Below are 111,394 nucleotides of genomic sequence, written 5' to 3' on the forward strand. Positions count from 1 at the left end.
GCAAGAGATATGAACTAGGGTAATCCATAGAAAACCCGAGAGGCTTTCCGTCAATGAATCTACGTCAACTAGAGGCATTCAGAGCAACCATCCGCTGTGGTTCCATCACCGAAGCCGCAAAGATGATGCATATCTCACAGCCCAGTGTCAGCAGGCTCATCGCCGATCTAGAGCATTCAGCCGGGTTTCCATTGTTTGTTCGGGTCGGGCGGGGTCTGACCCCGACGGTGGAAGGGCGGCATTTCTATGAAGGTGTCGAAGGCATGTTCGTGGGCATCGACCGTTTGCAGGATCTGGCCAAGTCCATTCGCACCTCCCAAGGTGGCACAATCTCCATCGGAGCGATCCAGTCCATAGCGACGATTGAGCTGCCCAAGGCGATCAGCCGCCTCTACCACGAAAACCCGGACATCGAATTTGTCGTTCAATCCCGCAATACGCCTGCAATTCTGGACGCCGTTCAGATGCGCCAGATTGATCTGGGAATCGTTGGGCGCGAGCCGGATTATGCGGGGGTCGAAGTTCTGTATCAGACATCGGTCGCCTATGTTTGCCTGATGCCGGAAGATCACCCGCTAGCGGGTGACTACGGGCCCGTCGATCTTGAAGAACTTGCCAAGAAAGAGACGTTTGTCACCTTTGGCGCAAGCTATCCCGATTCAATGATGTCGATTGACCCTGAGCTATCGGACAAGCTGCGTGCCCGGTCGCGTCTTTCCGTCGCCAACATGCCCTTGGCGGGCGCGTTGGTGCGCGAAGCCTCGGTGCTGGCCATTGCCGACCCGTTTTCAGCAGAACAGGCCGTGCGCATGGGTGGCGTGGTGTTTCGACCCATCAAGCAGAAGCTGACCTATTTTGTCGCTGTTGTTGCCGCCCGCCGCGAAGAGATGTCGCGCGAGGCGTTGAAGTTTGTCGACCTGTTTGGCCAGCAACTGCAACTGCGGGTGGACAAGCTGGAAAAGCTGAGCGCCGCGGTCAGTTGAGCAAATCCGGCAACCATGTTGCTGCCTGTGGGAAAGCAATCATCAGAATTCCGAAAATGATCCCGACGCCGGCGAACAGCGGCACTTCTCGGAAGGCTTTCTCGGGGCTTTCTTTGGCGACGCCCGCCGCTGTGTAGATGCCGACGCAGACCGGTGGCGTGATCATCCCGATGCCGGCAAATGCCACAAAGACGATGTAGAGATGCAGGATGTCCTGATCCAGCGACACCGCCAATGCGGCAAAGATCGGCACCGTCAAATAGAACACCGGCACAATCTCGACGAATGTGCCAAGGATCAGACAGATCACCGCAACAGCCAGCCAGAAGGCCAGCGGCGAGCCACCCATCTCGGTGAAATATGAAATGATTTTCTGCGGGGTCTGTGAATAGGTCAGCACCACGCTGAGGAAGGTCGCCATGGCGATAATCGCAAAGATCACTGCTGTGATGCGGGCCGTTTCATGCAGCGCCAGCAGTACGCCTTTGAGCGTCAGTTCCCGGTACGCAAAAATGCCGATAAAAATGGCCCAGATACCGGCAACGGCGGCGGATTCCGAAGGGGTCAGAAGGCCAGCATAGATGCCCCCCAAGATGATCACCGGCGTGAACAGGCCTGGCAGAGCGAACCAGAATGCGCGGATCCGGTCACCGGCAGTGGCGCGCTTTGGGTTGCGCAGATGGCGGCAGCGCCAGGTCACGACAAGCGACAACAGCACCAGCAAGACCAGCCCCGGAACGAAACCGGCAGCGAAGGTACGCGAGACCGGCACATCTGTCAGCGCGCTGAAGAGGATGGCGGCGTTTGAGGGTGGGATAAGCGCCTCAAGAAACGCGGCAGAGGCGGCCAGCACAATCACAAAAGGTTTGGGGTAGCCCTGTTGCACCATCTGCGGGATCATGATTGTGCCGACAGCGGTAATCGCCGCCAGGATTGATCCGCAGAAGGCCGCGAAAAAACCCATGGCGAGAACCATCGCGATCCCCAGGCCCCCGGGCCAGTGCCCCACGAGTGTCGTGGCAAAATGCACCAGACGGGCTGCTGCGCCGCCACGCAGCATCACCATTCCAGTGAAGATAAACAGAGGCACCGCAATCAGCACATGTTTGGTCATCGACCCGAATGAGACCTGTATCAGCGTCGACCAGGGCAGGTTCATTCCCCAGATCGCGGTTGTCGCACTCCCGAGTCCGAAGACCATGAAGATCGGCACGGACAACAGGAGCAGCAGAGCAGACAGGATGCTGGCAACGGCGTTCATGCCGCCACCTCCTGTGCCGGCGCAAACAATCGGACGATCGTTTCCAACAGCAGTTCCAAGGCAAAGAGTGCGAGGATGAAAAACCCAGTCGGAAATGCCAGATACATCCACCAGATCGGCAGTTCGATTTCCAGTTCCATCAATTGTCCCAGCCGGCGGAACAGCGCGACGGCCTCATTGCCTGCCAGAAAAAAGATGATCGCTCCGACAAGCATGACCGCGTAGACAAAGAGTTGAAGCAACAAAAGTCCGCGACCGTGCAGGAAGTTTGGCACCAGATCCACCTGGATATGCGCGCCCGAGCGCAACAACGGCCCCAGCAAAGGGAACACCAGCCACGGAACCAAAGCTGGCGGCAGTTCGATGAACCAGTCGTACCCGGTGCCGCTGACATAGCGGGTCACGGCACTGAAGGTCAGTGCCAAGACCATCACCGCGGCAATTGCTGAGGAGGTGACGGCTGTCACTGCCTCAAACCCAGCATTAACGGCGCGCAGAAGGCGTAGGATCAATTTCATGAAATGTGTTCCGCCAACGTGAGGTCCCCGCCCCGAGGGGCAGGGAGAAGTTTTGATCAATCAGCAGCAAATGCCTGTGCGGCTTGAAGAACATCAGCGTCCAGCTTGTCTGCAATCGCTGGCTGTACTTTGTCTTTCATTAGCGCGTCGAACTTGGCTTTTTCCGCGCCCTCAAGTGTTGTGACAACGCCGCCACGCTCCTGAAATGCGGTGAGGGTGGCCTCGCCTGTCCGCAGGATTTCATTGGTCGAGATTGTGCCGACTTCCTGCCCTACCTCGATCAACAATTGCTGCAGATCCTCAGGCAGCCCGTCAAACCATGTCTTGTTCGCCATGATGTAGGCGTCCGCATAATACTGGTACGGCTTTTGCCCATGGGTCAGGTATTCCCACCAACTGAAGGCCTGAATGGACCCCGGAGGGCTGTTGATGGTGTCAATCATTCCGGTTTGCAGACCGGAATAGACCTCTCCAGTGGGCATGGATACGGTATTGGCGCCCAAAGCCTCCCACATAGGGCGTTCTGCGCCGATAAGCGCGCGGGCTTTCAGGCCAGCCATTGAATCGATACCATTCAATTCCTGGGTGCTGAAGGTCATGACCGGTCCAACCGGATCGTACATCAAAACAACTGAGTCAGACTTCTGGGTGATGTCCGCCCAAACCCTTTGCCCGGCCGGGTCATCTGTGAAAAAGGCGCGTTGTTCATCATAGCTGTCAAACAGACCCGTAAAGGACACGACGTTGTAATTCTTGTTGATCGGCGGAAAGGAAACCACCCCAACAATACCGCCCATCTCAACCGCACCCGACGTGACAGCACCAAGCTGTTCACGAATGCCGAACAACTGTCCCGATGGGAAATAGTCAATCTGCAAACGCCCTTCGGCCCGTTTGTTTACCTCATCGGCAAACATCTTGGCGTGCACTGCACTGTGGTGCTTTGGCCCCCAGTGGACCGAAAGCCGCGCTGTGTATTCTTGTGCGCTCGCTACTCCCGCGAGCATCATTGATGCGGCTGCCCCGAATACGGCGCAACTCTTTTTGATCGTCCGTGTTGATTTCAGAAATGTCACTACGTCCTCCCAAACGATGCGCGCGGTTTTGCCATTGCTGCAAAATTTCAAGCGCGAAGCGCGGACAAGTTTCACAAAGCGGTCCACGCCTGCAACAAAGCTAGTCTCAGGTTAGAAGTTTTGACTAATTGAATCCCTGATGGGACTCATGCAAAACATCTATGAATTTGCGCTGGCATACGTCTTGCGTATGAGTTCGAGACATTTTTCGATTGGTCGGCGCGGTTTAACTCTTTGTAGTCTGGGGAAGGTCTAATGAATCCCCGAGGCGTTCGAACGCATGACTCAGCACAAAAGCAGAATATACTCGACCGAAGACGCGCGGCGGCTCGCAAGGCGGCGCTTGCCACGTCTGGTCTTCGACTTCGTCGATGGGGCTGCGGGGCGCGAAATTGGCGCTGCACGTAATGTGTCTCAATTCGATAACGTCATGCTGCAACCGCGGGTAATGGCGGATGTTGCGCAGTGTTCTTCGGCCACCACATTGATGGGGCAATCTTACAAGGTGCCCTTTGGGATCGCCCCCATGGGCATGTGTAATCTTGTTCATCCAAAGGCAGATAAATCAATGGCCAATGCCGCAAAGGCAATGGGTTTCCCGTTGTGCCTGTCCTCTGCGGCATCCACCTCGATCGAGGATATGGCGCGTATGGCAGGATCACATGCGTGGTTTCAGCTCTACTTCGGGGCCTCGAGAGAGGCGTCTTTGGCGATGGTGGAGCGCGCCCTGATGGCCGGTTATGACACCCTCGTTCTGACTGTGGATGTGCCGCAAGTCTCTCGAAGGGTGCGCGATCTGCGCAACGGTTTCACGGTCCCGTTCGCAATGACGCCTCAAGCCTTTTTTGACTTTGCATCACATCCGCGATGGTCCATGAGCACGCTGGCCGCAGGTACCCCGCGTCCGATGAACTTTACCGACGGCAATGGCAGCAACACCTTTGATCGGGGCGCCAGCCGGTCTGGCGCAGACTGGGCGTTTCTGGAAGTCTTGCGAGATAAATGGCCGGGCAAACTGGTCGTCAAAGGTGTAACATCCCCAACGGATGCAAGCCGGATCCGCGGTCTGGGCATTGATGCAATATATGTCTCAAACCATGGCGGTCGCCAGCTGGACAGCGTGCCACCCGCAATCTGGCTTTTGCCTTTGATCCGCGATGCCGTTGGCCCGGATTTTCCACTGCTGTTCGACAGCGGCATTCGCAATGGTGAAGACATGATCAAGGCACTCGCGCTTGGGGCTGATTTTGTCATGATAGGTCGCCCAACCCTGTTTGCCTTGGGGGCTGAGGGTGCGGTCGGGCTGAACGCTCTGCTCAAGTGTTTTGCAGCGGATATCGGTGTCGTGATGGCACAACTGGGCATCACGTCAATTGACCAGCTTGGTCCCGACGTCATTTTCGAAAACACTGCGAGCGAAACCGGACACTCGGAAACAAGAACACAGGCTGCCTTGCGGCTCGCCGCCAAAACCTGAAGTGAGAGAAATCAGATGACGGATCCAAAGACGATCAGAGGTGGCGCCCTGCTGGCCCGTGCCCTCAAGGAAAAAGGCGTGGACCACGTCTTCACGTTGGCGGGTGGCTTCTGCAATCCGGCACTTGAAGGGTTCATGGAATGTCAGATGCCCGTCATCAACACACCGCATGAACAGATCGCGGGGCACCTGGCGGATGGTCATGCCCGCATCACCCGCAAACCTGTGGTCTGTCTTGTGGGGCCCGAAGGGTTTGCCAACGCCGTGCCTGCGATGCTGGAGGCTGGTGGAGAACGCAGCCCTGTCATTTTTGTCACCGGATCGTCCACGCTCAAGCGTCAGGGGGCCGGCGGATTCAAAGAGATCGACGATGTCGCCATTGCCGCCCCGCTGGTCAAATACTCGGTCCAGATTACGGATGGAGAACGGATCAGTGAGTTCGTGAACCGCGCATGGACCGCCGCGACAACCGGCTATCCCGGCCCTGTCCACATCTCTTTACCGGTGGACATCATGTTTTCGTCGTTTGCGCCTGATGCCGGGCTGGACGAGCGCCCGTTCAACCGCACGGATCGCCCAACCCCGCGCGCGTGGCCCGATCCGGCGGCCTTGGCGGTGGTTCTGGAGAAGGTGAAACGCGCAGAGCGCCCCGTCATTATCGGAGGACATGGTGTCTGGTGGTCCAAATCCGAGGACACTCTGGAAGCCGTTGGAAAAGCGCTGCGTTTACCGATCTTCAACGTCCCCTACCATTCCAAACTGTTGGGCGAAGAATGCGAGGCCTATATGGGTCTGGCCGACTTCCACCAATACCACCCCTCCAAACCCGCCATTCACGAGGCCGATCTGGTGCTGATGATCGGCGGGCGCCTGGACAACCAGATGAACTTTGGCAACCCGCCATTCTTTACCACAGAGCAGACGCTGATCTGTATCAACGGCAGCCATGAGGAACTGGAATACAACCAAGCCGCTGATGAGGTGTTGTTGTCTGACCCCGGCGCCTTCCTTGAAGCACTGAACGACGTGGGTAAGACATGGCCCGCGTGGTTTGATCTTCAGCGCGAACGCCGCGCGGCTTGGGTCGATGAATGGTACGCCCACATCCAAGCCGAAAGCGCCAAACCCGGCAAGATGCATCCGCTGCAACTGTCGCTGGATGTGCAGGAACAGATGGGCGAAGATGACTGGCTGATTTTTGACGGCGGCAACACCCATTTCTGGTCGGAAATCGCGGTGAACATGGCCGGATGGCGCGGCCAGAAGCTGGGCGGCATCATGCATCCCGGCAATTATTCTCTGCTGGGGGTTGGCGTGTCTTTCGGGGTGTCTGCCAAGGCGCTGCACCCGGACCGCAATGTGGTTGTTATCTCGGGCGACGGGGCGTTTTTGTCAGGTGGCCTTTCGATTGAATCCGCGTTTCAGGACAATCTGCCGATTACCATCGTCATCGACAACAATGGCGGGCTGGATTGTATCAGCCAGCAACAGGAACGCCTGTTTGCCAACGGTCAGCACTTTGCCACCGATTTTCGTGACATCCCGTTTCACGCAATGTGCGAAGGTCTGGGCGGGCATGGTGAACTTGTTGAAACCCGTGACCAGCTTGCGCCCGCCTTGCAACGGGCGATGGCCAGCGGCAAAACTGCGATTGTGAACGTGAAATGTCGCGGCGTCATCAGCCCGATTGTGGCAGCAACATCCGACAAGCGGGACAAGGCATCGATTGAATAATGGCAACGCTTACTTCGCATACTCTGAACGGCAGTGATGGCACCCATGCGGGCGGTATCCCTGTCACATTGACCAATTTGAACACAGGTGCCCTGCTCCTTAGCGCGCGGATGGACGAGGGGGGCCGATTGTCGCAAGACATCGAAGCAGAGGTCATTGACCCTGACGCTATGTATGAACTGGTCTTTGACATCGCTGGCTATTGGGCAGCACGCAACATGCCCGCCACGGTCACTCAGATCGCCTTGCGTTTTGCCATGTCTGACCCGGCTGGCAAGTACCACATGCCGGTGATCCTGAACCCAAATTCCTATTCGATGTGGACGTCCGCCTGATGGACGGGCTCAACATGTCGCGTCGTATCCGGCGCACGCCCTATACCGATCGGTTCGAACAGGTGGGTGTGCGCGGGTTTTCCGTGGTCAACCACATGCTGCTGCCCAAGGCGTTTCAAACCAGCGTCGAAGAAGACTACTGGCACCTGCGCGAGCATGTTCAGATCTGGGATGTCTCGTGCCAGCGACAGGTGCAGATCGAAGGTCCGGATGCCGCCTCACTTGTGCAATGGATGACCCCCCGCGACATTGGCAGGGCAAAGGTGGGCGATTGCCTGTATGTTCCGATCATCGATGCGAATGCCGGGCTGATCAATGATCCGGTTTTGCTGAAACTGGCAGAGGACCGGTTCTGGCTGTCCATCGCCGACAGCGACGTGCTGCTTTACGCGATGGGCCTTGCCCTTGGGCGTGGCATGGACGTGTCCGTCAGCGAACCCGATGTCTCGCCTCTCGCCATTCAGGGGCCGCGGGCCGAAGACCTGCTGGCCGGGCTGTTCGGCGACCACATCCGCGACATTGGTTTCTTCAAATATGGCTGGATCGACTTTGCGGGTACCCGTCAGCTTATCGCGCGCTCGGGCTATTCCCGCCAGGGCGGGTTCGAGATTTACCTGGAGGGCGGGCACCTGGGTGCGGCGCTGTGGGATGCGATCTGGCAGGCAGGTCAGCCGCTGGGCATCGCGCCCGGCTGCCCCAACCTGATCGAACGGATCGAAGGCGGGCTGTTTTCCTATGGCAACGAAATGACGCGCGACAATAATCCGCTGGAAATCGGGCTGGAAAAATTCTGCTGCCTCGACGGATCGGTCGACTATATCGGCCGCGCGGCGTTGCAGAAGATCGCGGCCGACGGGGTCACGCAACAGATCCGCGGAGTTGCCTTTGATGGCGGCCCGTGTCCGACCTGTTCCAAACCATGGCCTGTTATGGTGGGGGATAGTCAAGTGGGGCAGATCACCTCGGCAATCTGGTCGCCACGGCTGAAACGCAACGTCGGCCAGTCGATGATTGCCCGGAGCTGCTGGAAGGCCGGTCAAAGGGTGCATGTCGTCAGTCAGGACGGCATGATCCGCGACGGCGAAATCTCAGACCTGCCGTTCGCCTGAAGCATCGGCGGCGACGCACAGACCGGCCCAGTTTTTCGCGGGCAGGTCAAGTTTCCCGGTCGCCATCATTCGGCGGCCTGTATCGCCTGTGCCACTGCCAGTTCGTCGATCCCGTGATGGCAGCGGATCGCGTGGCCATCGGCTGAGCGGTGCCAGGGTGGAATTTCGGTGTCGCAAATGCTGCCAATCTTGCGCGGGCAACGTCGCTGGAACGGGCAACCGCGCGCAGGCGGGGACAGCTCAACGACATCGTCGGCCGCAAGGGTCGGCGCAGTGTCGGGGTCGGGTTCCAGAACCGCGCCCAACAGAACCTCGGTATAAGGATGCGACGGCGTGGCATAGACCTGATCGGATGGCCCGATTTCACAAAGCCGCCCCTGATACAGCACCGCGACACGGTCCGACAGCGCCTTGACCACGGCCAGATCGTGGCTGACGAAAACATAGGTGGTGCCCTGTTTTTCCTTCAGCTCGTTGAGCAGGTCCAGAACGGCAGCCTGCACCGAAACGTCCAGCGCCGAGGTCACCTCGTCGCAAAGCACAAGTTCGGGATCGGCGGCAAAGGCGCGGGCAATCGCGACCCGCTGTTTTTCGCCGCCCGACAACTGGCTGGGCAAGCGATCAAGGTAGTGCCCGCCCAGGCGAACGCGGTTCAGGATCTCGACGCTGCGATCATGCAGCGCCTGTCCGGTGAGGCCGAAATAGAGCCGCAGCGGTTGTTCCAGAATCTCGGCAATGGTCTGACGCGGGTTCAGGCTGTCATCGGGGTTTTGAAAGATCAGCTGAATCCGGCGCAGGTGCTCGGGCGGGCGGTTTTCGACCACCGGGGCCAAAGCCTCGCCTCCGGCAACGGTGATCGTGCCACCCGCCGGTGGCAACAGCCCTGCCACGGATTTGAGGATCGTGGATTTGCCCGAACCGCTTTCGCCGACCAGTCCGAGGGTTTCACCTCGGCGCACGGTGATGTCGATATCATCGACCGTGGCGACGCGCGTTTCCGCGCGGCCCAGAAGTTTGTCGAACAGCCCAGGTTGGTGATAGCTGATCGAAAGATCGCCCAATTGCAATGCGGGCGGCCCATCGGCCTGAAGCTCGACAGGCACGGCGCCGGTTCCGGCCAACGACAGCTCGGCGGCCTTGTCCGAGTAAAAGCAGCGTGCCCGCTCACCGCCGGGGAGCGCGGCGAGAGCGGGACGCTCCGAGCGGCAGCGGTCTTGCGCCAGCGCGCATCGGTCAACAAAGGAACAGCCTACGCCCGCACCACCCGGTGCCGGCGGACGGCCATCCAGCGCCACCGGCAGGTGCTGATCGGCAAGGCGCGGGATCGACGCCAGCAGCCCGCGCGCATAGGGATGCGCCGGAGTTTTCAGCACTTGCCGCGTGGTGCCTTCCAGCACGACTTCACCGGCATACATCACCACCACCCGGTCACAGACACGGGCAATCGCCCCGAGATCATGGCTGACATAGACCATCGCCATGCCGCGTTCGCGGGCAATCTCGCGCAGCAACTCGAGGATATGCGCCTGTGTCGTGACATCGAGCCCGGTGGTGGGTTCATCCAGCAGCAGCGCGTGCGGTTCACCCGCCAGGGCCATCGCGACGGCGACGCGTTGTTGTTGCCCGCCAGACAGCTCGTGTGGGAACCGCGACAGGATCGCCTTGGGGTCGGGCAGGCGCACCTGTCCCAGCAATTCGGTCGCCTTGGCGACATGTTCGGATGCGGGCACCGAGGAATGCAGCCGCAGCGCCTCGATCAGCTGGGCTCCGATCCGCAGGGTCGGGGTCAGCGACTGCCCCGAGTTCTGCGGGATCAGCGCCAGTTCGCCGCCGCGAATTTTTTCCAGTTCGGGGCGGGTGCGCGAAAACATGTCCTGTCCGCGAAAGGCCACGGACCCGTCCAGCAGGCGCAACCCGCGTTTCAGAAACCCCATGGCGGCCAGGGCCAGCGTTGATTTGCCCGAACCGCTTTCGCCGACGATGCCGATGCTTTCCCCTTCGGCGACCGTCAGGTCGATATTGCGAAGAACCGGCAGCGTGGCGCCGGACTTGCCCGTAAACCCGACCGAGATATTGTGGATGTCGATAACGGGAGTGGTCATACCGGCGCCTTCTGTGCACGATCGATGCCCAGCGCCTTGGCAAGCGCGTCAGCGGTCAGGTTGATGCCGATAATCAGCGATGACAGGGCAATCACCGGGCCCAGAACGCCCCACGGCGCAAAGGACATGAACCCGCGTGCGTCGGCGATCATAAGGCCCCAGTCGGGCGTCGGCGGCGACACTCCGAAGCCAAGGAACGAGAGCGACGAAAAGGCCAACAGCATCCACGACCAGCGCATGGCGCCCTCGACCATCAGCGTGTCGAGCACATTGGGCAAAAGCTCGCGCCGGATGATGGTCATGCGGCCATGGCCACGCGCGCGCGCCGCCGAGACGAAATCGCGGGCCACCACGTCATGGGTGGCGGCGCGGGCGATGCGGATCACCGGGATGCCGTAGAAAAACGCCAGCGTCGGGATCAGAACTTCGATACCGGTGCCGAAGGTCACGATCAGCACCAGCATCTTCAGGATCCACGGCAGCGACAGGAAGGCATCGACCACCCGCATCATCACCTCGTCGATGCGGCCGCCGACAAGGCCAAAGAAGATGCCGACAAACCCGCCCCATGTCACGGCGATTGGCGTGGCGACGCCGGTGACCAAAAGCGCCTCGCGACCCCCAAGAAGAACACGGGTGAAAACGTCACGCCCCAGATGATCGGTGCCCAGCCAATGGGCGCCTTCAGGACCGGTCAGCATCATGGCCGAGTTCATGGTCTTGTAGTCATAGGGAACAATCAGCGGGCTGATCAGCGCCAGCAGCAGATGGGCCACGACAAGTGTCAGGCCGATGGCACCCGATGGCCGGGACATCACGTCCCGCAGGACCAGAATGAACCGGGCGAAACGAGTGCTCTGATTGGGAACCGATGCGATGCTCATTTCCGCCTCATATGCATTGTGCGCAAGCGCGGGTTGGCGATCATCGTCAACAGGTCGGCCGAGAGGTTCACGCCGACATAGACCGTGGCAACGATCAGGGCGATGGCCTGAACCACCGGCAGGTCGCGATCGGAAATGGAATCGATCATCATCCGCCCGAGGCCGGGATAGTTGAACACCACCTCGATCACCACGACGCCGCCCAACAGCCACGCGATGGTCAGAGCCACGACGTTGATCGCGGGCAGCAAGGCGTTGGGCAAGGCATGGCGGAAAACGATCCGCCAGTAGGGCACGCCCTTGAGCGTCGCCATCTGAACATAGTCACCGGCCATGACCTCGATCACCGATGAGCGGACCATGCGCAGGATATGCGCGGTCATGACCATGGTCAGCACCAGCACCGGCAGCAGGATTTCGGGGAAAAACTGGGACGCGGGGGCATGGGCCGGAGTCAGCACGATGCCCGGCAACCAGCCCAGCCAGACCGAAAACAACAGGATCAGCACGGTCGCGGATACGAATTCGGGGATCGTCATGGCGAAAATCGCCAGAGTGGACAGCGTCAGGTCAATCGGCCTGTCGCGCCAAAGCCCCGTCACCACCCCAAGGAAAATCGCCAGCGGCACACCCAGTGCCAGCGAACAGGCGGCCAGCAAAAGCGAGTTCTTCAGGCGATTGCCCACCAGTTCGGAAATGCTTTTCTGTCCGTTGGCCGAGACCCCCAGATCGCCCTGAACCGCGCTCGCGGCCCAGTCGACATAGCGTTCCACCGCCGGACGGTTCAAACCCTGTGCCTCGCGACAATTTTCGAGCAGCTTGCCCTTGGCCTCGCGTTCAAGAAAGGCCGTGCAGGAGTCACCCGGAAGCAGTTCGACGCCCGAGAAAATGATGACCGAAACGATCGCGACCGTTACCGCACCAAGAAAGAGACGACGAAGAAGCATGCGCAGCATGGCGGATGGACCTGAGAGCTGAAGGAATTGAGTTGGTCAGGGGCGCCGCCGTGCAACAACGGCGCCCCGGTTTGCGTTGGATCAGTCTACGGTGATCTTGTGCCAGCGCACGGCGTCGTTCTTGACCTGGTCAAGATTGTGCACCCGCGAGGATACGCCAACCAGCTTGGTCACCGTGTAGGGGATCAGCGTACCGCCGTTTTCCCACAGGTGTTGCTGGGCCGCTTGGTAAATCGCGTTGCGTTTCTCAAAATCCAGCTCGCGGCGGGCATCGGCCAGCATGGCATCAAAGGCTTCATCCTTGAAGTAGCTTTCGTTCCATTTGGCGGTCGAAAGATAAATCTCGTGCAGCGCCTGATCAGCCGGGCGTTCGTTCCAGCGGGTCGCTGCAACGTCCTTTTTCATCCAGACCTCGGACCAATACCCATCGGTCGGGGCCTGCACGACATTCACCCGGATACCGGCTGCGGCGGCCTGTTCCTGATAGGCCACGGCCAGCGTCGGCCATGTGGGTTCAAGGGTCGAGACATGCACGTCGATGTCGATGCCATCGGAATAACCCGCTTCGGCCAACAGGGCCTTGGCGCCTTCGATATCCTGCGGACAGGACATATCGGCACGGTACTGGTCATTGGGTTCAACCGGCGCGTCACAGGCCACAACACCCTGACCGCCCAGAACCAGTTTCACCAGCTCGTCACGGTCGGCGGCCATGCGAACGGCCTTGCGAACCCGAACGTCGCTGAAGGGTTCCACATCGGTGCGGAACACCAGCCCGCGCCAGTTGCCGGTCGGGATGACCTGCACGTTGAACCTGTCCGAACCGGTCAGCATGACCTGCTGTTGCGCGGTGATGCCGCGCTCCATGTCGATCTGACCGCCCAAAAGGGCCTGAAGCCGGGCCTGGCCATCGGCGATACCGATCACCTCCATGCGGGCCACACCGGGCGCGCCTTCCCAGTAGTCGGGGTTGGCCACCAGCACGGTCGTGCCTTCGGCGTCGAAGGTTTCCACCTTGAACGGGCCGGTGCCGTTGCCGGTGGTGGCAATCGTGTCGCCCGAGCCTTCGTTCAGCATCCGCAAACGATAATCCATCAGCTGCAGCGGCATGTCGGCAAAGGGCGTGTTCAGAGTGATCTGAACCGTCATGTTGTCCAGCGCCTCGACCCCGGTGATCATCTTGACCGCCGAGCGGGCAGGGCTGTCGCTGTCCGGGTCCAGCACGCGGTTCAGCGAATAGACCACGTCGGCAGCTTCGAAGGTGCTGCCATCATGGAACTTTACGCCGTCACGAAGTTTGAAGGTCCAGACGGTGGCGTCCTCGTTGGCTTCCCAGCTTGTTGCCAGATCCGCCTGAGGCTTGCCATCAAGGCCCGGGCGCACCAGACGGTTCATGATTTTTTCGGTGATCTGGAACACGCGCCCCTTCGAGATCGGATCAAGGCTGGACTGCGCGCCAAAGCCAAGTTCGTGCGCCTGGCGGAACGTGCCTGAAGGTTCGGCTGCTGCCATGCCAGCGATCATCGCTGACGCAACGGCCATCGTTAGAAATCTTTTCATGTTTGTTTTCCTCCCAGTGATGCGATGCCGGTTATCGCGCCGCTTCCAAAAAATGTTCTTCTCCCGAACTGTCTTGGGACAAACGCAAATCGGTGTTCCGATAGATGATATTTTTTTGATCCACCTTGGATTCCGAGATGACACCCATCAACTCAGTGTTGGCCTTTGACAGGCCGCAGACAAATACCGTTTGTTGGGAGATGCATGCAGAAACCGGATATGTGGGACGCAACGATATGAAGATAATCGCCATCGGCGGGGGTGGCTTTACCCATGATGCGCACCCCGAACTGGATGATTTCTGCCTGTCCGCAACGGCGCGTGGCAACCCGCGGCTCGCGTTCATTGGTGCGGCGAGCGGCGATGATCCGCAAAAGACCGCGCGCTTCAACGCGCGTTTTGCAGATGTTGCCGAGACGCTTGTTCATCTGCCGATGACGCTGCCTGCGGCCCAGCTTGCGCGCAGCCTTGAACAGGTTGATCTTGTCTATGTCGGTGGCGGTGATACCGAAAAGATGGTTGCTGCGTGGCGCCGGGAGGGTTGGGACAAGGTTCTGAGCGAGGCCTGCCGATCCGGTGTCATCCTTGCCGGTGTCAGCGCCGGCGCGGTCTGCTGGTTCGACAGCTTCCTGTTCAGCTCGGGCAAGGGGGCGATGCGCCCGCTACCGGGTCTGGGGTTGATCCCGATCGGCGCCTGTCCGCACTACTCGAGCGAAACAGACCGCCGCGCCGCGCTGCACGCAGCCGTCGGTGCACAAACCATGCCCGCATCTATCGCAATTGACGATGGCGTTGCGGTTGCCTTCGAAAACGGTCTCCCAACCGGTATTTGCGGCGCCCAGGCCGGTGCCGGCGCCTATGTGGTCCGCCGGGGCCCGCAGGGCGTCACCGAAGAGTACCTATCAATCGGGTGATCTGGCCGCCTGCTCCAGAAGCCAGTTTTGAACAACCGAGACTTCCCGCGTTCGCGGGCTGCTTGGGCGGCTAAGAAGGTAGAAGGATCGTTGGGGGATCAGGTCAATATCGAACGGTTTTACCAACCGGGCGCTGCCGATATCATTGCTGACGAAGGGGAAAACGCCAAGCGCAGCGCCTTGCCCGTCAAGCGCCGCCTGCAGCACAAGGTTGGAATCCCGGATCGTCGTTTCTGCCACAGGCTCGAAATCCGCCATGCCAGCCAGTTTGAACCACGCCGACCATTCCGACTTGTCCCGCTGATGAATAAGCGGAATCCGGGTGAGGTCAGATGGTTCTTTCAACCCACCGAAGGCATCGATCACATCGGCCCGCACAACCGGCGAATAGGTGATGTCCAACAGCTTTTGACTGTTGAGCCCGGACCAATTCCCGGTGCCCCAATCCACCGCAAGGTGCGACGTCATCATTGCCGCGTCGGTAATTCGCGGGCTTTCGTGCAAGACGAGATCGATCCGCGGATGAGCCTCGCGAAACCGCGCCAGTCTTGGCACCAGCCAGCGGGACCCGAATATCGGCCCGACCGCCAGCGTCACCGACTTGCGTGCCGGGTTCATATGAACCTCGACCTCGGCCCGGATCTCGTCAAAGGCGCGGGTGACAACCTGGCTGAGCGAGCGGCCTTCATCGGTCAGAACAACCGCGCGGGTCTGGCGGATGAACAGCTTGCAGTTCCAGTCCGCTTCGAGCTGCCTGATCTGGTTGCTGACGGTCGTGGCGCTGACGCACAGTTCGTCGGCGGCGTCCTTGAAACTGAGCCGCCGCGCGGCGACTTCGAAGGTGCGCAATGCCGTCAAGGGCAGGTTTCTGGTTTTTCCGGACAAGTGCAAATCCAATGGATGCTGTTTTCTTTATCTATATCGGTCCGATAATTTGCTTGTCGAGGCGCTTCACCGTTGAAAAGCTTGCAGGTGAACCCAACAGACCGAGAAAATGGAAAACAATTCCCCTCGCCAACGACAACGCCGCCGCCGCCCCAAAGCCGATGTCGCGCCTGCGCCGCGCCGCGCGGCTCCGGTCACCGGACGCCTGCGGCCTCTCAGTCAGGAGGACATGGCGCGCATCAGCGAAGCGTCGTTCGACATCCTGCATGACATCGGGCTGAGCGACGCATCGCCCGAGGCGGTTCGGGCGGTTGTCGGTCGCGGTGGCCAGGAAACCGAAGATGGGCGGCTGCTCTTTCCCCGGTCTCTTGTCGAAGAGGCGCTGGCCGGGCTGCGCCGTGATTTCACGCTCTGCGCCCGCGATCCGTCCCAGGATATCGAAATGACCCGTTCACGGGTTCACACCGGGTCGGGCGGGGCTTCACCGATGGTGGTCGATCTGGAAACCGGGGCATACCTGCCGGCCATGCTTGCCGATCTTTACGACGCGGCGCGCCTAGTCGATACACTGGACAATGTTCAGTTTTTCTCGCGGTCCATGATTGCGGGCGACATGGAAACCCTCCGCGATCTGGACATCAATACCGCCTATGCCGCGCTGGCCGGAACGTCCAAACACGTGATGACATCATGCAGCCAAGCCGAGCACGTGCGCGACATTGCCGGGATGTGTTTTCTTTTGGCGGGGTCCGCCGAGGCCTTTCGCGCCCGTCCGTTCCTGTCGCTCAACATCAATCATGCGGTGCCGCCGCTGCGGTTTGATCCCGAAGCCTGCAACGTGTTGCTGGCCGGCGCCGAACTCGGGTTGCCGGTCATGGTCAATACCTTCGGGCAGATGGGCGCATCCAGCCCCGTCACCATCGCCGGCTGCCTCGCACAGACCAATGCCGAAACCCTGGCGGGCATGGTGCTGGCGTGGATCGTCAACCCGGAAGTGACGGCAATCTATGGCGCCCGCCCGATGGTGACCGATCTGCGTTCGGGCGGGATGGCAGGGGGAAGCGGCGAACAGGCGATACTGACGGCGGCGGCCACCCAGATGGCGCAGTTTTACAACCTGCCGAACTCGACCATCGCCGGGGCGACCGACAGCAAGATTGCCGATGCGCAGGCCGGATATGAAAAGGCCCTGTCCGTCACCATGGCGGTGCAGGCCGGTGCCAATCTGGTGACTCAGGCGGCCGGCACGCAGGCCGGGCTGATGGCCACCTCGTTCGAGGCCTATGTCATCGACAATGACATGCTGGGCGCCATTCTTGGCGCGGCCAGCCCGATCCCGGTTGATGCGCAGACATTGGCCGTTGATGTCATTGCACAGACCGTGCGCGGCGAAGGCCATTTCCTCGGACATCCCGATACCTATGCCCGGATGAAATCCGATTTCGTCTATCCCGCCCACGCCGACCGGCAGGCCCCGGATGCATGGCTTGCCAATGGCGCGCCGACAATCAACAGCGCGGCCCGGCAGGCTGCCCAGGAAACGCTGGCAAATCATTTTCCCAGCCACATACCCGCGGAAATCGATCGGGACATTCGCAGCCGTTTCGATATCAAGCTGCCAAGGGAAAGGATGCGCCAAGCATGAAAATTCTGGTGATGGGTGTCGGCGCCATGGGGTCGGTCTATGCCGCCCTTCTGGCCGATGCCGGGCACGAGGTCTGGGCGGTCGACACCTGGGCGGAGCATGTCGATGCCATCAATGCCCATGGTCTGCGCCTGGAAGGTGCCAGCGGGGACCGGGTGGTCACTTCCATTCGCGCGACCACCGACGTCACACAGGTCGGCCCCTGTGATCTGTGCCTGATTGCCACCAAGGCCTCGGGCGTGGGACCCGCCGCGCGGGCAGCCGCCCCGGTCATAGGAGCGGAGGCCCTGGTTCTGACCATTCAGAACGGCTTGGGCGCCGGGGACAGGATCAGCCAGCATATCGCGCCAGACAATGTCTTGCTGGGCGTCGCCGACGGCTTTGGCGCCTCGATGAAGGGACCGGGCCATGCGCATCACAACGCCATGAAGCTGATCCGCATCGGCGAGCTGAACGGCGGCCTGACCCAGCGTTTGAAACAGCTGGAAAAGGTCTGGCAAGAGGCTGGCTTTGATGCGCGCGCGTTTGACAACATCACCCAACTGATCTGGGAAAAGTTCCTGTGCAATGTCACCTTTTCTGCGCCCTGCACCGTGTTCAATGAAACGGTGGGTGAACTGATGGCCAACCCCGAGCATTGGGCCATCGCGCTTGGCGCGATGCGCGAGGCCCATGCGATCGCCGTCGCCAAGGGCATCCCGCTGGGATTTGATGACCCGGTTGCCTATGTCACCGCATTCGGGTCGGGCATGCCCAAGGCGCGCCCGTCCATGCTGCTTGACCATATGGCCGGGCGGGTGTCGGAACTCGATGCGATCAACGGCATCGTCCCGGTTCTGGGCCGCGAGGCCGGGGTGAAGACGCCCTATAATGACACGCTGAGCGCCGTCCTGCGCCAGCGCGAAAGCCTGTTTGCGGGGCAAAGCACATGAACATCGGTTCCTTCCTCTTGGCAGAAAAACCGCTCTACGGCGTGTTTGCCGATGACACCGTCACCCCGGCAAGCGCCGATTTCCTGTCGCGGTATCCGACGCTGCGCGACGTGCTGGACGACGACGCGCTGGACTTGCTGAGGCGCGACACGGATCAGGGGCATTCGATTCCGGTTTCGGACATCACCTTCCTGCCGCCTGTTCCAAATCCGCGCAAGATCGTCTGCGTCGGGATGAACTATCGCAAACCTTACCCGGTCGATGGTGTCTCCCCGCCTGACCCGGACAATATCATCCTCTTTGGCAAGGAACGCGACGCCATGCTTGCCCATGAGGACGCGCTTCAGATGCCGATGGGTGAGGCCGCGCAGAGCTTTGACTACGAGGGCGAAATTGCCGTCGTCATAGGCCGCACTGCGCGCCATGTGTCCGCCGATCAGGCCATGTCGCATGTGCTGGGCTACAGCGCTTTCAACGACGGTTCGGTACGAGACTGGCAAAAACATTCGGTCTATGCCGGCAAGAATTTTGCCCGTTCGGGCGCCTGGGGCCCCTGGATCACGACCGCCAATGCGCTGCCCCCGCCTCAGGATCTGGAACTGACCGTCACGTTGAATGGCGCGGTGGTGCAGCATGCATTTGGCCGCGAGATGATATTCTCGGTCGCCGAACAGATTGCCTATGCATCCCACCTGTTCACCCTGCGGCCTGGCGACGTCATTGCCTCGGGCTCACCGGACGGGACTGGTGGTAGCAGAAGTCCGAAACGTTTTCTCATGCCTGGCGACACCGTGAAGGTCTCGGTTGGGACGGATTGCACGCTGATAAATTCGGTCTCATCCGGCTTTGAGCGGCGGAAGACGTGAAACACGGTGAGGCTTTCTCAAACTCTTAGCCTGCCAGACGAGACGAGATCGCAAACCGAGGTTTTCTGGCAATGTTTCAATTGACCCAACTTCTCAAACGAAACGACTTCCAGCTTCTGCCGATCCTTCCGTCTACCCGGACATGGTGAACATTTGACCGTCTTTGGAGTGAGCGCAGCGAATGCCTGCTTGGTCCGCTCCTCGAAAGTCGGTCCCGGCTGCAGCGAAAGAACGGTTTGGATTTTGCAGGATTGTATCCCTACGAATGTCCGCAAACGGGGAATTCGCTGCGGCGCGGAATACAGCACGCCGCACGTGCGAGAGGTTTCTGCGCAAGCAAACAACGAAAAACGAATGACGGCGATGTCCGCATTGCGGTCGTTAGTCGGGCGACGGTTCAAGGACTGCTAAGCGGGACGAAGCAGACCTTTCTGAGATTTCATCAAATGACCTCAAGGGTTGTGCTAGACTTGGTTGAGAATCGATCCCACCATCTCGGTGGAACGACCAAAGGCGGGCCAAAGTTATAGAAATTTTGATAAGAATGGCAGCAACCGATACTGAAATTGGACAAGCGCGCGACCTGTGCCGACAGTGGCTCGACTGGCATTGGAAAAACTACCCGGCCGACTGGCCAACCGAAGGAAACCCGATGGACCCGGAGCGTTTCGAAGCAATTCTCGATGACCTCCCTTCTCTGCACTCAAGACCAAGTGGCGGCATTCTGGTCGCTTCGCTCGATGATCATCCCGTTGGATGTGTTATGTACAATGAAGCAAGTTCCGGCGTCGCTGAATTCAACCGCATGTTCGTGAACGAGAATGGCCGCGGATACGGAATAGGGCGGCGTCTCTTGGAGCACATGTTCGAGCAAATAATTCAAGACGGTTATAAAATGGTCATCTTCTCATCTGCAAACTTTCTGACCCATGCCAAAGCAATGTATGAGGGCGCCGGTTTTTCTGCCATTCCACATCCTGACGGCTTCCCCAATCAATGGCGGCCTTATGTTTACTTCATGGAACGCACGCTTGTTGATTGAAAACCGCTATTCGATCTAGCCGCAGCCATTGGTCAATTTGGGCTCTCACCCGACCTTCTCCGCACGCACAAATGAGCATGCTAAGCTGAGTTGCTAACGTCTGGTTGGCGCTGTGGTGGATCGTGGCGGATGGGAGGAACCATCATGACCATTGCAAACTTACCCGCCATTCGAGCTTGTCGCCCTGCCTGGAACAAGGGCCGAGGCGTCGGACAGAAACGTCCTTTGATGCCAAAGCATGTTTGGGCCATCCGCGTGCGTCTCGAGATCGCAGAAAACCATCGTGATCTGGCACTGTTCAATTTGGCCATCGACAGCAAACTTCGTGGGTGCGATTTGGTGAAACTGAAGGTCGCCGATATCTACGCCTCGGGACAGGTCAAGGAACGGGCTTCGATTATCCAAAGCAAAACCCAAAGACCGGTGCGCTTCGAGATCACAGAAGGCACGCGTAAATCGATCCTGCGATGGATGGAGGAACCCCTGATGGTCGGCTCCGAGTACCTTTGGCCAGGGCGTTTTCATGAACGTCTGCACATTTCGACCCGGCAATATGCGCGGCTTGTCCGCGAATGGGTTAAGTCCATTGGACTCGATTCGACATCATTCGGAACCCATTCCATGAGACGGACCAAGGTTGCACACATTTATCGAAAGACTGGCAACCTACGTGCAGTTCAGCTGCTGCTCGGACATACGAAGATGGATAGCACCGTTCGATACCTTGGTGTCGAACTCGAAGATGCATTGGCGATTTCAGAAGCCGTTGAAATCTAAAGACATGGGCCGTCTTCACAGACGGCCCTGAGCGGACTTTGGTCAAAGGGTCAAGATGCTGCAGTTGCAGCCCGCTTTCCGGACCTTCGCTCTCTTTGCAAAATGAGGGAAGAGATCAAGGTTTGAATAGGGTATGAGAGTCCCAAATTGCGGTGACTTATTGGCGATCGCCGCTGCAACTTCTTCTTCCGTTGTGCCCGGTCCGAGAGACTCGCGGGCAGGCAGGCTACTCATTGGTCAACCTTTCACGCGGCAGCGGTTCAATGACTGTTCCTGCGAGTATTTCGAGTGCTTCCCTCTTCTCACCCCGATAGCTCGCACGATCGTAGATCGCGGTGATTGAGCTGTCAGAATGTCCAAGGACACGCTCGACAACAAACCGCTGCACACCACTTGACGCCATCAGCGTGGCCGCCGTGCGGCGTACATCGTGCCAGCGCCAATCCGTCAATTCGGCTTGTGTCGACACTCGGACCTTGAGTTTTGAACCCGGAACGATGGGCTTGTCGCCAGTCGTAGTAAATACGTAGGGACCGAGACGTGGTTGAGACGCAATGAGATCAGACAGTGCTCCAGACAATGGAACCTCATGTGATCTGGCGCGATCCGGACGTGTCGCCTTCATTTTTAACGCGGGAATGATCCATACATCACCGGCAATCTCGTCCCATCTCATCTGCGCGACATTCGACAACCGTTGGCCGCTCAGCATCAGCGCCTGCAGCCATGGGCCAAATGGGTAGTGGGTAGATTGTGCAACTTCCCAAAGCTTGATCCATTCTATTTCAGTCAGAACGCGATCGCGCTCAAGAGCAGGCGTGCCAGCCTTAAGACCCAGCCAGGGATTGACGGGCAGGTACCCCTCACTTGCCGCCCATGACAGCATTGGCCGCAGAACGCGAAGGGCAGACGATGCACGCGTCTGCGACGACGCTGCTGAAATATGGTCCCGTAGATCTATACCATGATAAATGTTGAGGTCAGTGATCCTGACGCTGCCGATGCGTGGTTCTGCCCAGATGCGCCACACGGACTCGACATCCCGAAACGAACGCATCCTCCCACCGACCGCATTCGCGTACCGTGCGAAGAGCTCGCTGACCGTCTTGATGCCCCTGGATGCGCCCGGACTTAGCCGATCCGCTTTTATCGTTTCCGCTGCTCTCCGGGCTTCTTTCACTGATAGGTCGGGAAACAGCCCCAAACGTGTACGTGTTCGACGTGGTCGCCCGCTGGCGGTCTTTCCATTGGGGGTAACAACTTCCCAGACTTTCTGACCTTTGACCCCAACCCTGAGGATCAGCCCACGAACGACATCGTCTCGAACTTCATACGATTGCTTTCTGGGCTTTAGCTCCGCAGCCTTTCGCTCGTTCAATCTGGTGGTCATATCGATATCTTGTGCGTTTTTTGTGCGTTTTGTGCATTGCCTGTAGGTTCTTGGAATTTCCTACAGGTGCACAGATACTAGAGATATAAATGAAAAAGAACGTTTATGAAAGAGAGTGAACTTAAGGACGACGTTCTTCTAATCAGCAGGTTGAGGGTTCGAGTCCTTCAGGGATCGCCATATAAATCAAATGGTTAGGTGGAGAAGAGCTTGCGCTGTCTGACCCTTGGGTTGCATGCGGGTTACAAAACCTGCTGCGAGGCACCTCAACGTTCGGCCTTGAGGCCATGACAAACTGATGTGAGTTAGGCATTCCCCGGTAACATGCAGTGTTCGCCCACATATCGGGCAAAAATGGCCCTATTCCTTGGGGTGACCTTCCAACTATCGTGCGGCCTTCAGGCGTTCCAACCGCTGCCTTAGCTCATCCTCAAGCTCAGCAAGGGACTGGTCGTCGTCATTCTTGATCTCGGTCTTGACGGTGAACAGCCCCACAGACTTCCCTAGAAGTTCGGCGGCACGCAGGCGTGAGGCTTCAGTCTTGCCGGACCTCATCGTCTCCATAAGGTGCTCAGTCACCTGATGTGCCCGAATACGGGATTGGATGTGCTCGTCCTCTTTCCGGATGGCAACCAGTTCGGCAATCCGCATGGCTACCTTCTCATTCCGGCTCAGGCGATGGGCTTCGCGCCATACGGAGGATTGAGACATGCCAGACGTGTCATAGGTCTCGCGGTATGCCGCACTGAAGTTCATGCCCTCAGAGACCCGTAGCGCAAACAATTCCTGCTTTTCCGTCAGCCCGGAGCAGACAGGGGCGGACATTTGACTGGCGGTGAATTCTGCCGTGCTATCAACTTTCTCGACCATGTCGTTATAGTACGTCAGCAACTCTGACACATAAAGTCGCGATTGTGCCCATACATCAGACACCGGCAAGAACCGGACGTTCGCCGCGTTTGGCATTAAGGTCAGAAAAGCGGGACATTCCGGGCCTATGCGAGTGCAGCGGATGCAAGTGCAGAAAGTCTGCGAACGACGCTGACGTATTTAGAAAAGAGATTTCAGCAATTCAGCACATTTCCCCGATGCGGTCATTCAAACCCGCCGATCCTGGTTCACTAGAGACCACAGATTTCAAAAGATCTGTTTGAAAGGTCGAGACGGAATCATAGCATGATTTCGCGGTGCCGGTCGCAGCGGAAAAGTGTCATTTATACTCGTTCGGTCATCGCCGCGAGGTGCTCGGGTTTCAGACTTTTCAGTTCATGAATATGTGCCGCCAGTGCTTCTCTTCCTCGCGTTATCAACAACGGATCCGTTTCACACTCGGGTCAAACAGAGGCTGGAGCGATGCCGTCGCGACCGCGCGATTGCCCGCTACGATGATCTCTCGATCACCAGCCTCAGCGATGCCCGCTGTGGGCGGCTCGTCAAGCGTGGCGAAACCGATGCCGATGACATCCCTGAGGCTATGGCCATGAGCCCGCCCCGCATGCGCCCGCCCTCTTTACTGTTCGGGCAGACGGTCCCAGGGCCATGGTAGTGTCGACCGGATTGGTGCGCCCTTCCGGCGGGTAGCGGAAAGCTGCCGCCGATGATGGCGACCTGGGCCTGGGCGAGGAATTCTGAAGTCATGTGGAGCCTCTAGCAATCCTTGCATCAAGCTTGGGTTTGAACAGTTGCATCCGTCAAGCGGTGGTGCCGTTTCCTGCAATGCGCCCCAATACAGCAGCGGCGAGCAATCCGTTGCCGGAGAGATAGCCGCTATCGCCGCTGCCGGACACGCCGCAGGCTGCGCCGCCAGCTGCGTATAGATTGGGGATCGCCCTGCCTTCGCGGGTCATTACCCTTGCCGTTCCGTCTACGCGCAAACCGCCCTGGGTATGAAACAACGCCCCTGTGACTCGCACGCCGCAGTAAGGTGGGGTGAGAACGGTCGGCCCGAAGTAGCGACCAAAACTGTCGGTGCCGTTTGACGGGATGTCATCAACCGTTTTGCGAAGTGTGTCAGCGGGCACGCCAAGAGCACTGGCCAGCTCTTCCGGTGTTTCGCCCGTCTTGATCGCGCCCTGCGCCTCAGCGCGTTTGAAATCTTCGAATTGCCGCGCGATTGCGGCGATGCGGCCGTCGAAAATGGCGAAAGCCTCGCCGTTCGGTTGCGACAGCACGGCGCGCGCGGCTTCGGAATAGCCCTGCGCTTCGTTCCAGAAACGCTCGCCTGCGCAATTAACCTGTACGCCGCCTTCGGTGATCGTCGCCCAAGTGATGAGGATACCGTGCGGGTGTGCCACGTTGCCATGGCCCTGATACGCGCCAAGGTGCTCTGTCGCCGCGCCAATTTGATCAGCCCAAAGCACAGCCTCGCCGCGGTTGCCATCATGACCGAACCAGAGGCCGCTTTCGATCTCGGGCATATGGCGGGCCACCAACGCGCGGTTGCCGCCAAAGCCGTTGCACGCAAGAATGAGCCGGGCGCAGCCGATCGTTTCAACCCCACCATCGGGGCGGCGGGCGGCGACGCCATGCACTAAGCCATCGGCGAAATAAAGCGTTTCAGCACGACGTTCGCAGATAATGTCGATGCCCGCGCGCTCAGTGGCGCTGCGCACCGCGTCAATGAGTTCCGCGCCCGCGCGCGTGGGAAGCCCGTGCATGCGGCGGTTAGAGTGGCCGGGATAGTCGAAATCGTCAACGACCGAGAAAGGCAGGCCAAGCGTCTCTGTCAGCCAGTCGATCACGGGGGCCGCATTCTGTGCCATGAGATCGACAAGCGCTTGATCGTTCTCGTCATGGGCCTTGGCCTGGATATCTGCGGCGAACTGCGCCGGGCTGTCGTCTATGCCAGCGGCCCGTTGCAGCTGCGTGCCGGCGGCGGGAATCAGCCCGGCAGACAGCGCGGTGGATCCTGACGGAACGGCGTCGGCCTCGATCACCAGAACCTCTTGCCCCGCTTCGTTGGCTGAAAGAGCGGCGATCAGCCCGCAAGCGCCTGCACCGATGATGAGGGTTTCCACCTCAAGGTCGAAGCTTTCAGGCGGGGCCTTAACTGTTGGAGCCGTCATAGCGCGCGCCTTTTTCAAGCATGTCCGCCGTGCCGATCACGCCGTTGAGACCGCCAAAGTCGAACATGCGCTCGGCAAAGGGTTTGTTGGAACCATGTTTGGCAAGGCTTTGATAATAGTCCTGCGCAGTATGCGCGAGCGCACGCACAATGCCGCCGGGAAAGATCACGATGGAGAAGCCCAGCCTTTCCAGATCATCCGCGCCGGTGATCGGGGTGGCCCCGCCTTCGACCATATTGGCCAGAAGTGGAACGCGCGCGGAAAAGCGCGCTGCGACCTGTTCCAGCTGGTCGCGGTTTTGCGGCGCTTCGATGAAAAGCACATCAGCGCCTGCCTCCAGATACGCCTCGGCACGGTCTTCGGCGGCGGCAAAGCCTTCGACGGCAATCGCATCGGTGCGCGCGATGATGAGTGTCTGCTCGCTGGCGCGTGCATCGGCCATGGCGGCGATCTTGCCAACCATTTCCGAGGCCGGGATGAGCGATTTATCAGCCAGATGCCCGCAACGCTTGGGATAGGTCTGGTCTTCCATTTGCAGCGCCGAAGCACCTGCCCGCTCATAAAGCCGCATCGTGCGCTGGGCGTTGAGCGCGTTGCCAAAGCCCGTGTCCGCATCAATGATCACCGGAAGCGTCGTGCGATCGGCGATGAGCGTCATTGTATCGGCCATCTCCGACGCGGTGGTGAGGCCAATGTCGGGCCGCCCGAGCCGCGTGTAAGCCACGGCCGCACCGCTTAAGTAAAGCGCTTCAAAGCCAGCCGACTCTGCGAGCGAGGCTGTCAGCCCGTCAAAAACGCCGGGTGCGACGATAATTTCTTTCTGCTGAAGGCGTGTCTTAAGGCTCATGACACGCCCCCCACCCACGCCAGCGCATCCTCACAGGTCATCTGGTGTGTCACCGTGCCCAGCGACAGGATCGTGGCCTCATGCACGTCCTGTTTGAAGGCGGCGCAGCCATCGGTCAGCATCACGGTTTCGATGTTGCGCAGATGTGCATCGCGCAGGGTCGAGGCCACCCCGCCATTGGTGACGATACCACCCACAATCAGATGTTCGATCCCCACCGCGCGCATCAGATATTCCAACCGGGTCTGGTAAAATGCCGAATAGGCCACCTTTTCGATCACGAAATCGGCAGGTTGAAGCGTATCCACAAGCGTATGCCCAAAGCTGCCCGGCGCGAAATCGCCCTTACCCAGAAACGGGCGCAGCTGTTTCAGGTGCGGCGCGATCAGCGGCTCACCGTCCTTGTCGGGCACCAGCGTGAACTGCGCCGAGAAAAAGCGCCCACCCCTGGCCTGTAATGCGCGCGCCAGCGGCGCAATGCGCTTTGGCAGGGCGGCGATGCTATCGGCGCCTTGACCCGCGCGGCCATAGGCGCCTTCGGGATGCAGAAAATCGTTTTGCAGATCAATCGTCAGGAGCGCGGTGCGCGAAAGATCCCATGTGGCTGGATCGCTCATGATGTCTCCTCCAAAGGTTCAATGATGGTGTTGCCAAAACTATCGACGCGGCCTTGCAGATCGGGTTCGATCAAAACCGTCGTGTCGGGCTGGGTCAGGATCGCAGGCCCCTTGATCACCGTTCCAACCGGCAGGGACAGGCGGTCATAAATGGCCGTGTCATGCCAGCTGTCGGCGAAATGCACCTGCCTGTGGGCAATAGGTTGTGTCGACCCATCGCCCGAAGGCGCCAGCGTGCCAAGGTCGAATTTGGGTCGCTTGCCCGTTACGGCGCTGCGCAGATTGAGAATGCGCCGCACGCCGTTTTGCAAAAGCCTGCCAAATGTCGCGCTATAGGCCGCGTCAAACGCCGTTTCGATCTCTGCGCGCGTGGGCGCGGTGACTTTGCCGCCTTCGGCGCGCACGGTAAGGGGAACCGAAACCGTATGTGTCTGCCCGATGTAGGCCATGTCCAGTTCAAAGCTCAGTTCGCGCGCCTCAAACGTCGTGCGCGCCGCATCCAGAAGCGCCATACCCTGATCGGCGTGATCCTGCATGAACTCGGCAAGCGCATACTCATCCAGCGTATCCACCAGCGAATTGATCGTTTGTACGAAATCCTGCCGCATATCGGCGATGACACAGCCCATGGCCGAGGTAACGCCGGGATAACGCGGCACGATGGCGCGCGCGATGCCCACCTCGGCCAGCATGGCGCCGGAATGCAGCGCGCCGCCGCCACCAAAGGGCATGAAGGCAAAGCGTTTCGGATCAAAGCCGCGTTCGATACTGACAAGGCGGATCGCGCCCGCCATGCGGCTGTTGGCGACCTTCAGGATGGCCTCGGCGGCCTCGATGGTCGACAGGCCCAGCGGTGCGCCGACATGTTCGTCAATCGCACGTCCTGCTGCCTCGACATCCAGCCTCTCCAGCTTGCCACCGATGGGGTTGTCCGGGTCGATCCGCCCCAGCACCACGTTGGCATCCGTCACCGTCGGGCGCGTGTTGCCAAGCCCATAAGCCACGGGGCCCGGGTTGCTGCCCGCGCTTTCGGGGCCTATATTGAGCAATCCGCCCTTGTCGACCCAGGCAATAGACCCGCCGCCCGCGCCGATCGTCGTGATTTCGATCATCGGGTTACGCACGACCATGCCGAAATCAATCGAAGTCTGCGGCGACAGCATCGACTGGCCCTCGGCAATCAGCGACACATCAAAGCTGGTCCCGCCCATGTCGCCGGTGATGATGTTCTCAAACCCCGCCGACTGCGCGATGTAGCCCGCGGCAATCACCCCCGCTGCCGGTCCCGACAGCGCGGTGCGCACCGGCAGACGACAGGCCGTATCCACCGCCATCACACCGCCATTCGACTGCACGATCATGAATTCGCCGTAGAACCCGCCCGCCTTCAGCGCGTTTTCAAGCCGCCCCAGATAGCCCGACACTTCGGGTTGCAGATAGGCGTTCAGCGCGGTGGTCGAGAACCGTTCAAATTCACGGATCTCGGGCAGGATCTCGGACGACGCCGAGACATGCTCATTATACCAGACCTCGCGAAGCGCGGCGACGGCTGCGTCTTCGTTGGCGGTGCTGGCGTAAGAATTGGCGAACAGGATCGCGGCGGCCTTACACCCCTGCGCCTGCAACTGCTTTGCAGCGGCGCGCACAGCGTCCAGATCAACCGGGGTGCGCACCGTGCCATCGGCCAGCGTGCGCTCGGGCACTTCCAGACGGTTGCGCCGGTCCACAACCGGTTCGAAATCCCCGCGCAGACCCCATGTGCGAGGCCGGTCGCGGCGCCGCATCTCCAGAACGTCGCGCAAGCCTTCGGTGCAGATCACACCGATCTTTGCGCCCTTGCGTTCCAACAGCGCGTTGGTGCCTGCTGTCGTGCCATGCACCACAACGGCAATCTCCGAGAGGTCCTGAACCTCGCGGCCGATCCCATCAAGAAAGCCACCCGACTGGTCGGGCCGCGTTGTGGGAACCTTGGCAACCGACGCAGTACCTTCGGCCTCGTTCAGAACGAAAACATCGGTAAACGTGCCGCCAACATCGACACCGATCATACGGCTGCTCATTGGCTTACCTCCCGCCATGCTGGGCCATAGGTTTTGTCGGCCTCCGTCTCGCTCACAAGGCCGCGCGCCACATCCCGCGCCACCACGTCCGCCGCGCGCTCAGACGCCGGGCCATAACCGCCGCCGCCGGGTGTTTCCAACCGCACCGCCTGCCCTGATTTCAGCTTGATACCTCGCATTTTCGAGGCCAGCTGTGGGATGTGCCAGCCGTCGTTCTGTTCGTAGGAAAAGGTATTGAGCGCCGCCTCACCCCCGCCCGCGATCCCCTTGGGGGCAAAACGCCCGCGTTCACCAAACAAAAACGCCTCGGCGCCGTTTTCTTCCAGCACCTCGATCTCGTAGATCGCGCCAACCCCGCCGCGATGCGCACCCGCGCCCGCACTGTCCGGGCGCAGCGCCCATGTGCGGAACATCACCGGATAGGCCGCCTCCAGGATTTCCATCGGCGGGATCGTGGCGGTTGAAATCGGCGCGTTGCCGTGGTTCAGCCCGTCCGTTTCGATCGAGCCGCCATGCCCACCGCCATAAAAGCTGAACATCACCCAAGGCTGGCCATTGGCCCGCTTGCCCGCAATGGACAGCGCGTTGATGGTGCCGTAGGCATTGGCCACAACGCGATCCGGTGCGGCCTGTGCAAAGGCGGAAAAGACTACGTCGATCATGCGCAGGATGGTTTCGGTGTAGCCCCCCGTGGGAGCCGGAAACTGCGCTGACAGAAGGCTGCCCTCGGGTACGATCACATTGATCGGGCGCATAACGCCAGCGTTGGCCGGGAGCGCCGGAAAGACGTGCTTGATCGCCACATAGGCGGCGGCTACGGTCGTGGGCAGCGCGATATTGACAGGACCTGCGCATTGCGGCGCCGACCCCGTGAAATCAAGCGTCAACTGATCGTCTTTGATTTCCAGCGCGATCTTGATCTTCAGTGGCTCGTCGGTGATCCCATCATTATCAAGGTAATCCTCGGCCTCCCAACGGCCATCGGGCAGATCGGTCAGTTCGGACCGCATGAGCGCCTCGGCGCGGTGACCCAACGCTTCGAGCGCGGCCGAGATTGTTTCGGCCCCGTATTCATCTAGAAGCTCATCCATCCGCTTCACGCCCAGATCGAGCGCGCCGAGCTGCCCATTGAGATCGCCCATGGCCGATTGCGGCAAGCGGGTGTTGCGCATCAGGATGTCGATGATGTCCTGATTAATCTCGCCTTTGCGGGCGAGTTTCACGGGCGGCAGGTTGAACGCCTCCTGGAAAACGTCCGTGGCCGCCGGGTTATAATTGCCGGGCACCGCGCCACCCACGTCATGCCAGTGGCCGACCGAGGCGAGATAGCAAAAGAGCTTGCCATCGCGGTAATAGGGCCGCACGAGGCGCATGTCAGAAAGGTGCGTGCCGCCGATGTGGGCATCGTTGAAGATATAGATATCGCCATCTTCCAGATCGCCATCCCTGGCCGCCTTTTCGATCACCGCCTTGACGGCGAAGGACATGACGCCCACGAAAATCGGCAGGCCCGATTTTCCCTGCACCAGCGTATCGCCCGACAAGGCATGATAAAGCCCGTGGCTGGCATCATGCGCCTCGGCGATAATCGGGTTGAAGGCCGCGCGAAAAAGCGTTGCGTCCATTTCATCGGCGATCTGTTCCATGCGACCTGCGAGAACAGAAAGGGTGATTGGGTCAATCTCGGTCATGCGTTCGTCCTGACTTCTGCCATGTCATTCCACACGTCCTGGCGCGTGATCTTCCCGTCTTCGATCTCGAAACGGTCAATAAAGCGGATGCCCTCGAACGGGCTGTTGTCATGATATTCGCCCTGCAAGATGCCGCGGCAATAGACAATCGCTGCATCGCCGGCGCTGTGCAGCGCGTCAAAGCCGTCGTAGGTTTTGGTGACAAACTTGTATCGCGGTTTTGACCATTCGATCAGCTCTTCAAGCGTTCTCATGGGGGCGGTACCGGGGAAGGTCATGGTGAAGCCATCGCCCAGCATGGCGCGGGCTTTATCAAGCTCACGCGCCTCCATTGCGGCAAGGTAATCCTTCACGATCTGCGTAGGGTCAGGACGCGCGGGCGCAGGGATGCGCTGGCTGCGGCCGCGATAGTAATTCTCGGCCGGCAAGTCGCGGATCATAACTGTCACAAGCTCGAGTGCAGCCGGCACAACGAATCGCACGGCATCTGTCAGTGCCTCGCCAAGGCGTTGTTTCTCTTCAGGATTATAGCCCTCAAGCACATGCAGATCGACTATCGGCATCACCATCTCCTTCGGTTAACCTGTATTATCTGTAATACATAAACTGTATCTTTCCAGAAAAAATTTCTGATTATTTAGAATACTAATGCTTGCTTTTCTGAGGAACACATTTACGCTTGCCGTCGAAAAATAGGGGAATCAGGTTTGCGAGCTGAAGCTGTTCAGATACTGCCCGAAGGTGCCAAGGCGCGGCGCGTCTATCTGTCTTTGCGTGATCAGATCACGGGCGGCGAACTCAGCGATGGCGAAACACTGCCAAGCGAACAAAAGCTTGCGGAAACCTTCGGTGTCTCTCGCGTGACCGTACGGCGTGCGTTGGATGCGCTGGTCCAAGGCGGTCTTATCGAGCGGCGCGCAGGCAGCGGTACCAAAGTACGCGCCCGCCCTTCCAGTGGGCAGCGTGCCGCAATGGATTTTCACACGCTCATGCCCCAGCTTGTCGAGATGGGTCGGCAAACCACGGCGCGTCTTTTGTCGTTCTCCTATGACAGCGCGCCTGATTTTGTCGCCTCTGCCATGGGTCTTAATGCCAAGAGCAAGGTGCAGATCGCCACGCGTGTGCGGTTGACCAACGATGTGCCGTTTTCACATCTGACAACTTTTGTTCCGGCGCAGATCGCCCAGAATTATTCTGAAAATGATCTTGCTACGACGCCGCTGTTCAAGCTTTTGGAGCGCGGCGGCGTTCAGATCAAAGAGGCGCATCAATCGGTCAGTGCCACGCTTGCCGGGCCAGATGTGGCCGAGGCGCTCGAGGTGGATGTTGGTTCGGCACTTCTTTCGCTCCGCCGCGTTGTCCGCGATGTGGATGGCAATGGGGTTGAATACCTCGCGGGGTTGTATCGTCCCGACATGTTCCGCCTCGAAATGCCGCTGACGCGCGTGGGTCAGGGCGCTGCGCGCCATTGGGAGCCAGCGATTGGTCAGAGCGAGGGAGAGGGTTGATGGGCAGCCCGCAGACCATGCTCGACAAGCTCTGGGCAGCGCACGAGGTGCTGCAGCGAGAAGATTGCGTTTCGCTTATGTGGGTCGATCGGCATCTGGTACACGAAGGCTCGCATCACGCCTTTGCCAAGATCAAAGAGCGTGGATTGCCCGTGGCAGAACCCGAGCTGACCTTTGCCGTGGTCGACCATTATGCGCCAACGCGCGGGCGGTCGAAGATCGCGGATCCGCAGATTGCACGGATGATCGACACGCTGCGCGGCAACGCGCAGGCGCACGACCTGAAAATGTATGATCTCAGCGACCCCCGCCAGGGGATTGTTCATGTGGTCGGGCCGGAAGAAGGCATTACGCTGCCCGGCCTGCTGATCAATTGCGGAGATAGCCACACTTCGACCCACGGCGCATTCGGTGCGCTGGCCTTTGGCGTTGGCGCGACGGAGGTGGCCCATGTGCTGGCGACCCAGACTGTCTGGCAGCGCAAACCCAAGGCAATGCGGATCACGGTCGAGGGCGCGCTGGGTGCGGGTGTCACCGCCAAGGACATTGCGCTGAGCTGGATTGCAAAGCTTGGTACCGATGGTGCACAGGGCCATGCGGTGGAATATGCGGGCAGTTGCATCAGAGACCTTTCGATGGAGGGGCGTATGACGCTCTGCAACCTTTCCATCGAAGGTGGCGCGCGTTTCGGGATGATCGCTCCGGACGAGACCACACTCGCCTATCTCGAAGGGCGCCGCTTCACGCCAAAAGGGGCCGCATGGCAGGCCGCCTGCGCCGACTGGATCACACTCGCCAGCGACCAAACCGCCGCGTTTGATCGCGAGGTCACGCTCGACGCCGCAGAAATCGCGCCCACCGTCACCTGGGGCACCAGCCCTGAACAGGCCTTGCCCATTAACGCGGCCATCCCCGACCCGGACCAGGTGCCCCCGGCCAAGGCCGACGCCGCGCGCGCGGCGCTTGAGTATATGGGCCTGAAAGCGGGTCAGAGGCTCGAAGGCACGCCCGTCGACCAAGTCTTCATCGGGTCCTGCACAAATGGGCGGATCGAAGACCTGCGGGCTGCGGCGGCTGTTTTGAAAGGCCGCAAGGCGCGTATTCCGGGATTGATCTCGCCCGGCTCCTCGCAAGTCAAGGCACAGGCCGAGGCAGAAGGTCTGGACCGGGTGTTCACCGAGGCTGGTCTGGAATGGGCGGCGTCCGGGTGCTCGATGTGCGTCGGCATGAACGGCGATCTCGTAGCCGACGGCAGGCGTTGCGCGTCCTCGACCAATCGCAACTTCCGTGGCCGTCAGGGGCGCGGCGCACGCACGCACCTGATGAGTCCCGCCATGGTCGCGGCGGCGGCGGTCACGGGCGTGCTGACCGATGTGCGCCCGCTTCTTGCCCGGCGGGCCGCATGATGGCGGGCTGGAACGTTCATAATGGCACGGCCGTGAGCCTGCCTCAGGCCAATGTCGATACCGACCAGCTCATTCCGGCGCGGTTCATGTCGGTTCCGCGCTCAGAGGGCTATGGCCCCTACCTGTTGCATGACTTGCGCCGCGATGACGGTGGCGGGCTGCGACCCGACTTTCTGCTCAATACCTGCCCCGAGGCCAGCGTGATCGTCTCGCGACGCAATTTCGGCAGCGGATCGTCGCGCGAAGCGGCGGTGTATGCGCTGGTCGATGCAGGGATTCGTGCGGTCATCGCCCCAAGCTTCGGCGACATCTTCGCGGCCAATGCCGTCAACAACGGCCTGCTGCCTGCGGAGGTCGATGAAGACACCTGTAAAGCGCTCGAAGCCGGTCTTGAAAACGGGCCGTGCGACATCCGGATCGATGTCGGCGCCCGCAGGCTCACGCTCGGCGCGATGTCGGCCACATTTGTGCTCGACGACAGCTGGGCCATAAAACTCATCAACGGGTGGGATGACATAGATCTCACCCGCAATCACGGCGTGGCCATCGCAGTGTTCAAACATATTCGCAGTCAAACCGCACCGTGGGCATGGCCCGCTGCGGCGGATTGAAACGCGTCGCGAAACGCGGCGCCCGACCGCCCGTAAAGGGCCAGACAAAGAGGGGCACACCGCCCCTGAATCAGTGGAGGACGACACTATGAAAATGAAACTACTGGGAAGCCTTCTTGCAGGGGCGACGCTCGTTGCGGGAACGCTCAAGGCCGAGGAAACCATTTCCGCGGTTCATGCATTCCCCGAAACCCTGATCTACACGAAAAGCTTTTTGAGCTTTGTCGACAAGGTCAACGAAGCCGGAAAGGGCGTGATCCAGATCGATGTGCGCGGCGGACCCGAGGCGATTGGTATGTTCCAACAGCCCGATGCCGTGCGTGATGGCATCGTCGATATGGTCTATACGCCCGGCTCGTTCTACGGCGGTGCGCTGCCCGAGAAAGACGCCATGGTTGCCTCGAACCTGACCGCCGTCGAGACGCGTGCGAATGGTGGCATTGCCCTGATCGACCAGATCCACCAAGAGAAGATGGGCCTGAAATACCTTGGCTGGTTTGACAGCGGCGTCTGCTACAACCTCTGGACCCGCAACGAGCCTAAATTCGATGCCGACGGCAACCTCGAAGTCGAAGGCCTCAAGCTGCGCGGCAACAACGTCTACAACGCCTTCTTCACCAACTACCTCGGCGCGCAGGTGATCGACCTGCCGACAGGCGAGGTGTACTCGGCGCTGCAACGCGGCGTGGTTGACGCGACCGGCTGGACCCAGATCGGCCTGATCGATCTCAAGTGGAACGAGTTCCTCAACTACCGGATCGAACCGTGCTTCTTCTCGACCGATCTCGGCGTGATCGTGAATCTCGAAAAGTGGAATTCGCTTTCCGATGAGGCGAAAAAGGTCCTCCAGGATGTGGCGATCCAGCACGAGAAAGACAGCGTTGAAGCGCTCCGTGCCAAGCGTGACGAAGACTTCGCCGCGCTGGATGCCGCAGGCATGAAAGTGGTCTCGCTTGAAGGCGACGCCAAGGCCAACTACCTCGCCGCGGCCCGTGAAAAGACGTGGGAGCGCATGAAAGAGGTCATGGCCGGCCAACCCGGCGGAACGGGCAACTATGACCGCCTGCTCGAGCTGTTCTACGACCTCGACGCGGCGAACTGAGCCTTCACGCGGGCCCGCCCCTTTTGCGGCGGGCCCGTTTCTTGATGCGGCGGAGGCTGACATGCTGACCAGGATCTACCAAACGCTTCTTTACGGCATGGCCACGGTTTCGGGCCTGATGCTGATTTGGATCATGGTGTCGGTCATTGCCTCGGTCGTGATGCGCAATCTTGGCCTTCAACCATTTGCATGGCTTTTTACCTCTGCCGAATACGGCCTTCTTTACATGACGATGCTCGGCGCGCCCTGGCTGGTCCGCGAGAAAGGCCATGTCCATATCGAACTGCTGACAGCCGCCTTGCCCAACGGACCGCGCCGCATGCTGAGCCGCGCAGTCGCCGCGGCTTGCGTGCTGGTGTGCGCCATTCTCACCTGGAAAGGCGTCGAGCTGGTCATGACCAATATCGCGCGCGGCGATTTCGACACGCGCGCCTATTATTATCCGCGCTGGCTTCTGACCATCGCATTTCCCTTTTCGTTCGGCCTGATGGCTGTTGAATTCTCCCGCTTTGTCTTTGGCCAGGACCTGATGCACAGCGGCGAAGCCGGGATACACGAGTAATGGAATGGTTCGAGGCGCTGGCCCTGCTGCTTGGCACGATTGTCTTTCTGATGGCGATCGGAATGCCGATTGCGCTGGCCTTCCTAGCCGCCAATATCGTCGGCGCCTGGGTGTTCATGGGGGGCGAACGCGGCGTCGTGCAGCTTCTCAACAACGGGCTTGGCTCACTCACCAAATACGCGCTGATGCCCATTCCGCTCTTTCTGTTGATGGGCGAGATATTCTTTCACACCGGGCTTGGGGGGCGTATGTTCACGGCCATCGACAAGCTCCTTGGCCGCCTTCCTGGGCGCCTGAGCTATGTGACCGTCCTGGGTGGCACGGCCTTCTCTACGCTCTCCGGCTCGTCGATGGGCTCAACCGCGCTTCTTGGCTCTCTAATGGTCCCCGAGATGAGCCGCCGCGGCTACAAATCCCACATGAGCATCGGCCCGATCCTTGGCACAGGTGGCCTTGCCATCATCATTCCGCCCTCGGCCTTGGCGGTCCTGCTGGCGACGCTGGCCCAGATCGATGTGGCGGCGCTGTTGATTGCGGGCGTTGTGCCCGGGCTGATCCTTGCGTGCTTTTACATCGCTACGATCTGGCTTCAGACCCGGATCGACCCGGACGCGGCCCCCGCCTATGATGTCGAACCGATGTCGCTTGGCACAAAGATCAAACTGATCATGACTGAAGTTGTCCCGATGGTGGGCGTCATGGTGGTGATCATTGCCCTGATGATAAAGGGTTTTGTCACCCCGTCCGAGGCTGCGGCCTTTGGCGCGCTGGGCGTATTGATCCTTGCGGCCGTGTTTCGCTGCCTGACATGGGAAGCGATGAAAAAGTCCGTCATTGGCGCACTTCGGGTGACCCTGATGGCCTATCTCATTGTTTTTGGCTCGGCTACGTTCAGCCAGCTTCTGGCCTTTTCCGGTGCCTCGCGTGGGCTGGTGCACTGGGCGACCAGCTTCGACCTTGCACCGCTTGCGATGCTGCTGGTCATGTTCGCGGTACTTTTGCTGCTCGGCATGTTCATGGAGCAAATCTCGATCATGCTGCTGACGGTGCCGATCTTCTTTCCTCTGGCTCAAACACTTGGGTTCAATCCGATCTGGTTTGCGTTGATCATGTTGTTGTCCCTGGAAATCAGCTTCACCACGCCGCCCTTTGGCCTTCTGCTTTTCGTGATGAAAGGAGTGGCGCCAGCAGGAACGACCATGCGCGAGATTTACGTCTCCGCCTTCCCGTTCATTTTCTGCTCGCTGTTCTTGGTGGCACTTTTGATCGCCTTTCCACAACTGGCCCTTTGGTTGCCATCACTTTGAACTGCAGCTCAGTGGATGCGAGTGACCACGATTTTGGGGGTGCACTGTTGTGAAAACTACCGGTGCGAGCGAAGCACCGAACAGCAGAAATGTACCGATCAGGCTTCTGTTCTGACGGATTTCACCATTGAAAGTATGAACAACCGGTTTTCGTACTGAGCGGCGGTGCAAAAATTTTCTGATCGCCAGGCGACGAAATTCCGCGAGCGCACGCAGCATTTTTTTTGGCACTTCCGAGTTGGGCTCGTACCGGGCTTTCGCTGCAGCCTGCACTAAGGGCGGCTTTGGGGCCGTTGGTGGTCAACACCAAGAGGACGGCGTGAAATTCAATGGTGTTTGTTTGTGCAAAATACTGAGCAGCCTCATCTGACTGGGCCAAGATGATTGTTAGTGCATGATTGGCCTCTGATCCATGGTTATGATGGTGAGCCTCCCCATCTGAACTGGTCCACCGCTATGTTTAGGAAACGGAGGACCGAGAATGGCGAACAAGCGACCGAAGCCGGAAGAGATAGTATCGAAGTTACGGCAAGTTGAGGTGTGTTGGGCAACGGTCAGGCAGGTCTGGATCGCTGCGTCGCTGAACCGCTGTTGCCGACCGCGTCTACCGTTCGGCGGCGGTATCCAGACCATCTCAGGGTCAAACCAAATCGATAGCGATCCACGTTGCTTCAACGCCGTGTTACAAGAAGGCCAATTCCTGGTCTTGTATTTCGTCGGCGCCCAACTGCTCATGCATCCCAGCTATCACTCTGGATTCAAACAGTGAATCCCAGGCGTGATTGATGCAACAAAGCCTCTCGCGGAGGGTATCACCGTTGGTCTGCGACACCATGGGCATTGTGTCGCAAGCTGCACGTCATATTCTCACGGTCATGCAAGGCGCTCTCTCACATCCCGTCTACCGACGGCTTCTTCTGGCACAGATTCTCTCGGTGCTGGGCTCCGGTCTGACCACAATTGCGCTCGGCCTGCTGGCCTATGAGCTGGCTGGCGGCAACGCCGGTGCAGTTCTTGGAACGGCGTTGGCGATCAAGATGGTGGCTTATGTTGGATTGGCGCCGTTGGCCGCCGCGGCCTCGGCCCGGCTTCCGCGCAAACCGTTCCTGATCACGCTTGACCTGGCGCGGGCGGCGCTGGTGCTGGCGCTGCCCTTCGTTACCGAGATCTGGCAGATCTACCTGCTGGTCTTCGGCTTCCAGGCGTTTTCGGCGGCCTTTACGCCGACATTCCAGGCAACGATCCCGGATATGCTGGAAGACGAAGAAGAGTATACCCAGGCGCTGTCCTATTCGCGCCTGACCTATGATCTGGAGGCATTGCTTGGCCCGACCATTGCCGGGGCACTGCTGGCGATCTCGTCTTTCCATATCCTGTTTGCCGGAACCGCGATCGGCTTTCTGGCCTCGGCCGCACTTGTCGCCAGCGTGGTTCTGCCGACGCAGAACCCATCTGCGGCACGGGTCCCGTTTCGCAAGCGCCTGACACGGGGCGCATGGATCTATCTAGCTACGCCGCGTCTGCGCGGGCTGCTGGCGCTTTACATCGGTGTGGCCGCAGCTACGGCGATGGTCATCGTCAATACCGTCGTCCGGGTGAAGGTCGATCTGGGGTATGGCGATGAAATGGTGGCGCTGCATTTCGCGGCCAGTGGCATCGGCTCGATGGTGGTCGCGCTGGCTTTGCCGCGCCTTCTGGGCAGTAACCCTCCGCGCAAGGTGATGCTGACGGGAGCGCTGGTTATGACGCTTGGCATGGGTCTGGCCGGGATGGGTCCAGGCCTTGTCGCCGGGCTGGTCCTGTGGGTCGCGCTGGGCGCCGGGGCGTCGCTGATCCAGACTCCGGCCGGCCTTATGATCACCCGCTCCTGTCACGCCGAAGACCGGCCCGCGCTGTTTGCGGCGCAATTTGCCCTGTCACATGCCGCATGGCTTCTGGCCTATCCGCTGGCGGGTCAGCTTGGTGCCTGGATCGGGTTGTCGCCGACCTTCCTTATCATGGCAGCGCTCTCGACTGTCGCCTCTATCTTCGCCACCCGGCTGTGGCCGGCAGATGATCCGGTCGAGATCGAGCATGAGCACCCCGAGGAAGAGCATGAACACGCTTTCGGTGATGCGCTGCACCACGACCACAGGGCGACAGAGTCGTCTGATCCGGTGCGGCACCGTCACAAGGCCCGGCGCCATAATCATGTCTATGTGATTGACGACCACCACCCGGTCTGGCCAAAAGCGTAGCTTCCTTTCCGGTCCTGATCGCTGACCGGTTGCACCCGGGTGCAGAACGTTTTTGCGGCGAGACGGGGTGCAAACTCGGGAACCGATCGTGTTCAAACTCAAACAGAAATCAATGGCATTCGGGGATTGCTGTCGAATACAGGGAGGGCCGGCGCACAAAAGCTATCTTTTTGCACCCGAACAGCGGATCTTGGTAGAAGGTGAACCTGCGACAAGTATCGGAACCGAAACGAGGGAATATCTGCCATGACTGAACGCGCCGAGGTGATCCGTGCCGCGCAAACCCTGGCCGATGATGCCCGGTTCGAAACCGATCTGGCCGGATTGGTGTGCCGTCCGACCGAGAGCCAGAACCCCGCGAGACGCGACGAGATGCAAAGCTATCTCGAAAACCTGTTGGTTCCCCGCCTGATGGCGTCGGGATTTGCCTGCGAGATTCACCCCAACCCATTTGGCAACCCGTTCCTTGTTGCCCGTCGCGTTGAAGGCCCGGACTTGCCAACGGTCCTCGGATACGGGCATGGCGACGTGACCCGTGGGCAGGAGGGGTTGTGGAGCGACGGACGCAAACCCTTCGAGATGTGCCGCGAAGGGGACCGCCTGTATGGCCGGGGTACGGCCGACAACAAGGGCCAGCTCCTGATCAACCTGCTAGCGCTTGACTGTGTTCTGGCCCAGCGCGGGCGGCTAGGCTTCAACGCCATATGGCTGATCGAGATGGGGGAGGAAACCGGATCACCCGGTCTGGCCGAGTTCTGTGCGGCCAACAAGGCGCTTTTGGCAGCAGACGTTCTGATCGCATCGGACGGACCGCGCATGACGCCGGAAACGCCGCTGGTGTTTCTTGGTGCGCGCGGGGCGATCAATTTCAGACTTGAGGTGGATTTGCGCGAGGGGGCGCATCATTCGGGGAACTGGGGCGGGCTTTTGGCAGATCCGGCGGTGATTTTGGCCCAGGCTTTGGCGACGATCACGGATCGGCGTGGCCAGATCCGGGTGCGTGAGTGGCGGCCGACCAGCCTGACCCCGGAAATCCGTGAGGTGATCGCCAAACTGCCTGTGCCGGTAGGACCGGAAGTTGATCCCGATTGGGGGGAAAGCAGCCTGACACCGCAGGAACGCGTCTATGGTTGGAATTCCTTTGCCGTGCTGACGATGGAAAGCGGCGTGCCCGCGGCACCGGTCAACGCGATCTCGGGGCGGGCCAGTGCCACTTGTCAGCTGCGCTTTGTTACCGGGACCGATGCCGAGGACATCATGCCCGCCCTGCGGCGCCATCTTGACGCTGAAGGATTCGAACAGGTGCGTGTCGTGCAAGAGGAACATGGCTATTTCCCCGCCACCCGGTCCGACCCGGACAATTCGTGGGTCAGGCGGGTCGTTGCCTCGCTGGAACATACTATGGGTGTGGCCCCGCATCTGGCGCCCAATCTTGGCGGGTCGCTGCCCAACCATGTGTTTATGGATATTCTCGGGCTGCCGACGGTCTGGATTCCGCATTCCTATGGAGGCTGCAATCAGCACGCCCCAGACGAGCACTTGCTGCTCTCTGTGGTGTATCAGGCGCTTGGAATCATGGCCGGGCTGTATTGGGATCTGGGTGAGGCCGAGATCACGTGCCTTGCTGACCTGTAGGATCGCCACCGCGCAGGTCGGCGATCACGCGGCTCACCGCCATAGCCCCCAAGGTATCTTTGATACTTCGCCGTCTTAAGCCGGCGCTTCTTTCAATAGGTCCATGCGCGGCATTAGGTCCAGCAGGTGGCGTGAGTACTCATGCTCGGGCGCATTGAACAGCTGTTCGGCATCCGAGACTTCACAAAGGGCGCCATGGCGCATCACGGCGATCCGATCGCACATCTGGCGCACCACCGGAAGGTCGTGGCTGATGAACAGCATGGTCAGGCCCAGTTCTTGTTGCAGGTCCTTCAGAAGATTGAGGATCGTTGCCTGCACCGATACGTCCAAAGCCGATGTCGGTTCGTCACAGATCAGGATGCGCGGGCGCGAGGCCAGGGCACGGGCGATGGAAATCCGTTGCCGCTGCCCTCCAGAGAACTCGTGCGGATAGCGCAGCGCTGCCTGCGCCCCCAAACCCACATGATTCAGCAGGTCGCCGACGATGCGGCGGGTCTCGGTCTCGTTTTCGGCCAGTTTGTAAAAGCGGATCGGCTCGGCCACGATATCCAGTACCCGCATCCGCGCGTTGAGCGACGAGTAGGGATCCTGGAAGATCATCTGCAACGCGCGTCTTGCCTCGCGTGCGGCGGCGCTGCTTGGTTTGGATGACACGTCCTGGCTCAGCACACGGATCGTCCCGCCATCGGGGCGGTAAAGCCCGGCGATCAGACGCGCCACGGTGGATTTACCCGAGCCGGATTCACCGACGAGGCCGAATGTCTCGCCCTCGGTCACAGTGAATGAGACATTGTCGACCGCTTGCAGCATCTTGCGGTTGCGTTTCAGCAGCGCCTTCTGCAGCACGAATGACAGGTCCAGGTTATTGACTTCGATCGCCTTGGCGGTGCCGCGATGGTCGCGTGATTGACCCAACCAATGGGTTTGAATGTCGATCCGCTCGAACGGTTGGGTGCCGCCTTCGATGTAGTCGACGGACGAAAACCGCTCCAGCTTGCGGTCGGCGCGCGGCACAGCAGCGATCAGCGACTTGGTATATTCGTGTTGTGGATCACCAAGGATCTGGGCCACGTCTCCGGTTTCCACCACCTCGCCGCGATACATCACCACCACCCGGTCGGCGATATTGGCGATGACGCCGATGTCGTGGGTGACGATGATCACGCCCAGGTCGCGTTCACGGCAAAGCCGTTTGATCAGGTCGAGAATCTGTGCCTGGATCGACACGTCGAGCGCGGTGGTCGGTTCGTCCGCGATGATCAGATCCGGGTCACCCGCCAGCGCCAGTGCGATCACCACCCGTTGGCGCATACCGCCGGAAAACTGGTGGGGATAGGCTTGAAGTCGTGCCTTGGCTTCGCTGATGCCAACTTGTTCCAGCAGTTCGACGGCGCGCCCTTCGGCCTTGGCGCCGGTCAGGTCGGTGGTTTTTTCGATGGTTTCCACCAACTGCGCGCCCACGGTCATCAGTGGGTTCAACGAAGTCTGCGGGTCCTGGAATATCATGCCGATCCGGTCGCCGCGGATGCGGCGCATCTGGTCCTCGGTTCGACCGCGCAGCTCTTCGCCTTCAAAAAGGATCGATCCGGCGCTGACGATGCCGGGGGCTTCCAGCAGGTCGATGATAGCATTGCCGATGGTGGACTTGCCCGCGCCGGATTCACCGACCAGGCCGACCACCTCGCCGGGCTTCACTGTCAGGCTAACACCACGGGCGGCATGAACCGTGCCGCGACGGGTCGGGAAATCGACATCGAGGCCGTTGATTTGCAGAAGTTCAGTCATCGTAGCTTCGGATTGAGCGCATCACGCATCCAATCCCCCAGAAGGTTGACGGCGAAGACAAGAACCACCAGCGCGATGGCCGGGAAGAAGGTGATCCACCACAGGCCTGAGAACAGGTATTCATTACCCACCCGAATGAGCGTGCCCAGCGACGGCGTGGTCGGCGGGATACCCTGGCCGAGGAACGAGAGCGTTGCCTCGGCGATGATCGCGAGCGCCAGGCCGATGGTGGCGATTACCAGCACCGGACGCAGCGTGTTTGGAAGGATATGGCGCATCATGATCAACCAGCCGGGCAAGCCGATGATCCGGGCGGCCTGCACATATTCCTTGTTAGCCTCAACCATGGTTGCCCCTCGGGTGACGCGGGCAAACTGCGGCCAGTCGGTGAGGCCGATGGCAATAATGACCACGTAAACCGCGAAGTCGTCCCGAACTTCGATTGGCAGAAAGGCCCGCCCGATGCCGTTGATCAGGATGGCCAGAAGGATGCCGGGAATGGTCAGCTGCACATCGGCGATCCGCATGATCACCGCATCGGTCACCCCGCCGACATAACCCGAGATCACGCCCAGCGTGACCCCAAGAACCATGCCGAGGCAGACCGCAGCCGCCCCAACAAGGATGGACAGCCGCCCACCATAGAGGATGGTCGAGAGCATGTCGCGGCCCTGGTTGTCGGTGCCCAGAGGGTATTGCGGCTGTCCACCTTCGATCCAGGCCGGGGGCAGCTTGCCGTCCCAGAGCGAAATCTGTGCCGGGTCGAACGGGTCGAACGGTGCGATCAAGGGGGCGAAAACACAGGCCAGGATGGCGATGAGGGTAATTGAGGCAGCGATAATGGCGCCGGGCGAATGCAGAAAGGACCAGACGATGTCATTGTCCTTCATCCGCTCCCAGCGGGTCATCGGGCGGTCTTGGGGTCGGTCTAGGCTCATCGCGTTACTCTCCCAGCCGGATGCGCGGGTCGACGACGAAGTAGAGAATGTCGACAACCAGGTTGATCAGAACGAACAGTAGGGCGACGAAGACCAGATAGGCCGCCATGATCGGCACGTCGACGAAATCGACCGCCTGAATGAACATCAGTCCGGTGCCGGGCCATTGGAACACCGTTTCGGTGATCACGGAAAAGGCAATCAGCCCGCCGATATTCAGCCCGATGATGGTGATCACGGGCACCAGAGTGTTGCGCAGGGCGTGGCGGAAGTTGATGGCGCGTTCCGACAGGCCCCGTGCGCGGGCGAACTTGATGAAATCGGTTTGCATGACTTCAAGCATCTCGGCCCGCACCAATCGCAGGATCAGTGTCAGTTGAAACAGCGAGAGCGTGATCGCGGGCAGGATGATCGCCCGCCATCCATCCACCGACAGAAGCGAGGTTTTCCACCAGCCAAGTTCAATCGCGCCGCTGCGCCCGGACGAGGGCAGCCAGCGCAGGTGCACGGCAAAGATGTAGATCAGGGCAATGCCGATGATGAAGGTCGGCAAGCTGACCCCGACCAGGGAAACCGACAGAATAGAGCGGCTTATCCAGGATTTTCGTCGGATGCCGGTATAGACGCCGAGGGTGATGCCGACGACCAAAGCGATGATCGCGCTGACAAAAACCAACTCCAGCGTGGCGGGCAGCCGTTCCAGGATCAGCTGGTCCACCGGGCGTTTGATCCGGTAGCTGAGGCCAAAGTCACCCTGCAGCATGTTGCCAAGGAACCGGGTGTATTGGGTCAGGATCGGATCATCCAAGCCCAACTGCTGGCGAATCTCGATCCGTTGTTCGCGGGTGGCGTCCTGTCCGACCATGTTGTTGACTGGATCGCCGACGAAGTTGAACAGCGAGAAGCTCACCGCAGACACGATGGCCATCACCAACACCGACTGTGCAAGCCGCTTGAGAATGAAGAAGAACATGAACGCCCCGGAAGTTGCGCCGGGGCAGGAAGGACCCCGCCCCGGCCGCCTGTCTTATTTCATGACCGTAAAGCGCGGGCGGAAGGCGTCATCCGCCGCGATCTGGATGTCGACATTGTCCGCAATACCCCAAGCCAGAACCTGGTGATGGATCGGCACGTAAGGCATGTCGGTTTTGACCTGCGTCCAGGCCTCATCAATCATCGCGGTGCGCTTGTCGATGTCGATCTCCGTGGTGATCGCCTTGGTGATCTCGTTCACGCGGGCATTGTTGTAGCCGGTTGCGTTCCACGAACCTTCACCGTCCAGCAGGTACGAGAAAACATAGTGGCTATCGAGCGTCGGAACACCCCAGCCCAGCATGTAGAAGTCGGACTCGCGCTTTTGGATTTTCGGGAAGTGCTGCGCCTTCGGGATCGCGTCGAGATTCACCTTGACTCCGATCTTGGCCAGCATCGCCACGGCTGCCTGACAGATCTTTTCGTCGTTGTTGTAGCGGTTGTTAGGGCAGTCGAGACGGATCGAGAACCCGTCAGGATAGCCTGCCTCCGCCAGAAGCGCCTTGGCTTTTGCGGTATCAAACCCGTAGGACGGATCGTTTGCCGGCGTATTTCCCAGAACACCCGGCGGGGTGATCATTCCGGTGGGGAAGGACAGGCCTTCCATCACCACACGACGGATCGCTTCCTTGTCGATGGCAAGGTTGAAGGCCTGACGCACCTTGGCGTCCTTGAACGGGTTGCCCTCGGCGTCTGAGGTGCGCAGCTTGTCGACGCCCTGGTCCATGCCGAAGAAGATCGAGCGGATTTGCGCCACGGTCTTCACGTTGAGCCCGTCGGCGCCTTCGATCCGCTTGAGGTCCTGCAGCGGCGGATCAAGCACGAAATCGACCTCGCCGGACAGAAGCGCCGCAACGCGTGTCGCGGCATTGGTGATCGGGCGATATTCGATCTTGTCGATATTGCCCGGGAACATGCCCTTGCCCCACCAGTTCGGATTGGCCGCAAGAACGGTCATTTCGTCCGGCGCGCGGCTGACCAGCGTGAACGGGCCAGTGCCGTTGGCATTACGAACGGCAAAGGTTTCTTCCTTGGCTTTGAAGTCCTGCGGTGCGACCACGTTGTTGGACTCGGCCCAGCCCTTGTCCATCATATAGATCGAGGTCAGCTGGTTGGGTAGGATCGGGTTCGGGCCATCGGTGGTCAGCTTGACGGTATAGTCGTCGATCACCTCGACCCCGGTGACGTTCTTGGCCTGCTCCTTGAAGTCCGAAGCTTCGTGATTTGCGCGCTCGAACGAGAACACCACGTCCTCGGCGGTAAAGTCGGCGCCATCGTGGAATTTCACCCCCTGGCGCAGCTTGAAGGTCCAGCCATCGGCGCCGGCCTCCCAGCTTTCGGCCAACTCGGGTTGAAGCACCAGGCTGGCGTCGCGAGTGACCAGAGATTCATAAATCTGGCCGTTCATTGCGATGGTCGGGCCTTCGTTCTGCGAATGCGGGTCCATGGTCAGGGCGTCGCCCTGGCTGGTCCATCGCAAAACGTTCTCGGCCAGCGCTGGGCTGGCAACGGTCAGAGCCGCAACGGAAACGGCAAGCAATTTCGTGAATTGCATTTCTTCCTCCTTGTTTGCTGTGGGCGTCTTGTCAGATGAGACGTCGCGCCCTTGCTGCGACCATACAACACACACAGAACCCGTAAAGAGTGCAGTCACGTCAATTGAGGTGCAGGTCAATCAGTTCCGTTCAGTCCTTTTTGAACGGATCGGTGGTGCGCATCGAAAAAACAAGAACAAGCCGGTGATCCGAAACTGCATGATCGGGTTTCGGTTCAGACCGGTAGCGGTTCGAACACTATCGCAGGCCGCGATTGGTTTTTCCTGGGCCGGTGCGGTTCACGTCTTGTTTGGTGCATTTGCAAAACCCGCCGCTTGTTTTCGGAGGCAGGTGCCGTCTGCAAGCGGTGTTTTTTTAACGATCAATGCTGTTGTTGCGGTATATCAACGACATCCACGCCGTTCTTTGGGTAATTGGGATAGGTTAATTTTTGTTGTTACATGTTATGTTTTCATACGCAATTGGAGTCGCAAAATGGCAATGTCACTCGATCTGCACACTTTCATGCGCCTAGCTGAACAGCCTTCGGCGACACGGATATGGTTGTTGGCGGCGGCCTTTGCTCTGAGCTTGGCCGCCTCCCCCGGGCTGGCGCAATCGGCGTCAACCGACGCGTCGGGAATTGCGGAAGCCAGCAATGTTCTGTGGGCCGATGTCGACGCGGATGCAAAGGCCAGGGCGCGTCAGGAGCTGGAAAATGCAGCGGTTGCAGGGGATGCGCAGGCGCAGTTGGTGCTGGGCCAACACCTGCTGAATGGCTGGGTTTTGGAGCGCGACGCAAAACAGGGACTTGCCTTGCTCGAGAAGTCCGCTGCTGCCGGAACCGCGGCTGCACAGGCCGAGTTGGGCCAGGCTTATCTGTTTGGTACGCATGTTGCGGCGGACCATGGCCGCGCTTTGCAACTGTTGGACGCGGCGGCAGGCCAGGGTGATCTGGGGGCGCTGCGCTTGTTGGGAGAGCAATTGGTCGGGGGATGGACGTTGCCGCGGGATACCAAGCGCGGCACCGCATTCCTGGAACAGGCGGTTGGGAAGGGAGATGCCAAGGCACAAGTGACTCTGGGCAAACTTCTTTTGCACGGGGTCGGGATCGAGGAAGACCGCGCCCGGGCGCTGACGTTGTTCGAGGCAGCGGCAGAGGCCGGAAATGCCAAAGGGCTGGTGGTTTTTGGCGAAGACATCATGTGGAAGATGAGAGACCCGGCCAGGGCCGAAGCGATGCTCGTGCGGGCCGGTGAAATGGGCGCCGATGAGGCCTGGAGCATTCTCGCCAATGGGGCGATGTACGGCTATCTGGGCGGTGGCCGGGTATCGCGCGCCAAATTCGACGGGTATGCCGAAAAGGCCCGTGCCGCCGGTCAGGACGAAATTGCCGTATTGGATGCCACCCGCAACATGTGGGGCATCAACATGCGCGCCAGCGGACCCGAAACCATAGCCCGGCTGCGGTCCGAGGCCGACAAGGGCAACGCTGCAGCGGCGCGGTTCCTGATCGAGCTTTTGAGGAACGGCAACCGGATGAACCTGTGGCCCGATCCGAAGGGTGCCCGAGATGCGCTGGAAACCTATGGTGGTCTGCTGAGTGACACCGCCCGGGCGCAATACGCGATGACGCTGGATGCCGAGCGGGCCCGTACGCCAGAGGCCTATGCAACGGTGGCGGCCGCGTTCGAAGCGCAACCCGAACTCTGGTCGGGCTGGTTCAGCCGCGAGATGGTCAAGGCAAACCCAAATGTTGCCTTCTACATTCTGCAAAAGCGGTTCAAGGACGCTGGCAGCTATGGCGGGGCGCTGAATGGATATGCCACGCGCAGCACCTTGCGGGCCGTGTTCCAGGCCTGTCTTGAGCTGGACAAGCCCGAACGTTGCGACGACAGTGTCATGCGAGCTGATGTGATTGCGGATCTGCTGACCAAATGATGGAACCTGACGCGATGGCCCAGGACGTGGCCGGTACACTTGAGCCCGGCCACCGAGACCGGATGGTGCCTTTCGTTCTGTGGACCGGGGTGTTGTTGGGGCTGATCCTGGCGGTTGTGCGTGCCGTCGCCCTGGGCGAGGCAATGGGCGAATCCGGGCTTGGTCGTGCACTGGGCCTGATGGCGCGCGGGCTGACCCAGGACTGGTTGATCGTGCTTGCTCTGACACTGATCTTTGCGGCGCTCTTGCATGCAACGGCCATACGTCCGCTGCGCAGGCTGCTGTTGTTCGTTTTTGCGGCTCTGGCGCTTGCGGTGTTGCTCACCGGGTTGGCCAACCTCATTGCGCTCAGAATGTTGGGGGCACCCCTGACCATGGACTGGGCGGCATATGCCGACATGACGAACACCGACGTGGTGCTGGATTACATGCGGCGCGTTGTGTCGTGGAAAGTGGTTGCAACAGGGCTGGCCGTTGCAATCGGACTTTTTGGAGGGGCTGTTGTGCTGACTCGTTGGCACGGGGCCAGCATGATCCTTGCTATTCTGGCGCTGATGGCCGGAACCGTGATTGCCGGGTCATCTCTAAACAACAGCGAAAGCGGCGTGGCGCTGGCACGGTTCCAGAACCCGATCGTGGCCTTCGTGGCCTCGCTTGGCCGTGACGGCGGGCTGAGTGGGATTACGTCACTGGGTAAACAGCCCGCGGATGCGACGCCGCCTTTTAACTTGGCCGAACCGATCAAGCGCCCGGAAAGACCGGCCAAACCGCTTCGCAACGTGATAATTTTCGCCTATGAATCAACACCGGCAAACCAGGTGTCATCCTGGGGCGGCGACCAACCTGTGACACCGTTTCTTGATGCGGCGCTGAAGCATGCGTTGGCCTTTAACCGGGCCTACGCTCATGTTCCCGCTTCGAACTATTTCCTGGTGTCGATCTTTGCCGCGCTGGTCCCCGAGCTGTCGTCGATTTCGATGCTGGCCAGCCGCCCTGACCTGGACACGGTCTATCTGCCCGAGGTGATGCGTGCCAACGGGTTCCGCACGGCGTTCTTCAACTCGTCCGACAACCGGTTTCAGAATACTGAGGGGCTTGTCCGCACCGCCGGGTTCGAACAGATCGGGGACTATCGCGATTGGGAATGCGAAACAGGTGTCTATGAATATTCCAGCGTGACGGACAAGTATCTGAATACGTCGAGCGACCTGTGCACCGTCAAGCAGATCATCGGTTGGATCGAGAAGCGCCCGAAAGCACCATTCTTCGTGTCCTTCCGCACCGGCATGACCCATTATCCCTATTTTCCCGGCGAAGACCCGCAACAATTTGTCGAGGACGAGACCTACAACGATTACCTCAATGCGCTGCGCGTTGGCGATCAATCCTTTGGCAAGCTGATGGCTTATCTCGACGAGAAAGGACTGGCGGAAGAAACCCTGGTCGTGGTGGTGGGCGATCACGGCGAGGCCTTTGGCCAGCACGGCACTTACGTACATGCCGCCGGGATTCACGAGGAAAACGTGCATATCCCGTTTGCCCTGATCAATCCGCAACTCTTTTCTGGTGAACGCACCGACCTGATCGTCGGGATTGCCGATGTCGGCCCGACGATCACAGACCTGATGGGCATCGCGACCCCGTCGTTGTGGGAAGGACGCTCGGTCTTTGCCCGCAAACGCCCGGATGGGGTGATGTTCTTTTCGCCTTGGAACGGGTTTCTGGTGGGGTATCGGGAAGCGGATGAGAAGTTCATCTACAACGGCAACACCAAGGAGATTCAGCTCTACGACCTGGCGGTGGATCCCGGTGAAAAAAACAATCTTGCTGAAACTGATCCGGAGGCGACCTCCGCTGCGCGGATCAAGCTGGGCAAGGTGATTGCGGCGCATAATCGATACATCGATTGGCTGCTGACCCAAAGTGGCGCGGCCTCGTTGGAACAGGCAGACAGGTCGGTGATCGAGATCGTGGCCTCGGGGACAAGTTACAAATCGCCACCCGAGGGCTGGGTAATGATGGATGGCGAACATGTTGGCGGCTTCAAGGTCACAACGGCGCCGTCAAACGCCGAGCGTGCAGTGTCGCAAGAAGAAATCGACGCCGGCTACGCCACCTTCAACCTGCCGGTCCAGGCCGGAGAATGCCCGCGCCGGATCGAGCTGTACTTTCTCAACGATGAATGGGCTGGTGAGGGCAAGACAGGGGATACCGATCTTTACATCCGGTCGGTGAGTTTTGCCGGGACGACCTATTATTTCAACCGTTTCGAGCCGATCGAAAAGAAGGCGGGCGGCCATGCGGGCGGTAGCTACCGCTTCTGGCGCAAGGGCGGTGCGAGTATTGACCTGGATTTGGATCAATCCTGTCTAGGCGCTGATTTCGCTGCAGAATCGACCGAATAGAACGACAACCATCGGGCGAACCGAATCGGGCAATAATCCACGCCGGTGGAAATCTTGCGTGTTTGTTGGAAAAATTTTCTCGCTGTGCCTATATGGGCGGAGAGTAATTGTTGCATATCAAAGTTAGAATAACTTTTCGGCGTCAAAATACATTTATTGGGGGTACCGGGAATGAAGGCCCGGACGTAGGGTTGGGTAAGGATGGTGCAAAAAATGTGTGGTACGAAGATTTTCCGACCGGCGTTTGCCGAGAGGCTGGCTGGCGACGCCGGTCATACGATTCTGGTCACGGGTGGTGCCGGGTTTATCGGGTCGCATCTATGTCACCGACTGATTGCGCAGGGCGATCGGGTGATCTGTGTCGACAACTTGGAAACCGGGCGGGAAGACAATATCGCTGATCTGTTGACCAACCCGAATTTTGCCTTTTTCCTGTACGACATCGTCGACCCCTTCACCATCACCGGGCCGATTGACCGAATCTACAACATGGCCTGTCCCGGTTCGCCATCGAAATACCAGCGCGACCCGGTACACACGTTCAAGACCTCGATCATAGGCGGCATCAACCTTCTGGAACTGGCCAAGAAGAAATCGGCACGCATCCTGCAAAGTTCGACCTCCGAGGTTTATGGCGATCCCGACGTGTCGCCGCAATCCGAGGACTATCGCGGGTCGGTCAACACGACCGGGCCGCGGGCCTGTTACGACGAGGGTAAGCGCGGGGCAGAAACCCTGTTCTACAACCTGCATGAAAGCGAAGGTGTCGACACGCGCATTGCCCGGATTTTCAACACATACGGGCCAAAGATGGATCCCGAGGATGGGCGCGTGGTGTCGAACTTCATTGTCCAAGCCTATTCTGGCGACGATCTGACTGTGTATGGTAATGGCACACAAACACGATCATTCTGCTATATCGACGACATGTTGGACGGGCTGATGACTCTGATGGAGACCGAGAGCGAGTGCGGAACCATCGATGATCCGGTGAACCTGGGCAATCCCGATGAGTTCTCGGTTCTGGAACTGGCCGAGATCGTACTGGACATGATCGAAAGCGACTCGAAACTGGTCTACAAGGACTTGCCGGTTGATGACCCGCATCAACGCTGTCCGGATATCAGCCGGGCCAAGGCGTTGCTTGGCTGGGAGCCAAAAGTGTCGCTGAAGGAAGGGCTTGTTCCGACCGTCGCATGTTTCGGCGAAGAAATGTACCGTCAGCAGCGTGATCAGAGGGGAGTCGTTTGAAGGGCGCAAAATTGCAGAATGTTCTTGTAACGGGCGGAGCTGGATATATCGGCAGCCATGCCTGCAAGGCGCTGGCGAGGGCAGGATACAATCCGGTGGTTTTTGATAACCTTTCGCGTGGCCATGCCGATGCTGTGAAATGGGGCCCGCTGGTGCAGGGCGATCTGCGCGACAACGGGTTGCTGAGGCAAACTTTGGATGAGCATCATATCGATGCCGTGATGCATTTTGCAGCCTTTGCCTATGTTGGCGAAAGTACCGGGCAGCCGGAGATGTATTACGACAACAATGTGGGCGGTATGATTTCGCTGCTTCAAGCGATGCGTGATGCGGAAGTGGGGCGGATCGTGTTTTCGTCAAGCTGCGCCACTTACGGCACGCCCGAGACCCTGCCGATCACTGAGGACGCGCCACAAGACCCGATCAACCCCTATGGCCGGACCAAGCTGATCTGTGAATGGATATTGCGCGATGCGGCGACGGCCCATGGGTTGCGGTTTGCCGCGCTGCGCTATTTCAATGCCGCCGGGGCCGATCCCGATGGCGAGATCGGCGAACGGCACGATCCAGAAACCCACCTTCTGCCGCTGGCTCTCATGGCGGCGGCCGGGCAGAGCGAGTTGCAGGTCTTCGGCACCGATTATCCGACTCCTGATGGCACCTGCATCCGTGACTACATTCACGTGGATGACCTTGCCCGAGCGCATGTCCTGGCGATTGAGTACCTGGGTGGCAGCGGCGACAACCTTGCGCTCAATCTGGGCACCGGGCGAGGCCAGTCGGTGCAGGAGGTGATCGCCTCGGTCGAACGTGTAACCGGCAAGGTCGTGGCCCGGTGCCTGACGCCACGCCGCGACGGGGACCCGGCCGAACTGACCGCTGATCCGGGCCGTGCCGCCAAAGTGTTGGGGTTCCGGGCGCACTATACCGATCTGGACGAAATCGTGGCCCATGCCGCCCCGTGGTTTGGACATGCGGAGACCAAATGAAAAAGGGGCGCCACCCCGCGCTTGAACCGCGCCCTTACCTGACACCACTTTATGGTGGTGGGCGGGCGTTGAAGTATTTCATTATCATTGGGTTGTGGTTTTTCGCGGCCGGTTGGTTCTGGGCCTGGTGGCTGCAACCCCATCACGTGATCGCGCCGGTGCGCTATTGGGTCGTCACGGCGGCTATGGCGTGGATCTGGGGGATGCAGCTTTACTTTGTGCTGGTTTTCCTGCGCGCGCGCCGGTCCTCGGCGCCGGACCCGGAGCCGGGGAAATGGCGGGTGGCGATGATCACCACCAAGACCCCGTCCGAGCCCTTCGAGCTTGTCCAGAAGACACTCGAAGCGATGCTGGCGCAAGATTATCCGCATGACACCTGGTTGGCCGACGAGGACCCCAGTGATGAGACCAAGAACTGGTGTATCGCCCACGGGGTCAAACTATCGACTCGCAAGGGGATCGAGGCGTATCACCGCGCCGAATGGCCCCGCCGGACCCGGTGCAAGGAAGGCAACCTTGCCTATTTCTATGATCACTGGGGATACCGTGACTACGACATCGTTAGCCAACTCGACTCCGACCACGTGCCCGAACCGGGCTATCTGCGCGAAATGCTGCGCCCCTTTGCCGATGAGGCGGTGGGCTATGTCTCGGCCCCGTCGATCTGTGGGGCCAATGCCAAGGACAGTTGGGCCGCGCGCACACGGCTGTTTTCAGAGGCTGCCTTCCATGGGGTGTTCCAGGCGGGCTATTCAGCAGCGCTGACCCCAATGTGCATCGGTTCGCACTACACGGTGCGCACCAGCGCCTTGAAGGAGGCAGGTGGATTGGGGCCGGAACTGGCCGAGGACCACTCCACCACGATGCTGATATCGGCTGCTGGATGGCGCGGCGTGCATGCGATCGACGCCATGGCGCTGGGGCAGGGGCCGGAAACGTTGGCCGACCTGGTGACGCAGGAATTCCAGTGGTCACGCTCGCTGTTTTCGCTGCTATTGCGCTATACGCCCGGCTACTTGGGCCGTCTGCCGATGCGGCTGAAACTGCTCTTTCTGCTGTGCCAGACCTGGTATGTGTTCTTCGCCGTCTCGATGTCGATGATGTACCTGGTGCCGATCATCGCTGTGACCTTCGATATCCGCATTGCGGATGTCACCTATCCGTCCTTCCTGGGCCATTCGCTGCCTGCAGTCGGGGTGATGATCCTGTTTGCTTATGCGATGAAACATGACGGGTTCTTCCGTCCGCGCTGGGCAAAGGTTTTGGCCTGGGAAAAGGCGCTGTTCGCCGCGCTGCAATGGCCCTGGGTGTTCTGGGGTTGCACCATGGCGTTACGCGACCGGATTACCGGCAAGTTCATCGATTTTCGCATCACCCCCAAGGGCGGCGAGATGAGCCAGCCCTTGCCGGGGCGGATTATCGCGGTCTATGCTCTTTTAGCGGCGGGCGCGGCATTTCCAGTGCTAACCGTATCGAGCGTGACCGAGGCGCGCGGGTTCTACCTGTTGTCGCTGGTGAACACGTTTCTCTATACGCTGCTCCTGGTCGTGTCGTTGGTGGCCCAGCTGCGCCGGGCGCGAGGGCGCAAGGACTACACCCGGTATATCCTGCTGCGCGACCTGACGATATTGAGTTCGATCATGGTCCTGTTCAGCGCAGCGATTATAATTCGGGCTGAAGAGAGCCTTTATGCCTTGGCAATTGGCCTTGAGCCTGTCGGCATCACGACCGAGATTCAATTTGTCGTGTCAGGTGCGGGTATGGGCACAGAAGGTGATGTTCGGTTCCGGGTGGTACCGTTTTGGGCCAAGTGACCGACACTATAAAGGAAGGTGAAACATGAACCTGATAAAAGCTGCAAAACAACTGATTACGGCGACGGCGGCATCGACCCTGTTGTCGACCATGGCGTTTGCCGCCCCTCCCGGTGAGTTGCCTTTCGGCGTGTATGACCCGGACGGTGACTTCGCCTCTGATGGAGAGGTGGTGATCGAACACCTGTTCCTGCCGTGGGAAGACGTTTTCCTGGAAAGCCTCTATGACGCCGACGGCTACGCTCAGGAACGCAATCGCGCACTTCTGGTGACGGTTGAGCCATGGACATGGTCGCGGAGCGAACGCAACACCGCACAATACCTGCGGCGCGGGATCGAACGCGGCGAATACGATGGCAACATGACGGCGATCTGTGATGTGCTCGGGACGCTGAAGAGCCCGGTCACGCTGCGCTTTGCCCATGAAATGGACGACCACAGCGGTCAGTTCATCTGGGCGGGTTGGGACCCGGATATCTATATCACCGCCTACAAGCACATGGTGGACCTGTGCAAAGTGTCGGCCCCGAAAATCACCGTGATGTGGTCGCCGCTGGGTGACGAGGACATGGCCAAGTATTACCCGGGTGACGACTATGCCGACCTGATCGGCCTGACGGTGTTCGGGCTGCAGGCCTGGGATCAGGCCAAGCATGGTGGCGACCGCAGCTTCGACGACGTCTTCGCCCCGCGTTACGAACGTGCCGCGGCCTTTGGCAAACCGGTCGTCGTGGCCGAGCTGGGCTATGTCGGCCAGGTCGACTACGTCAAGCTTTGGGAGAACTCGGTACGTCAGGTCAAAGAGGCCTATCCGCAGCTGGTTGGCGTGATCTATTTCAACCAGCACGAGGTCTACCCTTGGCCAGAAGGGTTCGGAGCACCGGATTGGCGCGTCAAGAACCAGATCCTCGACTAGAGGGCAAAGTATCGGCGGTTTTTCGCCCCGAAGCTGAAAACGCTGCAACACGTTGAAAACGCTCAGGCATATCGCTTGGGCGTTTTCTTTAGTGAAAGGTCACATTTCCGCCCAACGCTGGCCACGGAATTGTTTCTCTTGACCGATACAATTCCATTTAGCATTGATGGCCAAAATGTTCGCAACCCGTGTGTGGCAGGGATGGCCCGGAATGCGCAAATGCGACGTGAAAATTGAGGTGACGGAGATGAAGAAACCCCTGGCTCTTCGGGCTTTTGCCCTGCCGCTTTTGACCGCCGGCGTCATGTCCATGGCCCCCGTGGCACGGGCGGATGTGAGTGTGACACCACGCAAACATTCGCTGAGCGCCGTCAAGTCGGTCGCTGGCAGCGGCGCAACACGGCATGACTGGTTGCAGGTGCGGAGCAGCGCAGGAAACGCACCGGAACCGGTGGTGCGCAAGGCATCGCTTGGTAGAGGCAGCTGGATTTGCTCGCCTGCCGGGTTTGGTAAGAAATCCCGCTGTTTCCGACGCTGAACCAGGTTTAACGCCTGAAAGACATGACAGCCGTGCGCGTTTGCCGCGTACGGCTTTTTGTGTTCTGCAGTCTAAGCCGGTTCTTTGCCGCGACCCGGGTTGGTACTGTGGTGTGGTAGAGAGGGCGGTGGCAAAAAGAAATCCCCGCCCAGCGAAAATGCCGGGCGGGCTGGTTTTGCGATTGCGTGGGCGATCAGTCTTTGGTGACGTATTTTGCCAGCATTTCTTCATTTTTAGCTTCTTCGATCCGGCGGATGCGGTCATTGTCGGCCTTTGCGTCGAACCGGTATTTGACGAAATTCACCAGTGAAATGGTGAGCATCAGGACGCCAATACCCCAGAACCCCTTGGTCGAGAGCGGCACGTCGGTGGACAGATAGAGCGAAAACCCCAAGAGAACATAGGCGGCCACGACACCGGCGCCGTTGAAAACCATGATGAGGGAGTTGTCGTTGTTGTTCATGTCAAACATTGGAGTACCTTTCAGAGGTATTTTTCAGGTTTACTTATCTATCAAGCTGCTGATTTGGACGCCTTTAGGCGCTCCAAAACCGATTTCGCGGTGATGCGGGTGGCCGGGCCATAGCCTGCATCTGCCATCCGGTTTTCCAGCGTGTCGTGGTTGAGATCCTCCTCGATACTCTTGAGAATCTCTGCCTGTTCGAATGGATCGTCGCGTTTCAATACGCGCGCGATCAGGTCTTCGGCCTCGCTGGCAGCATCGCTGCCCGACAGGGTCTTGTTCATCCGCTTCTGGATATCCTGTTCGCGTCGGACGGCGCGCGCCTGGATGGCACCTTGTTTCAGGTCGATGATGCGACGGTTGCCCGCCTCAATCGACGATTTCATGCGCAGCACTTTCTGCTCCAGGCGGTCCAGGGTGTCAGTGCGCATGGCCAGTTCAGTTTCCATCTGTGCGATTGCATTGGCGGCCTCGGTGGCCAGCGTCTCGTCATCGGCGTCGAGCGCTTCCGCGGCGCGGTTCATCATGCTGTCGATCCGAGATTTCAGTGTATCGACCTGGCGCTCTTCCGAACGCTGTCGCTGAATCAGGCTGGCCAGCGTCGCCTTGGCGGCCTTGAGCGCATTTTCTGATTCGCGAATTTTCTGGTCGATCAAGTCCAAGGCGAAGTGATCGGTAATGGTTTCATCTGCGCGGGCCTGGGCACCGGCGAAGAGAGTCTTGAGAGTTGAAAACATCTTTCTACCTTTCTGGGCACTTGTGGCTAGGGTGAGCATTTTGCCGGTCTGGCAGCTCTAAGCCTTGTAATGGCTGGTTATTTGGTCGTTTCAAGATCACCGCGGCTGTCGCCACAAGGGATGATCGTGGTCGATTTTCTGTCGGTTCCTTTCAGTAATTTGATTTGTGAACATCGTTCATGAATTTGATATAGGAAATATTTGAACGACGTTCAAGAAAAAATGAACGCCGTTCAGGAAACAGTCTGTTTTGTCGTGATATTCCTCAGAAGCAGGGCGATCATCGCTTCGAGCCGGTCACGTGGCACACCCGAAATACGGTTTTCCACGCCCAGGAGGACGATTCCATGTACCGATGAAAACAAAGTGCGAGTCATCAGGTCGAGTTCGTCCTCACCCATCTCTGGGAACAGCCGGGCCAGCGGACGGGCAATGTTATCGAACAGCGAAGCCAAATCCTGAAGGTACCACTTTGGCACGTCCTGTTCGGTCGACATCTGGATATCGAAAAGTGTGCGCCACAGTTTCGGCTGTTCAACCGCATAATGCAGATAGGCATAGGACATGGCGATCAGCTGTTCGATCGGGTCGTCTGGTGCAGCCCGAACCGAGGCAGCAACTTCTTTGCCCAATTTGCGGAAGGTGCGGCCGTTCACGGCGATGATGATCTCGCCCATGTCGTCAAAGACATTGTAAATCGCCCCCAAAGCGCATCCCGCTTCCTTGGCCAGATAACGGGCGCGAATGGCGTCCATGCCGTCGCGGGCGATGGTCGTCTCGGCAATGCTGATCAATTTGGCACGCAGCGCCTCGCGGCGCGTTTCAGCCTTGGTCGCCATGATGTCCCCATTTGGTTGTGAACCATGTTCACAATAATGCGGGGGCGGGCGGAAAGGAAGGGATTAGGTGCAGGCGACCGGGTCGCCCGCCTTGCTGCCTTCGGGGCCGCAGAAGAGGCGATACAGAAGAGAGATCACCTCGTAGGTGCTGTCATCGGCAAGGCTGTAATAGACCGTCTTGCCGTCCCGGCGGGTCGAGACCAGCCCTTCTTCCCGCAGCCGCGCCAGCATCTGGCTGACCGCGGCCTGGCGGATTTCCAGGAGGTTTTCCAGCTCGCCCACCGACTTCTCACCCGAGCCCAGGTGGCATAGGATCATCAGCCGCCCTTCGTGGGCCAGTGTTTTCAAATACGCGGCGGCGCTGGCGGCGCTGCGGGCCATTTCAGCGGGGGGGGCAGGGGGTGCTTGATCGTCCATTGAGCGCATTTCCTGTTCTACACATTCGGAAACTAGCACATGTTAATTTGAAATGCGAGTGCCCGTGTGTATTGCGCATTTTTCGGATCAGACCGATGTTGCCGGGGCGCCCCCTTGGAAATTGTTACCGCCTCTGTAATCGCAGGGGTCTTCCTGCATCTGCAGGTGGAGCCCGTCGCCGGTGTACGGGTGGGCGCGGGCCAGGTCCTCGTTGAACTCGAACCCAAGGCCGGGTGCGGTGGGCGGTGTGACGAACCCATCTTCCACCGTGATGGCACCACCAATCAGGTCGCGATGGAAATCGGTTTCGATGCTTTCAAGCAACAGGATGTTGGGAATTGAGGCTGCGAGATGGGTGTTGGCGGCCCATTCCACCGGCCCGGCATAGAGGTGCGGCGCCATCTGGGCGTTGAACGCCTCGGCAATGGCGGCGACCTTTTTCATCTCCCAGATACCGCCGGCGCGGCCCAGGGCGGGTTGCAGGATCTCGGCAGCCCCGGCGCGCAGAACGGCGGTGAATTCGGCTTTTGTGGTCATTCGCTCGCCTGTGGCCACGGGGATGCTGACATTGCGGGCGACGCGGGCCATGTCCTCTATGTTGTCGGGTGGGGTGGGCTCCTCGAACCAAAGTGGTGAATAGGGCTCCAGCGCCTGGCCCAGACGGATGGCGCCGGCGGTGTTGAATTGCCCATGAGTGCCAAAGAGCAGGTCGGCGCGGTCGCCCACCGCTTCACGGATCGCCTTGCAGAAGGCCGCCGAGGTCGTGATGTCGGACATGGCAGGCATATGGCCGCCGCGGATCGTGTAGGGGCCGGCGGGGTCGAATTTCACCGCCGTATAGCCCTTCTCGATCATCGCAGCGGCGCATTCTCCGGCGGCATCCGGGTCGGTCCAGAAAGTTTCCATGTCCTGATGCGGCAGCGGGTAGAGATAGGTGTAGGAACGGATACGTTCATTCATCTGCCCACCCAACAGGGCATAAACGGGTCGGTCTCGATCCTTGCCCAGGATATCCCAGCAGGCGATTTCGAGCCCGGAAAAAGCCCCCATGACGGTCAGGTCCGGGCGTTGGGTAAAGCCGCTTGAATAGGCGCGGCGGAACATCAGCTCGATGTTTTCCGGGTTCTCGTCCTGCATGTGGCGCTCGAACACGTCGCGAATGACATGTTCCATTGCCTCGGGCCCAACCGAGGAGGCATAGCATTCGCCCCAACCGGTTATCCCGGTATCGGTGGTCAGCTTGACGAAAATGAAATAGCGCCCGCCCCAGCCGGGCGGCGGCGGGGCGCTGACGATGATGTCGAGATCGGTGAGTTTCATGGAAACCTCATAGGGTGCGCGTTCAACGCACCTTCCGACCGTCCGGCCAGCAAAACAAGTCTGCCAGCGTCAAAACAGGATCACATTGCGTCGGGCACTGCCGGATTTGGTGTCGGCAATCGCTTCGTTGATTTGATCCAGCGTCCAGCGGTTCGATATCAACTCATCGAGTTTCAGCCGCCCTTGCTGGTAAAGGTCGATCATCCACGGGATGTCGCGGCGGATGACAACGTCGCCCATTTTGGTGCCCTGCATGCCCTGACCTACGGCCGCCATCATCACTGGCGAATAGGTCGAGACCGCGTCGGAATGGGGCATGCCGACCATCAGTACCTTACCGCCACGGCCGAGGTAGCGAGGCGCTTCGTCATAGGCTTGGATTGCGCCGACGGTGACAAACACGGCATCTGCGCCGCGGCCCATCGCCTTGATCGCATGGCGCCACGGAGATTTTGCGGTCGCGAGCACCCCGTCGGTGGCGCCGAACTCGCGGGCATCGGCCAGTTTTTCCTCACTCATGTCCACCGCGACGATGCGGCGGGCTCCGGCGATGCGGGCACCCTGGATGGTGTTGAGGCCGACGCCGCCGGCGCCGATAACCACAACGTCCTGCCCGGCGCGCAGTTGCGCGGCGTTGACTACGGCACCGACACCGGTGATCACACCGCAGCTGAGCAGCGAAGCGACGTCTTTTTCCAGGTCCGAGGGCAGCTTCACCAGCTGGCTTTGATCGACCACGACCTTTTCAGCAAAGCCTCCACAGGCCATTGCCTGGTGCAGTTTGCTTCCATCGGGCATGGTCAGTGGTCCATGATCGCCGTCATACGGCGTTTCGCAATTGGTTGGTTTGCCGCTGCCGCAGGACGGGCATGTGCCGCACGCGCGAATGAGAGTGACCAGAACGTCGTCGCCGACCGTGAAATCGCGCACCCCGTCGCCCACGGCCGAGACCTTCCCGGCCGCTTCGTGGCCGTAAACCGCGGGCAGCGATCCGCCCCAGGCACCATCCGCATAGGAGATGTCCGAGTGGCAGATTGCAACGGCGTCGAGGTCAACCTGCACTTCGCCCATTTCAGGCGCGCGCAGTTCGACGGTTTCGATGCTCAGCGGTTGGCCGAATTCGTGACAGACGGCGGCTTTGATGGCGGTCATGTTGGGGCTCCCTCTTCCTTGGCTCACAATCTGCGGCGCAAGGCGGGGGCGGGGCAAGTCCGAAAGCGACCTATTGCGCCTCTGACGGAACGGAACTTCTCGTGAAAAGCCACAGGCAGATCACCATCAGCCCAGCCGACAGGAGAAACGGAGCGCCGGGCAGGTAGAGCCAGGTGTCTTCGCGGGTGAAGAGCGCGAAGACCTGAGTCATGGCGACAGGCGCGATGATCATCGCCAGCGAGGTGACCGAGGTCAGCACACCCTGCAACTCGCCCTGCGCATCGTCGCGTACTGTTTGGCTCATCGCCGATTGCAGTGCGGGCAGAGCCAGTGCGCCGAGGGCGGCGATGGGGATCATGACCAACAAAAGCGTGCCATTGTTGATGAAGGTCAGGATCAGCAGGGTGATGATTTCGAAGGCAAGGCCAAAAATTACGGCGCCATAAAGTCCGAAGCGGGCAATCGACGGTTTGACCATCAGCCCCATGACCAGGGCGTAGAAGAAGCCATATAGTCCCAGCGAGAGGCCGATCATCGCCTCGGACCAATTGAATCGCTCGGTCAGGAAATAAGCCCAGATCGCCGGGTAAACCATGGTGCCGATCTGGAAGAAGAAATAGACCGAGATCAGCCGGGTCAACCCGGTGAGCCGCGTCACCGCGCGCAGGGCGCCGAACGGGTTGGCGCGAGAGACCTCGAATGGGCGGCGGATTTTGTCGGTGACGGTTTCACGTAACACGAAAAAGCCCAGCGTTGCATTGGCGAGCGCCAGGGCCCCAGCCGCCCAAAATGGCGCGCGGGTGCCGTATTCGGCCAGCACCCCGCCCAGCACCGGGCCAAGCACAAACCCGACCCCGAAACCGGCGGCGATCAGGCCAAAGCGCGCTGCCTTTTGATGTGGATCGGAAATGTCGGCCATATAGGCATTGGCGGTAGAATGGGTCGCCGCGGTGATCCCGCCAATCAGCCGCACGATCAACAAGAGCCAGATTGTGTGAGCCAGAGCATGCAGGAAATAGTCGAGCGCCATTACAACAAGGGAAATGAGCAACACCGGGCGGCGCCCGAACCGGTCAGAAAGCGCGCCAATCAGCGGTGCGAAGAGGAATTGCATCACCGCAAAACCCGCCGACAGAATTCCGCCCCAGATCGCCGCATCGGCAACGCCGCCACCACCGATTTCGCCCAGAAGCGCTGGCATCACCGGCATGATCAGACCGATGCCGATGGCGTCGATCACCACGGTGAGTACGATAAAAACGATGGCAAGGCGGTCGTTCATGACAGCGTCCGGCGAAGGGGAGATAAATGGATTGCGGGTAAATAAGCAGACGAAAGGCGCAAGAGAAGTCTTGCTGCCGGGTGACCCCACGGAAAGTCGGGTATTCCTTACCCGCGCGTCAACCGGGGTTTGGTCAGGGCGGGATCAGCCATCCTGATCCGCGATATCGCCGAGCAATTCCGCCAGTCCCTCCGGGTCGGCAAAGAAGGGCGAGTGACCTGTCGGCATTTCGCAAACGTCGCGCGCGGGCCAATCGGCGGTCATGGCAACCTGCAGCTCCGGTGGGATCGTGTGGTCGTCCATGCAGCGGATATAGCTGCGTGGTACCGATGCGTAGGCGGCCCCGAGCGGGCAGGGGATATTCGATGGTTGCACCGCCTGAGCGCACAGTCGGGCATTCGCGTAGGTCGCCGTGCCAGGTGGGCAATCGTGATAGAAGAGATCACGGCTCCTGGCCGGGTCGACGCGGAAACTCTTGCGGTCATCTGCGTGGATCAGGGCAGGCAGGAGCGGCTGGTGCGAGTTTTCCTGGCGGCGTTCGGCCAGAGTGCGGTCGCCGGCGGGCAGGTAGGCACAGAGATAGACCAGTCGGGTTATCTTGTCCGGCGCCCGTTCAGCGGCGAGTGAGATCGGGTAGCCCGCCATCGAATGACCAACCAGTGTAACCGGGCTGTCGATGGCCGACAGGATGGCAATGGCATAGGCATCAAGCGTGACATCGGCGATGGGGGTAAGATCGCCGCCATGGCCGGGCAGGTCGATGGCGCGCACCGAATGGCCCCGCGCGGTGAGCGCGGGGATCAGGTCACGCCAGCACCAGGCACCATGGGCGGCACCGTGCACAAGCAGGAAATCGGCCATGGGTCCTCGCTCCCTCAGTCGATCCGAGTCGGGTGGATCATGACGATCATATTCCGAGGTTTCAACATGATGATTGCGTGCCGGCAGTTGAAAGCGCTCTCGCGCCTAATTCTCCGGCAGGTGGCCTATGCTGCTCAGAAATTCTGCCAGGGTAGCGGCATATTCGGCGGGCTGCTCGACAAAAGGCAGGTGGCCGGCGCGGCGGATCAATCGGAAATGCGCGCCTGGGATCAGGTCTGTGGTTTCACGCACGAGGTCGGGCGGGGTCGAGCCGTCTTCGCTGCCGGCGATACCGAGTGCGGGCAGGCGCAGACCCGAGGTTGGGGTGTAGAAATCTGTGCCCGAGATCGCCGCCATGCAGCCGACATAGCCCTCGAGCGGTTGCCGGGTCAGCATGTGGCGCCAACCCAGACATGCGGGCGTGTCGCGGAAGGCGGAGGTAAACCAGCGCTCCATGGTGCCGTCCGCCAGGGCCTCGATGCCTCCGGCGCGCACGGCCGCGATCCGATCCTCCCACATCGACGGCTGACCAATCTTGGCCGCCGTGTTCGACATCACCAGCCCTCGCACCAGGTCGAGCCGTTTGATCGCTAGCCCCTGGCCGATCATGCCGCCGATGGAGACACCGACGAACACGACCTCCTTGAGGCCCAGGTGGTCGAGCAGCCGTTCGGCATCGCGCACCAGGGTACCCATCGAATAGGGGCCGGGCGGGCAGGATGAGAGGCCATGGCCGCGTTTGTCGTAGCGTAAGATGCGCAGCCCCTGTGGCAAATGCGGCAAGAGCCCGTCAAAGGCCCGTAGATCGGTACCGAGCGAATTGCAGAAGACCACCACGGGTCCGGTTTCCGGCCCGTCCAGGCGATAGTGAAGCGTGACGCCATCCAGGTCGGCCATATGCATGAGAGGTCTCCCGCGGGTTGGGCTGAGTTTGCCGCAGGATTGGCCCGTTAGGCGTCGATGTCAAACGGTCAGGCAGGTTTGCGGGGGTCGAAAAAGTTGCAGGCCGGAACCTTGGGTTCCGGCCTGCTCCTTCGGAGTGAATTTGTGGTGGCACTCGTCCCGGGTAAACTCGTTCAACTTCACCACCTCTTTGAAAAGTTATGGTAAAATCAGGCTAATCCTACCTTGACGCGCATTGACGTCACAGTAGGGAATTCCATACCCTTGATGCACATTGGCGTCAGGCCGTCGAAAAATATGACGCCGAAGCGAGACGGAGTCAGTCCCGGTCTTCGATTACCATATGCGCCATGATCTGACCGTGGTCCGAAGCGAGCTTGTTATAGGGTGCCTCGGGGTGGGAGCCGTCGGTCAAATGGTCATTGAAGACGCTGAAATACTCCATCTCGCCAATTCGCTTCTTGTAGTCGGGATGGAAATGGCGGCTGAGATAGATCTGGTCGATGCTTTCGAACACGCCGCCAAAGGCCGATGTATAGACCATGTCGCGCAGGGACTTGCGCACGAACAGCTTTTCTGCCGAATGCAGGCGGACGCGATCGACGCTTTCGGTGATGCCCTCATTTTCGGTCTTGGAATAGCGGTCATTGGGGTGCTTGGCATCGTGGCGTAGCATCCAGGCGTAATTGCGAAACGGGGTCTCGCCCGAGATGATTTCCGAGCTAACCGCATGTTCGCCATCATTGAAATCACCCAGGACCATGACCGGGCGGCCGCGGTCGAGCTCTTTCAGGATTTCCCGGCGCAGCACCCAGGCCTCGGCCATACGTCTGAGACCGGCGCGCAGCGCTCCCATAGCGCGGCCCGCCGCGTCATAGGTCAGAAGATTGGCCTCACGAACGAAATCGGCACCCTTTGGACGGATGAACTCGCCCAACTTGGATTTCAGATGGCAGTTGAAGACGGTGATCTTTTCGCCGCCCACGGCGATACGCACCTTGAGTATCGGGCGTGACAGGCGGGTGACGGAATAGGTGCCGGCGTCGCCGCCACCCAGTTCCTGCAACGGGATTGTCAGGGGCGTGTCCAGCTCCTGCAGCACTTCAGGTGGCTCGGCAAATCCGTGGCGCGACAGGATGGCGAGGCCCGGACGGCGCTGACCCGGTTCGCCGTCGTTGATGTTGGGGGCGAATGCGATGGCCGCATCCGAATATCCCTCGTAGGCGAGTTTGCGAAAGATCGCCTTTTTGCGATAGCTTTTGGTGGCGTCAGGCAGGGCGGAGTCATTCAGGGCATGGCCACGCTTGTCCGCTTCGTCCACCACATCGCGCAAGGCGGATTCCTCGAAGATTTCCTGCAGGCCAACGATGTCGGCGTCCATGGCGATGATCTGCTCGGCCAGCCAGTCTTTTTTCCAGGCGTATTCTTCGGGTGTGTATTCGAGAAATTCGTAGAACTCCTTGTTGGCGCCGATGAGGTTCTTGACGTTGAAAGACGCAATCGTGAAACGGGTCATGGAGGGGCTCCTGTTGGCGGGCGACGGTGATCGAAATGGGTGCTTCCGCACACTTTCATTCAGAAAGAGGCGAGGCGATGTGTAATCGGTGACGGTTGGTCCGGGCGTGAATTGGGGGCGCTCCGCGGGGAGTATTTGCACCAAGAAAGAGGGGCTAGGGGTGTCAATCCAGTGTCTCCAGCGCGCGCGTGAACATCGACGGGTCGACATTACCGCCGGTGGCAATGGCGACGACGGTATCGCCTTGAAGGTCGCCGCCATGGAAAAGCGCAGCAGCAAGCGAGGCGGCACCCCCCGGTTCCAGAACGATCTTGAGGCGCAGGAAGGCCAGTGCCATGGCGCGCAGGCACTCGTCTTCGGTGACGACGAGGCCGGGGCCGCAGAGGCGTTGAAGGATCGGGAAGGTGTTTTCGCCGGGGCCGTTGGTCAGGATGGCGTCGCAGATCGAGCCGCTTTCGCTTTCGTTGCGTTCGATCTGACCGGAGATAAGCGATCGGGCGGTGTCGTCGAAGCGTTCAGGTTCGACCGGGCGAACACGCAGAGGAGGGGCCTCGGCCTCGAGTGCCAGAGCCACACCGGCGGTCAGGCCGCCGCCGCCGCAATTGACCAGAACCTCGGCATTTTCGATTCCAGCCTCGGCCATCTGTTCGGCGATTTCCAACCCGCAGGTGCCTTGCCCTGCGATCACAAGTGGCTCGTCATAGGGTTTGATCAGGGTCAGACCGCGTTCTTGCGAAATTGCCTGACCGATGGCGCCACGGTCCTCGCCGCCGGCGCGATCATAGAGCACCACCTCGGCGCCCAGGGCACGGGTGTTGGCAATTTTGAGCTGTGGTGCGTCAGCGGGCATGACGATGACCGATGGGATGCCATGTAGCGTGGCGGCATGGGCGACGCCTTGGGCATGGTTGCCAGACGAATAGGCGATCACACCCTTGGAGCGGATATCAGGGTCCAGCGCGGAAATGGCGGACCAGCCGCCGCGAAACTTGAAACTGCCAGTGTGTTGCAGGCACTCGGCTTTGAGGAGCAGCCTTCGCCCAGCGAGGCCATCGAGAAACGGGGATGAAAGCAGCGGGGTACGGCGGGCACGGCCCGATAGGCGGGCGGCGGCGGCGCGGATCATGTCGATATTCATAGCAGGTTCATCCATTGGCGTATGGCGGCGAGGCTGTCAGGTTCGTCGAGATAGGGGACATGACCGCGATCCTTAACACCGGCGGCGATCATGTCGGGACGGCGGCGTTGCATTTCCGCGAAGGTTGCTTCGGGCAGGATGTTGGAGTTTTCTGCCCGGAGCGCGCAGAGGGGCAGGCCGCTCAGCGCGTCGAACAGCGGCCAGAGATCGGGCATCGGGGCCTCGGCGGCGGCCAGAACGGCATCGCGCAGTTTCGGATCGTAGGTGATGCGCAGGCCTTCGGGCGTTTCGTCATATAGCCGCGCGATTTCCTCGCGGAAGCGGCTTTTCGGTACGTTGTTGAAGCCGACGATCACGTCGGGCCAGATTTCGAGCAGATCGTTATGGGTCCGGTGGGACGGATTGCGCCCGATATAGGTTGCGATCGCCTCAAGGCCTTCTGGGTCAAGTTCGGGGCCGACATCGTTGAGTACCACACCGAGCAAACGGTCATGGGCGAGGGCTGCCAGTGTCATGGCGATGAGACCGCCTCGAGAGGTGCCGAGGATGGCAACTTTTTCGAGCCTCAAGTGGTCGAGCAGTTCGAGCGTGTCGCGGGCCTCGACGGGAATGGTGTAGGTGGCCGGGTCGGCCCATTTCGATTTGCCGCGGCCCCGGTAATCGAGCCGGATCAGTCGAGTCCCGTCGAGATGCGGGGCCACGAAATCGAAATCGGTGGCGTTGCGGGTAAGACCGGCGAGGCAGAGAAGCGGTGTACCCTCGCCTTCGTCTTTGTAATGCAGGGATACCCCGTCAGAGGTTGTGAAACTTGCCATAGTTCGGATCTGCCAGTTGCGGGATGGTGGTGAGATCGGACAGCACGTGCTTGGGTTGACCAGGCAAACGGTCTACGGGTTCACCCGCGCGGTTGACCCAAGCGGTTTCAAAACCGTAGGCGGCCGCACAGGCGGCGTCCCAACCGTTCGAAGAGACAAACAATACCTCGTCGCGGGTGCAACTGAAGCGCTGGGTGACCAGTTCGTAGACCACGTCGGCGGGTTTGAAGATGCCAACGCTTTCGACCGAGAGGTTGTCGTCGAGATACATACTGATGCCTGCGGAATTGACGGCGCCGTCCAGCATATCCGGAGAGCCGTTGGACAGGATCGCGGTGGCAAGGCCCATCTCTTTCAGTTTGGCGAGCATGGCAGGGACCTCGGGGTAGGCCGACAGCTCCCAGTAGAGTTGCAACAGGCGTTCGCGGATGGCCGGCTCCGAAAGGCCCACGGCTTCCATCGCCCAGTCGAGACCATCCTGGGTCACGGACCAGAAATCGGTGTGATCGCCCGTGACCGCGCGCAGCCAGGTGTATTGCAGCTGTTTCGTGCGCCAATGAGCGGCCAGTTGCGGCCAGTTCTCGGATAGCGCTTCGCCCCCCGGTTCGGCGGCGGCCTGGCGTGCGGCGGCGGCCACGTCAAACAGCGTGCCGTAGGCATCGAAAACGCAGGCTTTGATCGGCATGGTCTTCCCCCTTGATCCGGGCGCAGGTTGGCACGGCGCGCGGACAGGGAAAAGGGCAAAAGGGGTGAAGTGTCGCGGGGAAGCGGTTTGCAATGCGCAAGCGCGCTCTGTAGGTTCACCTCTCATTGCCAGATTCAAATGGACGGGAGAACACGACATGGCACAGGTCAAGCAGGGCGATACCGTCCAAATTCACTATACCGGTACACTGGATGACGGCAGCGTTTTCGACTCGAGCGAGGGCCGCGATCCGCTGGAGTTCACCTTTGGCCAGGGCCAGGTGATCCCGGGACTGGAAGTCGGGATGGAAGGTATGAGCGTCGGTGACAAACGCGAGATCAAGGCGCCCGCCGACCAAGCTTATGGACCGGTCTTCGAGGAGGCCCGTCAGTCGGTGCCGCGCACCGAGCTGCCCGATGAGATTCCAATGGAGATCGGCACACAGGTGCACGCGCAAAACCAGGAAGGCCAGGTCATGACCCTGACCATTTTCGAGATTTCAGAGACCCACGTGGTTCTGGACGCCAACCATCCGCTGGCGGGCAAGGACCTGACCTTTGCGGTGGAGCTGGTCTCGATCGGCTAGGGTTCGAAGTACGGGCGTGTTAGGCTTGACGGGTCACAGCACCCAGCGAGGCCAGACATGCCCGAGACCCCTGAAAACACGCCTGACACAACCGATCCGCAGGACGTATCGGTAATCGACACCATCCTGGCACGCATCCGTGCATTGCAGAGTGAGATGGAGGCCGAACTGTCCAAGCGGCGCGAGGCGTTTCGCTATCGGCTGGAGCGCGGTCGGGTGGTGTTTGAGGACGAGGCCCGGCGGCGGCATCGCAAACTCAGGGTGCGGCTCTGGACCTTTCTAAAGGCGACCCGTCCGATGGTGGTGCTGACGGCGCCCTTCATCTATGCGCTGATCGTGCCGTTTGTGCTGCTCGATTTGTTCGTGACCGTCTACCAGGCGGCGTGCTTCCCGGTTTACGGCATCCCCAAAGTGCCGCGCCGGGATCATATCCGCATTGACCGGCATCACCTGGCCTATCTCAACGGCTTGCAGAAGCTGAACTGTATCTATTGCGGTTATTGCAATGGGGTTCTGGCTTGGGTGCGGGAAGTGGCCGGGCGGACTGAGGCCTATTGGTGTCCGATCAAGCACGCGGGCGGGTTGAAGGACCCGCATCGACATTACGCCGGATTCGTCGATTTCGGTGATGGTGAGGGGTTTGACGAAGGGCTGGCGCGTTCGCGCAAGAAGATCGGGGAGCGCCCGGACGAAACCTGATCCAGCGGTGACGCCTGCGGCGTCGCTTGATAAGCTCGTCCCGGCTTTTGCCGGGACAAGCGGAGTGGCTCTTTGGTGAGCGGTTCCGTTGATTCCGGCAGTACCGCACGCAGGTGCAGTGTTGCAGTGAGTACTTGGGCCAAGAAAGAGGCTTTGGTCAGGTACAATCGAGAAGGATGGCGCCATGGCGACCGGCGGCCTCAACCGCTTCGTGGGCGTTTGCAGTTTCTGCCAATGGATAGGTGGCATGGACGCGCGAGGTGAGTGCACGTTGGGTGAGCGCGGTGTGGATCTGGGCGACGCGCTCCAGGCGTTTAGCCAAGGGTAGGATGTAGATCAGTGAGATGTCGATCTTGATCGCCTTGAAGAGAAGCGAGCCGAAAGGCAGCGTGGGAGTCATGTCGGCGGCAGAGCCATAAGCGGCGATGGTGCCGAGCGGTTTCATTACCTGGGCCAAGAGGTCGATATTGGGGCCGAATTCGCATTCCACCGCGCGGTCGATTTCGGCGCCATCGTTGGCGGCAAGAATATCGGTGGCGAGGTCGGGGGAGGCGTAGTCGAGAACGGCGCTCGCTCCGGCGGCGCGGGCATCGTCGCCCGAGCGGCCCGAGCCGACGGTGGCGATGACCTTGGCGCCGCCCCAGATCGCAAGCTGAATGGCGAGGTGGCCGACAGAGCCGCCACCGCCCGAGACGAGCAGCGTCTGGCCAGTGACCGGGCCGCTGCCAAAGACCGTTTGCGCGGCTGTGAGAGCGGGGATGCCGAGCGTGGCCCCGGTGTCGAAGCTGACGCTTTCGGGCAGGGGAACGGCCTGATCGGCGGGTAGGGTGATGTGGCTGGCGGCGGTGCCGTGCGGTCGCTGCCACTGGCCGTTCCAGATCCAGACCCGTTCGCCAACGCGGGAGGGGTCGACGCCCTTCCCAGCGGCCTCGATCATGCCGGCGCCATCGGAATGGGGGATGATCACAGGGAAAGCGGGCTCGGTGACGCCGGGGCGGTTACCGGCGCGGGCCTTGACGTCCGACGGGTTCACACCGGATCGGTGCAGGCGCACCAGAACCTCGCCCGCCGCCGGGTTGGGCGTAGGCATGTCGCGCAGTTTCAGCACCTTGGCGGCGGGGCCGAATTTGGTATAGGTGATGGCGTGCATGAGGCTCTCCTGATGGTTTGCCTCAGGGAACCGTGATTGGCGGGCAAGCGCAAGTCTCAGGTGGGGCCAGCCCACCGTTCCGTTACGTCCGGCGCAACCGGATCACCACGTCGACGCTCGCGATCTCGGCGCCCGCCGGGGCTTGCGGCAGATTCGAGATCTGCAGCCTTTCGGTGGCGGCATCGGTCAGCGCGCCGCTGTCTTCCCAAAAGAAGTGCGGGTGCTCGGTGGTGTTGGTGTCGAAATAGCTTTTGGTGCCGTCGACGGTGATTTCGCTTAAGAGCCCCGCCTGACAAAAAGCGCGCAGGGTATTGTAGACCGTGGCAAGCGACACTTTTTCGCCCGCGTCGCGGCTGGCGTCAAACAGGCTTTCGGCGGTGACGTGGCGATGCTGTCCATCGCCCACCAAGAGCGTTGCCAGTGCGAGCCGTTGGCGGGTTGGGCGCAGCCCTGCACCGGCAAGCCAGTCCTGGCCGCGATGTTCAGCGGTTTGTGTCTTGGTCACGTGCGCGTTCCCTTGTGTCATGCGCGGCCCGAAGGCTGCAATACATGGGTTCCAAGCAATATAAGGGGTTTCAACCCCTGTTTTCAACGGAAATCCTTTTGAGCCGCCGAGGCTGCGACATCCGGGGCCTGGCTGCGACGGCAGCCCCTATTGCCTCTCCTTTGGCGCGGGTGATAGAGGGAAAGGGAGCCATACCCGCAAGTATCAAGCGAAGGACCGCCAAGCAGATGTCCCAATACCCGAGCAGCTTTGACCGCGATGACCTGTTGAAATGTGCCCGTGGCGAGCTTTTTGGCCCCGGCAATGCGCAGTTGCCCGAGCCGCCGATGCTGATGATGGACCGGATCATCGATATCTCAGCCGATGGCGGGGCACATGGCAAGGGTCATATCCTGGCCGAGTTCGATATCAAGCCGGACCTGTGGTTCTTTGAGTGTCACTTCCCCGGCAACCCGATCATGCCGGGCTGTCTGGGCCTGGATGGGCTGTGGCAACTGACAGGATTTAACCTCGGTTGGCGCGGCTGGACCGGGCGCGGTTATGCGCTGGGCGTGGGCGAGGTGAAACTGAAAGGCATGGTGCGGCCTGACCGCAAGATGCTGACCTACAAGATTGATTTCACCAAGGCGATTCAGACCCGGCGTCTGACCATGGGCGTTGCCGACGGCATCGTCGAAGCCGATGGTGAAGTGATCTACGAAGTCAAGGATATGAAGGTCGCGCTGAGCGAAAGCTGAGCCAACCCGCAAGCTATTCACACCACTTTGCGGTGATCGGATGCGCCGCAGCAGTTGGCCTTGGCGCACCCAGGTCTTGTTGGTCATTCCTATAGCAGGAAGTCGTCAGGTCCGATCAGGTCGGGGGGCACATTGTCTTCGAAACCCGGCTCGTCCCGGCGATCATTGCGCGTTGCGGCTGCCTGCACTGCGTCTGTGGCACGATCGAGGTGCTGGATCGCATGGAAATGTGCGATGTCGTTTTCCAGATGCTGAGTCGCGTTGCGTTCGGCGGCCTCATTGACAATAGTCGGGCTGTTGGAGCTGCTGAAAAAGCGAAAACCGATCAAGGCGTCTTCTGGCATGGTAAAGTCCTCCGTTAAATGCTCCGGTATCCCCGAAGCCGGGCAAACCGTATTTGGACAATTGTACTCAATGTAATGCCTGATCGTAGCGGGCGGGCCTGCAACGCGTCGAGTAAGGTTTTCCTCACATGGTCATTCGCGCCAGTCAGTTGGAACCGCGCTGCCGAACCGGTCGTGGCAGAAAGCATATTGCGGAGCGAGAAGCGTTTCCAACGCGTTTCGGGCAGCTGGCGGCAGTGGTAGTTTGACGGTCGTTTCGTTTTTCTTTTCATAGGGTTGAGCCGGTTCATAGGCGACATCTGCAAACCCGCAAAGCCGGTGTAGGGTGTTCTCGTGAAACAGCGATTCATAGAAGAGATAGAGCAGGTCATTTGCCGGAAAAACCTGATCGAGCGATGTGACGATTGAGCGATAATCCGCTCGCGCCCTGAGTGCGGATGCCTCAAGCGCTTTGGGCCAGTTGCGGGCGATTTCGTTTTTCGGGTTCAGTTGCTGCAGGTGTCGAAGCTGTGACCAGAACCGGGCAATGGGATCGCGCATGATAAACAGGATTTTCAACCTTGTGCCTTGCGCCGCGAAGAATTCACGCATGTAGGCAAACCCTTCGGGTCCAATGGCGGAATAGCCTGGCGTAAGATCGCACAGGCATCGCGTGGAGCCGGTGCAAAGCCGCGCGAAATGCGCGAAGTATGCATTGTCATCATAGATCATTTGGGCCCGGTCGACGCTGGCCTGAAAGGTCGCGTGGTCCAGCAGGTTCGAAGTTTGCGCACCAGCCTGGCTCAGGTGGAAGGTTAGGCGCTTCAGAGCAAAGGCATCGGGATCGAAAAGCGCGTTGGTGGAAAACCTGGCATCGAAGAAGTGTAGCTCTTTGAGCGGCGATACCACAGCTTCGGGCAGGGCACCGAGATAGGAATGCAGCCAACTGGTCGCGCATTTGGCGGCACCGACGCAGATCAGGAAGGTCTTGCCGTCCAGGTCGCCAAATCGGCGGAGTCTTGGCGGGGCAGCGGTCATTGCGGTCCCCTTTGGGATACAGCTCGAATACAGCTTGAAAGGCAGGTTGCCACAGGCTTTGCGTCTACTCAACCGAGACAGGACCTGCCAATCCGGCACGGTCAGGTCTGAATTGCTTTGCCGTTTGTTCGTTTAAAGGACGGCCGCCTGTTTGCTGCGTTGCAGGATGAACAGGCCCGACAACACGATCAGGCCCGAGCCAACGAGCATCGGCAGGGTAAACTGCTCGTCGAAGACTGCAATCCCAAGGGCGATGCCGAACAACAACCGGGTGTATCGGAACGGGGTGACGGCTGAGACCTCGCCAGTGCGCATGGCCTTCATCAGGCAGGCATAGGCACCGACCCCGGCGAGAACAGCGCCCAAAAGGGCCATGCTCGTGTTTTGGTCGGGGCGCTGAAATGCTTCTTCCTGCAACAGCGTGCAGACGAGTCCGGCGATTATGATGGCGAGAAAACCATAAAATCCAAGCACTGCGGCACCAAGCGAGGCGGGCGCGGCGCGGCTGGCAAGGTCGCGACCGGCAAAGCCGAGCATGCCGAAGACGGCCAGAAGGGACAAGACCGAGAATCCGTCCGCACCGGGCTGGATGATGATAATGACCCCGGTTAGGCCGATGAGGATGGCGGCCCAGCGGCGCCATCCAACCTGTTCGCCAAAGATTACCGCGGCACCGGCCACCACCACCAGAGGGGTGGCCTGCAAAATCACAGTTGCCGCCGATAGCGGGATCAGCCACAGGGCCAGTACGTAAAACAGCCGACCGATAACTTCGAACACCACTCGGATGCGCATAGGGCGAGACAGGGCATCCGGCACGAAAAGGGGCTGTCGGGCGATGAGCGCCAACCCTGCGAAGGCAACCGTGCCGCCCGCGCCGAAGACGATCAGGATTTCGCCAATGGGCAGAGCCTTGGCGGCGGCTTTGATGAACGCATCCTCGATGGCAAACAGCCCCATCGAGGCGATCATCCAGAGGCTGCCAATCTGGTTGGCCCGGTGGTTGGCAATCATGTCCACAAGAATTCCGATCCGGTTTTAAAGGGGCGCGGTGTCCCCCGCCTCGGTGAACGGGGCTGCCCGACTTGCCCCGGTCTGTCAATGAAGGATGCCCAAGTTTGAGGCGCAAGCCTTTCTGCCGTCCATTTCAAGGCGGCGCGCGCGCTACACCCTGTGCCGCCCTGCTTCATTCCGGTTGCACCGCACCCCTCACGTCTCTATCTAAGTTCCTGAATTCGAGAAGGAGAGCGCGCATGAAGCGTGTTGTTGTCACCGGCCTGGGTATCGTTTCGTCTATCGGTGTAAATGCCGAAGAAGTCACCCAATCGCTCAAGGCCGGAAAATCCGGGATCACTGCTGACGAGACGATGATCGAACATGGTTTTCGCAGTCAGGTTTCGGGCAAGATCGACATTGATCTGGCCGCCAATGTGGACAAGCGCACGCTGCGCTTCATGGGGCCGGGCGCGGCCTATGCTCATATTGCAATGGGCCAGGCAATTGTCGATGCCGGGCTGGAGGAAAGTGACATCGTCAATCCGCGCACCGGCCTTGTGGCCGGATCGGGCGGGCCGTCGACCAGCGCCATGCTCACCGCGCATCAGACGGTTCTGAAAACCGGCGCGACCAAGCGGATTGGGCCGTTCGCGGTGCCCAAATGCATGTCCTCGACGATTTCGGCCAACCTGGCCACAGCCTACAAGATCAAGGGCATCAACTATTCGATCACCAGCGCCTGTTCGACCTCGCTGCATTGCATCGGGAATGCTGCCGAGCAGATCATGCTGGGCAAGCAGGACGTGATGTTTGCTGGTGGCGGCGAAGAGCTGGACTGGACCCTGTCCTGCCTGTTTGACGCGATGGGCGCGATGTCCAGCAAATACAACGAGACACCCGACAAGGCTTCGCGCGCGTTTGATGAAAACCGCGACGGGTTCGTGATTTCCGGTGGCGGCGGGATCGTCGTGCTGGAAGAACTGGAACACGCACTGGCGCGCGGCGCCAAGATCTACGCCGAAGTGACCGGATTTGCCGCCACCAGCGACGGGCACGACATGGTCGCCCCATCGGGTGAGGGCGGCGAACGGGCCATGCGTCTGGCGCTGGAAACCCTGCCCGAAGGACGCAAGGTGGGCTATGTCAACGCGCACGGTACCTCAACACCGGTCGGGGACGTGGGCGAAGTCGAAGCGGTGCGTCGCGTCTTTGGCGAGGGCAACGTGCCGCCAATCAGTTCAACCAAGTCGATGACGGGTCACGCGCAGGGTGCGGCGGGTGCGCTGGAAGCGATTTTCTGTCTGTTGGCGTTGGATGGCGATTTCATCATCCCGTCGATCAATGTCGACACCCTGGCCGAGGGGATCAACCCCGGTGAAGTGGCGACCGATCTGGTTGAAAATGCCGGACTCGATTCGGTGATGACCAACTCCTTCGGGTTTGGTGGCACCAACGGCTCGATGATTTTGTCGAAATATTTGGGATAAGCGATTATGGGCGAACGTATGAAAGGCAAGCGCGGGCTGATCATGGGGGTTGCCAATGACCGCTCGATCGCCTGGGGCATTGCAAAGGCGATGGCCGACGAGGGGGCCGAGCTGGCCTTTACCTACCAGGGTGAGGCGTTCGGCAAGCGGGTTCTGCCGCTGGCGCAATCGCTGGGATCGGATTTCATGGTCGATGTCGACGTGACCGACGATGCATCGCTGGATCGTGCCTTTGACGAATTGAACTCGAAATGGGACCGGCTGGACTTCGTCGTCCATGCCATTGCCTTTTCCAACAAGGACGAGCTGACAGGTCGGTTTCTCAACACCAGCCGCGAGAATTTCAAGAATTCGCTTGATATTTCCTGCTATTCGCTGATCGAAGTGGCGCGCCGGGCAGAACCGATGATGTCGGATGGCGGCACCATCCTGACGCTGACCTACCAGGGGTCGAACCGGGTTGTCCCGAATTATAACGTGATGGGCGTGGCCAAGGCGGCGCTGGAAGCTACGGTACGGTACCTGGCCAACGATCTAGGGCCGCAGGGTATCCGGGTGAACGCCGTTTCGCCAGGTCCGATGAAAACTTTGGCCGGCGCGGCGATTGGCGGGGCACGCAAGACCTTCCGCCATACCGAGCAGAACGCACCTATGCGGGCCAATGCGACGCTCGAGTCTATTGGCGGTACGGCAGTCTACCTAGCCTCGGATGATGGGGCCTGCACCAGCGGCGAGATCATCCGCGTCGATGGCGGGTTTCACGTGCTGGGCATGCCGCAGCAAGATCACCTGTAAGCCGGGAAAAAGGCGTTTTGAAACGCCTTGATGCAAGCGGCTTCAAAGCCGCTTCCTGCACGATTTCGAAGTCGTGTTTTCAAGGGCGTCGAAAGTCCTTGTCCAATTCAAATTCGTCGGAACGTCAGGTAATGCGGCACCCGGCCTTCGCGCAGAGCTTTTTGTTCGTAGCGGGTGGAGATCCAGTCGTCCCACGGTTCGCGCCAATCCAATGGCCCCTCGGCAAGCCATTCAAAGCCGTGGCCGGGCACCTGTTCCAAGGTTTGCCGCACATAGTCAGGAATGTCTGTTGCCACGCGAAAGATTGCGCCGGGTTTCAACACGCGGGCTAACGGTTCAAGGTGCTCGGGTGTCACGAACCGGCGGCGATGGTGGCGCTTTTTGGGCCAGGGGTCGGGGTAGAGCAGGAAGGCGCGTGAAATCGACTGATCGGGCAGCACGTCAAACAGGTCGCGCACATCGCCGGGGTGGATGCGGACATTATCGCACCCGGCCTTGCGAATTTTTCCCAGCAGCATGGCCACGCCGTTGATATACGGCTCGGCGCCAATGATGCCCACATCCGGGTTGCTGGCGGCTTGGTGCACCATGTGCTCTCCGCCGCCAAACCCGATCTCAAGCCAGGTATCGCGCCCACCAAACATCTTTTTCAGATCGAGGGGCGTTCGTTCCGGGTTGGCGTCCCAGTCTACCGGGCCGGGCGACAGCGCTGCGAGATCTTCGGCCAGGTAGCGTTCCTGCGCCGGTTTCAGGGTCTTACCCTTGATCCGGCCATAGAAGTTGCGCCACGGGGCGCCTTTGGGGTGTTTGTCCTGCATGGCGCGCCTGTTAACGCGGCGCGCGCGGAGGATCAATGGCTTGATGGCTCAGCCTGACAGCGAGCCTGAGGATGTAGACGATGCGCGATGATCGGAGATTAGGTATCTTTATTGATACGCCGCGGGATCAAATTCGCTGCGAGTGATCTCGCGGATGTTGGCATAGGGGGTTCCCGTCACAGCCTTGCGCACGATGCCTTCAGCGCGGTCGAAATCCTCGACGCTGAACCCGAAATTGACCTCGCCCATGCCGATCTCGGCGCCTTCCCATTCACCGGCGCCAGCCTCTTCCAACGCTGTTTCAACCAGCTCCATGGCCGAGTTGCGGAAATCGAGCGCGCCGTGCAGGTCGCTTTGTGCGATCCCCGGGATGGTGGCGATGTCATAATAGACCTCGATGGATTTCATGATCATCATCATATCCTTAACTTGTCAGAGCGCGGGACAGTCTGCCCCAAGACCATGAGCTAAGGGAGAATTCCGGCGCATTTCGGGCGTGTTAAGGTTAATTTGGCGTCATTTTCCGGCGTCAGCCCGACGGCGGCGCATGACGGGTGGGGAGACAACAAACTGATCGGAGTGTGCAAAATTGCACATAATTGGTCAGTTTTCTATAAATTGTTAGAATTTGAGTGGAGCGTTATATGATGCTCGTCGCCCCGGGACCAGGGCAAGCAGCACGATCACAGAACAGGATTCATCACGCAATGACACAGTTTCAAACCCTTGCCGCGCCTATCGGCCGGTTCATGTTGGCCTTGATCTTCATCATGGCCGGCGCACAGAAAATCACCGGCTACGCCGGTACGCAGGCCTATATGGACATGATGGGCGTGCCCGGTGCGCTGTTGCCGCTGGTCATCCTGACCGAATTGGGCGGCGGTATCGCCTTGCTGTTGGGCTGGCAAGTGCGCATTGTCGCGTTCCTGTTGGCAGGGTTCACTCTGCTTTCCGGGTTGGTCTTTCACTTTCTGCCATCTCTGGGCATGGAAGGGATGGAGGCCCAAACGCAAATGATCAGCTTCATGAAGAACGTCAGCATCGCCGGCGGCATGATGATGATCGTGGCCCTGGGCAGCGGTGCCTATTCGATCGGAAACCGCCGCACGTCCCTTCAATCCGCCGAATGACGACACCAATCACCGGTCGGACTACGAAGGCCCCTGCGAAGGGGCCTTCAACACGCCGTCGCGCTGGGCCGGGATGCAATCCGGTCGAACCAGGCCTGGGTCGCGGCGTTGCCCTCGGGGATGCGGGTGCGGATCACCCGGGCGAAGTCGACAAAGACAAAGCCGGTGATGTCAGCCAGTGAAAAAGCGTCTCCAGCAAGCCATTCGCTATCCCCAAGGCGTTCTTCCAACAGATCGAAAAAGGCTGCGACCCGTTTCTGACCACGTGCAGCCAGTTCCGGGATCTGGTCAAGGTCCAGCGGTCCGGGCAGGGCGCGGCCCTTCATCGCCGGGTGGGAATTGCGAAAGGTTTCGGCCACGGCCATGCCGCCCTGACCCTCGCAGATGGCGTTCCACATCGCCACGCGTCCTTTTTCATCGGCATTACGCCCCATCAGCGGTGGTTCGGGATAGCGGGCCTCGAGATAGGTGGCGATTGCCAGGTTCTCGGTCAGCGCAGTGCCCTCGTCAGTTATCAGCACAGGCACCGTGGCGCGTGGGTTCACGGCGAGGAAATCGGGTGAGAGCTGTTCTCCGTCGGCGATGCTGATCTGGCGTGTGTCGATCTCCAGGCCTTTTTCGACGACAAACATCCGCGCCCGGCGCGGGCTGGGCGCGGTTGGACAATCATAGAAAATCATGCTGATGCAGTACCATTGAGGTGGAACATGCGACGCATAACCCAGATACCAGGCAGCGTGACAACATACATGGTGATGCCGTAAACCCCTGCGGGCACGGCGAATTCCGAAATGCCTGCGCTATGGGCGACAAGCCCTGCCACGGTGATGCCAAGAGCGGCATTCTGAACGCCCATCTCGACGGAAATGCAAAGTGCATCTCCACCTGTTAAGCCCAGCAATTTCGATACCAGAACCCCAAGCACCAGAAGTACGAGGTTGAGCAGCATCAAAAGCGGCCCCAGCCGGGCGATGTTGTCCATGAACAATGCCCAGTTAGACGCCAGCGCCCCGACCACCACGAGAATGAACAGCACGGTGGCCAGTTTGAACACACCACCGTCGATCCGGTCGGCAATCTCGGGGGCAACAAATCGGAACAGCACGCCGATCATCACCGGCACGAAGGTTAGGGCGAACATCACCATAGCGATGCCGGTGACATTGAGTTCGGGTGCGGCGGTGCCTAGGAATCGTGCGGCGGCCCAGGCGGTCAGGAATGGCACGGTAAAGGCGGAAAACAGGCTGACCACCCCGGTCAGGGTGATCGATAGCGCCACGTTGCCGCCGCCCAGTCGGGTCAGGATGCTGGATGAGATGCCCCCAGGACAAAAGGCCAACAGCATGACTCCGAAGGCGATGGCGGGTGGCATGTCGAAGGCCACAAGTAGCGCGAAGGCGACCAATGGTAAGGCTGCCATCTGCATCACCATGCCGGTTACAACTGCGCGTGGCATCGACAGGACCCGGCCGAAATCGGCAAAGGTGAGGCCAAGGCCCAATGAGAACATGATGATTGCCAGCGAAAGTGGCAGTCCGACATCGACCAGCATCCAGTGCTTCCTTTATGTTGTCAGGCCCCCGTACCGGTCGGGCAGGGGGCCAGATGATGTCCACGCCCCACAATCGTGTCAGAAAATCAGTTTTTTGGGAAGGGTTCGTAACGGTGAGCGATAGGAAGAAACCGCAGGCGAAAACAAAAGGGCGGGGCTGTTCTGGCCCCGCCCTTCAATTCGTGTGGATTGACCAGTTCCAAAACTGGCTCAGACGGCCTTTTTCAAAGCGTCGACAAGGTCCGTCTTTTCCCAACTGAAACCGCCCTGTTCGTCAGGGGCGCGGCCGAAGTGGCCATAGGCCGCTGTGCGCTGGTAGATCGGCTTGTTCAGACCCAGATGGGTGCGGATGCCTCGCGGGGTCAGGTCCATTGCGGTGGCCACGGCCTTTTCGATCTCGGCTTCGTGAACCTGGCCGGTGCCGTGGGTGTCGACATAGATCGACAGCGGCTTGGACACGCCGATAGCATAGGCAAGCTGCAGGGTGCAGCGATCCGCCATGCCGGCAGCAACCACGTTCTTGGCCAGGTAGCGTGCAGCGTAGGCTGCTGAACGGTCAACTTTGGTTGGGTCCTTGCCCGAGAACGCGCCGCCGCCATGCGGCGCCGCGCCGCCATAGGTATCGACGATGATCTTGCGACCGGTCAGGCCTGCATCGCCATCGGGGCCACCGATGACGAACTTGCCGGTCGGGTTGACGTGCCATTCGGTGACTTTAGTCAGCCAGTCGGCCGGCAGGATCTCGCGGATATACGGCTCGACGATGGCGCGTACGTCATTCGAGCTGAGATCGGGATCAAGATGCTGCGTCGAGAGCACAACCGAAGTAACCTCGACCGGCTTGCCGTCTTCGTAACGAATCGAAAGCTGGCTCTTTGCATCAGGGCCAAGGGCGGGTTCTTTCCCGGATTTGCGGACCTCGGCCAGGCGGCGCAGGATCGCGTGGGAATACTGGATTGGGGCTGGCATCAGCGCGTCGGTCTCGGTGCAGGCATAACCGAACATGATGCCCTGGTCGCCGGCGCCTTCATCCTTGTCCGCCCCGCCATCAACGCCCTGAGCGATGTCGGCGGATTGGGCATGAAGGTAGTTGTTGACCTTCATGTTGGCCCAGTGAAAGCCCTGCTGCTCGTAACCGATATCCTTGACACATTCGCGGGCGATTTCTTCGACCCGCTTGATGACGTCGCCGGGGCCGCGGACCTCGCCGCCGATGACGACTCGGTCGGTGGTCGCCATGGTTTCGCAGGCAACGCGGGAATAGGGGTCTTCGGTGAAGAAGGCATCGAGAACAGCATCGGAAATCCGGTCACAGACCTTATCCGGGTGGCCTTCGGAAACGGATTCCGAGGTGAAAACGTAGTTTTTTCGTGTCATGAAAAGTGCTCCAATGGGTTATTGCCCGTCACGTCAGGAAGCCGTTGTGGGGGCGCTGCGCCTTCGTTACGCGCGAGGTGCCAGCGGGTCAACCGAAATCCGCCCCCGGCGTGCGGTGCGCGGTGTTGCGCCGTCGCAAGAAACAGGCCAGCAAACCGATCAGCACAAGCCCGATAACCGGCCAGTCACCGACACGGGCGTAAATCGTCGGAGGCAGCGCCCGGGGAAGGGTGACATCGGCGAAGCCGGCGCTGCCCAGCGGAATGTGCCGGGTGATCCGTCCCTTGGCGTCGATCATCGCCGAGACACCGGTATTGGCCACACGCAGCATTGGCAGACCCTGTTCGATAGCGCGCATCTGGGCCTGTTGCAGGTGCTGGAACGGCCCCGAGAACTGTCCGAACCAGGCATCGTTGGTGAGTTGCAGTAACAGGCGCGGACGGCTGGGTGCTGCCCGCACGTCCTGGGGGAAAACCGCCTCGTAACAGATCAACGGCAACGCATCTCCGATGCCCGGCAAGCTGATCAGCTGTGCTCCCGGACCCGAAGAGTAGCCGTAGCCTTCGCCAGCGGCCAATCCGCGAATGCCGAATTTCGCGGCCAGATCGCCCATCGGAAAGTATTCACCGAACGGCACAAGGTGGTGCTTGTCATAGCGTGCGTCGACCTTGCCATCAGGGCCCAGCACGATCAGCGCATTGAAAAGCCGTTGTTGTTCGAGCCGGCGCAGGCCTAACACAACCGGGGTTTCCCCGGCGGCGCGGGTGATCTGTTGCAACGCCAGGTCAGCCCCGTCCAGAAGCCAGGGAATGGCGGTTTCCGGCCAGACGATCAGATCCGGCGGGCGGCTGGCGCCTGGCCGCGCAGTATAATCGAGCTGTCGGTCAAAGAAGCGCAGCACGTGGTCAGGGTCCCATTTCTGATGCTGTGGGGCGTTGGGTTGCACCATTCGGATCAGCGGCGCGTCAAGGGCGGGTTCCGGTGACCGTCCCAGAAGAATCCCGCCACCGATCAAAAGCCCGTAGAGCGCGATCATCGCCATTGCCTTGGCGCGCGCATGGGTGCCAAGGTGCCAAAGCGTCACCGCCACGATCAACGCCGCCATGGTCAGCCCGTGCGGTCCGATCAGGGACGCATAATGCGCCGCCGGGCTGGGCGTCCAGACATACCCGATTAGCGCCCAGGGAAAACCGGTCAGCAGGTAACTGCGCAAGAGCTCCGCGCCGGTCAGGGCCATGATCCAACCCGATGGCCGACGTCCGAGCCGATAGGCCAGCGTGCTGGCCGCGCCCCAGAACAGCGCCAGACCGCCGGACAGGAAGATCAGGGCAAAGGGCGCCATCCAGCCGTGCCGGGTCAGGTCGACAAAGAACGGCTCGACGATCCAGAACAGCGCCACGGCGAAATAACCGGTTCCCCCGGCCCAGCCGATCCAGAAGGCGGGCCAAGGGCCACTTGCCGCCCGGAAAAGAGCAAACATGCCGGTTAGTCCGAGCAGTCCCAGAGGCCACAGGTAGAACGGCGCATGCGCCAGCGCCGCGAGACCGCCCGACAAGGCGGACAAGCCCATCAGCCGCCGCAGGAACAGCAACGCCGCCCGCGCTTCGAACCGGGAGACCGGATACGGTCGGTGGTCGGGCTCAGCCATTGGTCCGTTTTGTCAAACAGACCCGCAGCCGCTTGATCCGGCGCGGGTCGGCGTCGAGGATCTCGAACTCGGTACCATCGGGGTGGCGGATCACCTCACCGCGTGAGGGCACATGTCCCGCCAACATGAAGACTAGCCCGCCCAGCGTGTCGATCTCTTCCTCGTCCACGTCCTCGTGCGTGGTCAGTGACCGGCCGATTTCGGCTTCGAAATCGTCAAGCGGGGTCTTGGCCAACGCTAGGTAAGCCCCGTCCTTGGCCCGGGTGAACATCCGATCCTCTGCCTGATCATGTTCGTCCTCGATCTCGCCCACGACCTGTTCGATCAGGTCCTCGATGGTCAACAGCCCGTCGACCCCACCGTACTCGTCGATCACCAACGCCAGGTGACGTCGTTCGGCCTGCATCTTGGCCAGCAACACGCCCAACGGCATCGAGGGCGGCACGTAGAGCAACGGCCGCAGCATCTTCTTCAGCGCAAAGCGACCCTTGGAGCCGCCGTTGAACCCGTGCTGAAGCGCGAAATCCTTCAGGTGTGCCAGTCCGATCGGACTGTCGAGCGTTTCCTGGTAGACGGGCAACCTCGTCAGTCCGCTGTCGCGGAAGACCGCGACCAACTCGTCTTTTGTGATGGTTGACGGGACCGAGATGATGTCAGCCTTGGGAATCATCACGTCCTCGACCGAAAGCCGCCGCAGATTGAGCATACTTGGCGCAGCGGGTTGTACCGGAGTCGGGGTTACAGGTTCGGGTGGCTCGCCGACATCCGTGGGACTGAGGGCCCCAATGATTCGCCGGAAGAAGCCGGATTTGAGCGGCTGCGCTGCGTCATCCTGCGCGTCGGACGATTGGACCATGTCCTTATTCCCGTCCTTTTGCCCGCCATTTTGATTGTCCTGCGCGCCTTGCGCTGCGCCAGACGATCCGTCGTTACTGTCGCCCATCGTTCCTTTCCAAAAGGGGGGGATCCCCCGTCAGTTGTCCCTATATGGGTCAGCGACACCCAGTTTGCCAAGTATCACCGTCTCCAAGCCTTCCATTAAAGTGGCATCACGGTCACGCTCGTGATCGTAGCCCAGCAGGTGCAATATCCCGTGAACGACCAGATGAGTCGTGTGATCCGCCATTGAAATCCGCTGCTCTGCGGCCTCGCGGGCGCAAGTGTCATAGGCAATAGCGATGTCACCTATGAATGCCTCGTCAGGCCGTTCTGCGCCCGCATTGGAGAAATGAGGTGTCCCGCCTTCTTCCTCGGCCGACAGGTCTGTTTCCGGCCAGCTGAGCACGTTGGTGGGGGCGGCTTTGCCTCGAAACTCGGTATTGAGCACGGCGATACGGGCGTCATCGCAGGCCAGGATCGACAGTTCGGTGTCTGCGGGTAGACCCAGGTGGTCACCGACCGCATCGGCAGCGCGCTGAGCGAGGTGCTCCAGCCCGGGTTCCTGCCAGCGTGGGTCGTCTATGAGAATGTCGATCTGCATGGCGCTTCCTAACCCGACGTCACGGCCGACGATAGGGGAAATCGGTGCAGCGGTCCGCTTGACGTGGTAGCTGAAGTGATTTAACCAACTAAAAAACTCAGAAAAGAGATCATGCACATGTCCATTGATCGCAAAACCCCGACTCGTACGGTCAAACCCCGCAAATGGACCGCGTTGACCGCCGCCGGGCTGATCGCCGTGCAACCAGTGATAGCGCAGGTCGTCTTCACAACGCCGAGCCATGCCGCCGAGAGTGGAGAAGCGGGCGAAGCCGGCATCGAGATGAGTGAGGGACCGTCGGCCTTCCTGACCCGGTTGGGCTATTTCGAAGGAACCTACCGGATTGCTGCCGAGCTGTATCTGATTGGCGAACGCGATGGCGCACGGGCACATCTGGAGGAATCGCACCACGCGTTCTACGAGGATATTGAAGACGCTTTGGTGAAATATGCTGCGCCGGGGTTCTCGGAGGAGGCCGCGGCCTTCCTGAAGGCGATTTCCGAAGATGCGGCAAATGATGAGGTGAGTGCCCGGTTGGCAGTGTTGCTGACAGCCATGGCCGGGACAGCAGACGCGGCGCAAGCGTCCGCCTATGATCGGCTCCTATCGATCCGCGAATTGGTGGCGCTGGCGGCGGCCGAATATGAGGGCGGGGTGGATGAAGGCCGGGTCGAACTGGCCATCGAATATCGCGACAGCTGGGGGTTTCTCGCGGTTGCCAAGATCCGTGCCCTTTCGATGATGGAAGGGGAAGATGAGGTGTTGGCCAAGGCGGGGGGCGAAGTTTTGGAGCAATTGGAAGGTACCGTAGCGCTATACCCCGGTCTGACTGCAACCGAGGCAGCCAAGGATGCCAGCCAACTGGCCGTTGCCGCGGGCTGGATCGAGATCATCGCGCTGAGGCAGAGATAGGCCCATGCCCATCGTATTGAGCGATCTGTTTTCCGAGGCGGAGGCAATGGTCATCTACGAGGCGGCGCAGGCGCTGCCGTTCGAGGATGGCGGAAAGACAGCGGGGCGTGTGGCGGGCGCGGTCAAGCGCAACCAACAGGCCGCGGCTGGGGCAGACCGAGATGCGGTGCTTGCCAAGGTCAAATCCGTCTGTCTGTCCAATCCACTGTTTCAGGCCGTGGTCTATCCCAAGGGGTTTGCCGGCATGGTTCTGTCGCGAACCGAGGGCGGCGGCGAATACGGCGACCACATTGACAACGCGCTGATGGCGGGCGGGCGTACCGACGTGTCCTTCACGATTTTCCTTTCCCCGCCAGAGAGTTACGATGGTGGAGCGCTTTGCATTTCCGACCCTTCCGAGGAAAGATCCTTCAAGCTGGAACAGGGCGAGATGGTGATTTACCCGTCCGACACGCTGCACCGGGTTGAGGAGGTAACATCCGGTGTTCGTATTGCCATCGCGGGCTGGGCCACCAGCTGGGTGCGCGATCCGCGCCAGCGCGAGATCCTGTTCGACCTGTGGCAGGCCCATGGGCGGGCCGAGGCGGTTGGCGACGTTACGCAGGCGCTGCTACTGTCGAAATCCCGCTCGAACCTGCTACGGATGTGGGCCGTTTAGTTTTTTAGGAAACGCGCGGCGCGGCGATCACAACACAGGTTCAGCGCGCCGGGTCGGCCTTGTCATAGGCCTCGATGATGGCGGCGACCAGCGGGTGGCGCACCACGTCCTTGGACGTGAAGTAATTGAAGCTTATCCCCTCGATGCGATCGAGCAGCCTTTCCGCATCGGCCAGGCCCGAGGGTACGCCACGGGGCAGGTCAACCTGGCTCCGGTCGCCGGTGATCACCATGCGCGAGCCTTCGCCAAGACGGGTCAGGAACATCTTCATCTGCATGGTCGTGGCGTTCTGTGCCTCGTCCAACACGACAAAGGCATTGGCCAGTGTGCGGCCCCGCATGAAGGCCAGCGGGGCGATCTCGATGCGTTTTTCCTCGATCAGCTTGGCCAGCTGTTTTCCAGGAAGGAAATCGTTCAGCGCGTCATAAAGCGGCTGCATGTAGGGATCGACCTTGTCCTTCATATCGCCCGGTAAGTAGCCCAGCTTTTCGCCCGCCTCCACGGCGGGGCGAGACAGAATGATACGATCCACGTGACCTTCGATGAACATGTTCACACCCACGGCCACGGCGAGATAGGTCTTGCCGGTGCCCGCCGGACCGATGCCAAAACCCAGCTCATTGGAGAAAAGCGATTCCACGTAGGCTTTCTGTGCATCGGTACGCGGTTCGACGGTTTTCTTGCGGGTGCGAATCTCGACCCGGCCAGCGCGGAACATCTCCATCTGGTCAGCGCTGTCGGCGGCGCCTGTCGGCGATTCCATCCGCAATTCACGATCGACATCGCCCGGCGCCACATGGCGCCCGGATTCAAGCCGTTCGTATAGAGCGTTCAACACGATCCGGGCCTCTTCGGCGGAAGTCGCATCGCCAATGACCGCAAGCTGATTGCCACGGCGCAGAATCTGCACACCGAGCTTCTGCTCTATCTCGGCAAGATTGCGGTCATATTCGCCGCATAGTTCAATCAACAGGCGGTTGTCGGGAAATTCGACCAGGTATTCGGCAAGCGCATCCGGGTCGGTCGCGGCGGTCGTGCCAGGCTGGGGCAGCTCGGTAGTGGCCAATCAAATCTCCTTGGGGCGATCCGCGTCGTGCGGTCGTATTTTTCAATGCTGCCAAGCCCGGCGCTGCAATGCAAGGTGGCAACGGGAAATGTCACTAAATCGCGACAAAAAAAGCCGCGAAGCAGATAATCCTGCTACTCGGCTTTTGATGCTGATGCTCCAAAAATTAGAGAGGGTCGCCGTGGCGTCTTGTGTCGCCGCCTTTGAACGGACCAATTACCACATTCGGTGTGGATGTCCCCGAGCAGACCGGCTTGCCGTTCTTGTCGAGCCGGGCCGACAGATAACCTTCAACGCCATCGTCGATGATCCAGTGGTCGCAGCCGTTTGGATCGACCCAGATACCGGCCCGGAGCTGGCTCAGGTGTTTTTTGTCACGGCCAAGATCGTGCGATTTGTCGGGGCCGACCTCACCGTGATAATTCTGGATTGCGGTTTCGCTGCATCCTGCCACGAGCGTGGTGGCGGTGAGCACGAGGAGTACTGTTTTCAATGTCATGGCCAATCTCCGGGACTCACTTTAGGCAGATGATTTCGACGCGGCGATTCTTGGCCATACCGGTGGCCGACCGGTTCGAAGCGATCGGCCTGCGTTCGCCAAAACCACGGACATCGGCCACCTCGGCATTGAGCTCCTGTGCAACGTTGGCCACCGCATTTGCACGGCGCTGTGACAGGTTGATGTTGTAACGATCCGAGGCTCGGCTGTCGGTGTGGCCTTCAATGACGAAGGCCTTGGCTGAAGTCGTGGCAAAGAATTCGCGCAGACGGTCCTTGCCGGCCGGTGAAATGCGCGCACTGTTGCTGGCGAAATACTGATCTGTCCGTAAAACACCGCAGATTTTACTCCTGCGGCAGACAGGAATGCCCTGCCTGTTGGTATGCGGTGTCATGTAGCCTTCGATGCCATCGTCCATGACCCAGTGTTCACAGCCGTCCGGGTCGACCCAGATTGTTGGAATATACTCTTCACCCTTGACGGTGCGCTGACTGCCGGCCTGTTGGGCCGACGCAGCCCCCACTGTCAGCACCACGCTGAGAGCGGCGGCTATACCATGCGCGCGCGCGCTTGCTGATTTCGAAATCTCAATCGCCACAGCTTGTTGTCCCTCGATAACATTTCCCTCACCAGACCTTGCACCTGTAACCCGGTGTGGCCCGGACTCGACTGTGGCAGCAGTCTAGCAACTTTGCCTACCATGTGAAGGCGTATATCACCGGATATTGTGTTTCGACGGCGAACAGCTGCAACCTATAGCGGCCCGGCTTGGAACAAGCGCGCACTCAAAGTGGAAACCGCCCGCGAACAGATGATTGCCTCAGATAAGAACGCCTGCAAGAGAGTTCGGGCCGCTTTCGATGATTCTCACCCGGCGCAAGTCGCCGATCTGCGACGGGCAGTCGTCGACATAGACCGCGTGCAGGTGATCGGATTTGCCGACCATCTGACCGTCGCGCCGACCGGGCTTTTCAAACAGCACGCCCACCTCCTGCCCCACCATCGCATCCTGACGGGCACGCTGTTGCTGGGTGATCAGCGCCTGCAATTCCTGCAACCGGGCATCGGCCACATCGGCGGGCACCAGCGCGCGCTCCGCCGCCGGAGTGCCGGGGCGCGAGGAGTATTTGAACGAGAATGCCTGCCCGTAGTTGACCTGTCGGATCAGGTCCATCGTGTCCTCGAAATCCTGGTCGCTTTCTTCCGGGAACCCGACAATGAAATCGCCAGAGAAAAGGATATCCGGGCGGGCAGTACGGATCCGCTCGACCAGTCGCAGGTAGCTGTCGCGGTCATGGCTGCGGTTCATCCGTTTGAGAATCTTGTCGCTACCTGATTGGACCGGGAGGTGCAGGTAAGGCATCAGTTTTTCGCATTCCCCGTGCGCCGAGATCAGATCGTCGCTCATGTCATTGGGATGGCTGGTGGTAAAGCGGATACGCTCCAGCCCTTCGATGTCATTCAGGGCCCAAATCAGGCGGGCGAGAGTATAGTCGCCATCTGATCCGGCGCCGTGATAGGCATTCACGTTCTGGCCCAACAACGTGATCTCGCGCACGCCACGCTCCACAAGGTCGCGGGCCTCGGTCAGAATGCGATCCACAGGGCGGCTGACCTCGGCGCCGCGGGTATAGGGCACCACGCAGAAGGCGCAGAACTTGTCACAGCCTTCCTGCACGGTCAAAAACGCGGTCGGGCCACGCTTGGCCTTGGGGCGGGATTTCAGATGCTCGAACTTGTCCTCTTCGGGCATGTCCGTATCCAGAACCTTTTCGCCCTCACGCGTCTTGGCCTCCATTTCGGGCAGGCGGTGATAGGCCTGCGGGCCGACCACCAGGTCGACCAGCGGCTGACGGCGCATGATTTCCTCGCCCTCGGCTTGGGCCACGCAACCGGCCACGCCGATTTTCAGATCGGGGTTCTCGGCCTTGAGCCCTTTGAAACGACCTAGTTCGGAATAGACCTTCTCGGCCGCCTTTTCGCGGATGTGGCAGGTGTTCAAAAGGATCATGTCCGCCTCGTCCGGCGAGCCGACCTCTTCATAACCCGATCCGCCCATGGCCTCGGCCATGCGTTCGCTGTCATAGACGTTCATCTGACAGCCATAGGTCTTTATATAGAGCTTCTTCGGGTCAGCCATGCTCATGTCCTCACGTGGTCTGAGCGCGTTCTCTACACAAGCCGTGACAGGCTTGCAATGCAGCGCGAATTAACCGATTCTCCGGGCAATCGAGGTAATGGGGCGGTCATGCAGAACTTGGCCATGCAGTATACGGGGCTCGATGAGTTTCTGACCAGGGGCAAAGCAGCACTGGCCAACGGGCCGGTGGCGTTGGTCTTTGCCGAGGACGAAGTCGAACTTGATACCACCTTGCGCCATCACCAGCAGTTGGGCTTCAACACGGTCGTGGCCTTCATGCCCGGCCATTTCGGATTGCCCGGGGATCTGGTCAAAACCGTGCACCGGGTAACCTTTGACACCGGCGAGGCCAATGCACTGCAAAGGGCAGTAAACGCTGTGAATGATGCCGCGCCCGGCACATGGCTATATTACTGTTACAACGCTGAATACCTGTTCTACCCGTTCTGCGAGACTCGTGCCGTGAACGAGATGTTGACCTTCCACACCGAGGAACGGCGTGATTCGATGCTGGCGTATGTGGTCGATCTCTATGCTGGCGACCTGGAGCAGTTCCCCAACGCCGTGTCGCTCGACATCGCCTATCTCGACAAGTCGGGTTACTACGCGCTGGCGCGACCCGACATAGCCAACCACAATCATCCCAAGGAACGCCAGCTCGATTTCTTCGGCGGCCTGCGCTGGCGCTACGAGGAACACGTGCCCGCGCCGCGCCGCAAAATCGACCGGATCGCCTTTTTCAAGGCCAAGCCGGGGTTGCGGTTGAACGAGGATCACACGTTTTCGGATGAGGAATACAACACCTATGCCTGCCCATGGCACAACAATCTGACCGCCTCGATCGCCTCATTCCGCACCGCTAAGGCGCTCAAACGCAATCCCGGTTCAACCTTCGATATCGACACGTTCCGCTGGCACAACTCGACCCCGTTCGAATGGCATTCGCGGCAATTGCTGGATTTGGGTTTGATGGAACCGGGGCAGTGGTTCTGAAGCGCAAGCGACCGCTTCTTCCTCTTGCCTGAAATATCCCGGGGGTTTGGGGGCTGGCCCCCAAAGATCCCGTTTTCGACAATGGACGCCGCATGTCGGCTGGGCTATCACGCGACAACCCTAATAAGAAAGACGCGCAAATGTCCGGACATGGTACCCCGATCCCGATGACTTCGCATCCCTGCGGCCCGCTCAATGGGCAGGCCGAAGTGCCGGGCGATAAGTCGATTTCGCACCGATCGCTGATCCTCGGAGCAATGTGTATCGGTGAAACCGTGGTGACCGGGTTGCTGGAAGGCGAAGATGTGCTCGCGACCGCGCAGGCGATGCGCGACTTCGGCGCCGAGGTGACGCGCGACGACGACGGCACATGGCATGTGCACGGCGTTGGTGTCGGCGGCTTTGCCGAGCCTGAAACGGTTGTGGATTGCGGTAATGCCGGGACCGGCGTGCGGCTGATCATGGGGGCGATGGCAACCTCGCCGATCACGGCGACGTTTACCGGGGATGCCAGCCTCAACAGTCGCCCCATGGCACGGGTGACCGATCCCCTGGCCCTGTTCGGCACGCAAGCCGTCGGGCGAACGGATGGTCGTTTGCCAATGACAATCGTCGGCGCGCGTGAACCAGTGCCGGTACGCTATACCGTGCCGATGCCCTCGGCGCAGGTGAAGTCTGCCGTTTTGTTGGCCGGGCTCAATGCTCCGGGCGAAACCGTGGTGATCGAGAAGGAAGCCACCCGCGATCATACAGAACGGATGCTGGAAGGCTTCGGTGCCGAGATCCGCGTTGAAGAGACCGAAGAGGGCCGGGCGATCACCCTTAAGGGCCGGCCGGAGTTGCAGCCGCAGGTCATTGCCGTGCCGCGCGATCCCAGCTCGGCCGCCTTTCCGGTCTGTGCCGCGCTGATCGTACCGGGCTCGGACGTGCTGGTTCCGGGGATCGGTTTGAACCCGACCCGTGCCGGGTTGTTCGACACGCTGCGCGAGATGGGGGCCGACCTGACCTATGAAAACGAACGCGTTGAAGGCGGTGAGCCGGTGGCCGATCTGCGGGCACGGTTCTCGCCCAACATGAAGGGCATCGAAGTGCCGCCCGATCGGGCTGCCAGCATGATCGACGAATACCCGATCCTGTCGGTTGTGGCAGCCAACGCGACCGGTGACACGGTGATGCGCGGGGTGAAAGAGCTGCGGGTCAAGGAAAGCGACCGGATCGAGGCCATGGCCCGAGGATTGCGCGCCAATGGCGTGGCGGTCGAGGATGGTGAGGATTGGTGGATCGTCAAAGGGTGCGGTGCGGGAAATGTGGCAGGCGGGGCGAATGCACCGGTCGAGACCTTCCTGGACCACCGCATTGCCATGTCCTTCCTCTGCCTTGGTATGGCGTCGCAAGCTCCAGTGGTGCTGGATGATGGCGGGCCGGTCGCCACGTCCTTCCCGATTTTCGAGCCGCTGATGGCGGGCTTGGGTGCGGATATTCGCCGCGAGGGGTAAAGTATGGTCATGCGTTGGGTTTCATCCGGCCCGGAGCGCTATACGTAGGCCCAGGTTCACCCCCCCCAATTGTGAAAGGCGCGGCAATGGCGGGCTGAACCCCGCCCTGCGGCAAGCGCGAAACGCTCCATCCCCCCCTGCGGCGCATGGTCCAACAGAAATCCGGATCTACCTGCGTTAAAACCCCCGGGCGCGCATTCAGGAGGACACCATGACCCGCACGATCTATGCCAATCTGCAGCTTTGGGACCCGATGGGTCAGATGAAACTTGACCCCGGCCTGATGTATGGCGGGCAGAGTATGCTGTTCGTGTTGGCCGCCGATGATCTGCGCGCGGGGCTGTTGCGCCTGGTCGATGCTGTGGCGACCAAGGGGTTGGGTCTCGTTCGGGTGATGTATGCAGGCTATACCGATGCGTTCGACACCGATCACTTCCCATACGAGGTTGATATGGGGCCGATGATCGCGGATGCGTTGGACCAGGACAAAATCTGTGCCGTGGGTCCGTTCACCTTTGATCCGGCGGCCGCGCCGGAAAGTGCCGACGTGATGTTGGCCTGTATCGACGTTTTCGACCCTTCGCAGGCAGACGAAGGGGCCTACGACGGGGCGCTGTGTCTGGCCGGGGTGGCGGGCAATGTGGCCGATGGGCTGCGCGCTTTGATCGCCGACATGCAGGCGCAGGAGATTGACCTGAAACATATCGAGGATGCCAAGGACGGCTCGGAGCACGCCGAAGTCTATTCATTTGAAACCTCGGTCGAGGACATGATCGGCAAGGCGCAGAATGCTTCTGCCCCGGTCTATAGCGATATGATAGCCTACGACCGCAAGAGCTGAACGCAGTTTTTGTCGCGGGGAAAATGCTCTGCTATGGTCGCCCCATGGTGACCCGGATTCTTTATGTATTTCTGACGATTGCGACCGCCGCGCTTTACCTCGTGATGGTGCTGTGGTCGCTTCCGGAAATCACAATCGAGGCCGACGGGCTGATGCCGTTCGATCTGCGCCCATTCGGATATTCCCCGCAGGAGGCCGAGGCGTTTCTCAATGCACTCAGCGATGAGGGGCGGGTCTTCTATGCCGAAACTCAGCATCGGCTTGATATGGTGTTTCCGCTTCTTCTGATGGCATGGGGGGCATGGACAGTGTGGTTGCTCTATCCCGCACCGATCAACTGGCTATTCATTGCACTTGCGGTGCTGGGCTGTGTTTTCGATCTGGGTGAGAACCGGGCAGTTGCCGGGCTGTTGGAGGGGTTCGACGCAGAAGCGGCCCGTGCAGCGTCGCGTTGGACGCTGGCAAAATCGCTTGCCGCAACCACTGTGTACGGGGCGATCCTTTGGGCGTTGGGGCGAAAGCTGTGGGTGCGGATCAAGCGTTGAACCGTGGTAGGGTTTTCATTCGCCCGCCCAGTTGTTAATCCCGAGAGAAACCGAATTTTGGGGCAATTCAGCCATGAGTTTCTGCGTAGCCATCGACGGACCTGCGGCGTCAGGCAAAGGCACGGTGTCAAAAGCCGTGGCGGCACATTTCGGGTTTGCCCATCTCGATACGGGGCTGCTTTACCGTGCCGTCGCGGCCAAGGTGCTCGCCGGAGCGGACGCGATCGAAGCGGCAAAGGCGCTGGATGCGTCAGACCTTGAGGGCGATTTGCGGACACCAGCGGTAGCGCAGGAAGCCAGCCGCGCGGCGGTGATCCCGGAGGTGCGCGCAGCGCTGGTGGATTTTCAGCGCAGTTTTGCTGCACGGGTCGGGGGTGCGGTTCTGGACGGGCGCGATATCGGCACAGTGATCTGCCCGGAGGCGGCGGTAAAGCTCTATGTCACCGCCAGCGCTGAGGTTCGCGCCGAGCGGCGTTTTCTGGAACTGGACGCCAAGGACATAGAAGTGACCCGCGAGAGTGTTTTGGCCGATGTAAAGGAGCGCGATGCACGCGATAGCGAACGCAGCCACGCGCCGCTTAAACCCGCCGATGATGCCGTGATGATCGACACATCAGAGATGAGCATTGACGAGGCCGTGGCCACTGCCATCGCGGCAGTGAATGAAAAACGAAAGGTTCAGGGATGAAAACGCGCAAACTGGGACAAAATGGACCCGAAATCGCTGCCGTGGGATACGGCGCGATGAGCTTTTCCGATTTCTACGGACCGACGACCGAGGAAAACAGCCATGCTATTCTGGATGCGATGCGGGATTGGGGCGTGAACCATATCGATACGTCCAACATCTATGGCATGGGCGGCTCGGAAGATGCGATTGGCAGTTACCTGTCAAAAAACCCTGAGGCCAAGACCTTCTTTTCCATTGCGACCAAGGCCTCGATCACCCGCGACGCGGACAACAATCGGATTTTCCGAAATGACCGGGCGCATCTGGAGGCGGAGCTGGATATCAGCCTGAAACGGATGGGTGTCGACCGTGTAGATCTGTTCTATGTCCATCGCCGCGACCCCGAGATGCCGATCGAAGAAGTGGTTGAGGGGTTGGTCGAGATCATGGGGACCGGAAAGATCGGTAGCTTCGGATTTTCCGAGATCGCGCCGTCCAACCTGCGCCGCGCGGCCGCCGTACATCCCGTGGCGGCGGTGCAGTCGGAATACTCGTTGCAGACCCGCAGTCCGGAAATGGGCTTGGTGCAGACCTGTTCTGAACTGGGAACTTCGCTGGTGGCGTTTTCGCCGGTCGGGCGGTCCTTGCTGACAGATCACCCGCTGACCGTGAACGCCTTGGACGAGCTGCCTTTTCTTAAGGATAACCCACGCTTTCAGCAGCCCAATTTCGATGCCAATATCGCGGCCACCGACAAGCTGCGCGCATTGGCGAAAGAGATGGGTGAACCGGCGGCGGCGCTGGCCAATGCCTGGCTTCTTGCGCAAGGCGATCAGGTGATACCGATTCCGGGCACACGTTCGGTCGAGCACTTCCGCGAATGCGTGCGCGGGGCCGAGATTGATCTGAGCGCCGAAGACTTGGCGCGAATCGAGGCGATTCTGCCCATCGGTTGGGCCCATGGTGATCGCTATTCCGCGGGTCAATGGGTTGGGCCGGAGCGCTATTGCTGAGATTGGTGACGGACATCTGTTGGCCCGAAGTTGTCATTGGCCAAACAATGCCTGCGCGAAATCAAGAGCCTTGGCCCGCCGGGCAATCGCAATACCGCGGGCAGGGTCGGCGATTTCGAGGGGGCGCGCTGAGCCGTAAGTTCGCGCAGGTTTATCTGACAAAAACTCGCCCTGAGCAGTTTAGTATCGCCTCCCCACGGTCTGGCAATTGCGCGTCTTTGCAATCAGTTTCCCAATGTCCTGATAAGGCCAAAAGCAGAAGGCACCGCCGCCTTGTCGCACCTACCGACTTGCGGCCTGCTCGCGCAACACCCGGCGCAGGATCTTGCCCGACGCAGCCTTGGGGACTTCATCGACGATTTCCAGGCGCCGCAGTTGCTTGTAATGCGACAGTTGCCCTTCGAGATGGGCCTGCAGATCCTCAAGAGTCGGTACCTCGCCACCAGACACCGGTACGATGAACCCCATAGGTATCTCGCCTGCTTCGTCGTCAGGCACCCCGATCACGCCCACATCTGCCACGTTCGGATGGGTAATCAGCGCCGCCTCAACTTCAGCCGGAGCGACCTGAAAGCCCTTGTACTTGATCAGTTCTTTCAGCCGGTCGGTGACGAACATGTGCCCATCCTCGTCAAAACGCACGATGTCGCCGGTATGCAGCCATCCGTCGCTGTCCAGTGTTTCCGCTGTAGCCTCCGGGTTGTTCCAGTATCCCTTCATCACCTGCGGACCGCGCACCCACAGCTCGCCCTCGTCACCCGGTTCCACGTCCTGCCCGCTGCCGGGATCGACCACCCGGCATTCGGTGTTGCACACGGTCACCCCCGACGAGCCCTGCTTGATATTGTCCTTGTGCGAGGAATGCGACACCGGGCTCAGTTCGGTCATGCCATAGCCCTGGCCCGCGACACAGCCTAGCCGCGACGAAACTGCGGTGGTCACATCGCCACCCAAGGGGGCTGCGCCGGAATTGACCTGTTCGACGCATGACAGGTCATAGGCCTCGACCATCGGGTGCTTGGCCAGCGCGATCATCACTGGCGGCACGACATACATCCGCCGCGTGCCATATTCCGAGGACAGGCGCAGGAACAGTTCAAGGTCAAAGCGCGGCATGGTGATCAAAGCGCCGCCGGCCGCCAGAACCATGCTCATCAGGCATTGCAGACCGTAGATGTGAAAGAACGGCAGGAAGGCCACTGTTGCCTCACCCGGCACAACTTCGAAGGTCGAAAGAGTCTGGTCGATATTGGCCACCAGGTTCCAATGGGTCAGCATCACGCCTTTGGGCAGGCCGGTAGTGCCGCTGGAATAGGGCAGGGCGACCACGTGGTCATGCAAGTCGACCGGTGTCTGATCCTCTTGAGGATCACCCATCAGGTCAGCCAATGACATCGTGTCGGGCGCCTCGCCGATCACGACGACTTCTTGCACTGATGTGCCCTCTGCGGCCTCTCGCGCCATGTCCAGAAACTGGGGAATCGTGACAAGCAGGGTTGCTCCGCTGTCGTTCAACTGATGGCGCAGCTCCTGTGCCGTGTAGGTCGGGTTTACCAAGGTAACCGTGCCTCCGGCCCAGGCTACGCCATGAAACACCACCGCGTATTCTGGCAGGTTCGGCGCCATTAGCGCAACCATCGTTCCCTTGCCGGTACCGCGTGCATTCAGCCCACCTGCCAACGATTTGACCGTGCTTATAAAATCGTCAGTTGTAATCTGCCGTCCCGTTGTGCCCTCGGTCAGGACTACACGGTCCGGATCGCCGCCAAGTCCTTCGAACACACGCGACGTGACGGACATTTCACGTAGTTCAACGTCCTCGTAGGGGCTGGTAATGATGGTCATGGCGCGGTTCCTCCCTGTTTCAAGGCTAGGGGCAGCATGCCGTTTGTGCCAAGAAGAACGCCCCGTCATTTGAGCTTTGGCAATTGTTGTGCAGTGTTGTCCGCTCTAGATTGAGGATGAATTCGCCAGGGGTAGATAGCTGGATGCGGCGTGGGATTTGGATACTTGCGGTTTTGGCAGCGCTGGCGGGTGGCGTGCTGATATACAGCAAGGGTATGGCGCAGGCCGGATCGGGCGCGCCGCCGGCGCTGGTCGCGGCAAAACAGCGGGCCGATGCGGTCATCGTTGACAAGCCTGCACGCGAACTGATGCTGCTGCGGCAGGGCAAGGTGATCCGCCGCTATGACATCTCCCTTGGAGCGGCCCCTGACGGTCACAAACAACAGGAAGGGGACGAACGAACCCCCGAAGGGGACTATGTGATCGACTGGCGCAACGAAAACTCGATTGCCCATCTCAGTTGCATATTTCTTATCCCAATGCTGCAGACACGGCACAGGCTGCGGCCAGGGGTGTAAGCCCCGGTGGGCAGATCATGATCCACGGGCTGCCCAATGGCTGGGGCGCGCTGGGGCGGTTGCATCTCTTGTGGGATTGGACCAATGGCTGCATCGCGGTCACCAATGAAGAGATGCGGGAAATCTGGTCTCTGGTGCCCGATGGCACACCGATTACGATCCGGGGTCATGACGGTTAACCCGGTTCACGCGTTGTCACGTCGCCGCGATACACAGATAGGTCACTTGCCCGGTACAGGAAGGTTTGCGTGGGTCGTGTCACGAACACGACATGTAAAACGTGGACAAGTATATGAAAATTATCGGTAAATCTGGATTCGCAGTTGCAAACGTCGCCTTTGCCCTGGCTATGTCGGGTGGTTCGGCCATTCTGCCGACCGCTGCCGTCGCCACATGGCGCTTGAACCCGAGGAGGGGGCATTGCTGTTCGAGTTGGACAAGGGTGCTGATTTCGCCGGATTGTTCGAGGTATCGGCGGTTATGTCAGATCTAGAAGAAGCCGCCATTTGCATGGCTGGATATCTGCGAAGATGGATTGAGAATGGATCGATTGGGCAGGTGATCCCGCCCAACCACGCGTAGTCAGATCGCTTGCTGACGCCAGATGCGGCTTTAGATCCAGCGCCGCACTTGGGCGGCATAGGCATCGAACTCGTCGCCAAAAAGCGCGTGCAGGTACCTTTCTTCCGGTCGGATCATCCAGGAATCAAGAATTGTCGCCGCAATCGCGGTCACGGCAAGAAACCACCAGCTGTTGCAGGCGATGCTCAGGCCAAGGGCCACGAGGATCGCGCCGAGGTAATTCGGGTTTCGGGACCACGCAAACGGGCCGGACGTGACAAGCTGTGTGGTGGGCACGCCGGGATGGGTGGGCTGTTGCGCGGCGTCCAGCGCGCGTTTTGACCACTCTATCAGCGCAAAACCTGCCGCCACGATCAGAACGCCAACGGCAATCATCAGCCAGACTGGTGCGGCGACAATCCGGGTCGGCCAAATCAGTTCGAGCCCGATCGCGAGCGCGAGCGCCGGAAACATCACGACGTCGCTGATCTTCCACTTGTGGTTATGGGCGGCTTCGGGTGGCATAGCTGGTCCTGCTGGTTCGCGGTCAGTTTCGGGCATTGTCGGGCCCTTGCGCAACTGCTACTTTGTCCTTGCATATATGGCCATCCGCGCCTATAGAGCCCCGGTCGACAAGGCGGGAAACGCCATAGAACAACGAGAAAGAGCAGGGTCGGATATCCACCGGCCCTCTTTGTTTTATGTCCCGTCTGACCAATGCAATCTGAAAGACCGACGGACACAACCGTACGGCCCGAAAATCCCAGCCGGTCAAACCCGGCACGAAAAGGAACTGAACGCCACATGGCAAACACGATGGAAGAGTTTGAAGCACTCCTTAATGAAAGCTTCGAAATGGACACGCCCACCGAAGGGTCTGTTGTCAAAGGCAAGGTGATCGCAATTGAAGCGGGCCAAGCCATTATCGACGTCGGCTACAAGATGGAAGGCCGCGTCGAACTCAAAGAATTCGCAAATCCTGGTGAAGCCCCCGAAATCGCTGTTGGCGACGAGGTCGAGGTTTACCTGCGCGCCGCAGAAAACGCCCGTGGCGAAGCCGTCATTTCACGTGAAATGGCCCGCCGCGAGGAAGCCTGGGATCGTCTGGAAAAAGCGTACGCTGGCGATGCCCGCGTCGAAGGTGCCATCTTTGGCCGCGTCAAGGGTGGCTTCACGGTCGACCTCGGCGGCGCCGTGGCCTTCCTGCCCGGTTCGCAAGTTGACGTCCGCCCTGTGCGTGACGCCGGCCCGCTGATGGGTCTGAAGCAGCCGTTCCAGATCCTGAAAATGGACCGCCGCCGCGGCAACATCGTTGTGTCGCGTCGCGCCATCCTGGAAGAATCGCGTGCCGAACAGCGCGCCGAAGTCATCGGCAACCTCACCGAAGGTCAGGCAGTCGACGGCGTGGTCAAGAACATCACCGAATATGGTGCATTTGTTGACCTCGGCGGTGTTGACGGCCTGCTGCACGTCACCGACATGGCATGGCGTCGTGTGAACCATCCTTCGGAGATCCTGTCGATCGGCGAAACCGTCAAGGTTCAGGTCATCAAGATCAACAAGGAAACCCACCGTATCAGCCTGGGCATGAAACAGCTGCAGGACGATCCGTGGGATCTGGTTGGCGCCAAGTACCCGCTGGCCTCGGTCCACAAAGGCCGTGTTACCAACATCACCGATTACGGTGCATTTGTTGAGTTGGAAGCCGGTGTCGAAGGTCTCGTTCACGTTAGCGAAATGTCCTGGACCAAGAAGAACGTCCACCCCGGCAAGATCGTTTCGACGAGCCAAGAAGTCGACGTCATGGTTCTGGAAATCGACAGCGCCAAGCGCCGCGTTTCGCTGGGCCTCAAGCAGACCATGCGCAACCCGTGGGAAGTGTTTGCAGAAACCCACCCCGAGGGCACGCAGGTCGAAGGCGAAGTCAAGAACATCACCGAATTCGGCCTGTTCATTGGCCTCGACGGCGACATCGACGGCATGGTTCACCTTTCGGACCTTTCCTGGGACGAGCGTGGCGAAGACGCAATCCAGAGCTACCACAAGAACGACGTGGTTCAGGCCGTTGTCTCGGAAGTCGACGTCGAGAAAGAGCGTATCTCGCTCTCGATCAAGGCGCTGGGCGGCGACAAGTTCGCCGAAGCGATCGGCGGCGTGAAACGCGGCTCGATCATCACCGTCAACGTCACCTCGATTGAAGATGGCGGCATCGAGGTCGAATACGAAGGCATGAAATCCTTCATCCGTCGTTCCGACCTGTCGCGTGACCGTGCCGAACAGCGCCCCGAGCGTTTCTCGGTCGGCAACCACGTCGATGTGCGTGTGACCAACGTGGACAGCAAATCGCGCCGCCTGGGTCTGTCGATCAAGGCACGCGAGATCGCGGAAGAGAAAGAAGCCGTGGAACAGTACGGTTCGTCCGACAGCGGTGCATCGCTGGGCGACATCCTGGGCGCGGCTCTGAAAACCGACGACTGATCCGGTTGAGAATGGAAATTGAAGCGGCCCCGTCTGACCGGCGGGGCCGTTTTGCATTTGGGCTCAGAGAAACCGCCTGAGCCAGCGGAACTTGCCCGCCGTATAAGGCGCATAACGCAGAGGCGGCTCACCGCGATTGTATTTGCGCAGCACCGGTTTGAGATGGCTGAACGTGTCAAAGGAGGCGCGCCCGTGATAGGCTCCCATGCCGGACGCCCCGACTCCGCCAAAGGGTAAGTCGGGTGGGGTGGTTTGCATCAACACGTCATTAACCACGAGCGAACCCGAACTTGTCTCGGCCACGAGCTTCTTCTCGTCAGCACTGTCGGTCGAGAAGAGATAGAGTGCCAGCGGCTTGGGCCGGGCGTTGATGAAGGCAATAGCCGTGTCGAGGTCTTCAACTTCGAACACAGGCAGTATCGGCCCGAAAATCTCGTCTCGCATCAGCGCTGTGTCCAGCGCCGGCTGGTAAATCACGGTAGGGGCAATGTAGCGGTTGTCGCGGTCATGCAGACCACCGACGCGGATGTTCCCGTCCTGCAACAACCTCACCAGCCTGTCGAAATGATGGGTATTGATTATCCGTGGGTAATCGGGACTTTGCTGAGGGTCGGTGCCATAGAAGCGGCGCAGCTGTGATTCGAACGCCTGAATGAACGGTTCGGCCACGCCCTGTTCGGCCAGGATGTAATCCGGCGCGATGCAGGTCTGGCCTGCGTTGAGGCACTTGCCCCAGGCAATTCGCCGCGCCGCCACGTCGAGATCGGCGCTCTTTCGCAAAATCACCGGGCTTTTGCCGCCCAGTTCCAGCGTGACCGGCGTCAGATGCTTGCCGGCCGCTTGCATCACCGCGGACCCCACCTTTGTGCTGCCGGTGAAGAATATGTGGTCGAAGGGTTCCTCAAGTAGCGCCTTCGAGGTGTCGACCGCGCCCTCAATCACCTGCACCGCGTTGGCATCCAGACATTCCGGCACGATCCGGGCCAGCAGCGCTGACGTTGCGGGTGCGAGTTCTGATGGTTTAATGACCGCGCAATTGCCCGCTGCCAACGCGCCCACCAACGGCGCCAGGGCCAATTGGTACGGGTAGTTCCACGGCGCGATGATCAGCGCCAGACCCAATGGTTCCGGCACGACCCGTGCCCGGGCGGGCAGGTTGGCAAGGTCCGCCGCTACGCGTCGCGGTCGCATCCAGCGTCGCAGGTGTTTCAATGCATGCTTGGCGCCATGGGTGACGAAACTGGTTTCGGTTGCAAAGGCTTCGAAAGCCGGCTTGCCGAAATCTTGTCTCAGCGCCTCGAATATTTCGGCCTCGTAGCGTTGCCCCATTCCTGCCAGCGCGCTCAGCTGAGCCCGGCGCCATTCCGGTGATCGGGCCGCTCCACTGCTGAAATAGCTGCGCATCTTGGAAAGGCGGGTTTGCAGATCGGTGTCGGGCATGGCGGCATCTCCTGAGTGTAACTATGACAGGGGCAGTGGCGGAGCGCCCTGACTTGGGTCAATCCCGTGCCACTTGTGGAATGTGTTGCGAATCAATGGCTTCGCCGCGTTGCGGCGGAGCGGAACTTCCTTGGCGTCACCCGGCAAACCACCGAAATACCGGCGGAAATTGACCGAAATGCCGGTTTGAGTCGCAATTTCACACTTGGATTGGCCGCCTTTGATGTTCCTAGAAGGCGGTTTTCTTTCTATAGTCGACAAGAGAGAGTGTTCGGGAACGCGAGACCTGGGGAGACCATCCGATGATCCGATCGGAATTGATTCAAAAAATTGCCGACGAAAATCCGCATCTATATCAACGCGATGTTGAGCGGATCGTGAATACCATTTTCGAAGAGATTACCAATGCCATGTCCCGGGGTGACCGGGTCGAGCTGCGGGGCTTCGGCGCGTTTTCGGTCAAACAGCGCGATGCGCGCGTTGGCCGCAACCCGCGTACCGGCGCGGCGGTGCAGGTCGAAGAGAAACACGTTCCGTTTTTCAAGACCGGCAAGTTGCTGCGCGATCGTCTGAACGGAAAAGAGTAAAGAGACATGCGTTATATCCGTTACGGGTTCCTCGCTGCGCTGGCCGTGGTGTTGATTTCGGTCGCGATGGCCAATCGCGGTGCGGTGGAGCTGAGATTGCTGCCCGAGGTCCTGGCCCAGCCGCTGGGCTTGTCTTGGTCGATCGAATTGCCGCTCTTCGTGGTGATCTTTGCCGCGATCGTGGCGGGGCTGCTGATCGGTTTTGTCTGGGAATGGCTACGTGAGCACAAGCACCGCGCCGAAGCGGCCCGCAAAAAGGGCGAGGTTAATCAGCTCAAGCGCGAGGTGACGCGGCTCAAGGGCGATGCTGCCAAGGGCGGTGAAGGCAGCGAGGACGAGGTTCTGGCGCTGCTCGACAAGGCCAGCTGACGCACGGCCAATGAACGAGATGTGAAGAAACGGGGTGGTTCCAAGCCACCCCTTTTTCGCGTATGGGGGCGGCATGAACATCAAGGTCAAGATATGTGGGCTGAGCAAGCCGGACGATGTGGCTGCCGTGGTCAACAGCGGCGCGGCCTATTGCGGTTTCGTCTTTTTCCCGAAATCGCCGCGCAACGTGGATATCGAGACCGCCCGTACGCTGGCGCTGGATGTCCCGATGGGGCTGGCCAAGGTGGCGCTGGTGGTGAATCCCGATAACGCACTTCTGGACAGGATCTGCGAGACGGTGCCAATTGACATGTTGCAACTGCACGGTAGCGAAAGCCCCGAGCGCGTGGCCGAGATCAAGGCACGCTATGGCCTGCCGGTGATGAAGGCTGTAGGGGTGGCCGATCCGGCGGATCTGGCCGCGCTTGAGACTTACAGCGCCGTCGCCGATCAGCTCCTGGTCGATGCCAAGCCGCCAAAAGAGGCGGATTTGCCCGGTGGCAACGGGTTGAGCTTTGATTGGCGGCTGATCGCCGGACGTGATTGGCCGGTGCCGTGGATGCTGGCCGGGGGACTGACCCCGGAAAACGTGGCTGAGGCGATTGCCCTGACCGGCGCGCGGCAGGTCGACGTGTCTTCGGGCGTCGAACGCGCGCCGGGCCAGAAGGATGCCGGGCTGATCCAGGCGTTTGTGACGGCGGCGACATGCAGCTGAGCTTTCGCGAGGCTACGCGAGAGGATGTGCCGGCGGTGGTGGCGATGCTTGCTGATGATATGCTGGGGCAGGGGCGCGAGCTGGAGGCGCTGGACGCGTATTTCGCCGCCTTCGATGCGATGGTCGAGGAGGGTAACAACACGGTGATCGTCGGCGAGGATGACGCGGGCGAGATCGTGGCGACCTATCAGCTGACACTCATTTCCGGGCTCAGCCTTGCCGCGGCGCGACGCGCCCAGGTGGAAAGCGTTCGGGTTGCCTCTCACGTGCGCGGGAAGGGGGCGGGGCAACAGATGTTTGCCGATGTTGAGACCCGCGCCCGGTTGGCGGGCTGCCGGTTGATCCAGCTGGCGATGAATGCCCGGCGGGTGGACAGCCGGAGGTTTTACGAAGGGCTGGGGTTCGAGGGCAGCCATACCGGGTTCAAGCGCTATCTCGATTGAGGCGCTTTACCTTCTGTTAACCACGATTTGCCAAGCTGCCTTCATGGTACAGATCCCGGATCATTTGACCTCCGAAACCTGGATTAAACAGGTGTTTTCCTCTGCCGAAGCCCGCAAGGGAGGAGTGGTCAAACGACAGGTCCGCGATGTCGAGCGTCTTGCCGGTCGTGACGCCTTCCTGCGAGAGATCGAGCGACGCGGGTTTCAGGCGGTGCAGAACGGTCGTCATTTCGTGGTGTTCTGCAACGATTTGCCGCTCCGCCGCGTCCGGGCGTGAAAAGGGCTTTCGAAAGCCCTTTCTGAACGCGTTTTTGAAACGCGTTTTCAAGCCGCTTCGAAGCGGCTTCCTTACGCAATTTCGAAATTGCGTGACCAAGGCGTTTCGCAACGCCTTGCCAGGCATGTCCTAACGCCCTCTATTGCTCCTCGGCTCGCTAGCCATTACACCACCCCTCAACACAGAGGGAGGCGCCTGCATGGCCGACGATCTTTTCAACAGCTTCATGAACGGACCCGACGAAAAGGGCCGTTTCGGCAAATTCGGCGGGCGCTTTGTTTCTGAGACCCTGATGCCGCTGATCCTTGATCTCGAGGCCGAATATGACAAGGCCAAGGACGACCCGACTTTCTGGGCCGAGATGGACGACCTGTGGGAGCATTATGTCGGCCGTCCGAGCCCGCTTTATTTCGCCAAGCGCCTGACCGAGCATCTGGGCGGCGCCAAGATCTATCTCAAACGTGACGAGCTGAACCATACCGGCGCGCACAAGATCAACAACGTTCTGGGCCAGATCATTCTGGCGCGGCGCATGGGAAAGAACCGCATTATTGCCGAGACCGGCGCCGGGCAGCATGGCGTAGCCACCGCCACCGTCTGCGCCAAGTTTGGCATGAAATGCGTGGTCTACATGGGCAAGCACGACGTCGAGCGTCAGGCGCCCAACGTGTTCCGTATGCGCCTTCTGGGCGCCGAGGTGATCCCGGTGACATCTGGTCGCGGCACGCTCAAGGACGCGATGAACGACGCTTTGCGCGACTGGGTCACCAATGTGCGTGACACGTTCTATTGCATCGGAACCGTGGCCGGTCCGCACCCCTATCCGGCGATGGTGCGTGATTTCCAATCGATCATTGGCAAGGAGGTCCGCACGCAGTTGGCCGCACAGGAAGGCGAAGGCCGTCTGCCCGACACGGTGATCGCCGCCATCGGTGGCGGCTCGAACGCGATGGGTCTGTTTTTCCCGTTCCTTGATGATTCGTCAGTACGCATCATCGGGGTTGAGGCCGGAGGCAAAGGCGTTGACGAAAAGATGCAACACTGTGCCTCGCTCACCGGCGGGCGGCCAGGCGTTCTGCATGGCAACCGCACCTATCTGCTGCAGGATGATGACGGGCAGATCCTCGAAGGGTTCTCGATCTCGGCGGGTCTCGACTATCCCGGTATCGGCCCGGAACACAGTTGGCTGCATGAGACAGGGCGCGCCGAATATGTGTCGATCACCGACAAGGAGGCGCTGGAGGCGTTCCAGTTGTCCTGCTCGACCGAAGGCATCATCCCGGCGCTCGAACCCAGCCATGCGCTGGCCCATGTGATGAAGATTGCACCGACCCTGCCCAAAGACCACATCATCGTGATGAATATGTGTGGTCGTGGCGACAAGGATGTGCAGACCGTGGCCAAGCATCTGGGCTTTGACATGTCCGACACCGAAGGTCGCGATATGGAATAAGCCCTGATTTCAAGGGCCCATTCGTCTAAACTTGGGTTTATGCCCATCAACCCGGCGCATAGCGTGCCGGGCTTCCACCCTGCGGTTAATTCTCTGCTTATCGGTGGACGTGTCTTTTTCTGGTAGTGCTCCTGCATGTGCAGGGCGGGCAACAGAGAAAGGTATCATCATGAAGAAGTCGTTTACAGTAGTCACCTTGATGGGCGCGATGGGCGCTACCGGTGCATATGCGGCGGCTTGGGGGGGTGTTGATCTCCCATCCGTATCCAGCCTCCAAGCGGCGTCCGTGGGCCAGATCGCGCCAGCACATTCCGAGGATGAGACGTCGGAGTGGCGCGACCTTCTGATCCTGGCAGAGGTCGATGTTCACGAGCAGGACGAGAACGACAGCGAAGACGACGAAGGCGATGATGAAGAGGGTGACGATTCCGGTGAAGACGGCGAAAGCTCCGGTGCCAGTTCCAGTTCAAGCGACGATGAGGGCGATGACAGTGAGGGCGATGACGGCGGCGAGGACGGCGAAGGCGATGACGGCGGCGAGGACGGCGAGGGTGACGACGGCGAAGGCGATGACGGCGGTGATGGCGAAGGCGACGGTGAAGGCGACAGCGGCGGCGATGGCGAAGGTGACGGCGAAGGCGACAGCGGCGGCGACGGCGAAGGAGACGGCGAAGGCAGCGATTGACGGGACGGCTTGAAATTTTTCCGGCTTCGTCCACTCTAACGGACAATCCAATGCAACACAGACCCCGTGCCAGATTGGCGCGGGGTCATTGATGGGGAAACGGAACATGGTGTCACGTCCGATACGCTTTCTGGCGACGCTTTCGCTGGCGGCCGGGCTCTCGCATCCTTTGGCCGCCGAAACTCCGGAGGCCTCGATTGTGCGGCAACTGCGCGCCCAAGGTTTTCATAGTGTCACAGTCAACCGGACTCTTTTGGGGCGTTTAAGGTTTGTGGCAACCGCCGATACGGTTCGCCGCGAAATCATCTACAATGAACGGACCGGTGAAATCCTGCGTGACTACTCGGAAAAGACCGGAAAAACTACCATTGGACCAACCCTTTTGTCGAAGAACCCGTCGCCGTCGCAACTTTCACCTGGTGAGGACGGCGACGATGGTGAGGGGGATGACGGTGAAGGCGACGATGGCACCGGGGATGACGGTGAAGGCGACGACGGCGGCGACGATGCGGCCGGTGATGATGGTGAAGGCGACGATGGTGGCGATGACGGTGAAGGCGATAGCGGCGGCGACGACGGTGAAGGCGGCGATAGCGGAGAAGGTGACGGCGAAGGCGGTGATAGCGGAGAAGGTGACGGGGAAGGTGATGGCGACTGACCCGATTGTTCGGCGACCCGACCCAGAAGGGTTGAAACATGCCACGCCTTAGTTTCGTCGTTGTCGTTTTTGTCATCCAGGCGTTCTGCGCTGTTTTCTTCGTGTCGGACATCGTGTTCAGCGTGATTGGCATTCGGGCCCGCCCCATCAGTTGGCAAACCCGTGAATTCCTAGAAATCGGCGCGGCGCTGGGCTTGATCCTTGGGGTGGGGCTGGGTTGGCTCGCGTTTCGCCGCACATTGGCGCGCAGCCACCGTGCTGAACGGCAATTGCGGGTGGCCTCCGGCGCTTTCATGGAACTGCTTGAGGAAAGCTTTGACGACTGGGGACTCACCCCCGCGGAACGGGACGTGGCGCTGTTTTCGATCAAGGGTTTGTCGGTAGCGGATATCGCCGAGTTGCGGGGGACATCGGAAGGCACCGTCAAGGCGCAGACAAATGCAATCTATCGCAAGGCCGGGGTGTCCGGGCGACCACAATTGCTAAGCATCTTTATCGAAGACCTGATGGGTGACACGTTGGTCGAGGGCGAATCGAAAACGTCGGCGCCCTGAGAGCTTTTAGGCTCACGGGCCCGCGTGCGCCTCAAGCACTTCCATCGGCACAATCTCCAGTGCCCGCGCGTGGGTCGCCTCGAGCCGAACTCGAGGGCCGCACCCCTCGTCAGCAGCCTGGAGAAACCGTGCAGCACAGACACACCAATGATCCCCCGGCTTCAAACCGGAAAATCCGTATTCCGGCCGTGGCGTACTGAGGTCATTGCCGACGTATTTCTCATAGGCCAGGAACTCGGCGGTCATGATGCAACACACTGTGTGCGAACCGAAATCACTGTCGCAGGTGTTGCAATACCCGTCGCGGAAATATCCCGTCACCGGGTTCATTGAACAGGCTGCCAGCACTCCGCCCAGCACATTGATCGGCTTGTCGGGCTCAGCCTTCATTCCAATCCCTCCGTAATCCTCCGGAACATGGCGATGTTGCTGTCATGGGCACCGGGTTCACGGAAACCACGGTCGGCGCCGTTCGCCGCGATCACCACGCCACGGGTTCGGTCGAAATAGATATACTGGCCATAGATCCCACGGGCATAGAACTCGCCCTCGCGCGGTTCTGGGGCCATCCACCATTGATAGCCATAGTTGCGCTTGCCCTGTGCGGTCTTGGCCGAGGGCACGGTCGAGACCGCCAGCCAATCGGCGGGCACCACCTGTTTGCCCTGCCACATGCCGTTCTGCATCACCATCTGGCCGAAGCGGGCATAGTCTCGCGTGCGCAGGTTCAGCCCGCCCAGCACGAAGGCAGTCTCGTAACCGTCGGAAATGTAATAGGGGTCTTCCTCGAACCCCATCGGATCGAGGATCTTTTCCTGCATCAGGTCGGCAATCCGCCGCCCGGTGGCGCCCCGGATCACCATGCCGATGACATGGGTGTCGATCGAGACATATTGCATTCGCTCGCCCGGAGGCGCGTCGGCGTCGGTCAGGGCCTCGGTAAAACCGTCCATTGAGGTGCCAAGCGCGATAACCCGGCCCATTTTGTTGATATCGCTCCAGAAATCTAGGTAGTCCTCGTTGAAGGTGATGCCACTTTCCATCTGCAGCACGTCCTGGATGGTGGCCGTGTCATAGGCCGTCCCCTTGAGGCTGGCGGCGTATTTAGTGACCGGATCATTGATCGAGGCAATCGCTCCTTCGGACAGGACCACGCCGAAAAGGGCCGAAAGAAAGGACTTGGCAACCGACCATGAAATTCGCCTGTCCTCGGGGGCGGTGCCAAGGTAATAGCTTTCGTGGCGTAACTGCCCATTTTTCATCACGATCAACGCGGTGACGGCGCGGTCCTTGATCCATTGGTCTGCACCTTCGGGTAAAGTGATGTCAGGGCCTTGCGGCAGCGGGCTGACCGGGCCGGGGCCGCGGGTCATCGGCAGGGTCAGGAACATGCGATTCATGTTGCTGAAATTGTCGACGATCAACTCCTCTGAAAAGAGTGAATTGACGGCCATCAGCCGCGTGATCTGTTCGCGTTTCCAAACCCAAAGCACGACGCCCAGAATGATCAGAATCAGCAACAGCCGTCCCAGAAATTTGCCAAATCTGCGCATGGTTCGCCCCTTTTCACCCACAGGCAGTCAAGCATGCAATGAAGTTGTTTGCAAATCACCGGGTGCTCCGTGAAGCTATGGTATAGGCGGAAAAACCCTGACCGGTTATTTGAACTTGTCCATCAGCTTTTGCAGGGGCGAACGATCATCTTTTACCGGTTGTTCTTCCGCCTTTTCGGCCGGCCTCGCGGGTTTCGCTTCGGGTTTGGTGGTCGAACTGCGCGGCGGATTCACCTGCAGGGCCACTGCGTTCATGAAGCGGCCATTGTCGCCCGCCGCAAGGTCGGCCGAGCCGTCCGACACACCACGCAACACATCGTCCAGCCAATCCTGATCGGCCTTGGCAAAATCGCTGAGCACGTAATGTGACACCCGGTCCTTGTGACCGGGATGGCCGATGCCCAGACGCACCCGGGCATAGTCTGCGCCGATATGGGAATGGATTGAGCGCAGCCCGTTATGCCCGGCATGACCACCGCCACGTTTGACCCGCACCTTGCCCGGCGCAAGGTCCAATTCGTCATGAAAAACCACCACGTCATCCGGCGTCAGTTTGAAGAACCGCATCGCCTCGCCGACTGACTGGCCCGACAGGTTCATGAAAGTTTCGGGTTTCAAGAGCAGCACCTTCTCAGGCCCCAGACGCCCCTCGGAGAGCGACCCCTGGAACTTGCCGCGCCACGGGGCAAAGCCATGATCCTCGGCTATCCGGTCCAACGCCATGAAGCCGATATTGTGCCGGTTGCCCGCATATTTCGCACCGGGATTTCCAAGGCCGACAAAGAGTTGCATGAGATATGCTCGCGTGATCGTTGTTGCTGCCTGATCTACGCGGTTTGACGGTTCAGTTCCACAAAAGAAAACGCGGCCCTCGTAAGGACCGCGTTTGGAAATTCATAACGACAAAGAGGCTTACTCTTCGGCTTCTGCCTCGGCCTCGGTCTCGCCCACGGTGGCCACTTCGTCGACTGCAATCTCTTCGCCCTCTTCCTCGTCTTCCGAGCGCAGGCTCGACGGGGCCGAGATATTGGCGATGACGATGTCACGGTCGATGGTCGGGCGCGCGCCTTCAGGCAGCGGGATATCCGACAAGTGCACAATGTCACCCACTTCCAGACCGGTCAGGTCAACGGTGACATGATCGGGAATGTCGCCGGCGATAACGCTCAGCTCGACCTCGGGACGAACGATGGTCAGAACGCCACCCTTCTTGATGCCCGGTGCTTCTTCTTCATTCGCAAAGTCGACGTGGATGAAGATATTCAGGCGCGAGGTGCGCTTGAGACGCAAGAGATCGATATGGGTGGGCAGATCCTTGACCACGTCGCGCTGCACATTCCGGCAGATGACGCGGACGTCGTCCTGACCTTCAACTTTCAGGTTGAAAAGCGTCGACAGGAAGCGGCCGTCTTTCAGCTTTTTGAACAGTTTGTTGAAGGGGATGTTGATGGGAAGCGGGTCTGCTTCGCCGCCGTATACGATACCGGGTACCATGCCATCGCGGCGTGCCTGACGAGCGGCGCCCTTGCCTGTCCCCGTCCGTACCTCGGCGTGAAGATCTGGGATCTGTCCAGCCATTTTGTATTCTCCTAAAGATAAGGCGGGGCTCCTCCAAGGCTGTAGCCCCACGTGAAGGCTGGCGCATAGCTGGAATCAGGCGAGTTGGCAAGGGGTTTCGAAACGCCTTGGGAAACGCAAATTTGAATTTGCGTGGCAAGCGCCTTCGAAGGCGCTT

110 protein-coding genes, 1 pseudogene and 1 riboswitch are annotated in these 111,394 nt (G+C 60.0%); of the genes and pseudogenes, 53 read left to right on the forward strand and 58 right to left on the reverse strand.

Annotated features, from left to right (window positions below; all coding sequences use genetic code 11):
• The first annotated feature begins 53 nt into the window (after nucleotides 1-53).
• A complete protein-coding gene (locus RXV86_RS00810; protein ID WP_316296897.1) occupies nucleotides 54-983 on the forward strand; it encodes a LysR family transcriptional regulator in 930 nt (309 codons plus the stop codon).
• Here RXV86_RS00810 and RXV86_RS00815 read toward each other — a convergent pair.
• Genes RXV86_RS00815 through RXV86_RS00825 form a run of 3 tightly spaced genes read right to left on the reverse strand, consistent with a single transcriptional unit; the run spans nucleotide 976 to nucleotide 3,838 of the window.
• Entirely contained in the window at nucleotides 976-2,244 is a 1,269-nt protein-coding gene (locus RXV86_RS00815; RefSeq protein ID WP_316296898.1) for a TRAP transporter large permease, read from the reverse strand. The genes RXV86_RS00810 and RXV86_RS00815 overlap by 8 nt on opposite strands.
• The gene (locus RXV86_RS00820) at nucleotides 2,241-2,762 is read right to left on the reverse strand and encodes a TRAP transporter small permease subunit (protein ID WP_316296899.1); all 522 of its coding nucleotides are present in this window, start codon (nucleotides 2,760-2,762) and stop codon (nucleotides 2,241-2,243) included. Before RXV86_RS00820 ends, RXV86_RS00815 begins: the two co-directional genes overlap by 4 nt.
• Nucleotides 2,763-2,818: 56 nt before the next feature.
• Nucleotides 2,819-3,838 (reverse strand): TRAP transporter substrate-binding protein, encoded by a 1,020-nt coding sequence (locus RXV86_RS00825; protein WP_316296900.1) that lies wholly within the window; start codon nucleotides 3,836-3,838, stop codon nucleotides 2,819-2,821.
• Between the two features lie 280 nt (nucleotides 3,839-4,118).
• Between RXV86_RS00825 and RXV86_RS00830 the strand changes: the two genes are divergently transcribed.
• The 4 genes from RXV86_RS00830 to RXV86_RS00845 are packed head-to-tail and all read left to right on the forward strand — an operon-like array spanning nucleotide 4,119 to nucleotide 8,493.
• On the forward strand, nucleotides 4,119-5,315 hold the full coding sequence (locus tag RXV86_RS00830; RefSeq protein WP_316296901.1) for an alpha-hydroxy acid oxidase: 1,197 nt from the start codon (nucleotides 4,119-4,121) through the stop codon (nucleotides 5,313-5,315).
• Between the two features lie 15 nt (nucleotides 5,316-5,330).
• Nucleotides 5,331-7,049, forward strand: coding sequence for a thiamine pyrophosphate-binding protein (locus RXV86_RS00835; protein ID WP_316296902.1), 1,719 nt, complete (start codon nucleotides 5,331-5,333; stop codon nucleotides 7,047-7,049).
• Complete coding sequence (locus RXV86_RS00840) at nucleotides 7,049-7,384, forward strand: hydroxyisourate hydrolase (RefSeq protein WP_316296903.1); 336 nt, start codon at nucleotides 7,049-7,051, stop codon at nucleotides 7,382-7,384. The genes RXV86_RS00835 and RXV86_RS00840 overlap by 1 nt, the downstream gene beginning before the upstream one ends.
• Nucleotides 7,369-8,493, forward strand: a complete 1,125-nt coding sequence (locus tag RXV86_RS00845) for a dimethylsulfoniopropionate demethylase (RefSeq protein WP_316296904.1) — start codon at nucleotides 7,369-7,371, stop codon at nucleotides 8,491-8,493. Before RXV86_RS00840 ends, RXV86_RS00845 begins: the two co-directional genes overlap by 16 nt.
• Before the next feature lie 65 nt (nucleotides 8,494-8,558).
• On the opposite strand, the gene RXV86_RS00850 is transcribed toward RXV86_RS00845, so the two are convergent.
• The 4 genes from RXV86_RS00850 to RXV86_RS00865 all read right to left on the reverse strand — a co-directional run bounded on the left by RXV86_RS00850 (nucleotide 8,559) and on the right by RXV86_RS00865 (nucleotide 13,995).
• Nucleotides 8,559-10,595, reverse strand: coding sequence for a dipeptide ABC transporter ATP-binding protein (locus RXV86_RS00850; RefSeq protein WP_316296905.1), 2,037 nt, complete (start codon nucleotides 10,593-10,595; stop codon nucleotides 8,559-8,561).
• Nucleotides 10,592-11,479, reverse strand: coding sequence for an ABC transporter permease (locus tag RXV86_RS00855; RefSeq protein ID WP_316296906.1), 888 nt, complete (start codon nucleotides 11,477-11,479; stop codon nucleotides 10,592-10,594). Before RXV86_RS00855 ends, RXV86_RS00850 begins: the two co-directional genes overlap by 4 nt.
• On the reverse strand, nucleotides 11,476-12,426 hold the full coding sequence (locus RXV86_RS00860) for an ABC transporter permease (protein WP_316296907.1): 951 nt from the start codon (nucleotides 12,424-12,426) through the stop codon (nucleotides 11,476-11,478). Before RXV86_RS00860 ends, RXV86_RS00855 begins: the two co-directional genes overlap by 4 nt.
• A gap of 90 nt (nucleotides 12,427-12,516) precedes the next feature.
• Nucleotides 12,517-13,995 carry an ABC transporter substrate-binding protein gene (locus RXV86_RS00865; RefSeq protein WP_316296908.1) on the reverse strand — a complete coding sequence of 493 codons (1,479 nt, stop codon included), beginning with the start codon at nucleotides 13,993-13,995 and terminating at the stop codon, nucleotides 12,517-12,519.
• Nucleotides 13,996-14,195: 200 nt separating this feature from the next.
• On the opposite strand from RXV86_RS00865, the gene RXV86_RS00870 reads away from it, so the two are divergent.
• Nucleotides 14,196-14,909: a peptidase E gene (locus tag RXV86_RS00870; RefSeq protein WP_316296909.1), complete on the forward strand. Its 714-nt coding sequence runs from the start codon at nucleotides 14,196-14,198 to the stop codon at nucleotides 14,907-14,909.
• On the opposite strand, the gene RXV86_RS00875 is transcribed toward RXV86_RS00870, so the two are convergent.
• The gene (locus RXV86_RS00875) at nucleotides 14,898-15,767 is read right to left on the reverse strand and encodes a LysR substrate-binding domain-containing protein (RefSeq protein ID WP_316296910.1); all 870 of its coding nucleotides are present in this window, start codon (nucleotides 15,765-15,767) and stop codon (nucleotides 14,898-14,900) included. The two genes, RXV86_RS00870 and RXV86_RS00875, sit on opposite strands and share 12 nt — an antisense overlap.
• A 136-nt stretch (nucleotides 15,768-15,903) precedes the next feature.
• Between RXV86_RS00875 and RXV86_RS00880 the strand changes: the two genes are divergently transcribed.
• The 5 genes from RXV86_RS00880 to RXV86_RS00900 all read left to right on the forward strand — a co-directional run bounded on the left by RXV86_RS00880 (nucleotide 15,904) and on the right by RXV86_RS00900 (nucleotide 21,056).
• Nucleotides 15,904-17,439: a trimethylamine methyltransferase family protein gene (locus RXV86_RS00880; protein ID WP_316296911.1), complete on the forward strand. Its 1,536-nt coding sequence runs from the start codon at nucleotides 15,904-15,906 to the stop codon at nucleotides 17,437-17,439.
• Nucleotides 17,436-18,371, forward strand: a complete 936-nt coding sequence (locus tag RXV86_RS00885; RefSeq protein ID WP_316296912.1) for a 2-dehydropantoate 2-reductase — start codon at nucleotides 17,436-17,438, stop codon at nucleotides 18,369-18,371. The genes RXV86_RS00880 and RXV86_RS00885 overlap by 4 nt, the downstream gene beginning before the upstream one ends.
• Nucleotides 18,368-19,237 (forward strand): fumarylacetoacetate hydrolase family protein, encoded by an 870-nt coding sequence (locus RXV86_RS00890; protein WP_316296913.1) that lies wholly within the window; start codon nucleotides 18,368-18,370, stop codon nucleotides 19,235-19,237. Before RXV86_RS00885 ends, RXV86_RS00890 begins: the two co-directional genes overlap by 4 nt.
• 544 nt (nucleotides 19,238-19,781) lie before the next feature.
• Complete coding sequence (locus tag RXV86_RS00895; protein ID WP_316296914.1) at nucleotides 19,782-20,279, forward strand: GNAT family N-acetyltransferase; 498 nt, start codon at nucleotides 19,782-19,784, stop codon at nucleotides 20,277-20,279.
• A 144-nt stretch (nucleotides 20,280-20,423) separates the two neighbouring features.
• On the forward strand, nucleotides 20,424-21,056 hold the full coding sequence (locus tag RXV86_RS00900; RefSeq protein ID WP_316296915.1) for a tyrosine-type recombinase/integrase: 633 nt from the start codon (nucleotides 20,424-20,426) through the stop codon (nucleotides 21,054-21,056).
• A 226-nt stretch (nucleotides 21,057-21,282) separates the two neighbouring features.
• Here the strand turns inward: RXV86_RS00900 and RXV86_RS00905 are convergent, their stop codons facing one another.
• The 8 genes from RXV86_RS00905 to RXV86_RS00940 form a co-directional block, all read right to left on the reverse strand.
• Nucleotides 21,283-22,446, reverse strand: coding sequence for a tyrosine-type recombinase/integrase (locus RXV86_RS00905; RefSeq protein WP_316296916.1), 1,164 nt, complete (start codon nucleotides 22,444-22,446; stop codon nucleotides 21,283-21,285).
• Nucleotides 22,447-22,830: 384 nt separating this feature from the next.
• Nucleotides 22,831-23,316, reverse strand: coding sequence for a terminase small subunit (locus tag RXV86_RS00910; RefSeq protein WP_316296917.1), 486 nt, complete (start codon nucleotides 23,314-23,316; stop codon nucleotides 22,831-22,833).
• Between the two features lie 821 nt (nucleotides 23,317-24,137).
• Nucleotides 24,138-25,511 carry an FAD-dependent oxidoreductase gene (locus tag RXV86_RS00915; protein ID WP_316296918.1) on the reverse strand — a complete coding sequence of 458 codons (1,374 nt, stop codon included), beginning with the start codon at nucleotides 25,509-25,511 and terminating at the stop codon, nucleotides 24,138-24,140.
• Nucleotides 25,492-26,358: an isocitrate lyase/phosphoenolpyruvate mutase family protein gene (locus tag RXV86_RS00920; RefSeq protein ID WP_316296919.1), complete on the reverse strand. Its 867-nt coding sequence runs from the start codon at nucleotides 26,356-26,358 to the stop codon at nucleotides 25,492-25,494. Before RXV86_RS00920 ends, RXV86_RS00915 begins: the two co-directional genes overlap by 20 nt.
• A complete protein-coding gene (locus RXV86_RS00925) occupies nucleotides 26,355-26,975 on the reverse strand; it encodes an isochorismatase family cysteine hydrolase (RefSeq protein ID WP_316296920.1) in 621 nt (206 codons plus the stop codon). Before RXV86_RS00925 ends, RXV86_RS00920 begins: the two co-directional genes overlap by 4 nt.
• Nucleotides 26,972-29,035, reverse strand: a complete 2,064-nt coding sequence (locus RXV86_RS00930) for a hydantoinase/oxoprolinase family protein (protein ID WP_316296921.1) — start codon at nucleotides 29,033-29,035, stop codon at nucleotides 26,972-26,974. Before RXV86_RS00930 ends, RXV86_RS00925 begins: the two co-directional genes overlap by 4 nt.
• Entirely contained in the window at nucleotides 29,032-30,726 is a 1,695-nt protein-coding gene (locus tag RXV86_RS00935; protein ID WP_316296922.1) for a hydantoinase B/oxoprolinase family protein, read from the reverse strand. The genes RXV86_RS00930 and RXV86_RS00935 overlap by 4 nt, the downstream gene beginning before the upstream one ends.
• A complete protein-coding gene (locus tag RXV86_RS00940; protein ID WP_316296923.1) occupies nucleotides 30,723-31,289 on the reverse strand; it encodes a nuclear transport factor 2 family protein in 567 nt (188 codons plus the stop codon). Before RXV86_RS00940 ends, RXV86_RS00935 begins: the two co-directional genes overlap by 4 nt.
• Nucleotides 31,290-31,433: 144 nt before the next feature.
• On the opposite strand from RXV86_RS00940, the gene RXV86_RS00945 reads away from it, so the two are divergent.
• From RXV86_RS00945 to RXV86_RS00970, 6 genes are all read left to right on the forward strand, one after another.
• Nucleotides 31,434-32,234 carry a GntR family transcriptional regulator gene (locus tag RXV86_RS00945; protein WP_316296924.1) on the forward strand — a complete coding sequence of 267 codons (801 nt, stop codon included), beginning with the start codon at nucleotides 31,434-31,436 and terminating at the stop codon, nucleotides 32,232-32,234.
• On the forward strand, nucleotides 32,234-33,640 hold the full coding sequence (gene leuC / locus RXV86_RS00950; RefSeq protein ID WP_316296925.1) for a 3-isopropylmalate dehydratase large subunit: 1,407 nt from the start codon (nucleotides 32,234-32,236) through the stop codon (nucleotides 33,638-33,640). The genes RXV86_RS00945 and leuC overlap by 1 nt, the downstream gene beginning before the upstream one ends.
• Nucleotides 33,640-34,251 (forward strand): 3-isopropylmalate dehydratase small subunit, encoded by a 612-nt coding sequence (gene leuD, locus RXV86_RS00955; protein ID WP_316296926.1) that lies wholly within the window; start codon nucleotides 33,640-33,642, stop codon nucleotides 34,249-34,251. The genes leuC and leuD overlap by 1 nt, the downstream gene beginning before the upstream one ends.
• 88 nt (nucleotides 34,252-34,339) lie before the next feature.
• Nucleotides 34,340-35,353 (forward strand): TRAP transporter substrate-binding protein DctP, encoded by a 1,014-nt coding sequence (gene dctP / locus RXV86_RS00960; RefSeq protein ID WP_316296927.1) that lies wholly within the window; start codon nucleotides 34,340-34,342, stop codon nucleotides 35,351-35,353.
• Between the two features lie 61 nt (nucleotides 35,354-35,414).
• Nucleotides 35,415-35,915 carry a TRAP transporter small permease gene (locus RXV86_RS00965; RefSeq protein WP_316296928.1) on the forward strand — a complete coding sequence of 167 codons (501 nt, stop codon included), beginning with the start codon at nucleotides 35,415-35,417 and terminating at the stop codon, nucleotides 35,913-35,915.
• Nucleotides 35,915-37,222, forward strand: a complete 1,308-nt coding sequence (locus tag RXV86_RS00970; protein ID WP_316296929.1) for a TRAP transporter large permease — start codon at nucleotides 35,915-35,917, stop codon at nucleotides 37,220-37,222. The genes RXV86_RS00965 and RXV86_RS00970 overlap by 1 nt, the downstream gene beginning before the upstream one ends.
• Nucleotides 37,223-37,771: 549 nt before the next feature.
• Here RXV86_RS00970 and RXV86_RS00975 read toward each other — a convergent pair.
• Nucleotides 37,772-37,957, reverse strand: a pseudogene (locus RXV86_RS00975) (transposase); the annotation flags it as partial.
• Between the two features lie 140 nt (nucleotides 37,958-38,097).
• On the opposite strand from RXV86_RS00975, the gene RXV86_RS00980 reads away from it, so the two are divergent.
• Both RXV86_RS00980 and RXV86_RS00985 read left to right on the forward strand, forming a co-directional pair.
• Nucleotides 38,098-39,459: an MFS transporter gene (locus RXV86_RS00980; protein ID WP_316296930.1), complete on the forward strand. Its 1,362-nt coding sequence runs from the start codon at nucleotides 38,098-38,100 to the stop codon at nucleotides 39,457-39,459.
• A gap of 246 nt (nucleotides 39,460-39,705) precedes the next feature.
• Nucleotides 39,706-41,094, forward strand: coding sequence for a M20 family metallopeptidase (locus RXV86_RS00985; protein WP_316296931.1), 1,389 nt, complete (start codon nucleotides 39,706-39,708; stop codon nucleotides 41,092-41,094).
• Nucleotides 41,095-41,169: 75 nt separating this feature from the next.
• Here the strand turns inward: RXV86_RS00985 and RXV86_RS00990 are convergent, their stop codons facing one another.
• The 4 genes from RXV86_RS00990 to RXV86_RS01005 are packed head-to-tail and all read right to left on the reverse strand — an operon-like array spanning nucleotide 41,170 to nucleotide 46,407.
• On the reverse strand, nucleotides 41,170-42,882 hold the full coding sequence (locus tag RXV86_RS00990) for an ABC transporter ATP-binding protein (RefSeq protein ID WP_316296932.1): 1,713 nt from the start codon (nucleotides 42,880-42,882) through the stop codon (nucleotides 41,170-41,172).
• Complete coding sequence (locus RXV86_RS00995; RefSeq protein WP_316296933.1) at nucleotides 42,879-43,820, reverse strand: ABC transporter permease; 942 nt, start codon at nucleotides 43,818-43,820, stop codon at nucleotides 42,879-42,881. Before RXV86_RS00995 ends, RXV86_RS00990 begins: the two co-directional genes overlap by 4 nt.
• A gap of 4 nt (nucleotides 43,821-43,824) precedes the next feature.
• A complete protein-coding gene (locus RXV86_RS01000; protein ID WP_316296934.1) occupies nucleotides 43,825-44,793 on the reverse strand; it encodes an ABC transporter permease in 969 nt (322 codons plus the stop codon).
• A gap of 54 nt (nucleotides 44,794-44,847) precedes the next feature.
• Nucleotides 44,848-46,407 carry an ABC transporter substrate-binding protein gene (locus RXV86_RS01005; RefSeq protein ID WP_316296935.1) on the reverse strand — a complete coding sequence of 520 codons (1,560 nt, stop codon included), beginning with the start codon at nucleotides 46,405-46,407 and terminating at the stop codon, nucleotides 44,848-44,850.
• 475 nt (nucleotides 46,408-46,882) lie between these two features.
• Between RXV86_RS01005 and RXV86_RS01010 the strand changes: the two genes are divergently transcribed.
• From RXV86_RS01010 to RXV86_RS01040, 7 genes are all read left to right on the forward strand, one after another.
• A complete protein-coding gene (locus tag RXV86_RS01010) occupies nucleotides 46,883-48,328 on the forward strand; it encodes a tetratricopeptide repeat protein (RefSeq protein ID WP_316296936.1) in 1,446 nt (481 codons plus the stop codon).
• The gene (locus tag RXV86_RS01015) at nucleotides 48,325-50,733 is read left to right on the forward strand and encodes a sulfatase-like hydrolase/transferase (protein WP_316296937.1); all 2,409 of its coding nucleotides are present in this window, start codon (nucleotides 48,325-48,327) and stop codon (nucleotides 50,731-50,733) included. Before RXV86_RS01010 ends, RXV86_RS01015 begins: the two co-directional genes overlap by 4 nt.
• Nucleotides 50,734-50,946: 213 nt before the next feature.
• On the forward strand, nucleotides 50,947-51,984 hold the full coding sequence (locus RXV86_RS01020; RefSeq protein WP_316296938.1) for a UDP-glucuronic acid decarboxylase family protein: 1,038 nt from the start codon (nucleotides 50,947-50,949) through the stop codon (nucleotides 51,982-51,984).
• An 11-nt stretch (nucleotides 51,985-51,995) separates the two neighbouring features.
• Nucleotides 51,996-52,973: a UDP-glucose 4-epimerase GalE gene (gene galE / locus RXV86_RS01025; RefSeq protein WP_316296939.1), complete on the forward strand. Its 978-nt coding sequence runs from the start codon at nucleotides 51,996-51,998 to the stop codon at nucleotides 52,971-52,973.
• Nucleotides 52,970-54,787: a glycosyltransferase gene (locus RXV86_RS01030; protein WP_316296940.1), complete on the forward strand. Its 1,818-nt coding sequence runs from the start codon at nucleotides 52,970-52,972 to the stop codon at nucleotides 54,785-54,787. Before galE ends, RXV86_RS01030 begins: the two co-directional genes overlap by 4 nt.
• A gap of 91 nt (nucleotides 54,788-54,878) precedes the next feature.
• Complete coding sequence (locus RXV86_RS01035) at nucleotides 54,879-55,703, forward strand: glycosyl hydrolase (RefSeq protein ID WP_316298398.1); 825 nt, start codon at nucleotides 54,879-54,881, stop codon at nucleotides 55,701-55,703.
• A gap of 247 nt (nucleotides 55,704-55,950) precedes the next feature.
• On the forward strand, nucleotides 55,951-56,241 hold the full coding sequence (locus RXV86_RS01040; protein WP_316296941.1) for a hypothetical protein: 291 nt from the start codon (nucleotides 55,951-55,953) through the stop codon (nucleotides 56,239-56,241).
• 193 nt (nucleotides 56,242-56,434) lie between these two features.
• On the opposite strand, the gene RXV86_RS01045 is transcribed toward RXV86_RS01040, so the two are convergent.
• The 13 genes from RXV86_RS01045 to RXV86_RS01105 form a co-directional block, all read right to left on the reverse strand.
• Nucleotides 56,435-56,704 (reverse strand): hypothetical protein, encoded by a 270-nt coding sequence (locus RXV86_RS01045; RefSeq protein ID WP_316298400.1) that lies wholly within the window; start codon nucleotides 56,702-56,704, stop codon nucleotides 56,435-56,437.
• Nucleotides 56,705-56,754: 50 nt separating this feature from the next.
• Complete coding sequence (locus RXV86_RS01050; protein ID WP_316296942.1) at nucleotides 56,755-57,441, reverse strand: PspA/IM30 family protein; 687 nt, start codon at nucleotides 57,439-57,441, stop codon at nucleotides 56,755-56,757.
• A 233-nt stretch (nucleotides 57,442-57,674) separates the two neighbouring features.
• Entirely contained in the window at nucleotides 57,675-58,280 is a 606-nt protein-coding gene (locus RXV86_RS01055; RefSeq protein WP_316296943.1) for a TetR/AcrR family transcriptional regulator, read from the reverse strand.
• A 63-nt stretch (nucleotides 58,281-58,343) separates the two neighbouring features.
• The gene (locus RXV86_RS01060; RefSeq protein WP_316296944.1) at nucleotides 58,344-58,697 is read right to left on the reverse strand and encodes a metalloregulator ArsR/SmtB family transcription factor; all 354 of its coding nucleotides are present in this window, start codon (nucleotides 58,695-58,697) and stop codon (nucleotides 58,344-58,346) included.
• 87 nt (nucleotides 58,698-58,784) lie between these two features.
• Nucleotides 58,785-60,017: a mandelate racemase/muconate lactonizing enzyme family protein gene (locus RXV86_RS01065; protein WP_316296945.1), complete on the reverse strand. Its 1,233-nt coding sequence runs from the start codon at nucleotides 60,015-60,017 to the stop codon at nucleotides 58,785-58,787.
• A gap of 69 nt (nucleotides 60,018-60,086) precedes the next feature.
• Complete coding sequence (locus RXV86_RS01070; protein ID WP_316296946.1) at nucleotides 60,087-61,169, reverse strand: Zn-dependent alcohol dehydrogenase; 1,083 nt, start codon at nucleotides 61,167-61,169, stop codon at nucleotides 60,087-60,089.
• A 70-nt stretch (nucleotides 61,170-61,239) separates the two neighbouring features.
• On the reverse strand, nucleotides 61,240-62,451 hold the full coding sequence (locus RXV86_RS01075; protein WP_316296947.1) for a TCR/Tet family MFS transporter: 1,212 nt from the start codon (nucleotides 62,449-62,451) through the stop codon (nucleotides 61,240-61,242).
• A 144-nt stretch (nucleotides 62,452-62,595) separates the two neighbouring features.
• Nucleotides 62,596-63,312, reverse strand: coding sequence for an alpha/beta fold hydrolase (locus RXV86_RS01080; protein WP_316296948.1), 717 nt, complete (start codon nucleotides 63,310-63,312; stop codon nucleotides 62,596-62,598).
• 105 nt (nucleotides 63,313-63,417) lie between these two features.
• The gene (gene pcaD, locus RXV86_RS01085; RefSeq protein ID WP_316296949.1) at nucleotides 63,418-64,215 is read right to left on the reverse strand and encodes a 3-oxoadipate enol-lactonase; all 798 of its coding nucleotides are present in this window, start codon (nucleotides 64,213-64,215) and stop codon (nucleotides 63,418-63,420) included.
• Nucleotides 64,216-64,534: 319 nt separating this feature from the next.
• Nucleotides 64,535-65,731, reverse strand: coding sequence for an endonuclease/exonuclease/phosphatase family protein (locus tag RXV86_RS01090; protein WP_316296950.1), 1,197 nt, complete (start codon nucleotides 65,729-65,731; stop codon nucleotides 64,535-64,537).
• A 163-nt stretch (nucleotides 65,732-65,894) separates the two neighbouring features.
• Nucleotides 65,895-66,869 (reverse strand): threonine/serine dehydratase, encoded by a 975-nt coding sequence (locus RXV86_RS01095; protein WP_316298401.1) that lies wholly within the window; start codon nucleotides 66,867-66,869, stop codon nucleotides 65,895-65,897.
• Nucleotides 66,866-67,684 carry an alpha/beta hydrolase gene (locus RXV86_RS01100; protein ID WP_316296951.1) on the reverse strand — a complete coding sequence of 273 codons (819 nt, stop codon included), beginning with the start codon at nucleotides 67,682-67,684 and terminating at the stop codon, nucleotides 66,866-66,868. Before RXV86_RS01100 ends, RXV86_RS01095 begins: the two co-directional genes overlap by 4 nt.
• A complete protein-coding gene (locus RXV86_RS01105) occupies nucleotides 67,662-68,369 on the reverse strand; it encodes a haloacid dehalogenase type II (protein WP_316296952.1) in 708 nt (235 codons plus the stop codon). The genes RXV86_RS01100 and RXV86_RS01105 overlap by 23 nt, the downstream gene beginning before the upstream one ends.
• A 157-nt stretch (nucleotides 68,370-68,526) precedes the next feature.
• On the opposite strand from RXV86_RS01105, the gene RXV86_RS01110 reads away from it, so the two are divergent.
• Entirely contained in the window at nucleotides 68,527-68,955 is a 429-nt protein-coding gene (locus RXV86_RS01110) for a peptidylprolyl isomerase (protein WP_316296953.1), read from the forward strand.
• 57 nt (nucleotides 68,956-69,012) lie between these two features.
• Complete coding sequence (locus tag RXV86_RS01115) at nucleotides 69,013-69,654, forward strand: hypothetical protein (protein ID WP_316296954.1); 642 nt, start codon at nucleotides 69,013-69,015, stop codon at nucleotides 69,652-69,654.
• 157 nt (nucleotides 69,655-69,811) lie between these two features.
• Here RXV86_RS01115 and RXV86_RS01120 read toward each other — a convergent pair whose 3' ends face one another.
• Together RXV86_RS01120 and irrA are read right to left on the reverse strand one after the other, a co-directional pair.
• On the reverse strand, nucleotides 69,812-70,804 hold the full coding sequence (locus RXV86_RS01120; protein WP_316296955.1) for an NADPH:quinone reductase: 993 nt from the start codon (nucleotides 70,802-70,804) through the stop codon (nucleotides 69,812-69,814).
• 82 nt (nucleotides 70,805-70,886) lie between these two features.
• Nucleotides 70,887-71,330 carry an iron response transcriptional regulator IrrA gene (gene irrA, locus RXV86_RS01125; protein WP_316296956.1) on the reverse strand — a complete coding sequence of 148 codons (444 nt, stop codon included), beginning with the start codon at nucleotides 71,328-71,330 and terminating at the stop codon, nucleotides 70,887-70,889.
• A gap of 206 nt (nucleotides 71,331-71,536) precedes the next feature.
• Between irrA and fabA the strand changes: the two genes are divergently transcribed.
• Nucleotides 71,537-72,046, forward strand: coding sequence for a bifunctional 3-hydroxydecanoyl-ACP dehydratase/trans-2-decenoyl-ACP isomerase (gene fabA / locus RXV86_RS01130; RefSeq protein WP_316296957.1), 510 nt, complete (start codon nucleotides 71,537-71,539; stop codon nucleotides 72,044-72,046).
• Between the two features lie 89 nt (nucleotides 72,047-72,135).
• Here the strand turns inward: fabA and RXV86_RS01135 are convergent, their stop codons facing one another.
• The 3 genes from RXV86_RS01135 to RXV86_RS01145 all read right to left on the reverse strand — a co-directional run bounded on the left by RXV86_RS01135 (nucleotide 72,136) and on the right by RXV86_RS01145 (nucleotide 74,421).
• On the reverse strand, nucleotides 72,136-72,390 hold the full coding sequence (locus tag RXV86_RS01135; RefSeq protein ID WP_316296958.1) for a hypothetical protein: 255 nt from the start codon (nucleotides 72,388-72,390) through the stop codon (nucleotides 72,136-72,138).
• A 132-nt stretch (nucleotides 72,391-72,522) separates the two neighbouring features.
• Nucleotides 72,523-73,407, reverse strand: a complete 885-nt coding sequence (locus RXV86_RS01140) for a sulfotransferase (RefSeq protein ID WP_316296959.1) — start codon at nucleotides 73,405-73,407, stop codon at nucleotides 72,523-72,525.
• Between the two features lie 132 nt (nucleotides 73,408-73,539).
• Nucleotides 73,540-74,421 (reverse strand): DMT family transporter, encoded by an 882-nt coding sequence (locus RXV86_RS01145; RefSeq protein WP_316296960.1) that lies wholly within the window; start codon nucleotides 74,419-74,421, stop codon nucleotides 73,540-73,542.
• Nucleotides 74,422-74,660: 239 nt separating this feature from the next.
• Between RXV86_RS01145 and RXV86_RS01150 the strand changes: the two genes are divergently transcribed.
• Together RXV86_RS01150 and RXV86_RS01155 are read left to right on the forward strand one after the other, a co-directional pair.
• Entirely contained in the window at nucleotides 74,661-75,890 is a 1,230-nt protein-coding gene (locus tag RXV86_RS01150; protein ID WP_316296961.1) for a beta-ketoacyl synthase N-terminal-like domain-containing protein, read from the forward strand.
• 6 nt (nucleotides 75,891-75,896) lie between these two features.
• Nucleotides 75,897-76,685 (forward strand): enoyl-ACP reductase, encoded by a 789-nt coding sequence (locus RXV86_RS01155; protein ID WP_316296962.1) that lies wholly within the window; start codon nucleotides 75,897-75,899, stop codon nucleotides 76,683-76,685.
• A gap of 107 nt (nucleotides 76,686-76,792) precedes the next feature.
• On the opposite strand, the gene RXV86_RS01160 is transcribed toward RXV86_RS01155, so the two are convergent.
• Nucleotides 76,793-77,503: a tRNA (guanine(46)-N(7))-methyltransferase TrmB gene (locus RXV86_RS01160; protein WP_316296963.1), complete on the reverse strand. Its 711-nt coding sequence runs from the start codon at nucleotides 77,501-77,503 to the stop codon at nucleotides 76,793-76,795.
• Between the two features lie 108 nt (nucleotides 77,504-77,611).
• Complete coding sequence (locus RXV86_RS01165) at nucleotides 77,612-77,917, reverse strand: hypothetical protein (RefSeq protein ID WP_316296964.1); 306 nt, start codon at nucleotides 77,915-77,917, stop codon at nucleotides 77,612-77,614.
• A gap of 293 nt (nucleotides 77,918-78,210) precedes the next feature.
• On the opposite strand from RXV86_RS01165, the gene RXV86_RS01170 reads away from it, so the two are divergent.
• Nucleotides 78,211-78,633 (forward strand): DoxX family protein, encoded by a 423-nt coding sequence (locus RXV86_RS01170; RefSeq protein ID WP_316296965.1) that lies wholly within the window; start codon nucleotides 78,211-78,213, stop codon nucleotides 78,631-78,633.
• A gap of 47 nt (nucleotides 78,634-78,680) precedes the next feature.
• On the opposite strand, the gene RXV86_RS01175 is transcribed toward RXV86_RS01170, so the two are convergent.
• The 6 genes from RXV86_RS01175 to ybeY form a co-directional block, all read right to left on the reverse strand.
• Complete coding sequence (locus tag RXV86_RS01175) at nucleotides 78,681-79,313, reverse strand: glutathione S-transferase (RefSeq protein ID WP_316296966.1); 633 nt, start codon at nucleotides 79,311-79,313, stop codon at nucleotides 78,681-78,683.
• Entirely contained in the window at nucleotides 79,310-80,185 is an 876-nt protein-coding gene (locus RXV86_RS01180; protein WP_316296967.1) for a bile acid:sodium symporter, read from the reverse strand. The genes RXV86_RS01175 and RXV86_RS01180 overlap by 4 nt, the downstream gene beginning before the upstream one ends.
• A 210-nt stretch (nucleotides 80,186-80,395) precedes the next feature.
• Complete coding sequence (gene metK, locus RXV86_RS01185) at nucleotides 80,396-81,562, reverse strand: methionine adenosyltransferase (RefSeq protein WP_316296968.1); 1,167 nt, start codon at nucleotides 81,560-81,562, stop codon at nucleotides 80,396-80,398.
• Nucleotides 81,563-81,568: 6 nt separating this feature from the next.
• A riboswitch (SAM-SAH riboswitch) is annotated at nucleotides 81,569-81,618 on the reverse strand.
• Between the two features lie 32 nt (nucleotides 81,619-81,650).
• Nucleotides 81,651-83,210, reverse strand: coding sequence for an apolipoprotein N-acyltransferase (lnt, locus tag RXV86_RS01190; RefSeq protein WP_316296969.1), 1,560 nt, complete (start codon nucleotides 83,208-83,210; stop codon nucleotides 81,651-81,653).
• Nucleotides 83,203-84,153, reverse strand: coding sequence for a hemolysin family protein (locus RXV86_RS01195; RefSeq protein ID WP_316296970.1), 951 nt, complete (start codon nucleotides 84,151-84,153; stop codon nucleotides 83,203-83,205). The genes lnt and RXV86_RS01195 overlap by 8 nt, the downstream gene beginning before the upstream one ends.
• Before the next feature lie 30 nt (nucleotides 84,154-84,183).
• Entirely contained in the window at nucleotides 84,184-84,690 is a 507-nt protein-coding gene (gene ybeY, locus RXV86_RS01200) for an rRNA maturation RNase YbeY (protein ID WP_316296971.1), read from the reverse strand.
• Between the two features lie 117 nt (nucleotides 84,691-84,807).
• Here ybeY and RXV86_RS01205 point away from each other — a divergent pair, with 117 nt between their 5' ends.
• Both RXV86_RS01205 and RXV86_RS01210 read left to right on the forward strand, forming a co-directional pair.
• Nucleotides 84,808-85,602 carry a hypothetical protein gene (locus RXV86_RS01205; RefSeq protein ID WP_316296972.1) on the forward strand — a complete coding sequence of 265 codons (795 nt, stop codon included), beginning with the start codon at nucleotides 84,808-84,810 and terminating at the stop codon, nucleotides 85,600-85,602.
• A 4-nt stretch (nucleotides 85,603-85,606) separates the two neighbouring features.
• Complete coding sequence (locus tag RXV86_RS01210; RefSeq protein WP_316296973.1) at nucleotides 85,607-86,260, forward strand: Fe2+-dependent dioxygenase; 654 nt, start codon at nucleotides 85,607-85,609, stop codon at nucleotides 86,258-86,260.
• Nucleotides 86,261-86,300: 40 nt separating this feature from the next.
• Here the strand turns inward: RXV86_RS01210 and RXV86_RS01215 are convergent, their stop codons facing one another.
• The 4 genes from RXV86_RS01215 to miaB form a co-directional block, all read right to left on the reverse strand.
• A complete protein-coding gene (locus RXV86_RS01215) occupies nucleotides 86,301-87,311 on the reverse strand; it encodes a PhoH family protein (RefSeq protein WP_316298403.1) in 1,011 nt (336 codons plus the stop codon).
• 181 nt (nucleotides 87,312-87,492) lie between these two features.
• Nucleotides 87,493-87,825, reverse strand: coding sequence for a hypothetical protein (locus RXV86_RS01220; protein ID WP_316296974.1), 333 nt, complete (start codon nucleotides 87,823-87,825; stop codon nucleotides 87,493-87,495).
• 16 nt (nucleotides 87,826-87,841) lie between these two features.
• Nucleotides 87,842-88,360, reverse strand: a complete 519-nt coding sequence (locus RXV86_RS01225; RefSeq protein ID WP_316298406.1) for an OmpA family protein — start codon at nucleotides 88,358-88,360, stop codon at nucleotides 87,842-87,844.
• 285 nt (nucleotides 88,361-88,645) lie between these two features.
• Nucleotides 88,646-89,965, reverse strand: a complete 1,320-nt coding sequence (gene miaB, locus RXV86_RS01230; RefSeq protein WP_316296975.1) for a tRNA (N6-isopentenyl adenosine(37)-C2)-methylthiotransferase MiaB — start codon at nucleotides 89,963-89,965, stop codon at nucleotides 88,646-88,648.
• Between the two features lie 123 nt (nucleotides 89,966-90,088).
• Here miaB and RXV86_RS01235 point away from each other — a divergent pair, with 123 nt between their 5' ends.
• From RXV86_RS01235 to RXV86_RS01260, 6 genes are all read left to right on the forward strand, one after another.
• A complete protein-coding gene (locus RXV86_RS01235) occupies nucleotides 90,089-90,958 on the forward strand; it encodes a hypothetical protein (RefSeq protein WP_316296976.1) in 870 nt (289 codons plus the stop codon).
• 140 nt (nucleotides 90,959-91,098) lie between these two features.
• A complete protein-coding gene (gene aroA / locus RXV86_RS01240; protein WP_316296977.1) occupies nucleotides 91,099-92,454 on the forward strand; it encodes a 3-phosphoshikimate 1-carboxyvinyltransferase in 1,356 nt (451 codons plus the stop codon).
• A gap of 211 nt (nucleotides 92,455-92,665) precedes the next feature.
• Nucleotides 92,666-93,295, forward strand: coding sequence for a hypothetical protein (locus RXV86_RS01245; RefSeq protein WP_316296978.1), 630 nt, complete (start codon nucleotides 92,666-92,668; stop codon nucleotides 93,293-93,295).
• 44 nt (nucleotides 93,296-93,339) lie between these two features.
• Entirely contained in the window at nucleotides 93,340-93,840 is a 501-nt protein-coding gene (locus tag RXV86_RS01250; RefSeq protein WP_316296979.1) for a hypothetical protein, read from the forward strand.
• Between the two features lie 73 nt (nucleotides 93,841-93,913).
• Nucleotides 93,914-94,528: a (d)CMP kinase gene (cmk, locus tag RXV86_RS01255; RefSeq protein ID WP_316296980.1), complete on the forward strand. Its 615-nt coding sequence runs from the start codon at nucleotides 93,914-93,916 to the stop codon at nucleotides 94,526-94,528.
• A complete protein-coding gene (locus RXV86_RS01260; RefSeq protein ID WP_316296981.1) occupies nucleotides 94,525-95,523 on the forward strand; it encodes an aldo/keto reductase in 999 nt (332 codons plus the stop codon). Before cmk ends, RXV86_RS01260 begins: the two co-directional genes overlap by 4 nt.
• A 282-nt stretch (nucleotides 95,524-95,805) precedes the next feature.
• On the opposite strand, the gene RXV86_RS01265 is transcribed toward RXV86_RS01260, so the two are convergent.
• Nucleotides 95,806-97,368 carry an AMP-binding protein gene (locus tag RXV86_RS01265; protein WP_316296982.1) on the reverse strand — a complete coding sequence of 521 codons (1,563 nt, stop codon included), beginning with the start codon at nucleotides 97,366-97,368 and terminating at the stop codon, nucleotides 95,806-95,808.
• Between the two features lie 143 nt (nucleotides 97,369-97,511).
• Between RXV86_RS01265 and RXV86_RS01270 the strand changes: the two genes are divergently transcribed.
• From RXV86_RS01270 to RXV86_RS01280, 3 genes are all read left to right on the forward strand, one after another.
• The gene (locus RXV86_RS01270; protein ID WP_316296983.1) at nucleotides 97,512-97,886 is read left to right on the forward strand and encodes a L,D-transpeptidase family protein; all 375 of its coding nucleotides are present in this window, start codon (nucleotides 97,512-97,514) and stop codon (nucleotides 97,884-97,886) included.
• Nucleotides 97,887-97,903: 17 nt separating this feature from the next.
• Nucleotides 97,904-98,065, forward strand: coding sequence for a L,D-transpeptidase family protein (locus RXV86_RS01275; RefSeq protein ID WP_316296984.1), 162 nt, complete (start codon nucleotides 97,904-97,906; stop codon nucleotides 98,063-98,065).
• Nucleotides 98,066-98,279: 214 nt separating this feature from the next.
• Nucleotides 98,280-98,468, forward strand: coding sequence for a hypothetical protein (locus tag RXV86_RS01280; protein ID WP_316296985.1), 189 nt, complete (start codon nucleotides 98,280-98,282; stop codon nucleotides 98,466-98,468).
• Between the two features lie 30 nt (nucleotides 98,469-98,498).
• On the opposite strand, the gene RXV86_RS01285 is transcribed toward RXV86_RS01280, so the two are convergent.
• Nucleotides 98,499-99,008, reverse strand: a complete 510-nt coding sequence (locus RXV86_RS01285) for an isoprenylcysteine carboxylmethyltransferase family protein (RefSeq protein WP_316296986.1) — start codon at nucleotides 99,006-99,008, stop codon at nucleotides 98,499-98,501.
• A gap of 156 nt (nucleotides 99,009-99,164) precedes the next feature.
• On the opposite strand from RXV86_RS01285, the gene rpsA reads away from it, so the two are divergent.
• Complete coding sequence (gene rpsA / locus RXV86_RS01290; protein WP_316296987.1) at nucleotides 99,165-100,925, forward strand: 30S ribosomal protein S1; 1,761 nt, start codon at nucleotides 99,165-99,167, stop codon at nucleotides 100,923-100,925.
• A 63-nt stretch (nucleotides 100,926-100,988) separates the two neighbouring features.
• Here rpsA and RXV86_RS01295 read toward each other — a convergent pair whose 3' ends face one another.
• The gene (locus tag RXV86_RS01295; RefSeq protein ID WP_316296988.1) at nucleotides 100,989-102,365 is read right to left on the reverse strand and encodes an aldehyde dehydrogenase family protein; all 1,377 of its coding nucleotides are present in this window, start codon (nucleotides 102,363-102,365) and stop codon (nucleotides 100,989-100,991) included.
• A gap of 302 nt (nucleotides 102,366-102,667) precedes the next feature.
• Between RXV86_RS01295 and ihfB the strand changes: the two genes are divergently transcribed.
• From ihfB to RXV86_RS01340, 9 genes are all read left to right on the forward strand, one after another.
• The gene (ihfB, locus tag RXV86_RS01300) at nucleotides 102,668-102,952 is read left to right on the forward strand and encodes an integration host factor subunit beta (protein WP_316296989.1); all 285 of its coding nucleotides are present in this window, start codon (nucleotides 102,668-102,670) and stop codon (nucleotides 102,950-102,952) included.
• 6 nt (nucleotides 102,953-102,958) lie between these two features.
• Nucleotides 102,959-103,321 (forward strand): LapA family protein, encoded by a 363-nt coding sequence (locus RXV86_RS01305; protein ID WP_316296990.1) that lies wholly within the window; start codon nucleotides 102,959-102,961, stop codon nucleotides 103,319-103,321.
• Between the two features lie 73 nt (nucleotides 103,322-103,394).
• Nucleotides 103,395-104,036 (forward strand): phosphoribosylanthranilate isomerase, encoded by a 642-nt coding sequence (locus RXV86_RS01310; protein ID WP_316296991.1) that lies wholly within the window; start codon nucleotides 103,395-103,397, stop codon nucleotides 104,034-104,036.
• Nucleotides 104,027-104,479 (forward strand): GNAT family N-acetyltransferase, encoded by a 453-nt coding sequence (locus tag RXV86_RS01315; RefSeq protein ID WP_316296992.1) that lies wholly within the window; start codon nucleotides 104,027-104,029, stop codon nucleotides 104,477-104,479. Before RXV86_RS01310 ends, RXV86_RS01315 begins: the two co-directional genes overlap by 10 nt.
• Nucleotides 104,480-104,522: 43 nt before the next feature.
• Nucleotides 104,523-104,756: an N-(5'-phosphoribosyl)anthranilate isomerase gene (locus tag RXV86_RS01320; RefSeq protein ID WP_316296993.1), complete on the forward strand. Its 234-nt coding sequence runs from the start codon at nucleotides 104,523-104,525 to the stop codon at nucleotides 104,754-104,756.
• Nucleotides 104,757-104,955: 199 nt separating this feature from the next.
• Nucleotides 104,956-106,209: a tryptophan synthase subunit beta gene (gene trpB, locus RXV86_RS01325; RefSeq protein WP_316296994.1), complete on the forward strand. Its 1,254-nt coding sequence runs from the start codon at nucleotides 104,956-104,958 to the stop codon at nucleotides 106,207-106,209.
• Nucleotides 106,210-106,378: 169 nt separating this feature from the next.
• The gene (locus tag RXV86_RS01330; RefSeq protein WP_316296995.1) at nucleotides 106,379-106,894 is read left to right on the forward strand and encodes a hypothetical protein; all 516 of its coding nucleotides are present in this window, start codon (nucleotides 106,379-106,381) and stop codon (nucleotides 106,892-106,894) included.
• Nucleotides 106,895-106,985: 91 nt separating this feature from the next.
• Nucleotides 106,986-107,552, forward strand: a complete 567-nt coding sequence (locus RXV86_RS01335; protein WP_316296996.1) for a hypothetical protein — start codon at nucleotides 106,986-106,988, stop codon at nucleotides 107,550-107,552.
• 38 nt (nucleotides 107,553-107,590) lie between these two features.
• Complete coding sequence (locus RXV86_RS01340) at nucleotides 107,591-108,106, forward strand: helix-turn-helix transcriptional regulator (RefSeq protein WP_316296997.1); 516 nt, start codon at nucleotides 107,591-107,593, stop codon at nucleotides 108,104-108,106.
• A 12-nt stretch (nucleotides 108,107-108,118) separates the two neighbouring features.
• On the opposite strand, the gene RXV86_RS01345 is transcribed toward RXV86_RS01340, so the two are convergent.
• The 4 genes from RXV86_RS01345 to RXV86_RS01360 all read right to left on the reverse strand — a co-directional run bounded on the left by RXV86_RS01345 (nucleotide 108,119) and on the right by RXV86_RS01360 (nucleotide 111,237).
• Nucleotides 108,119-108,496 (reverse strand): DUF2237 domain-containing protein, encoded by a 378-nt coding sequence (locus RXV86_RS01345; protein WP_316296998.1) that lies wholly within the window; start codon nucleotides 108,494-108,496, stop codon nucleotides 108,119-108,121.
• Nucleotides 108,493-109,659 (reverse strand): serine hydrolase, encoded by a 1,167-nt coding sequence (locus RXV86_RS01350; protein WP_316296999.1) that lies wholly within the window; start codon nucleotides 109,657-109,659, stop codon nucleotides 108,493-108,495. Before RXV86_RS01350 ends, RXV86_RS01345 begins: the two co-directional genes overlap by 4 nt.
• A 105-nt stretch (nucleotides 109,660-109,764) precedes the next feature.
• Entirely contained in the window at nucleotides 109,765-110,451 is a 687-nt protein-coding gene (gene pth, locus RXV86_RS01355; RefSeq protein ID WP_316297000.1) for an aminoacyl-tRNA hydrolase, read from the reverse strand.
• Nucleotides 110,452-110,571: 120 nt separating this feature from the next.
• Nucleotides 110,572-111,237, reverse strand: a complete 666-nt coding sequence (locus RXV86_RS01360) for a 50S ribosomal protein L25/general stress protein Ctc (RefSeq protein ID WP_316297001.1) — start codon at nucleotides 111,235-111,237, stop codon at nucleotides 110,572-110,574.
• Between the last annotated feature and the right edge of the window lie 157 nt (nucleotides 111,238-111,394).

Source organism: Aliisedimentitalea sp. MJ-SS2 (assembly GCF_032586155.1).
In the GTDB taxonomy this organism is placed as follows: Bacteria; Pseudomonadota; Alphaproteobacteria; order Rhodobacterales; family Rhodobacteraceae; genus JAWHTC01.

Excerpts from the sequence above, each read along its gene's own strand:
- RXV86_RS00810 (WP_316296897.1), top strand. The coding sequence starts at position 54 with ATGAATCTACGTCAACTAGAGGCATTCAGAGCAACCATCCGCTGTGGT.
- RXV86_RS00815 (WP_316296898.1), bottom strand. The coding sequence starts at position 2,244 with ATGAACGCCGTTGCCAGCATCCTGTCTGCTCTGCTGCTCCTGTTGTCC.
- RXV86_RS00820 (WP_316296899.1), bottom strand. The coding sequence starts at position 2,762 with ATGAAATTGATCCTACGCCTTCTGCGCGCCGTTAATGCTGGGTTTGAG.
- RXV86_RS00830 (WP_316296901.1), top strand. The coding sequence starts at position 4,119 with ATGACTCAGCACAAAAGCAGAATATACTCGACCGAAGACGCGCGGCGG.
- RXV86_RS00835 (WP_316296902.1), top strand. The coding sequence starts at position 5,331 with ATGACGGATCCAAAGACGATCAGAGGTGGCGCCCTGCTGGCCCGTGCC.
- RXV86_RS00840 (WP_316296903.1), top strand. The coding sequence starts at position 7,049 with ATGGCAACGCTTACTTCGCATACTCTGAACGGCAGTGATGGCACCCAT.
- RXV86_RS00850 (WP_316296905.1), bottom strand. The coding sequence starts at position 10,595 with ATGACCACTCCCGTTATCGACATCCACAATATCTCGGTCGGGTTTACG.
- RXV86_RS00855 (WP_316296906.1), bottom strand. The coding sequence starts at position 11,479 with ATGAGCATCGCATCGGTTCCCAATCAGAGCACTCGTTTCGCCCGGTTC.
- RXV86_RS00860 (WP_316296907.1), bottom strand. The coding sequence starts at position 12,426 with ATGCTTCTTCGTCGTCTCTTTCTTGGTGCGGTAACGGTCGCGATCGTT.
- RXV86_RS00865 (WP_316296908.1), bottom strand. The coding sequence starts at position 13,995 with ATGAAAAGATTTCTAACGATGGCCGTTGCGTCAGCGATGATCGCTGGC.
- RXV86_RS00870 (WP_316296909.1), top strand. The coding sequence starts at position 14,196 with ATGCATGCAGAAACCGGATATGTGGGACGCAACGATATGAAGATAATC.
- RXV86_RS00880 (WP_316296911.1), top strand. The coding sequence starts at position 15,904 with ATGGAAAACAATTCCCCTCGCCAACGACAACGCCGCCGCCGCCCCAAA.
- RXV86_RS00885 (WP_316296912.1), top strand. The coding sequence starts at position 17,436 with ATGAAAATTCTGGTGATGGGTGTCGGCGCCATGGGGTCGGTCTATGCC.
- RXV86_RS00890 (WP_316296913.1), top strand. The coding sequence starts at position 18,368 with ATGAACATCGGTTCCTTCCTCTTGGCAGAAAAACCGCTCTACGGCGTG.
- RXV86_RS00895 (WP_316296914.1), top strand. The coding sequence starts at position 19,782 with ATGGCAGCAACCGATACTGAAATTGGACAAGCGCGCGACCTGTGCCGA.
- RXV86_RS00900 (WP_316296915.1), top strand. The coding sequence starts at position 20,424 with ATGACCATTGCAAACTTACCCGCCATTCGAGCTTGTCGCCCTGCCTGG.
- RXV86_RS00905 (WP_316296916.1), bottom strand. The coding sequence starts at position 22,446 with ATGACCACCAGATTGAACGAGCGAAAGGCTGCGGAGCTAAAGCCCAGA.
- RXV86_RS00910 (WP_316296917.1), bottom strand. The coding sequence starts at position 23,316 with ATGGTCGAGAAAGTTGATAGCACGGCAGAATTCACCGCCAGTCAAATG.
- RXV86_RS00915 (WP_316296918.1), bottom strand. The coding sequence starts at position 25,511 with ATGACGGCTCCAACAGTTAAGGCCCCGCCTGAAAGCTTCGACCTTGAG.
- RXV86_RS00920 (WP_316296919.1), bottom strand. The coding sequence starts at position 26,358 with ATGAGCCTTAAGACACGCCTTCAGCAGAAAGAAATTATCGTCGCACCC.
- RXV86_RS00925 (WP_316296920.1), bottom strand. The coding sequence starts at position 26,975 with ATGAGCGATCCAGCCACATGGGATCTTTCGCGCACCGCGCTCCTGACG.
- RXV86_RS00930 (WP_316296921.1), bottom strand. The coding sequence starts at position 29,035 with ATGAGCAGCCGTATGATCGGTGTCGATGTTGGCGGCACGTTTACCGAT.
- RXV86_RS00935 (WP_316296922.1), bottom strand. The coding sequence starts at position 30,726 with ATGACCGAGATTGACCCAATCACCCTTTCTGTTCTCGCAGGTCGCATG.
- RXV86_RS00940 (WP_316296923.1), bottom strand. The coding sequence starts at position 31,289 with ATGCCGATAGTCGATCTGCATGTGCTTGAGGGCTATAATCCTGAAGAG.
- leuC (WP_316296925.1), top strand. The coding sequence starts at position 32,234 with ATGGGCAGCCCGCAGACCATGCTCGACAAGCTCTGGGCAGCGCACGAG.
- leuD (WP_316296926.1), top strand. The coding sequence starts at position 33,640 with ATGGCGGGCTGGAACGTTCATAATGGCACGGCCGTGAGCCTGCCTCAG.
- dctP (WP_316296927.1), top strand. The coding sequence starts at position 34,340 with ATGAAAATGAAACTACTGGGAAGCCTTCTTGCAGGGGCGACGCTCGTT.
- RXV86_RS00965 (WP_316296928.1), top strand. The coding sequence starts at position 35,415 with ATGCTGACCAGGATCTACCAAACGCTTCTTTACGGCATGGCCACGGTT.
- RXV86_RS00970 (WP_316296929.1), top strand. The coding sequence starts at position 35,915 with ATGGAATGGTTCGAGGCGCTGGCCCTGCTGCTTGGCACGATTGTCTTT.
- RXV86_RS00980 (WP_316296930.1), top strand. The coding sequence starts at position 38,098 with ATGCAAGGCGCTCTCTCACATCCCGTCTACCGACGGCTTCTTCTGGCA.
- RXV86_RS00985 (WP_316296931.1), top strand. The coding sequence starts at position 39,706 with ATGACTGAACGCGCCGAGGTGATCCGTGCCGCGCAAACCCTGGCCGAT.
- RXV86_RS00990 (WP_316296932.1), bottom strand. The coding sequence starts at position 42,882 with ATGACTGAACTTCTGCAAATCAACGGCCTCGATGTCGATTTCCCGACC.
- RXV86_RS00995 (WP_316296933.1), bottom strand. The coding sequence starts at position 43,820 with ATGAGCCTAGACCGACCCCAAGACCGCCCGATGACCCGCTGGGAGCGG.
- RXV86_RS01000 (WP_316296934.1), bottom strand. The coding sequence starts at position 44,793 with ATGTTCTTCTTCATTCTCAAGCGGCTTGCACAGTCGGTGTTGGTGATG.
- RXV86_RS01005 (WP_316296935.1), bottom strand. The coding sequence starts at position 46,407 with ATGCAATTCACGAAATTGCTTGCCGTTTCCGTTGCGGCTCTGACCGTT.
- RXV86_RS01010 (WP_316296936.1), top strand. The coding sequence starts at position 46,883 with ATGGCAATGTCACTCGATCTGCACACTTTCATGCGCCTAGCTGAACAG.
- RXV86_RS01015 (WP_316296937.1), top strand. The coding sequence starts at position 48,325 with ATGATGGAACCTGACGCGATGGCCCAGGACGTGGCCGGTACACTTGAG.
- RXV86_RS01020 (WP_316296938.1), top strand. The coding sequence starts at position 50,947 with ATGTGTGGTACGAAGATTTTCCGACCGGCGTTTGCCGAGAGGCTGGCT.
- RXV86_RS01030 (WP_316296940.1), top strand. The coding sequence starts at position 52,970 with ATGAAAAAGGGGCGCCACCCCGCGCTTGAACCGCGCCCTTACCTGACA.
- RXV86_RS01035 (WP_316298398.1), top strand. The coding sequence starts at position 54,879 with ATGGCGTTTGCCGCCCCTCCCGGTGAGTTGCCTTTCGGCGTGTATGAC.
- RXV86_RS01040 (WP_316296941.1), top strand. The coding sequence starts at position 55,951 with ATGAAGAAACCCCTGGCTCTTCGGGCTTTTGCCCTGCCGCTTTTGACC.
- RXV86_RS01045 (WP_316298400.1), bottom strand. The coding sequence starts at position 56,704 with ATGAACAACAACGACAACTCCCTCATCATGGTTTTCAACGGCGCCGGT.
- RXV86_RS01050 (WP_316296942.1), bottom strand. The coding sequence starts at position 57,441 with ATGTTTTCAACTCTCAAGACTCTCTTCGCCGGTGCCCAGGCCCGCGCA.
- RXV86_RS01055 (WP_316296943.1), bottom strand. The coding sequence starts at position 58,280 with ATGGCGACCAAGGCTGAAACGCGCCGCGAGGCGCTGCGTGCCAAATTG.
- RXV86_RS01060 (WP_316296944.1), bottom strand. The coding sequence starts at position 58,697 with ATGGACGATCAAGCACCCCCTGCCCCCCCCGCTGAAATGGCCCGCAGC.
- RXV86_RS01065 (WP_316296945.1), bottom strand. The coding sequence starts at position 60,017 with ATGAAACTCACCGATCTCGACATCATCGTCAGCGCCCCGCCGCCGCCC.
- RXV86_RS01070 (WP_316296946.1), bottom strand. The coding sequence starts at position 61,169 with ATGACCGCCATCAAAGCCGCCGTCTGTCACGAATTCGGCCAACCGCTG.
- RXV86_RS01075 (WP_316296947.1), bottom strand. The coding sequence starts at position 62,451 with ATGAACGACCGCCTTGCCATCGTTTTTATCGTACTCACCGTGGTGATC.
- RXV86_RS01080 (WP_316296948.1), bottom strand. The coding sequence starts at position 63,312 with ATGGCCGATTTCCTGCTTGTGCACGGTGCCGCCCATGGTGCCTGGTGC.
- pcaD (WP_316296949.1), bottom strand. The coding sequence starts at position 64,215 with ATGCATATGGCCGACCTGGATGGCGTCACGCTTCACTATCGCCTGGAC.
- RXV86_RS01090 (WP_316296950.1), bottom strand. The coding sequence starts at position 65,731 with ATGACCCGTTTCACGATTGCGTCTTTCAACGTCAAGAACCTCATCGGC.
- RXV86_RS01095 (WP_316298401.1), bottom strand. The coding sequence starts at position 66,869 with ATGAATATCGACATGATCCGCGCCGCCGCCGCCCGCCTATCGGGCCGT.
- RXV86_RS01100 (WP_316296951.1), bottom strand. The coding sequence starts at position 67,684 with ATGGCAAGTTTCACAACCTCTGACGGGGTATCCCTGCATTACAAAGAC.
- RXV86_RS01105 (WP_316296952.1), bottom strand. The coding sequence starts at position 68,369 with ATGCCGATCAAAGCCTGCGTTTTCGATGCCTACGGCACGCTGTTTGAC.
- RXV86_RS01110 (WP_316296953.1), top strand. The coding sequence starts at position 68,527 with ATGGCACAGGTCAAGCAGGGCGATACCGTCCAAATTCACTATACCGGT.
- RXV86_RS01115 (WP_316296954.1), top strand. The coding sequence starts at position 69,013 with ATGCCCGAGACCCCTGAAAACACGCCTGACACAACCGATCCGCAGGAC.
- RXV86_RS01120 (WP_316296955.1), bottom strand. The coding sequence starts at position 70,804 with ATGCACGCCATCACCTATACCAAATTCGGCCCCGCCGCCAAGGTGCTG.
- irrA (WP_316296956.1), bottom strand. The coding sequence starts at position 71,330 with ATGACACAAGGGAACGCGCACGTGACCAAGACACAAACCGCTGAACAT.
- fabA (WP_316296957.1), top strand. The coding sequence starts at position 71,537 with ATGTCCCAATACCCGAGCAGCTTTGACCGCGATGACCTGTTGAAATGT.
- RXV86_RS01135 (WP_316296958.1), bottom strand. The coding sequence starts at position 72,390 with ATGCCAGAAGACGCCTTGATCGGTTTTCGCTTTTTCAGCAGCTCCAAC.
- RXV86_RS01140 (WP_316296959.1), bottom strand. The coding sequence starts at position 73,407 with ATGACCGCTGCCCCGCCAAGACTCCGCCGATTTGGCGACCTGGACGGC.
- RXV86_RS01145 (WP_316296960.1), bottom strand. The coding sequence starts at position 74,421 with ATGATTGCCAACCACCGGGCCAACCAGATTGGCAGCCTCTGGATGATC.
- RXV86_RS01150 (WP_316296961.1), top strand. The coding sequence starts at position 74,661 with ATGAAGCGTGTTGTTGTCACCGGCCTGGGTATCGTTTCGTCTATCGGT.
- RXV86_RS01155 (WP_316296962.1), top strand. The coding sequence starts at position 75,897 with ATGGGCGAACGTATGAAAGGCAAGCGCGGGCTGATCATGGGGGTTGCC.
- RXV86_RS01160 (WP_316296963.1), bottom strand. The coding sequence starts at position 77,503 with ATGCAGGACAAACACCCCAAAGGCGCCCCGTGGCGCAACTTCTATGGC.
- RXV86_RS01165 (WP_316296964.1), bottom strand. The coding sequence starts at position 77,917 with ATGATCATGAAATCCATCGAGGTCTATTATGACATCGCCACCATCCCG.
- RXV86_RS01170 (WP_316296965.1), top strand. The coding sequence starts at position 78,211 with ATGACACAGTTTCAAACCCTTGCCGCGCCTATCGGCCGGTTCATGTTG.
- RXV86_RS01175 (WP_316296966.1), bottom strand. The coding sequence starts at position 79,313 with ATGATTTTCTATGATTGTCCAACCGCGCCCAGCCCGCGCCGGGCGCGG.
- RXV86_RS01180 (WP_316296967.1), bottom strand. The coding sequence starts at position 80,185 with ATGCTGGTCGATGTCGGACTGCCACTTTCGCTGGCAATCATCATGTTC.
- metK (WP_316296968.1), bottom strand. The coding sequence starts at position 81,562 with ATGACACGAAAAAACTACGTTTTCACCTCGGAATCCGTTTCCGAAGGC.
- lnt (WP_316296969.1), bottom strand. The coding sequence starts at position 83,210 with ATGGCTGAGCCCGACCACCGACCGTATCCGGTCTCCCGGTTCGAAGCG.
- RXV86_RS01195 (WP_316296970.1), bottom strand. The coding sequence starts at position 84,153 with ATGGGCGACAGTAACGACGGATCGTCTGGCGCAGCGCAAGGCGCGCAG.
- ybeY (WP_316296971.1), bottom strand. The coding sequence starts at position 84,690 with ATGCAGATCGACATTCTCATAGACGACCCACGCTGGCAGGAACCCGGG.
- RXV86_RS01205 (WP_316296972.1), top strand. The coding sequence starts at position 84,808 with ATGTCCATTGATCGCAAAACCCCGACTCGTACGGTCAAACCCCGCAAA.
- RXV86_RS01210 (WP_316296973.1), top strand. The coding sequence starts at position 85,607 with ATGCCCATCGTATTGAGCGATCTGTTTTCCGAGGCGGAGGCAATGGTC.
- RXV86_RS01220 (WP_316296974.1), bottom strand. The coding sequence starts at position 87,825 with ATGACATTGAAAACAGTACTCCTCGTGCTCACCGCCACCACGCTCGTG.
- miaB (WP_316296975.1), bottom strand. The coding sequence starts at position 89,965 with ATGGCTGACCCGAAGAAGCTCTATATAAAGACCTATGGCTGTCAGATG.
- RXV86_RS01235 (WP_316296976.1), top strand. The coding sequence starts at position 90,089 with ATGCAGTATACGGGGCTCGATGAGTTTCTGACCAGGGGCAAAGCAGCA.
- aroA (WP_316296977.1), top strand. The coding sequence starts at position 91,099 with ATGTCCGGACATGGTACCCCGATCCCGATGACTTCGCATCCCTGCGGC.
- RXV86_RS01245 (WP_316296978.1), top strand. The coding sequence starts at position 92,666 with ATGACCCGCACGATCTATGCCAATCTGCAGCTTTGGGACCCGATGGGT.
- RXV86_RS01250 (WP_316296979.1), top strand. The coding sequence starts at position 93,340 with ATGGTGACCCGGATTCTTTATGTATTTCTGACGATTGCGACCGCCGCG.
- cmk (WP_316296980.1), top strand. The coding sequence starts at position 93,914 with ATGAGTTTCTGCGTAGCCATCGACGGACCTGCGGCGTCAGGCAAAGGC.
- RXV86_RS01260 (WP_316296981.1), top strand. The coding sequence starts at position 94,525 with ATGAAAACGCGCAAACTGGGACAAAATGGACCCGAAATCGCTGCCGTG.
- RXV86_RS01265 (WP_316296982.1), bottom strand. The coding sequence starts at position 97,368 with ATGACCATCATTACCAGCCCCTACGAGGACGTTGAACTACGTGAAATG.
- RXV86_RS01270 (WP_316296983.1), top strand. The coding sequence starts at position 97,512 with ATGCGGCGTGGGATTTGGATACTTGCGGTTTTGGCAGCGCTGGCGGGT.
- RXV86_RS01275 (WP_316296984.1), top strand. The coding sequence starts at position 97,904 with ATGATCCACGGGCTGCCCAATGGCTGGGGCGCGCTGGGGCGGTTGCAT.
- RXV86_RS01280 (WP_316296985.1), top strand. The coding sequence starts at position 98,280 with ATGGCGCTTGAACCCGAGGAGGGGGCATTGCTGTTCGAGTTGGACAAG.
- RXV86_RS01285 (WP_316296986.1), bottom strand. The coding sequence starts at position 99,008 with ATGCCCGAAACTGACCGCGAACCAGCAGGACCAGCTATGCCACCCGAA.
- rpsA (WP_316296987.1), top strand. The coding sequence starts at position 99,165 with ATGCAATCTGAAAGACCGACGGACACAACCGTACGGCCCGAAAATCCC.
- RXV86_RS01295 (WP_316296988.1), bottom strand. The coding sequence starts at position 102,365 with ATGCCCGACACCGATCTGCAAACCCGCCTTTCCAAGATGCGCAGCTAT.
- ihfB (WP_316296989.1), top strand. The coding sequence starts at position 102,668 with ATGATCCGATCGGAATTGATTCAAAAAATTGCCGACGAAAATCCGCAT.
- RXV86_RS01305 (WP_316296990.1), top strand. The coding sequence starts at position 102,959 with ATGCGTTATATCCGTTACGGGTTCCTCGCTGCGCTGGCCGTGGTGTTG.
- RXV86_RS01310 (WP_316296991.1), top strand. The coding sequence starts at position 103,395 with ATGAACATCAAGGTCAAGATATGTGGGCTGAGCAAGCCGGACGATGTG.
- RXV86_RS01315 (WP_316296992.1), top strand. The coding sequence starts at position 104,027 with ATGCAGCTGAGCTTTCGCGAGGCTACGCGAGAGGATGTGCCGGCGGTG.
- RXV86_RS01320 (WP_316296993.1), top strand. The coding sequence starts at position 104,523 with ATGGTACAGATCCCGGATCATTTGACCTCCGAAACCTGGATTAAACAG.
- trpB (WP_316296994.1), top strand. The coding sequence starts at position 104,956 with ATGGCCGACGATCTTTTCAACAGCTTCATGAACGGACCCGACGAAAAG.
- RXV86_RS01330 (WP_316296995.1), top strand. The coding sequence starts at position 106,379 with ATGAAGAAGTCGTTTACAGTAGTCACCTTGATGGGCGCGATGGGCGCT.
- RXV86_RS01335 (WP_316296996.1), top strand. The coding sequence starts at position 106,986 with ATGGGGAAACGGAACATGGTGTCACGTCCGATACGCTTTCTGGCGACG.
- RXV86_RS01340 (WP_316296997.1), top strand. The coding sequence starts at position 107,591 with ATGCCACGCCTTAGTTTCGTCGTTGTCGTTTTTGTCATCCAGGCGTTC.
- RXV86_RS01345 (WP_316296998.1), bottom strand. The coding sequence starts at position 108,496 with ATGAAGGCTGAGCCCGACAAGCCGATCAATGTGCTGGGCGGAGTGCTG.
- RXV86_RS01350 (WP_316296999.1), bottom strand. The coding sequence starts at position 109,659 with ATGCGCAGATTTGGCAAATTTCTGGGACGGCTGTTGCTGATTCTGATC.
- pth (WP_316297000.1), bottom strand. The coding sequence starts at position 110,451 with ATGCAACTCTTTGTCGGCCTTGGAAATCCCGGTGCGAAATATGCGGGC.
- RXV86_RS01360 (WP_316297001.1), bottom strand. The coding sequence starts at position 111,237 with ATGGCTGGACAGATCCCAGATCTTCACGCCGAGGTACGGACGGGGACA.